General features: G+C 69.5%; 105 protein-coding genes (1 of these 105 cut by a window edge). 54 read left to right on the plus strand and 51 right to left on the minus strand.

Annotated elements, in window-relative coordinates:
- Positions 1-93: 93 nt before the first annotated feature.
- From HZU84_RS20900 to HZU84_RS04385, 3 genes are all read right to left on the minus strand, one after another.
- A complete protein-coding gene (locus HZU84_RS20900; RefSeq protein ID WP_149505050.1) occupies positions 94-1,503 on the minus strand; it encodes a tetratricopeptide repeat protein in 1,410 nt (469 codons plus the stop codon).
- Positions 1,500-2,831, minus strand: coding sequence for an ATP-binding protein (locus HZU84_RS04380; RefSeq protein ID WP_149505049.1), 1,332 nt, complete (start codon positions 2,829-2,831; stop codon positions 1,500-1,502). The genes HZU84_RS20900 and HZU84_RS04380 overlap by 4 nt, the downstream gene beginning before the upstream one ends.
- 87 nt (positions 2,832-2,918) lie before the next feature.
- Positions 2,919-3,545: a LysE family translocator gene (locus HZU84_RS04385; protein WP_149505048.1), complete on the minus strand. Its 627-nt coding sequence runs from the start codon at positions 3,543-3,545 to the stop codon at positions 2,919-2,921.
- A gap of 104 nt (positions 3,546-3,649) precedes the next feature.
- Between HZU84_RS04385 and HZU84_RS04390 the strand changes: the two genes are divergently transcribed.
- Together HZU84_RS04390 and HZU84_RS04395 are read left to right on the plus strand one after the other, a co-directional pair.
- Entirely contained in the window at positions 3,650-4,102 is a 453-nt protein-coding gene (locus HZU84_RS04390) for an Lrp/AsnC family transcriptional regulator (RefSeq protein WP_149505047.1), read from the plus strand.
- 82 nt (positions 4,103-4,184) lie between these two features.
- Positions 4,185-5,348, plus strand: coding sequence for a glycerophosphodiester phosphodiesterase (locus HZU84_RS04395; RefSeq protein ID WP_149505046.1), 1,164 nt, complete (start codon positions 4,185-4,187; stop codon positions 5,346-5,348).
- Here HZU84_RS04395 and HZU84_RS04400 read toward each other — a convergent pair.
- Together HZU84_RS04400 and HZU84_RS04405 are read right to left on the minus strand one after the other, a co-directional pair.
- Positions 5,273-6,241: an alpha/beta fold hydrolase gene (locus tag HZU84_RS04400; RefSeq protein WP_244954372.1), complete on the minus strand. Its 969-nt coding sequence runs from the start codon at positions 6,239-6,241 to the stop codon at positions 5,273-5,275. The genes HZU84_RS04395 and HZU84_RS04400 overlap by 76 nt on opposite strands.
- A 9-nt stretch (positions 6,242-6,250) precedes the next feature.
- Positions 6,251-7,315 carry a M14 family zinc carboxypeptidase gene (locus HZU84_RS04405; protein ID WP_244954371.1) on the minus strand — a complete coding sequence of 355 codons (1,065 nt, stop codon included), beginning with the start codon at positions 7,313-7,315 and terminating at the stop codon, positions 6,251-6,253.
- Positions 7,316-7,479: 164 nt separating this feature from the next.
- Here HZU84_RS04405 and HZU84_RS20440 point away from each other — a divergent pair, with 164 nt between their 5' ends.
- The 3 genes from HZU84_RS20440 to HZU84_RS04415 all read left to right on the plus strand — a co-directional run bounded on the left by HZU84_RS20440 (position 7,480) and on the right by HZU84_RS04415 (position 9,523).
- On the plus strand, positions 7,480-7,611 hold the full coding sequence (locus HZU84_RS20440) for a hypothetical protein (protein WP_256365861.1): 132 nt from the start codon (positions 7,480-7,482) through the stop codon (positions 7,609-7,611).
- A 442-nt stretch (positions 7,612-8,053) separates the two neighbouring features.
- Positions 8,054-8,569 (plus strand): methylated-DNA--[protein]-cysteine S-methyltransferase, encoded by a 516-nt coding sequence (locus HZU84_RS04410; RefSeq protein ID WP_149505045.1) that lies wholly within the window; start codon positions 8,054-8,056, stop codon positions 8,567-8,569.
- Positions 8,570-8,653: 84 nt separating this feature from the next.
- Positions 8,654-9,523 carry an AraC family transcriptional regulator gene (locus tag HZU84_RS04415; protein ID WP_149505044.1) on the plus strand — a complete coding sequence of 290 codons (870 nt, stop codon included), beginning with the start codon at positions 8,654-8,656 and terminating at the stop codon, positions 9,521-9,523.
- A 33-nt stretch (positions 9,524-9,556) separates the two neighbouring features.
- On the opposite strand, the gene HZU84_RS04420 is transcribed toward HZU84_RS04415, so the two are convergent.
- A complete protein-coding gene (locus HZU84_RS04420; RefSeq protein WP_149505043.1) occupies positions 9,557-10,180 on the minus strand; it encodes a glutathione S-transferase family protein in 624 nt (207 codons plus the stop codon).
- Between the two features lie 53 nt (positions 10,181-10,233).
- Positions 10,234-10,539: a YkgJ family cysteine cluster protein gene (locus tag HZU84_RS04425; protein WP_149505042.1), complete on the minus strand. Its 306-nt coding sequence runs from the start codon at positions 10,537-10,539 to the stop codon at positions 10,234-10,236.
- Positions 10,540-10,590: 51 nt separating this feature from the next.
- Between HZU84_RS04425 and HZU84_RS04430 the strand changes: the two genes are divergently transcribed.
- The 6 genes from HZU84_RS04430 (at position 10,591) to HZU84_RS04455 (ending at position 15,734) form a co-directional block, all read left to right on the plus strand.
- Positions 10,591-11,226, plus strand: coding sequence for a UPF0149 family protein (locus HZU84_RS04430; protein WP_149505041.1), 636 nt, complete (start codon positions 10,591-10,593; stop codon positions 11,224-11,226).
- A gap of 106 nt (positions 11,227-11,332) precedes the next feature.
- Entirely contained in the window at positions 11,333-11,524 is a 192-nt protein-coding gene (locus HZU84_RS04435; protein WP_149505040.1) for a DUF2061 domain-containing protein, read from the plus strand.
- 92 nt (positions 11,525-11,616) lie between these two features.
- Positions 11,617-13,614, plus strand: coding sequence for a tRNA uridine-5-carboxymethylaminomethyl(34) synthesis enzyme MnmG (gene mnmG / locus HZU84_RS04440; RefSeq protein WP_149505039.1), 1,998 nt, complete (start codon positions 11,617-11,619; stop codon positions 13,612-13,614).
- On the plus strand, positions 13,598-14,242 hold the full coding sequence (rsmG, locus tag HZU84_RS04445) for a 16S rRNA (guanine(527)-N(7))-methyltransferase RsmG (protein ID WP_149505038.1): 645 nt from the start codon (positions 13,598-13,600) through the stop codon (positions 14,240-14,242). The genes mnmG and rsmG overlap by 17 nt, the downstream gene beginning before the upstream one ends.
- A 16-nt stretch (positions 14,243-14,258) precedes the next feature.
- Entirely contained in the window at positions 14,259-14,873 is a 615-nt protein-coding gene (locus HZU84_RS04450; RefSeq protein WP_149505037.1) for a LysE family translocator, read from the plus strand.
- A gap of 36 nt (positions 14,874-14,909) precedes the next feature.
- A complete protein-coding gene (locus HZU84_RS04455; protein WP_149505036.1) occupies positions 14,910-15,734 on the plus strand; it encodes a ParA family protein in 825 nt (274 codons plus the stop codon).
- A 6-nt stretch (positions 15,735-15,740) separates the two neighbouring features.
- Here HZU84_RS04455 and HZU84_RS04460 read toward each other — a convergent pair whose 3' ends face one another.
- Positions 15,741-16,823 (minus strand): MBL fold metallo-hydrolase, encoded by a 1,083-nt coding sequence (locus tag HZU84_RS04460; RefSeq protein WP_149505035.1) that lies wholly within the window; start codon positions 16,821-16,823, stop codon positions 15,741-15,743.
- 53 nt (positions 16,824-16,876) lie between these two features.
- Here HZU84_RS04460 and HZU84_RS04465 point away from each other — a divergent pair, with 53 nt between their 5' ends.
- Positions 16,877-17,296, plus strand: a complete 420-nt coding sequence (locus HZU84_RS04465; RefSeq protein WP_149505034.1) for a MerR family transcriptional regulator — start codon at positions 16,877-16,879, stop codon at positions 17,294-17,296.
- Positions 17,293-18,168: a DMT family transporter gene (locus HZU84_RS04470; protein WP_149505033.1), complete on the plus strand. Its 876-nt coding sequence runs from the start codon at positions 17,293-17,295 to the stop codon at positions 18,166-18,168. The genes HZU84_RS04465 and HZU84_RS04470 overlap by 4 nt, the downstream gene beginning before the upstream one ends.
- On the opposite strand, the gene HZU84_RS04475 is transcribed toward HZU84_RS04470, so the two are convergent.
- From HZU84_RS04475 to HZU84_RS04490, 4 genes are read right to left on the minus strand one after another with little or no spacing between them, the layout of a single operon-like run.
- The gene (locus tag HZU84_RS04475; protein ID WP_149505032.1) at positions 18,169-19,188 is read right to left on the minus strand and encodes a TRAP transporter substrate-binding protein; all 1,020 of its coding nucleotides are present in this window, start codon (positions 19,186-19,188) and stop codon (positions 18,169-18,171) included.
- 53 nt (positions 19,189-19,241) lie between these two features.
- On the minus strand, positions 19,242-20,549 hold the full coding sequence (locus tag HZU84_RS04480; protein ID WP_149505031.1) for a TRAP transporter large permease: 1,308 nt from the start codon (positions 20,547-20,549) through the stop codon (positions 19,242-19,244).
- A 25-nt stretch (positions 20,550-20,574) separates the two neighbouring features.
- A complete protein-coding gene (locus HZU84_RS04485) occupies positions 20,575-21,093 on the minus strand; it encodes a TRAP transporter small permease subunit (protein ID WP_149505030.1) in 519 nt (172 codons plus the stop codon).
- Positions 21,090-21,626, minus strand: coding sequence for a gluconokinase (locus HZU84_RS04490; RefSeq protein ID WP_244954370.1), 537 nt, complete (start codon positions 21,624-21,626; stop codon positions 21,090-21,092). Before HZU84_RS04490 ends, HZU84_RS04485 begins: the two co-directional genes overlap by 4 nt.
- 188 nt (positions 21,627-21,814) lie before the next feature.
- On the opposite strand from HZU84_RS04490, the gene gntR reads away from it, so the two are divergent.
- Positions 21,815-22,849, plus strand: coding sequence for an HTH-type transcriptional regulator GntR (gene gntR / locus HZU84_RS04495; RefSeq protein ID WP_149505029.1), 1,035 nt, complete (start codon positions 21,815-21,817; stop codon positions 22,847-22,849).
- A 30-nt stretch (positions 22,850-22,879) separates the two neighbouring features.
- Here gntR and HZU84_RS04500 read toward each other — a convergent pair whose 3' ends face one another.
- Positions 22,880-23,374: an Lrp/AsnC family transcriptional regulator gene (locus HZU84_RS04500; protein WP_149505028.1), complete on the minus strand. Its 495-nt coding sequence runs from the start codon at positions 23,372-23,374 to the stop codon at positions 22,880-22,882.
- 127 nt (positions 23,375-23,501) lie between these two features.
- Here HZU84_RS04500 and HZU84_RS04505 point away from each other — a divergent pair, with 127 nt between their 5' ends.
- Positions 23,502-27,164, plus strand: coding sequence for an indolepyruvate ferredoxin oxidoreductase family protein (locus HZU84_RS04505; RefSeq protein WP_149505027.1), 3,663 nt, complete (start codon positions 23,502-23,504; stop codon positions 27,162-27,164).
- Between the two features lie 26 nt (positions 27,165-27,190).
- Here the strand turns inward: HZU84_RS04505 and HZU84_RS04510 are convergent, their stop codons facing one another.
- A complete protein-coding gene (locus tag HZU84_RS04510; protein WP_149505026.1) occupies positions 27,191-27,550 on the minus strand; it encodes a hypothetical protein in 360 nt (119 codons plus the stop codon).
- A 163-nt stretch (positions 27,551-27,713) separates the two neighbouring features.
- Here HZU84_RS04510 and HZU84_RS04515 point away from each other — a divergent pair, with 163 nt between their 5' ends.
- Positions 27,714-28,829 carry a 3-deoxy-7-phosphoheptulonate synthase gene (locus tag HZU84_RS04515; protein WP_149505025.1) on the plus strand — a complete coding sequence of 372 codons (1,116 nt, stop codon included), beginning with the start codon at positions 27,714-27,716 and terminating at the stop codon, positions 28,827-28,829.
- Between the two features lie 20 nt (positions 28,830-28,849).
- Here HZU84_RS04515 and HZU84_RS04520 read toward each other — a convergent pair whose 3' ends face one another.
- The gene (locus tag HZU84_RS04520; protein ID WP_244954369.1) at positions 28,850-31,054 is read right to left on the minus strand and encodes an EAL domain-containing protein; all 2,205 of its coding nucleotides are present in this window, start codon (positions 31,052-31,054) and stop codon (positions 28,850-28,852) included.
- 209 nt (positions 31,055-31,263) lie between these two features.
- Here HZU84_RS04520 and HZU84_RS04530 point away from each other — a divergent pair, with 209 nt between their 5' ends.
- Positions 31,264-32,598: a leucine-rich repeat-containing protein kinase family protein gene (locus HZU84_RS04530; RefSeq protein ID WP_149505023.1), complete on the plus strand. Its 1,335-nt coding sequence runs from the start codon at positions 31,264-31,266 to the stop codon at positions 32,596-32,598.
- On the opposite strand, the gene HZU84_RS04535 is transcribed toward HZU84_RS04530, so the two are convergent.
- Entirely contained in the window at positions 32,564-33,154 is a 591-nt protein-coding gene (locus HZU84_RS04535) for a tRNA-uridine aminocarboxypropyltransferase (RefSeq protein WP_244954368.1), read from the minus strand. The two genes, HZU84_RS04530 and HZU84_RS04535, sit on opposite strands and share 35 nt — an antisense overlap.
- A gap of 130 nt (positions 33,155-33,284) precedes the next feature.
- On the opposite strand from HZU84_RS04535, the gene HZU84_RS04540 reads away from it, so the two are divergent.
- Positions 33,285-34,295 carry an LLM class flavin-dependent oxidoreductase gene (locus tag HZU84_RS04540; protein ID WP_149505021.1) on the plus strand — a complete coding sequence of 337 codons (1,011 nt, stop codon included), beginning with the start codon at positions 33,285-33,287 and terminating at the stop codon, positions 34,293-34,295.
- A gap of 23 nt (positions 34,296-34,318) precedes the next feature.
- On the opposite strand, the gene HZU84_RS04545 is transcribed toward HZU84_RS04540, so the two are convergent.
- Together HZU84_RS04545 and HZU84_RS04550 are read right to left on the minus strand one after the other, a co-directional pair.
- Complete coding sequence (locus tag HZU84_RS04545) at positions 34,319-35,083, minus strand: Crp/Fnr family transcriptional regulator (RefSeq protein WP_149505413.1); 765 nt, start codon at positions 35,081-35,083, stop codon at positions 34,319-34,321.
- A gap of 58 nt (positions 35,084-35,141) precedes the next feature.
- Entirely contained in the window at positions 35,142-36,461 is a 1,320-nt protein-coding gene (locus tag HZU84_RS04550; protein WP_149505020.1) for a tryptophan--tRNA ligase, read from the minus strand.
- Between the two features lie 194 nt (positions 36,462-36,655).
- On the opposite strand from HZU84_RS04550, the gene HZU84_RS04555 reads away from it, so the two are divergent.
- From HZU84_RS04555 to HZU84_RS04565, 3 genes are read left to right on the plus strand one after another with little or no spacing between them, the layout of a single operon-like run.
- Positions 36,656-37,231, plus strand: a complete 576-nt coding sequence (locus HZU84_RS04555) for a DJ-1/PfpI family protein (RefSeq protein ID WP_149505019.1) — start codon at positions 36,656-36,658, stop codon at positions 37,229-37,231.
- Positions 37,232-37,247: 16 nt separating this feature from the next.
- A complete protein-coding gene (locus HZU84_RS04560) occupies positions 37,248-37,685 on the plus strand; it encodes a ribbon-helix-helix domain-containing protein (RefSeq protein ID WP_149505018.1) in 438 nt (145 codons plus the stop codon).
- A gap of 55 nt (positions 37,686-37,740) precedes the next feature.
- A complete protein-coding gene (locus HZU84_RS04565) occupies positions 37,741-38,469 on the plus strand; it encodes a DUF4197 domain-containing protein (RefSeq protein WP_244954367.1) in 729 nt (242 codons plus the stop codon).
- Positions 38,470-38,479: 10 nt separating this feature from the next.
- Here the strand turns inward: HZU84_RS04565 and HZU84_RS04570 are convergent, their stop codons facing one another.
- The 7 genes from HZU84_RS04570 to HZU84_RS04600 all read right to left on the minus strand — a co-directional run bounded on the left by HZU84_RS04570 (position 38,480) and on the right by HZU84_RS04600 (position 46,728).
- Positions 38,480-39,403 (minus strand): LysR family transcriptional regulator, encoded by a 924-nt coding sequence (locus HZU84_RS04570; RefSeq protein WP_149505017.1) that lies wholly within the window; start codon positions 39,401-39,403, stop codon positions 38,480-38,482.
- A gap of 116 nt (positions 39,404-39,519) precedes the next feature.
- Positions 39,520-40,839, minus strand: coding sequence for a xylose isomerase (gene xylA, locus HZU84_RS04575; protein ID WP_149505016.1), 1,320 nt, complete (start codon positions 40,837-40,839; stop codon positions 39,520-39,522).
- 76 nt (positions 40,840-40,915) lie between these two features.
- Positions 40,916-42,436, minus strand: a complete 1,521-nt coding sequence (xylB, locus tag HZU84_RS04580; protein WP_149505015.1) for a xylulokinase — start codon at positions 42,434-42,436, stop codon at positions 40,916-40,918.
- Positions 42,433-43,218, minus strand: a complete 786-nt coding sequence (locus HZU84_RS04585) for an ATP-binding cassette domain-containing protein (RefSeq protein ID WP_149505014.1) — start codon at positions 43,216-43,218, stop codon at positions 42,433-42,435. Before HZU84_RS04585 ends, xylB (HZU84_RS04580) begins: the two co-directional genes overlap by 4 nt.
- Positions 43,215-44,393 carry a sugar ABC transporter permease gene (locus HZU84_RS04590; protein ID WP_149505013.1) on the minus strand — a complete coding sequence of 393 codons (1,179 nt, stop codon included), beginning with the start codon at positions 44,391-44,393 and terminating at the stop codon, positions 43,215-43,217. The genes HZU84_RS04585 and HZU84_RS04590 overlap by 4 nt, the downstream gene beginning before the upstream one ends.
- A gap of 83 nt (positions 44,394-44,476) precedes the next feature.
- Positions 44,477-45,505: a D-xylose ABC transporter substrate-binding protein gene (xylF, locus tag HZU84_RS04595; protein WP_244954366.1), complete on the minus strand. Its 1,029-nt coding sequence runs from the start codon at positions 45,503-45,505 to the stop codon at positions 44,477-44,479.
- Between the two features lie 173 nt (positions 45,506-45,678).
- The gene (locus HZU84_RS04600; RefSeq protein ID WP_149505012.1) at positions 45,679-46,728 is read right to left on the minus strand and encodes a LacI family DNA-binding transcriptional regulator; all 1,050 of its coding nucleotides are present in this window, start codon (positions 46,726-46,728) and stop codon (positions 45,679-45,681) included.
- Positions 46,729-47,015: 287 nt separating this feature from the next.
- Here HZU84_RS04600 and HZU84_RS04605 point away from each other — a divergent pair, with 287 nt between their 5' ends.
- From HZU84_RS04605 to HZU84_RS04615, 3 genes are all read left to right on the plus strand, one after another.
- Complete coding sequence (locus HZU84_RS04605; RefSeq protein ID WP_219340854.1) at positions 47,016-47,951, plus strand: dihydrodipicolinate synthase family protein; 936 nt, start codon at positions 47,016-47,018, stop codon at positions 47,949-47,951.
- Between the two features lie 77 nt (positions 47,952-48,028).
- Complete coding sequence (locus tag HZU84_RS04610; RefSeq protein ID WP_149505011.1) at positions 48,029-49,024, plus strand: tripartite tricarboxylate transporter substrate binding protein; 996 nt, start codon at positions 48,029-48,031, stop codon at positions 49,022-49,024.
- A gap of 22 nt (positions 49,025-49,046) precedes the next feature.
- Positions 49,047-50,183: a porin gene (locus HZU84_RS04615; protein ID WP_244954365.1), complete on the plus strand. Its 1,137-nt coding sequence runs from the start codon at positions 49,047-49,049 to the stop codon at positions 50,181-50,183.
- Between the two features lie 34 nt (positions 50,184-50,217).
- Here the strand turns inward: HZU84_RS04615 and HZU84_RS04620 are convergent, their stop codons facing one another.
- Together HZU84_RS04620 and HZU84_RS04625 are read right to left on the minus strand one after the other, a co-directional pair.
- Positions 50,218-51,042 carry a hypothetical protein gene (locus tag HZU84_RS04620; RefSeq protein ID WP_149505010.1) on the minus strand — a complete coding sequence of 275 codons (825 nt, stop codon included), beginning with the start codon at positions 51,040-51,042 and terminating at the stop codon, positions 50,218-50,220.
- A 66-nt stretch (positions 51,043-51,108) separates the two neighbouring features.
- The gene (locus HZU84_RS04625) at positions 51,109-52,407 is read right to left on the minus strand and encodes a THUMP domain-containing class I SAM-dependent RNA methyltransferase (RefSeq protein ID WP_149505009.1); all 1,299 of its coding nucleotides are present in this window, start codon (positions 52,405-52,407) and stop codon (positions 51,109-51,111) included.
- A gap of 219 nt (positions 52,408-52,626) precedes the next feature.
- Here HZU84_RS04625 and HZU84_RS04630 point away from each other — a divergent pair, with 219 nt between their 5' ends.
- Positions 52,627-53,295 carry a YiaD family glycine zipper/OmpA-like lipoprotein gene (locus HZU84_RS04630; RefSeq protein WP_149505008.1) on the plus strand — a complete coding sequence of 223 codons (669 nt, stop codon included), beginning with the start codon at positions 52,627-52,629 and terminating at the stop codon, positions 53,293-53,295.
- A 28-nt stretch (positions 53,296-53,323) separates the two neighbouring features.
- Here the strand turns inward: HZU84_RS04630 and HZU84_RS04635 are convergent, their stop codons facing one another.
- Complete coding sequence (locus tag HZU84_RS04635; RefSeq protein ID WP_149505007.1) at positions 53,324-53,620, minus strand: hypothetical protein; 297 nt, start codon at positions 53,618-53,620, stop codon at positions 53,324-53,326.
- Between the two features lie 138 nt (positions 53,621-53,758).
- On the opposite strand from HZU84_RS04635, the gene HZU84_RS04640 reads away from it, so the two are divergent.
- The 4 genes from HZU84_RS04640 to HZU84_RS04655 all read left to right on the plus strand — a co-directional run bounded on the left by HZU84_RS04640 (position 53,759) and on the right by HZU84_RS04655 (position 54,617).
- Entirely contained in the window at positions 53,759-53,944 is a 186-nt protein-coding gene (locus HZU84_RS04640; RefSeq protein WP_149505006.1) for a CsbD family protein, read from the plus strand.
- 61 nt (positions 53,945-54,005) lie between these two features.
- Complete coding sequence (locus HZU84_RS04645) at positions 54,006-54,218, plus strand: CsbD family protein (RefSeq protein WP_149505005.1); 213 nt, start codon at positions 54,006-54,008, stop codon at positions 54,216-54,218.
- Position 54,219: 1 nt separating this feature from the next.
- On the plus strand, positions 54,220-54,396 hold the full coding sequence (locus tag HZU84_RS04650; RefSeq protein ID WP_180692794.1) for a hypothetical protein: 177 nt from the start codon (positions 54,220-54,222) through the stop codon (positions 54,394-54,396).
- Between the two features lie 44 nt (positions 54,397-54,440).
- Positions 54,441-54,617 (plus strand): DUF1328 family protein, encoded by a 177-nt coding sequence (locus tag HZU84_RS04655; RefSeq protein ID WP_149505004.1) that lies wholly within the window; start codon positions 54,441-54,443, stop codon positions 54,615-54,617.
- Here the strand turns inward: HZU84_RS04655 and HZU84_RS04660 are convergent.
- The 3 genes from HZU84_RS04660 to HZU84_RS04670 all read right to left on the minus strand — a co-directional run bounded on the left by HZU84_RS04660 (position 54,607) and on the right by HZU84_RS04670 (position 59,004).
- Positions 54,607-55,818 carry a multidrug effflux MFS transporter gene (locus HZU84_RS04660; protein WP_149505003.1) on the minus strand — a complete coding sequence of 404 codons (1,212 nt, stop codon included), beginning with the start codon at positions 55,816-55,818 and terminating at the stop codon, positions 54,607-54,609. The two genes, HZU84_RS04655 and HZU84_RS04660, sit on opposite strands and share 11 nt — an antisense overlap.
- Before the next feature lie 223 nt (positions 55,819-56,041).
- Complete coding sequence (locus HZU84_RS04665; RefSeq protein ID WP_149505002.1) at positions 56,042-58,249, minus strand: malate synthase G; 2,208 nt, start codon at positions 58,247-58,249, stop codon at positions 56,042-56,044.
- 56 nt (positions 58,250-58,305) lie between these two features.
- Positions 58,306-59,004, minus strand: a complete 699-nt coding sequence (locus tag HZU84_RS04670; RefSeq protein ID WP_149505001.1) for a haloacid dehalogenase type II — start codon at positions 59,002-59,004, stop codon at positions 58,306-58,308.
- A 1,181-nt stretch (positions 59,005-60,185) separates the two neighbouring features.
- Here HZU84_RS04670 and gapS4a point away from each other — a divergent pair.
- The 5 genes from gapS4a to ypfJ all read left to right on the plus strand — a co-directional run bounded on the left by gapS4a (position 60,186) and on the right by ypfJ (position 64,674).
- The gene (gene gapS4a / locus HZU84_RS04675; protein WP_149505000.1) at positions 60,186-61,130 is read left to right on the plus strand and encodes a GapS4a family protein; all 945 of its coding nucleotides are present in this window, start codon (positions 60,186-60,188) and stop codon (positions 61,128-61,130) included.
- Positions 61,127-62,251, plus strand: a complete 1,125-nt coding sequence (gapS4b, locus tag HZU84_RS04680; RefSeq protein ID WP_149504999.1) for a GapS4b family protein — start codon at positions 61,127-61,129, stop codon at positions 62,249-62,251. The genes gapS4a and gapS4b overlap by 4 nt, the downstream gene beginning before the upstream one ends.
- A 114-nt stretch (positions 62,252-62,365) precedes the next feature.
- Positions 62,366-62,629: a hypothetical protein gene (locus tag HZU84_RS04685; protein ID WP_180692792.1), complete on the plus strand. Its 264-nt coding sequence runs from the start codon at positions 62,366-62,368 to the stop codon at positions 62,627-62,629.
- 139 nt (positions 62,630-62,768) lie between these two features.
- Entirely contained in the window at positions 62,769-63,683 is a 915-nt protein-coding gene (locus HZU84_RS04690) for a LysR family transcriptional regulator (protein WP_149504997.1), read from the plus strand.
- Between the two features lie 88 nt (positions 63,684-63,771).
- The gene (gene ypfJ, locus HZU84_RS04695) at positions 63,772-64,674 is read left to right on the plus strand and encodes a KPN_02809 family neutral zinc metallopeptidase (RefSeq protein WP_149504996.1); all 903 of its coding nucleotides are present in this window, start codon (positions 63,772-63,774) and stop codon (positions 64,672-64,674) included.
- A gap of 18 nt (positions 64,675-64,692) precedes the next feature.
- Here ypfJ and HZU84_RS04700 read toward each other — a convergent pair whose 3' ends face one another.
- The 3 genes from HZU84_RS04700 to HZU84_RS04710 all read right to left on the minus strand — a co-directional run bounded on the left by HZU84_RS04700 (position 64,693) and on the right by HZU84_RS04710 (position 71,013).
- Positions 64,693-65,244: a hypothetical protein gene (locus tag HZU84_RS04700; protein WP_149504995.1), complete on the minus strand. Its 552-nt coding sequence runs from the start codon at positions 65,242-65,244 to the stop codon at positions 64,693-64,695.
- Positions 65,241-69,893: an EAL domain-containing protein gene (locus HZU84_RS04705; protein ID WP_149504994.1), complete on the minus strand. Its 4,653-nt coding sequence runs from the start codon at positions 69,891-69,893 to the stop codon at positions 65,241-65,243. The genes HZU84_RS04700 and HZU84_RS04705 overlap by 4 nt, the downstream gene beginning before the upstream one ends.
- A 109-nt stretch (positions 69,894-70,002) precedes the next feature.
- The gene (locus tag HZU84_RS04710; RefSeq protein ID WP_149504993.1) at positions 70,003-71,013 is read right to left on the minus strand and encodes an AEC family transporter; all 1,011 of its coding nucleotides are present in this window, start codon (positions 71,011-71,013) and stop codon (positions 70,003-70,005) included.
- Positions 71,014-71,123: 110 nt separating this feature from the next.
- On the opposite strand from HZU84_RS04710, the gene HZU84_RS04715 reads away from it, so the two are divergent.
- Positions 71,124-72,251 (plus strand): endonuclease/exonuclease/phosphatase family protein, encoded by a 1,128-nt coding sequence (locus HZU84_RS04715; RefSeq protein WP_149504992.1) that lies wholly within the window; start codon positions 71,124-71,126, stop codon positions 72,249-72,251.
- The gene (locus HZU84_RS04720) at positions 72,248-73,216 is read left to right on the plus strand and encodes a pseudouridine synthase (protein ID WP_244954364.1); all 969 of its coding nucleotides are present in this window, start codon (positions 72,248-72,250) and stop codon (positions 73,214-73,216) included. Before HZU84_RS04715 ends, HZU84_RS04720 begins: the two co-directional genes overlap by 4 nt.
- Here the strand turns inward: HZU84_RS04720 and HZU84_RS04725 are convergent.
- Positions 73,197-74,426: an ROK family transcriptional regulator gene (locus HZU84_RS04725; RefSeq protein WP_149504991.1), complete on the minus strand. Its 1,230-nt coding sequence runs from the start codon at positions 74,424-74,426 to the stop codon at positions 73,197-73,199. The two genes, HZU84_RS04720 and HZU84_RS04725, sit on opposite strands and share 20 nt — an antisense overlap.
- A 129-nt stretch (positions 74,427-74,555) precedes the next feature.
- On the opposite strand from HZU84_RS04725, the gene HZU84_RS04730 reads away from it, so the two are divergent.
- Entirely contained in the window at positions 74,556-75,254 is a 699-nt protein-coding gene (locus HZU84_RS04730; RefSeq protein ID WP_149504990.1) for a transaldolase family protein, read from the plus strand.
- Positions 75,255-75,283: 29 nt separating this feature from the next.
- On the opposite strand, the gene HZU84_RS04735 is transcribed toward HZU84_RS04730, so the two are convergent.
- Both HZU84_RS04735 and HZU84_RS04740 read right to left on the minus strand, forming a co-directional pair.
- On the minus strand, positions 75,284-76,168 hold the full coding sequence (locus HZU84_RS04735) for a DNA/RNA non-specific endonuclease (protein WP_219340855.1): 885 nt from the start codon (positions 76,166-76,168) through the stop codon (positions 75,284-75,286).
- Between the two features lie 56 nt (positions 76,169-76,224).
- Positions 76,225-77,142, minus strand: coding sequence for a DUF2520 domain-containing protein (locus HZU84_RS04740; RefSeq protein WP_180692795.1), 918 nt, complete (start codon positions 77,140-77,142; stop codon positions 76,225-76,227).
- A gap of 79 nt (positions 77,143-77,221) precedes the next feature.
- Between HZU84_RS04740 and HZU84_RS04745 the strand changes: the two genes are divergently transcribed.
- Together HZU84_RS04745 and HZU84_RS04750 are read left to right on the plus strand one after the other, a co-directional pair.
- Positions 77,222-77,605, plus strand: a complete 384-nt coding sequence (locus HZU84_RS04745; protein ID WP_149504988.1) for a nucleotide pyrophosphohydrolase — start codon at positions 77,222-77,224, stop codon at positions 77,603-77,605.
- Position 77,606: 1 nt separating this feature from the next.
- Positions 77,607-78,467 carry a 2OG-Fe(II) oxygenase family protein gene (locus tag HZU84_RS04750; protein ID WP_244954363.1) on the plus strand — a complete coding sequence of 287 codons (861 nt, stop codon included), beginning with the start codon at positions 77,607-77,609 and terminating at the stop codon, positions 78,465-78,467.
- On the opposite strand, the gene HZU84_RS04755 is transcribed toward HZU84_RS04750, so the two are convergent.
- The gene (locus HZU84_RS04755) at positions 78,454-81,132 is read right to left on the minus strand and encodes a bifunctional acetate--CoA ligase family protein/GNAT family N-acetyltransferase (RefSeq protein WP_149504986.1); all 2,679 of its coding nucleotides are present in this window, start codon (positions 81,130-81,132) and stop codon (positions 78,454-78,456) included. The two genes, HZU84_RS04750 and HZU84_RS04755, sit on opposite strands and share 14 nt — an antisense overlap.
- A gap of 267 nt (positions 81,133-81,399) precedes the next feature.
- On the minus strand, positions 81,400-82,542 hold the full coding sequence (locus HZU84_RS04760; RefSeq protein WP_149504985.1) for a branched-chain amino acid ABC transporter substrate-binding protein: 1,143 nt from the start codon (positions 82,540-82,542) through the stop codon (positions 81,400-81,402).
- A 610-nt stretch (positions 82,543-83,152) separates the two neighbouring features.
- Between HZU84_RS04760 and HZU84_RS04765 the strand changes: the two genes are divergently transcribed.
- Positions 83,153-83,572 (plus strand): SET domain-containing protein, encoded by a 420-nt coding sequence (locus tag HZU84_RS04765; RefSeq protein WP_149504984.1) that lies wholly within the window; start codon positions 83,153-83,155, stop codon positions 83,570-83,572.
- A gap of 116 nt (positions 83,573-83,688) precedes the next feature.
- Here HZU84_RS04765 and HZU84_RS04770 read toward each other — a convergent pair whose 3' ends face one another.
- Positions 83,689-85,389, minus strand: a complete 1,701-nt coding sequence (locus tag HZU84_RS04770; protein WP_149505406.1) for an AMP-binding protein — start codon at positions 85,387-85,389, stop codon at positions 83,689-83,691.
- A 176-nt stretch (positions 85,390-85,565) separates the two neighbouring features.
- On the opposite strand from HZU84_RS04770, the gene HZU84_RS04775 reads away from it, so the two are divergent.
- Complete coding sequence (locus HZU84_RS04775) at positions 85,566-86,465, plus strand: esterase/lipase family protein (RefSeq protein ID WP_149504983.1); 900 nt, start codon at positions 85,566-85,568, stop codon at positions 86,463-86,465.
- A 79-nt stretch (positions 86,466-86,544) separates the two neighbouring features.
- Entirely contained in the window at positions 86,545-87,048 is a 504-nt protein-coding gene (locus HZU84_RS04780; protein WP_149504982.1) for an Lrp/AsnC family transcriptional regulator, read from the plus strand.
- 24 nt (positions 87,049-87,072) lie between these two features.
- On the opposite strand, the gene ppk2 is transcribed toward HZU84_RS04780, so the two are convergent.
- Positions 87,073-88,311, minus strand: coding sequence for a polyphosphate kinase 2 (ppk2, locus tag HZU84_RS04785; RefSeq protein ID WP_149504981.1), 1,239 nt, complete (start codon positions 88,309-88,311; stop codon positions 87,073-87,075).
- 151 nt (positions 88,312-88,462) lie between these two features.
- Here ppk2 and purT point away from each other — a divergent pair, with 151 nt between their 5' ends.
- The 4 genes from purT (at position 88,463) to HZU84_RS20905 (ending at position 93,099) form a co-directional block, all read left to right on the plus strand.
- A complete protein-coding gene (purT, locus tag HZU84_RS04790; protein WP_149504980.1) occupies positions 88,463-89,665 on the plus strand; it encodes a formate-dependent phosphoribosylglycinamide formyltransferase in 1,203 nt (400 codons plus the stop codon).
- Positions 89,666-89,730: 65 nt separating this feature from the next.
- Positions 89,731-90,807, plus strand: a complete 1,077-nt coding sequence (locus HZU84_RS04795; protein WP_149504979.1) for a ProQ/FINO family protein — start codon at positions 89,731-89,733, stop codon at positions 90,805-90,807.
- Between the two features lie 197 nt (positions 90,808-91,004).
- Entirely contained in the window at positions 91,005-91,496 is a 492-nt protein-coding gene (locus HZU84_RS04800) for a Cache 3/Cache 2 fusion domain-containing protein (RefSeq protein ID WP_149504978.1), read from the plus strand.
- Between the two features lie 7 nt (positions 91,497-91,503).
- On the plus strand, positions 91,504-93,099 hold the full coding sequence (locus HZU84_RS20905) for a methyl-accepting chemotaxis protein (RefSeq protein ID WP_276528782.1): 1,596 nt from the start codon (positions 91,504-91,506) through the stop codon (positions 93,097-93,099).
- 74 nt (positions 93,100-93,173) lie between these two features.
- On the opposite strand, the gene metK is transcribed toward HZU84_RS20905, so the two are convergent.
- Complete coding sequence (gene metK, locus HZU84_RS04810; protein ID WP_149504977.1) at positions 93,174-94,355, minus strand: methionine adenosyltransferase; 1,182 nt, start codon at positions 94,353-94,355, stop codon at positions 93,174-93,176.
- 204 nt (positions 94,356-94,559) lie between these two features.
- Here metK and HZU84_RS04815 point away from each other — a divergent pair, with 204 nt between their 5' ends.
- The 7 genes from HZU84_RS04815 to HZU84_RS04845 all read left to right on the plus strand — a co-directional run bounded on the left by HZU84_RS04815 (position 94,560) and on the right by HZU84_RS04845 (position 100,236).
- The gene (locus tag HZU84_RS04815; RefSeq protein ID WP_149505404.1) at positions 94,560-95,465 is read left to right on the plus strand and encodes a lysophospholipid acyltransferase family protein; all 906 of its coding nucleotides are present in this window, start codon (positions 94,560-94,562) and stop codon (positions 95,463-95,465) included.
- Entirely contained in the window at positions 95,462-96,358 is an 897-nt protein-coding gene (locus HZU84_RS04820; RefSeq protein WP_149504976.1) for an LpxL/LpxP family acyltransferase, read from the plus strand. Before HZU84_RS04815 ends, HZU84_RS04820 begins: the two co-directional genes overlap by 4 nt.
- A 367-nt stretch (positions 96,359-96,725) precedes the next feature.
- Positions 96,726-97,196 (plus strand): MerR family transcriptional regulator, encoded by a 471-nt coding sequence (locus HZU84_RS04825; protein ID WP_149504975.1) that lies wholly within the window; start codon positions 96,726-96,728, stop codon positions 97,194-97,196.
- A gap of 16 nt (positions 97,197-97,212) precedes the next feature.
- Complete coding sequence (locus tag HZU84_RS04830) at positions 97,213-97,794, plus strand: RES family NAD+ phosphorylase (protein WP_149504974.1); 582 nt, start codon at positions 97,213-97,215, stop codon at positions 97,792-97,794.
- 23 nt (positions 97,795-97,817) lie between these two features.
- On the plus strand, positions 97,818-98,708 hold the full coding sequence (gene dapF, locus HZU84_RS04835; protein ID WP_149504973.1) for a diaminopimelate epimerase: 891 nt from the start codon (positions 97,818-97,820) through the stop codon (positions 98,706-98,708).
- 96 nt (positions 98,709-98,804) lie between these two features.
- The gene (locus tag HZU84_RS04840; protein WP_149504972.1) at positions 98,805-99,500 is read left to right on the plus strand and encodes a DUF484 family protein; all 696 of its coding nucleotides are present in this window, start codon (positions 98,805-98,807) and stop codon (positions 99,498-99,500) included.
- Positions 99,501-99,591: 91 nt separating this feature from the next.
- Positions 99,592-100,236 (plus strand): hypothetical protein, encoded by a 645-nt coding sequence (locus tag HZU84_RS04845; RefSeq protein ID WP_149504971.1) that lies wholly within the window; start codon positions 99,592-99,594, stop codon positions 100,234-100,236.
- Here the strand turns inward: HZU84_RS04845 and xylB (HZU84_RS04850) are convergent.
- The 8 genes from xylB (HZU84_RS04850) to HZU84_RS04885 form a co-directional block, all read right to left on the minus strand.
- The gene (xylB, locus tag HZU84_RS04850) at positions 100,190-101,659 is read right to left on the minus strand and encodes a xylulokinase (RefSeq protein WP_149504970.1); all 1,470 of its coding nucleotides are present in this window, start codon (positions 101,657-101,659) and stop codon (positions 100,190-100,192) included. The two genes, HZU84_RS04845 and xylB (HZU84_RS04850), sit on opposite strands and share 47 nt — an antisense overlap.
- Before the next feature lie 46 nt (positions 101,660-101,705).
- Positions 101,706-102,641 carry an AraC family transcriptional regulator gene (locus HZU84_RS04855; protein ID WP_149504969.1) on the minus strand — a complete coding sequence of 312 codons (936 nt, stop codon included), beginning with the start codon at positions 102,639-102,641 and terminating at the stop codon, positions 101,706-101,708.
- A 43-nt stretch (positions 102,642-102,684) separates the two neighbouring features.
- Complete coding sequence (dalD, locus tag HZU84_RS04860) at positions 102,685-104,091, minus strand: D-arabinitol 4-dehydrogenase (RefSeq protein ID WP_149504968.1); 1,407 nt, start codon at positions 104,089-104,091, stop codon at positions 102,685-102,687.
- Between the two features lie 36 nt (positions 104,092-104,127).
- A complete protein-coding gene (locus HZU84_RS04865) occupies positions 104,128-104,859 on the minus strand; it encodes an SDR family oxidoreductase (RefSeq protein ID WP_149504967.1) in 732 nt (243 codons plus the stop codon).
- A 26-nt stretch (positions 104,860-104,885) separates the two neighbouring features.
- Positions 104,886-105,917, minus strand: coding sequence for an ABC transporter ATP-binding protein (locus HZU84_RS04870; RefSeq protein WP_149504966.1), 1,032 nt, complete (start codon positions 105,915-105,917; stop codon positions 104,886-104,888).
- A 35-nt stretch (positions 105,918-105,952) separates the two neighbouring features.
- Positions 105,953-106,786 carry a carbohydrate ABC transporter permease gene (locus HZU84_RS04875; protein WP_149504965.1) on the minus strand — a complete coding sequence of 278 codons (834 nt, stop codon included), beginning with the start codon at positions 106,784-106,786 and terminating at the stop codon, positions 105,953-105,955.
- Between the two features lie 11 nt (positions 106,787-106,797).
- Positions 106,798-107,658 (minus strand): carbohydrate ABC transporter permease, encoded by an 861-nt coding sequence (locus HZU84_RS04880; protein WP_149504964.1) that lies wholly within the window; start codon positions 107,656-107,658, stop codon positions 106,798-106,800.
- Positions 107,659-107,799: 141 nt separating this feature from the next.
- A complete protein-coding gene (locus HZU84_RS04885; protein WP_149504963.1) occupies positions 107,800-109,110 on the minus strand; it encodes an ABC transporter substrate-binding protein in 1,311 nt (436 codons plus the stop codon).
- Between the two features lie 336 nt (positions 109,111-109,446).
- On the opposite strand from HZU84_RS04885, the gene HZU84_RS04890 reads away from it, so the two are divergent.
- Positions 109,447-110,628: a class I SAM-dependent rRNA methyltransferase gene (locus HZU84_RS04890; protein WP_149504962.1), complete on the plus strand. Its 1,182-nt coding sequence runs from the start codon at positions 109,447-109,449 to the stop codon at positions 110,626-110,628.
- Positions 110,629-110,659: 31 nt separating this feature from the next.
- On the opposite strand, the gene HZU84_RS04895 is transcribed toward HZU84_RS04890, so the two are convergent.
- Positions 110,660-111,121 carry the 3' portion of a TlpA disulfide reductase family protein gene (locus HZU84_RS04895; protein WP_149504961.1) on the minus strand. The gene runs 45 nt beyond the window's last position, so 462 of the gene's 507 nt are visible here — the last part of the coding sequence; its start codon lies off the right edge, out of view — the gene reads right to left on this strand; its stop codon occupies positions 110,660-110,662.

Below are 111,121 nucleotides of genomic sequence, written 5' to 3' on the forward strand. Positions count from 1 at the left end.
GCACCGCCTCCTGCTTGAATTCCAATGTGTAGCGCGCCCTCGGCGCAGCCTTCGGCTTCGTCATTTCCGCTCTCCTTGCTGACATTGCATCACTCAGCATGGGAGACGGTTTCTGGGGGCAAGGTCATACACCGGCAACTCCTCTTCACGACGGATCCTCAGCGCCGCCTCCAGATCCCCTCGCGCCTGCAGAACGCTAGCGATCTGACCCATCGTCACCGCCCGCTCGCGCACGTCACCCAGCTTCTCAAAAACCGGCAACGCCTCTTCCCGGAGGATCCTCAGCGCCTCCTCCAGATCCCCTTGCGCCTGCAGAATGCCCGCGATCTGACCCATCGTCGCCGCCCGCGAGCGCACGTCACTCAGCTTCTCGAAAACCGGCAACGCCTCTTTGCGCAAGATGCTCTGCGCCTCCGCCAGATTCCCTCGCGCCTGCAACATGTCCGCGATCTTGCTCATCGCCACCGCCCGCGAGCGCACGTCGCCCAGCTTCTCGAAAACCGGCAGCGCATCTTCCCGCATGAGCCTCAGCGCCTCCTCCAGATCTCCCATCGCTTGCAAAACGTCAGCGATCCGTCCGTGGATCACCGCGACTTCACGCTCATCCGCACGACGAACCTGGATCGGGAGGACCTTCTCGCGGTAAGTCAGCAAGGCCACATCCAGATCGCCCAGGGATTTCTTCGCATCCGCCCAGTGGGTCCAGGCTTCGGCCATCAGCCGCAGGTCGGCCATTCGATCCGCCATGGGCAGGAGGTCTTTCTCCAGCAGATCAATGACGGCCTGCCTTTCCCCCAATGAAGCCAGGAGGCGCGCCAGTTCCTCAAGCAGCGGTGCGCGCAAATCATCCGGAAGCGTCGTGGCACTGCCAAGCATCGAACGGATCTCGGCCACGCGTTGATACCGCTCCTTCATGCTGCGCGGATCGAAGGCCGACTGGACAAGACCTGCACTGGTCGTGGCATGTCGCTGGAGCTCCAGCAGGTCCGGCGTTTTTTCCTCGGCCGCGAAGCCATACACGCCGCCCCGCCATGCCCAGAGATCCGCTGCCTGCCGGGCAATGCGCGCAATGGCCTCTTCGTTCAGCCAGAACACCAGCCGTGCCCGCACCTGCACCGCCAGCCGCTCGCGCACCAGATTGAACGACTGCCACGCCGCGTCGTCCATCCAGACGCTGGCGCCGAGCAGGTGAATCACCTCATGGTCGCGCGCTGCCTCGATCAGACGGCTTTCCAGCGCGGACACATCACCCGCCACCGGCTCATGCAGCACGACTTCGACGCCGCGCAAGCCGACGCGCTGCTGCAGTTCCCCAAGTGACGCCAGCACCCGCGCCCTCAGCCGTTCATCGCGGCAGTCGACCATCAGCAGCTGGAACGCGGGGCCATGGATCAGCGTCTTGGCCAGCCGCTGGAACTCGACGAACAGCTCGGGAGGCAGATGCGCCGCGGCCGCGAGCCGCGCCTGCTCGGCGTCGAAGATCGGCCGGGCCGGCGTGTTCACGGCTTTCCCGGCGACGCGGTGGCTTGGCAGGCCTTCACATACCCGTCCAGCCGGCGCACCACCGGATGGCTGCGCCTCCAGCTGCCGTCGTTGTATTGCAGCAGCGCCAGCCGGTAGAGCAGTTGGCGCGTGCGCTCGTCGTTGCCGCCGTGGTTCTCGTCGTGGTCGAGCTGCACCAGCAGCGGGTAATCCTCGGGCTCCAGGAAATAGCGGTAGTCGGCCGCCAGCTGCGCCAGCGCCCGCTCGACGGTGGCGGCATCGATCCGATCGTCGGCATATTCGCAGCACAGCTTCAGCAGCCGCAGCAGCTCGCGCGGATGCCCGCCGCTGTGCTCGATCAGGCGGTGGATTTCAGCCTCGCTCGCAAACAGGCTCCGGTCGATGCGACGCAGCAGCAGCTCATGCAGCGCCGTCCAGCCCGCTTCGCACCGGCTGCCGTCGCGCTCCTGCAGCTTGATCATCGGCAGCACCAGATCGGCGTCGAGCTTGCCGGCGAGCTGGCCACCATACTTCAGGTGCAGCGGCGCGGTGTAGATGACAAATGCCTGGATCGACAGCAGCTGCTCGGCGTCCTGCACGAAGAAGCGCTGGGTGTCATCGCCACGCAGTTTGTCGATGCCGTCGAGCAGAAACACCAGCCGCTCGGCCTCGCCAGCCTCTTTCAGGACGGCCTCGGCGCGCCGGATCAACCCGTTGAAGGCCGACGCCACCGCGGTGAAATGATTGGCGATCTCGCGGCGCCATTCGGTCTTGGTCGTGGCATTGGTCTTGGCCGCGGCGGTGAAGGTCGCCAGCAGCTTCAGCAAGCCCGGCAAACCGCCACCCGCCTCGGCCACCGTCTTGATCTCGGCGCTGAGCTCGCGTCCGTCGCTGCGCGTCGTCACGATGCGCGCCATCGCCTGCTGCAACGGTGCCAGGTCGGCCTCGCTCAGGCGACAGCCCTTCGCGTCCAGATGAGCCACCAGCGTCTCGGCCATCGCCATCAGCGCGTCGGTGTACTGCAGGTTGTTCACGTCCAGCTTGTCCACCGCGTCGACCTCGATGACGCGGAAGCGCTTCGAGTCGTTCAGGCGCTGCGCGTACTGGCGCAGCTCGGTGGTCTTGCCGCTGCCGACATGGCCGAAGAACAGCACATGGCTCTGCCCTGGCGGAAAGAACTGGTTGGACGCCGGATCCCAGCCGATCTTGCGGGCCAGACGGGAAAACGTGCGCTCGCTGCCGCGAGCCGTCTGCGTGTCCACATACCGCGGATCACCTGCAGGCAGCGCCTCTTCATATTGAATCTTCTGCAGGACCTCGAGCAGATGTTGTGGCGGCTGATAAGGCATCGCGGGCTTTCCTGGGGCGAGGGCCCATTGTAGGAACAGCACCGTTTGCTTCGGCAGTTCACGCGCGCTTCGCGGCCCGCTGGGGACCTACAAGCAGGCGTGCCGCGCCAGCTGCTCGGCCAGCAGCAGCACCGCCACCGCGATCATCGCCACGCCCGACAGGCGACTGACCCGGCGTGCGGCCGCCGGCCGGGTGCGCAGCACCAGCCGCGAGGCCACCGCCACCAGCGAATAGACCACCGCGCAGTTGAGCATCTGCACCAGACCCAGCGCGCCGATCTGCAGCTCCACCGCCCAGGGCGCCTGCGCGCGGGTGAACTGCGGCAGCAGCGCCAGCATCAGCAGCAGCGCCTTCGGATTCATGCCGCTGACCAGAAAGCCGCGCCGCACCCAGTCCCGCGGACGATCCGCCGCCCCCTGCCCCGCTTCGGGCACCGCCGGATGGCGGATGACCTGCGCGCCCAGCCACAGCAGATAGGCCGCGCCGGCCAGGCTCATCAGCGTCAGCAGTTCCGGGTGCCGGGTCACCAGCGCGCCGACCCCGGCCGCCACCACCAGCGTGATCGCCAGATAGCCCAGCAGCATGCCGGCGATCGCCGGCGCGATGGCCCGCTCGCGCAGACCGGCGGCGATCGCGTACGCCCAGTCGGCGCCGGGCACCAGCACCAGCGAGATCGACACGGCCCAGAACGCGAGCAGCAGAGCGGCAGACATCGTGGCTTTTCCTTTCATCCTTGCCAGGGATCGTAGGAATTCCGGCCGGGAAAGTGCTGCCGATCTTTCCCGCCACGACGCGCATCCTGAGTAGAATTTTCTGCATGGACGCGATTGACCGGAAGATTCTTGCCGAGCTGCAGCAGGACGGGCGCATTTCCGTCACCGACCTGGCGCAGAAGGTGGGCCTGAGCCTGTCGCCCTGCCACCGCCGGCTGCGCGCGCTGGAGGCCGGCGGCGTGATCACCGGCTATGCGCCGAAGATCGACGCGGCGGCGGTCGGGCTGCAGTTCTCGGCGATCGTCTTCGTCTCGCTGCGCGACACCAGCGGCGAGAGCGTGCAGGCCTTCGAGGAGGCGGTGCTGGGCGTGCAGGCGGTGATCCGCGCCGAGCGCCTGTTCGGCGACCCGGACTTCATGCTCCATGTCGTGACCCGCGACCTCGGCGCCTTCCAGCTGCTGTACGACCGCGAGCTCTCCAGGCTGCCGGGCGTGCTGCGCCTGTCGTCCACCCTGGTGATGAAGAGCATCGTCGCGGACCGGCCGCTGCCGCTGTGAGCGGCTGACACGGCCGCTTCACCGCGCTGTCACCCCCGCTTTACAGAATCTCCGTCGACATCGACACACACGGAGACCCCTCATGCGCATCCGCATACGGATCCTGGTGGCCGCGGCCACGCTCTCGCTGCTGCAGGCCTGCGGCGGCGGCGACGACGACGCCACCCCGGCGCCCGCCGCCGCGCCCTACAAGACCCTGAGCGGCGCGGCCCCGCTGGTCATCGGCCACCGCGGCGCCAGCGGCGAGCTGCCCGAGCACACGCTGGCGGCCTACGAGCGCGCCATCGCACGCGGCGCCGACTTCATCGAGCCCGACCTGGTGCTGACCAAGGACGGCGTGATGATCGCCCGCCACGAGCCGATGCTCGACGACACCACCGACGTCGCGACCCAGTTCGACGCCAGCCGCAAGACCACGAAGCTGGTCGACGGCGTCTCGACCACCGCCTACTTCGCCAGCGACTTCACGCTGGCCGAGATCAGGACGCTGCGCGCGAAGCAGGCGCGCGCCGGCCGCTCCACCGCCTTCGACGGCCTGTACGAGATCCCGACGCTGGCCGAGGTCATCAACCTGGCGCAGACCGAGGGCGCCAAGGCCGGCCGCAGCGTCGGCATCTATCCGGAGATCAAGCACTCGACCTTCCACAAGGGCCTGTTCGGCGCCAATGTCTTCGAGGACAAGCTGCTCGCCACGCTGCACCCGATCTACGGCAACAGCGCGAGCGCGCCGGTCTTCATCCAGTCCTTCGAGGTCTCGAACCTGCAGTACCTGCGCACGAAGACGAAGATCCGCCTGGTGCAGCTGATCGACGCCGACGATGTCAAGGACGACGGCTCGATGTCGCTGGTGGCGCCCTACCGCCAGCCCTACGACTTCGTGGTGTCGGGCGACACCCGCCAGTTCTCCGACCTGCTGACCAGCTCGGGCCTGGACTTCGTCAAGACCTACGCCGACGCGATCGGCCCGTGGAAGCCCTATCTGGTCAAGACGGTCAACGATCAGGTCGACCGCAATGGCGACGGCAGGATCACGATCAACGACCGCCGCGTCGACGGCAGCACCGGCGTGATCGAGATGGCGCATGCCAAGGGCCTGATGGTGCACACCTGGACCTTCCGCGACGACGCCAGCGGCTACGGCTTCGCCGACCCGAAGGCCGAGATGCAGTACTACATGAAGCTCGGCGTCGACGGCGTCTTCACCGATTTTCCCGCCACTGGCGTGGTGGCGCTGAAGGGGCTCTGAGCACAGGCGGGCGAGGCGCTCGCCTGCTGGGCCAGGAAGCCGCCTGCCTCGGCGGCCACCCAGTCCGGGTCGTCCAGCGGCAGGTCATGCCCAGCTTGAGGATGCTCGAGCAGCGGTACCTGCCAGGCACGGGCCAGCCGACGACTGCAGGCGGGATCGACCAGCCGGTCGCCAGCGCCGGCCAGCAGCAGCAGCGGCACCGGCGGCGCCTGCTCCGGCGCATGAAAGCGCGCGGCGGCCAGCAGCTGGCGCAGCGCATTGCTGTGGCGCACCGGCCAGGCCTGCTGCCAGCCGACCCAGTCGTCCAGCAGCGCCTTCACCCCGGGCGAGTCGGCCGCAATGCGGCTGGTCAGCGCCAGGATGGCCGCTTCGCGCTCGGGCAGGGACATCAGGCCGAGCTGGCTGCGCAGCAGCACCGGCCAGGCGCGCGGCCGCAGGCGCTGCCAGAAGGGATTGAGCGGCCGCACACTGGTGTTGATCAGCACCATGCCGGCCAGCTCGCCGGGATGGCGCTGCGCCCAGGCGATGGCCACCATCGCGCCCAGCGACATCGCCAGCAGATGCAGCGGTCGACCGCCCAGGCCTGCCGCGCCCAGCTGCGCGCGGACCTGCTCGCGCAGCGGCTCGACCATGTCCTCGACCCGGCTGGCGCAGGTCTGCAGATGCGCGCGGCCGTTGCCCGGCAGATCGGGCTTCAGCAGCAGAGGCCGCTCGCCCGACCAGGCCCGCGACAGCCGCGCCGGGAAATCGCCCCAGTGGCGCGCATCGCGGCCCAGCCCGCGCAGCAGCACGCAGACCGGCGCCGTGCCTGATACCGCCACCGAGGCACCCGCCGAAACCCGCTCAGGCCAGCGTGACGCCATCTCGCTCAGATCCATCATCGATCGCCTCATGATCGGGATTCACGTTCGGGATTCATGCTCGGGATACCAGTGGGCCAGCGCCGCGCGGCGACAGCGTTCGCGCTCGGCGCCCTGCGGCAGCCACAGCGCATGGCCGCTGGCCGCCCGGGTCAGGAAATCCAGCCAGCCGATGTGGCGGCGCAGCACGCGCTGCTGCCGGTGCGCGATCAGCGGGTTGAACAGGCCGTCGCGCGAGAAGAGCTGGCGCGGGTTCTTGCGCACCCACAGCCAGGAGCCCATCTCCAGCGTCAGCGACAGGAAGACCGCGCGGGCGTCGCGCGCCTGCGCGCCCAGGCTCAGGTGATCCCACAGGTCGCCGTGCGCGAGGTAGAGCCGGCTCTGCGGCTCGAAGACATAGGGGTGATGCACCTGGCTGGCATCGAGCAGCGCCTTCAGCGCATGCAGCTCCGGCAGCCACTCGATCGGCTCGCGCCGGCAGGCGTACGGAAACCAGATCCGGTCATGCAGCCCGAAGCCGGAGTGGCAGTCCACCGCCAGGCTGAAGGGCCGGCCGAGCAGTTCCTGCTCGACCACCTCGCACAGCGCCTGGCTCTCGGCCTGCATCGGCGCACCGGCCGGGCCGCGGTACCAGGGCAGGGCCGCACTCAGGCGCTGGCCGCCGACCAGGAAGGGCACCCGGCCGACGGCATCCTGCGGCGCGTTGCGCATCAGGTCGACGCCCTGCGGATTGGCGCGCGTGCCCAGCCACAGCCCGCCCGGATTGACCAGCGGCATGAAGACCAGCCTGAGCGACTCGAGCTGGCGCTGCTGCACCCGGTCCCAGGGCAGGCGGCTGACCAGTGTGCGCAGATAGGCCAGCACCACCTCGGCGCCAATGCGCTCCAGGCCGTGCACGCCGCCGAACAGGCCGACCGCCGGCGCCTGCGGATCCTCGCTGCCCATCGTCACCACCGGCACCGGAAAACGGCGGCCCGCCACCTCGACCTCGCAGGCGGTGCGCACCCGAACCCAGGGGCCGGCCTCGGCAATCAGCCGCTCCAGCTCGACCAGCGCAGCCAGCTCCAGCCGCGCTGCCTGCCGATGGACCTGATCTGCTGCCGTCACTCCGCCCTTTCCGTGCTGCTCGTTCGCGCAGCTTCTTCTGTCGTCTTCGGGTCGGACAGGCTAGCAACCGGAAATGACAGAACCGCGACAGCTCGAACACGTCACGGCGCTGACACCGGCGCCCGCCACGATCGCGCCTTTCCCCACCCGCCCAGGAGCCCGCCATGACCCGCGCCCGCCTGCCTCTCACGATGCGCGTGCTGACCCATCCGCTGCTGATCCTCGGCGCAGCGGCGCTGGCCGGCGCCGTGGAGATCTTCGCCCTGTGGAAATGTCGCCGCCAGCGCCAGCGCTGAGCTGTGGACAAGTCGAAAAATGCAGCAGGCTGCGCGGCCGTTCTTGCGATCGAGTCCTGTGGACAAGTCTGTGTATAACTCTGATGATCGTGTGCACAAGCATGATATTTCCTGTGGACAAGTTGATCTCCTGAATCGAGTCCTCAGATTTTTTATCCAATTTAATCAATGACTTGCCATCAAGTCCCCGGTTTTTCTGGACAAGTCTGTGCATGACCTGAAGAGAAGCTGTGCACAGCTTCGATGATCTGACGGTTTCTGGCTCACCTCCTTGTGATGGCCTGTGGATAAATCTGTGGACAAGATTGTGGAGAACTGAGCCTCGCCGCTGATCTTCATGCGCAGAACGCCGCACGGCGGCCCGCTGACGACAGGCCGCCGTGCTGTGGATAAGATGCCGTCGCCCCCCTGCCTTTCCGACTTTTCGACCAGGAGCGACGACATGGCGACCCCTCTGCCTTCCCTGTTCTGGACCGAGCTGGATACCCCGCTCGGCACGATGATCCTGGCGGCCCGCGGCCGGGATGAGCTGGCCGCACTGGCCGGCGCCTGGTTCGTCGGCCAGCGCCATTTCGACGGACCGCAGACCGGCTGGCAGCGCGACGATGAACACCCGCTGCTGCGCGAGGCGGCCACCCAGCTGCACGACTGGCATGCCGGCCGGCGAATCGACTTCGACCTGCCGCTGGCGCCCGAAGGCAGCACTTTCCAGCAGAGCATCTGGCAGGCCCTGAGCCGCATTCCACATGGCCGCACCTGCAGCTACGGCGAGCTGGCCGCCGCGGTCGGACGCCCGGGTGCAGCCCGGGCGGTGGGGGCGGCCACCGGACGCAATCCGCTGTCCATCCTGGTGCCCTGCCACCGGCTGGTCGGGCGTGACGGCGCCTTGACCGGCTATGCCGGCGGCCTCGCGCGCAAGCGCCAGCTGCTCGCCTTCGAGGCCGCCACAGGGCGCTGATTCCTCCTCGGAGCCCCATGGGGACGATTGATCAATAATTCAGCCATTTTCTTGATTCCTGTTCTGGCTTCAACCCCAGGAAAAATGGCTCTGAACGATCGTCTGGCAGCGCTTCTGCCCTGTTTTCCGCTGCGCGCCGGGCCGCTGTCCGCCCTGGATCTGTCCCAAGGGTCGCGGGTGCTGGCCGATTCGGGCCGTCTGCACCTGCTGCTGCGCGGCCCGGTGCAGATCGAGGGCGATGGCGAGGATGCCGAGCGCCTGCCGCGCGAGCAGTGGCTGCAGCCGGTGCTGGTCTGGCTGCCCGCCCCCGCCCGCCACCGGCTGATGCCGATGAGCGACCAGCCGATGCAGGTCTTCGATGTGCCTGTGGATTTCGGCGAATCCGGGCTGAATCCGCTGCTCGACGCACTGCCGCACCGGCTGGTTCTGGCGCGGCGCGATCTGCCGGCCGCGATGAGCGCCACGCTGGCCCTCATCGTCGAAGAAGCCGAAGGCCAGGGCTGCGCGCACGTGGCGATGCTGTCGCGGCTGGTGGAGGTGCTGCTGCTGCAATGGCTGCGCCACCAGCTCGACCGCATGCGCGGCGGCAGCGGCAGCCTGCTGGCCGGCCTGAGCGATCCTGCGCTGCGCCCGGTGCTCGATGCGATCCACCGCCAGCCGGAGCATGCCTGGTCCCTGGCGGAACTGGCCCGGCTGGCCGGCCTGTCGCGCACCGCGCTGGCCGAGCGCTTTGCCCGTGTCGTCGGCCAGCCGCCGGGCGACTATCTGCTGGACTGGCGCCTGCGCCGCGCCCGGCTGCTGCTGCGCGAGGGCCTGGGCGTGGCCGAGGTGGCCACGGCCGTCGGCTATGGCTCGGCCGCGGCACTGACCCGCCTCTTCAGCCAGCGCCTGGGGCAGGCTCCGGCGCGCTGGCGGCGGGAGCAGGCCGTCCGCTCCAGGGTGTCAGCACAGTGACGCGCAACAACTGAGATCGCGCCTCACGCGCGCTCACATCCCGGCCTTCGCGCTCGGCCGGGCGGCGACGCGGTCCCGCCAGGCCTGAAGGTTGGGCAGACCCTGCTCGCCGGGCTGCCAGCGCATCAGCCCGCGCACGAACTCGATCGCGCAGAAGGCGGTGATGTCGGCGATGCTGAAACGATCGCCGGCCCACCACGGGCGCGTCGCCAGTTCGGCATCGAAGACCTGGGCGAACTCGCGCAGCTTGCCGGCCTGCGCCGTAGCGAAGTCCGGAAACTGCGGCTGCTCCAGCGGCGCCAGGCCCGGATGGCCGTGGCGGATCCAGTTCGCGATCGGCAGCAGCAGGTGGAACTCGGCGCGGCGGTCGTGCATCTCGATGAAGGCCCGCTCGTCGACATCCGAGCCCATCAGGTTCGGCTCGGGGTGATGGCCCTCGATCCAGGCACAGATCGCGCGGGTCTCGCCAAGACAGCGGCCGTCGTCGAATTCCAGCACCGGCACCCGGCCGAAGGGGCTGCGCGCCAGCAGCTCGCCCGAGCGGTTGGCAACGCCATCCAGAGCGACCTCGACCGTCTCGATCTCCAGGCCTTTCTCGGCCAGGAACATGTGGACGCGGCGCGGGTTGGGCGCGCGGCGGGTGGTGTGCAGTCTCATCGCGGGTCTCCTCGGTTCGGAACTCACAAGCATGAGGGCGACCTCAGCCCGCGTCAGTCCGCTGCGCGACGCCCCGGCAGCTCATGAGCCGGAGCCGGGTTCGTCTGCGGACAGGTCTGATCCTCCAGATGCCCGAGCCAGCGCAGCGCCTGCTCGCGGCTGCTGCCGCACATGTCCTCGTCCGGCTGCAGGCCGCCGCAGACCGCCGGGCGCTCCGGTCGGCCGAAGAGGCGGCAGCGCAGTTCCTCGTCGAGCTGCACGCAGGGCACGCCCGCCGGCTTGCCGTCCGGCATGCCGGGAATCGGGCTGGAGATCGAGGGCGCGATGCAGCAGGCAGCGCAGCGAGGACGACATTGCATGATGACCTGATCGTGCCACACTGCGGCCTCCCCTTCAGCGAGGCCCTTCACGTGAAATTGCCCCAGTACAACCCTGCCGTCGACAACCCGCCGCTGACCGAGCAGGAGATGGACGAGCTCGACGAGCTGCTGTCCTTCATCGAGGCCGAGGATGCGGTCGCCGACATGGAAAGCCTCGACGGCTACCTGACCGCACTGCTGCTGTCGCCCGCGCTGCCCGAGGCCGATGTCTGGGTCACGCGCGTCTGGGGCGGCCAGGATCCGGCGAAGGCACCCTTCGGCAGCGGCAAGCAGACCAAGAAGGTCGCCCAGCTGGTGCTGCGTCATCTGGCCTCGATCGACCGCCAGCTGCGCGCCGATCCGGAGACGCTGGAGCCGCTGTTCGGCATCGCCGAAGTCGAGGCCGAGGACAGCGACGAGGTGCAGGAGATCGTCGATGCCGAGCTGTGGTGCATCGGCTTCCTGCAGGGCACGGCCATGACGCCGGAGCACTGGAACCGCATCTTCGATGACGCCGAGCTGGCCGACGCGCTGACCCCGATCGTGCTGCTCGGCAGCGATCCCGAGACCCTGACGCCGCAGCAGCAGGAGCTGGTCGGTTCGCCGGAAGGCCGTGACACGCTGAGCCGCCAGGTGCCGGACGCGATCGCCGAGCTGGCGCGCCACCCGCTCTGCGCCAAGGCTTGAGCATATCTATCGCAGCCATTTGATAGTCTCATCCAATGATGCAGGTCGGCATGGGAAGATGCCTCCATCGCCATCCCGCCCGCATCACCAGGACAAGGAGACCCTCATGGCCAAGTCAGCGACCTTCGGCGTCATGCACATCGGCATCGCCTTCGGTGTCAGCTACTCGCTGACCGGCAGCTGGACCATCGCCGGCGCAATCACCTTCGTCGAACCGGTGGTCAACACCGTCGCGCACTACTTCTTCGACCGCTGGTGGAACCGGCGCGAGGACAGCGGCGAGATCGTCGCCGCCTGAGGCCACCCCGATGCTGACGCGGAACGCGGTCAAACCTAGAATAGAAGGTTTGTCCGCGCGCCCCGCGCGGGCCCCATTTCAGGGAGCCCGTGATGCTCTACCCCCAGGAATTTGACGTCATCGTCGTCGGCGGCGGCCACGCCGGCACCGAGGCCGCACTGGCCGCTGCCCGCATGGGCTGCGCCACGCTGCTGCTGACCCACAACATCGAGACCCTCGGCCAGATGAGCTGCAACCCGTCGATCGGCGGGATCGGCAAGGGCCATCTGGTCAAGGAAGTCGACGCCCTCGGCGGCGCGATGGCGCTGGCCACCGACGAGGGCGGCATCCAGTTCCGCATCCTCAACTCGAGCAAGGGCCCGGCCGTGCGCGCCACCCGCGCGCAGGCCGACCGCATCCTCTACAAGGCCGCGATCCGCCGCCGCCTGGAGAACCAGCCCAACCTGTCGATCTTCCAGCAGGCGGTCGACGACCTGATGGTCGAGGGCGATGGCGAGGGCGCGCGCGTGGTCGGCGCGGTCACGCAGATCGGCATCCGCTTCAAGGCGCGGGCGGTCGTGCTGACCGCCGGCACCTTCCTGGACGGCAAGGTCCATGTCGGCCTGCAGAACCACCCGGCCGGCCGCGCGGGCGACCCGCCCGCGGTGAGCCTCTCAAGCCGGCTGAAGGAGCTGAAGCTGCCGCAGGGGCGCCTGAAGACCGGCACGCCGCCGCGCATCGACGGCCGCTCGATCGACTTCTCGAAGTGCGAGGAACAGCCCGGCGATCTCGACCCGGTGCCGGTGTTCAGCTTCCTCGGCTCGGCCGACCAGCATCCGCGCCAGGTGCCGTGCTGGATCACGCACACCAATCTGCGCACGCACGAGATCCTGCGCAGCGGCTTCGACCGCAGCCCGATGTTCACCGGCGTGATCGAAGGCGTGGGCCCGCGCTACTGCCCGTCGATCGAGGACAAGATCAACCGCTTCGCCGACAAGGACTCGCACCAGATCTTCCTGGAGCCCGAGAGCCTGACGACGACCGAGTTCTATCCGAACGGCGTCTCGACCTCGCTGCCCTTCGACGTGCAGCTGGCGGCCATCCGCTCGATGGCGGGCCTGGAGAACGCCTACATCACCCGCCCCGGCTACGCGATCGAGTACGACTACTTCGACCCGCGCGAGCTGCAGTCGAGCTTCGAGACCAAGGCGATCCGCGGCCTCTATTTCGCCGGCCAGATCAACGGCACGACCGGCTACGAGGAAGCCGCCGCGCAGGGCCTGTTCGCCGGCATCAATGCCGCGCTGCAGGTGCGCGAGCAGGGCCCCTTCACGCTGCGCCGCGACCAGGCCTATCTGGGCGTGATGGTCGACGACCTGATCACCAAGGGCGTGACCGAGCCCTATCGCATGTTCACCAGCCGCGCCGAGTTCCGGCTGCAGCTGCGCGAGGACAACGCCGACCTGCGCCTGACCGAGCTGGGCCGCGCCATCGGGCTGATCGACGACGCCCGCTGGGACGCCTTCAACCGCAAGCGCGACGCCATCGCGCGCGAGAGCGAGCGGCTGAAGTCGACCTGGGTCTTCCCGGCCATCCTGCCGGCCGAGGCGGCCGAGCCGCTGCTGGGCAAGGCGATCGAGCGCGAATACAGCCTGGCCGACCTGTTGCGCCGCCCCGACATCACGCACGACACACTGACCCAGGTGATGCAGACCGCCGACCGGTACCGCCCGAACCCGGCCCCGGAACTGATCATTTCACGTGAAACGCTTCGGACCCAGCTCGGCGCGACGCTGGCCGACGCGGTGATCGAGCAGGTCGAGATCGCCACCAAGTACGCCGGCTACATCGACAAGCAGAACGACGAGGTGCAGCGTGCCAGCCAGTACGAGCACCTGAAGCTGCCGCCCGAGCTGGACTACGCCCAGGTCACCGCACTGTCCTTCGAGGTCAGGCAGAAGCTCGACCGCCACCGCCCGGAAACGCTGGGCCAGGCCTCGCGCATCTCCGGTGTCACGCCGGCGGCCATCTCGCTGCTGCTGGTCCATCTGAAGAAGAACCGCTTCCGCGGCTTCACCCCCCAAGGAGACGTCGATGTCGATGCGGCCTGAACTTCTGCGCGGCGCCGAGGCGCTCGGCTGCGCGCTCGACGAGGCCCAGGCCGATCGCCTGCTCGGCTACCTGGACCTGATGGCGCGCTGGAACAAGGTCTACAACCTGACCGCGCTGCGCGACCCGGCGCAGATGCTGACCCACCATCTGCTCGACAGCCTGGCGGTGGTCGCACCGCTGCGGCGCCACCGTGCGCAGGCGCCCGGCGCGGACACGCTGCTGGACGTCGGCAGCGGCGGCGGCCTGCCCGGCGTGGTGCTGGCCGCCACCGATGCGGCGCTGAAGGTGACCTGCGTCGACGCGGTGCAGAAGAAGGCGACCTTCGTGCGCCAGGTCGCCGCCGAGCTGCGTCTGCCCAATCTGCAGGCGCTGCACGCCCGCGTCGAGACGATCACGACGCAGCGCTGGCCGGTGGTCACCGCACGCGCCTTCGCCTCGCTGCCCGACATCGTCGCGCTCACCCGGCCGCTGCTGGCCGAGGGCGGCGTCTGGATGGCCATGAAGGGCCAGCATCCGGCCGACGAGATCGCCGCGCTGCCGGCGGACATCGAGGTCTTCGCGATCGAGCCGCTGACGGTGCCGGGCCTCGGCGCCGAGCGCTGCATCGTCTGGATGCGGCCGCGCTGAGCGGCCGAGCCTCGCCATGCACGGCATCGCCGACTTCTGGGCCTTCTGCGCCGCCATCGTCGTCTTCCTGGCGCTGCCGGGGCCGGGCACCTTCGCGCTGCTGGGCGCGACCTCGAAAGGCGGCTTCAGGGCGGGCGCGGCGGCCACCCTGGGCCTGATCCTGGGCGACCAGATCCTGCTGTGGCTGGCGGTGGCCGGCGTGGCGGCAGTGCTGGCGGCGCATCCGGCCTGGTTCGAGGCGATCCGCTGGGCTGGCGCTGGCTACCTGGGCTGGATCGGCTGGAAGCTGCTGCGGGCCCGCGCGGGCGAAGCCGCCAGCCCGGTCGAGATCACGCCTGGCCGCTACCTGCGCCAGGCGCTGCTGATCACCGTGCTGAACCCGAAGGCCATCGTGTTCTACATGGCCTTCTTCCCGCTCTTCATCGATCCGGCTCGTCACCAGGGCCTGCCGACCTACGCAGCGATGGCGCTGACGATCGCGCTGATCACCGCGCTCTGGTGCCTGACGCTGTGTGCCTTCGCCGAGCGCATCGCTGCGCGGGTGCGTGCGCATGCGCGCATCGGACTGGCCTTGCAGCGCCTCGCCGGCCTGTGCATGATCGGCTTCGGCCTGCGCCTGCTGCGCAGCTGAGGCCGCCACAAGAACCCCATCCTCTCTCCACGACCCATGGCACGCATCTTCTGCATCGCGAACCAGAAAGGTGGCGTCGGCAAGACGACCACCACCGTCAATCTGGCCGCCGGTCTGGTCCGCATCGGCCAGCGCGTGCTGGTGGTCGACCTCGACCCGCAGGGCAACACCACGATGGGCTCGGGCCTGGACAAGCGTGCGCTCGAGGCGACCGTCTATGACGTGCTGATCGGCGCGGCGCCGGCCGCCGACGCGATCCAGCATGTCGAACGGGTCGGCTACGACGTGCTCGGCGCCAACCGCGAGCTGGCGGGCGCCGAGGTCGAGCTGGTCGAGATCGATCAGCGCGACCGCCGGCTCAAGCTCGCGCTGGCCGAGGTGCAGGACGACTACGACTTCATCCTGATCGACTGCCCGCCCTCGCTGAGCCTGCTGACCCTCAACGGCCTGACCTGTGCGCACGGCGTGATCGTGCCGATGCAGTGCGAGTACTTCGCGCTGGAGGGCCTGTCGGACCTGGTCAACTCGATCAAGCAGGTGCACGCCAACCTGAACCGCGAGCTGCACCTGATCGGCCTGCTGCGGGTGATGTTCGACCCGCGCATGACGCTGCAGCAGCAGGTCAGCGACCAGCTGCAGGCGCACTTCGGCGACAAGGTCTTCAAGACCATCATCCCGCGCAATGTGCGCCTGGCCGAGGCGCCCAGCTACGGCCTGCCCGGCGTGATCTTCGATCCGACCGCCAAGGGCTCGCTGGCCTTCATCGAGTTCGCGCGCGAGATGGTCGAGCGGGTCGGCCTGCACGGCGGCCGGGGCAGCGCTGCGCCAGCGCCCGCACCGACCGCGAAGCGCAAGGCCTGAGCGCGCTCAGGCCGGCGCGAAGCGCCAGACGCCGTCGGCGCCGCGCAGCCGGCGCAGATCGCCCGACAGCCACAGCGCATGCAGATGCGCGATCGCCTCGCCCATCGCAAAGGTGGTCTGATGCAGGTCGAGCGCACGCCGGAACAGCACCGGCAGGATGTCCGAGGCCGAGCACGGCGCCTGCGCGCAGGCGCGCAGCACATCGGCCAGCCGCTCCTCATGGTGCTGCTGCAGCTGCGCGATGCGCTCGTGCAGGCCGCGGAAGGGCTTGCCGTGCGAAGGCAGCACCAGCGTCGTCGCCGGCAGCCGGCGCATGCGCTCCAGCGAGGCCAGGTAGAGCGGCAACGGATCGGCCTCGGGCTCCAGGTCGATCACGCTGACATTGGTCGAGATGCGCGGCAGCACCATGTCGCCGGAGATCAGCAGGCCCAGCGCCTCGCAGTGCAGGCTGATGTGCTCGGGCGAGTGGCCGTGGCCGGCATGGCAGGTCCAGACATGCTCGCCGATGCGCAGCGCCTGGCCGTCCATCAGCCGGCGGAACTGGCCCGGCACCTCCGGCACCATGCTGCCGTAGTAGTTGCCGCGCTCGCGCACCTTCTGCTGCGCGACCGGATCGACCAGGCCGTGGCTGCCGAAGAAGGCCGCCGCCGCCTCGCCGCCGAAGCCGGTGGTCTGGCGCGAGGCGGTGCGCGCGGCGTTCCAGTCGGTGGCGCTGATCCACAGCCGGCAGGGCTGCTCGGGGGTGCTCCAGCGCTGGGTGATCCAGTGCGCCAGACCGATGTGGTCCGGGTGCATGTGGGTGACGATGACCCGCAGCACCGGCAGACCGTCGAGCCCCTCGGCGAAGATCTGCTCCCAGGCCTGGCGGGTGACATCGCTGGTGATGCCGCAGTCGACCACCGCCCAGCCCTCGCGGCCGTCGGGACCGACCTCGCGGTCGCGCAGCAGCCACAGGTTGATGTGGTCCAGCGCGAAGGGCAGTCCCATGCGCACCCAGCGCACGCCCGGCGCGATCTCCAGCGTCGTGCCGGTGGCCGGCAGCTGGTCGCCGAAGGGATAGGAGAGCTGATGTTCCAGCGGATTGGCCATGGAGAACTCCGGGCTAGACTATGACTTACGTTAACGTCAACGGCAGTGTATCCATGACCTCCCCCGCCCGAGATGTCGCGCCGGCGACTTACACCATCAGCGAGCTGGCCGCCGAGTTCGACATCACCCCGCGCGCGATCCGCTTCTACGAGGACATGGGCCTGCTGGACCCGGCGCGCGACGGCCGCAACCGCGTCTACTCGGTGCGCGACCGCACCCGGCTGAAGCTGACGCTGCGCGGCAAGCGCCTGGGCCTGAGCCTGCAGGAGATCCGCCAGCTGGTGGACATGTACGAATCGCCCTCGGACACGGTGCAGCAGCTCACCGCCTTTCTCGCGATCCTGCAGACGCACCGCGACCAGCTCACGCAGCAGCTCGAGGACATCCGGGTCACGCTCGAGGAGATCGAGCAGCACGAGGACCGCGCGCGTGCACTGCTGGCCGAAGCCGGCCACGGCGACGCGGCGCCATGAAGCCGCGCGATCTGCTCGACCTGACGCTGCTGGCCGCGCTCTGGGGCGGCTCCTTCCTGTTCATGCGCTATGCGGTGCCGGACTTCGGCGTGGTGCCGCTGATCTGGCTGCGCGTCGCGCTGGCCAGCATCTGCCTGCTGCCGCTGCTGCTGATGAAGGGTCAGCTCGGCGCGCTGCGCGAACGCGCCGGCGCGGTGGCGGTGATGGGCCTGTTCAACTCCGGCCTGCCCTTCCTGCTGATCGCCTGGGCCACGCTGTCGATCACCGCCGGACTGGCCTCGATCATGAACGCGATGACACCGGTCTGCACCGCGGTGATCGGCGCGATCTGGCTCGGCGACCGGCTGGACGGGCGCCGGAGTCTGGGGCTGCTGCTCGGGCTGGCCGGCGTGGCGCTGCTGGCGGCCGACAAGGCGGATTTCCGTCCCGGCGGCTCGGGCTGGGCGATCGTGGCGATGCTGCTGGCCACCGCCTGCTACGGCTTCGCGGCCAATCACACCCGCCGCTACCTGCAGGGCGTGCCGGCGCTGGTCAATGCCACCGGCACGCAGCTGGTGTCGGCGCTGGTGCTGCTGCCGCCGGCACTGTGGAGCTGGCCGGAACGCATGCCCGGCCTGGGCCCGTGGCTGGCCGCGCTGGTGCTGGGCGTGGCCTGCTCGGCGCTGGCCTATCTGCTGTTCTTCCGGCTGATCGCGCGGGTCGGCGCCAGCCGGGCGGTCACGGTGACCTTCCTGGTGCCGGTGTTCGGCACGCTGTGGGGCGCCCTGTTCCTGGGCGAGCCGGTCACCGCGTCGATGCTGGCGGGCGGCGCCGTGGTGCTGCTGGGCACCGGGCTGGCCACCGGCGTGATCGGCGGCCAGCGCAGCCCCTGATCACTTCGCCGCGCGCAGCTTCGTCAGCGCCGACTGAGTCTCGTTCCACAGGTCCATGCCGACATTGACGCCAATGCTGGCGTTGACCCGCGTCAGGCGGTCGCGCATGCGCGCGGCCTCGGCCGGCGAGAGTTCGTTGATCTGCATGCCCTTGGCCTTGAGTTCGGCCAGCGCACGGCCGGCCTCCTCGCGGGTGTCCCTGCGCTCGAAGTCGCGGCTGGCGCGTGCGGCGTCCTGCAGCACCTTCTGCTCGGCCGGGCTCAGGCCGTCCCACCACTTCTTGCTGACGGTGATGATCCACGGGCTGTAGACATGGTTGGTCACCGTCAGGTACTTCTGCACCTCATGGAACTTGCTCGACAGGATGGTGTTGTACGGGTTCTCCTGGCCGTCGACCGCCCGGGTCTCCAGCGCCGAGAACAGCTCCGAGAAGGGCATCGGCACCGCGTTGGCGCCCAGGCTGCGGAAGCTCTCGAGGAAGACGTTGTTCTGCATCACCCGCAGCTTCACGCCGTCCAGGTCTTCCAGCTTCGTGACCGGGCGCTTGCTGTTGGTCAGGTTGCGGAAACCGTTCTCCCAGTAGACGAGGCCGACCAGGCCCTTGTCCTGCAGTTTGGCCTTGACCTTCTCGCCGATCGGGCCGTCGAGAATGATGTCGGCCTCCTTCGCGCTGTTGAACAGGAAGGGCGTGTCCCACAGCGCCATCTCCTTGGTGATGCCCACCAGCGTGGCGGTGGAGCCCACCATCATCTCCTGCGCACCGCCGATCAGCGCCTGCTGCATCTGCGTGTCCGGGCCGAGCGCGGCCGAGCCGATCGCACGCACCCGCATCTTGCCGCCGGAGGCCTTCTCGACCTGCTCGGCGAAGAACTTCACCGCACGGCCCTGGTTGCTGTTCTCGTTGAGGCCGTAGCCGAAGCGGATCAGGCGCGGCTTGATGTCCTGCGCGCTGGCCAGCAGCGGAGCGGCAAGGGCAGCCACCGCAGCAGCGGCGACGACGGCACGACGGATCGGATTCATCAGGTTCTCCTTCGGGACAAGGTCAGGGACAGGATCAGGGGGGGCAGAAGCGATCAGCGCATCCACACCAGCGGCGCGGTGACGATCTGCGGGAAGACCACGAACAGGGCCAGGATCAGCGCATAGGTGATCAGGAAGGGATTGACGCCCCGGATCACCTGCGCCAGCGGCATGCGCCCCACCCCGGCCACGACATTGAGCACCGTGCCCACCGGCGGCGTGATCAGGCCGATGGCGCCGTTGAGCACGAACATCAGGCCGAAGTAGACCGGGTCGATGCCGGCCTTGACCGCGATCGGCAGCATCACCGGCGCGAAGATCAGGATGGTGGGCGTCAGATCCAGCGCGGTGCCGATCAGCACCAGGACGATCATCATCACCGCCATCAGCAGCCGCGGACTCTCGACCAGGCCACCCAGCCAGCCGGTCAGCACGCCCGGCAGATCGGCCAGCGTGATCATGTAGCTGGCCACCTGCGCGCCGGCGCACAGGAACATCACCACCGCAGTGGTGCGCCCGGCGTTGACCAGCACCGGCAGCAGCTCGGCCAGACGCATCTCGCGGTGGATGAACAGCGCCACCACCAGCGCGTACATCGCCGCCACCACCGCCGCCTCGGTCGGCGTGAACACGCCGCTCTTCATGCCGCCGATGATGATCAGCGGCATCAGCAGCGCCCAGAAGGCGCGGCCGGTGATCTTCAGGCGCTCGGCCAGCGGCACCTTCGGGTCGGCCGGCAGCTCGATGCCGCGCAGCACCCAGCGCCAGGCCAGGATCAGGCCCGCACCCATGATCAGTCCCGGCACGATGCCCGACAGGAACAACGCCGAGATCGAGGTGTTGGTGGTCACGCCGTAGATCACGAAGGGCATCGACGGCGGAATGATCGGCGCGATGATGCCGCCGGAGGCCAGCAGACCGCCCGAGGTGGGCAGCGGATAGCCGCGGTCACGCATCATCGGCAGCAGGATGGTGGCCAGGGCCGCGGTGTCGGCCAGCGCCGAGCCGCTCATCGAAGCCATCAGCACCGCCGCGCCGATCGCCACATAGCCCAGGCCACCGCGCACATGCCCGACCCAGGCCTGCGCCATGTCGATGATGCGACGGCTGATGCCGCCGGCATTCATCAGCTCGCCGGCCAGCACGAAGAAGGGCACCGCCAGCAGCGCGAAGCTGTCGACGCCGCCCACCAGGTTCTGCGCCAGCAGCTGCGCGTCCCAGAAGCCCAGCACCCAGGCCATGCCGGCGCCGGTCAGCACCAGCGCCAGGCCCATGTTCATGCCGATGCCCATCAGCACCAGCATGCCGACGCAGAAGACGACGAAGGCCTGCGCCTCCGGCGTGAGTCCGAGAAAGTCCATCACGTGATCCTTGACGCGCGGGCGCTCATTCGATGTCGGCCGCGTGGCCGAGGTGCAGCGGCGTGCCGCGCAGCAGCTCGACCAGCGCACAGACGCCGATCACCGCCGAGCACAGCAGCGCCGGCAGCGGCAGCAGCGCCAGCGGATAACCCATCACCGCCGAATGGCTGCCCCAGCCCACCGCCACCTGCTGCCACGCGCCCCAGCCCAGCAGCACGGCGGCCAGCAGCACCAGCAGCCGGATCAGCGCGGTGGCCAGGCGCAGGGCCAGCGGCCGCCCGGCCAGCATCGCCACCAGGCTGGTGAAGGCCATGTGCTCGCCACGCGGATAGGCCGCCGCCGCCCCGATGAAGACCATCCAGACGAAGAGCAGCCGCGAGAGTTCCTCGCTGGCCGCGATGCCGCTGCCGAAGCCGTAGCGCAGCACCACGTTCAGGAAGACCGCCAGCGACATCACCGCCAGGCAGGCCGCCACCGCCCACTGCGCCAGACGCAGCGGCAGCGGCAGCGGGGAAGACGTGTTCGAGGTCGGAGACAGGCTCATGGGCAGACTCCATCGGCAGAAATCGGGGCCGCGACGACTGCCGCGCACAGCTCATCGAGCGGCTGCGTGGCCGACAGCCTCAGCACGTCGGGCTCCAGCGCGGGGTCGGGCCGCTCCAGCGTGGCGAACTGGCTGTCGACCAGGCTGCTGGAGAAGAAATGCGTCGCACGCGACGCCACCCGGCGCAGCGCCTCGTCGCGGTCCAGCTCGAGAAAGACGAAGCGCAGGCCCGGACAGGCCGCACGCAGCCGGTCGCGGTAGGCGCGCTTCAGCGCCGAGCAGCTCAGCACCGCGCCACCCTCCTGCGCCGCATGGCGTCCCAGTTCGGCCCCGAGCCGGTCGAGCCAGCCGGCGCGGTCGGCGTCATCCAGCGCGATGCCCCGGCTCATCTTGGCGCGGCTCTCGACGCTGTGGTGGTCGTCGCCCTCGATCAGCGGCAGCGCCAGCGCCGCGGCCAGCGCCGCGCCCAGGCTGGACTTGCCGCAGCCGGCCACGCCCATGACGACAAAGGTGCGATGTCGGGAATCGGTCATCGGGAAGGAACCGTTCGAATCTCGTGTTTCGGGTCACAGTCCGGATCGCATCTTGGACAGCGCTATCCGAACTGGAAAAACAAAAAGGCGCTCAGGGAGAACCCGTCTGCCGCCTTTATTGGACAGCGCTATCCTAGAAACGCCATGCCACACTTCGCATCCGTGCTAACCCTGATCCTGCCTGCCGCATGAATTCCGATCCCCGCGCCTCCGCCCGCCGCCGCGCCACCGGGCGGGTCACGCTGGCCGATGTCGCCCAGGCCGCGGGCGTCAGCCCGATCACCGTCTCGCGCGCACTGCGCGGCGAGCGTGCGGTCGACCCGGAGCTGGTCGAGCGGGTGCGCGCGGCGGCCACCCGCCTGGGCTATGTGCCCGACCCGGCTGCACGCGCGCTGGCCTCGCAGCGCGGCACGCATGTCGCGGTGCTGATTCCGCTGCTGTCGAACACGCTCTTCGTCGACCTGATCGAGGCGCTGCAGCACACGCTGCGCCCGGCCGGCTACCAGGCGCTGATCGGCATCACCCACTACAACCCGTCCGAGGAGGAGCAGCTGCTGCGCGAGCAGCTGATGCACCGCCCGGCCGGCCTGATCGTCACCGGCCGCAGTCACAGCCCGGCCGCGCAGGCGCTGATCGACGCCAGCGGCGTGCCCTGCGTGCATGTCATGGAGACGATCGACGCGCCCGGCGTGCACAGCGTCGGCTTCTCGCAGAAGGCGGCCGGCGCGGCGGTGGTGCGCCACCTGATCGAGCGCGGGCGCCGGCGCATCGCCTTTGCCGGCGCGCAGCTCGACGCGCGCACGCTGCAGCGCCTGGAGGGCTGGCGCGAGGCGCTGGGCGAGGCCGGCCTGCATGACGCGCGGCTGGAGTGGCTCAATCCGGCGCCGTCATCGATGGCGCTGGGCGCCCGGCTGCTCGAGCAGATCCTGGCGATGAAGCCGGCGGTCGACGCGATCTTCTTCTGCAACGACGACCTGGCGCAGGGCGCGCTGCTGGCGGCGCAGCGGCTGCGGCTGGCGGTGCCGAAGCGGCTGGCCATCGTCGGTTTCAACGACCTGACCGGCAGCGACCAGATGGTGCCGGCGCTGACCACGGTGCGCACGCCGCGCGGCGAGATCGGCCAGCGCGCCGCGCAGATGCTGCTGACGCTGATGCGCGGCGGCACGCCCCCGGAGCGCTGCGTCGACGTCGGCTTCGAGCTGGTGGTGCGCGAGAGCAGCTGAGGCGCCCCGGCACTTGCACGCTTGCACGCTTCAGGCCGCCGGCACCGCCACCGGCAGCCGCGCCTGCGCCTTGATCTCGCGCAGCACCACGCTCGAGCGCACATGGGTCACGCCGGGCAGGCGGAACATGGTGTCGTGCAGGAAGCGCTCGTAGGTCTTGATGTCCGACACCAGCACCCGCAGCACATAGTCGCTCTGGCCGGTGGTGCTGTAGCCGCTGACGATCTGCGGGCAGGCGGCCACCGCACGCTCGAAGCGCTGCACCGTCTCCTCGGTGTGCGGCGCCAGATTGACCTCGGCGATCACGCACAGCGACAGCCCCGCCTTCTCGCGGTCGACGGTGACGGTGTAGCCGGTGACCACGCCGCGCGCCTCCAGCTCGCGCAGCCGCTTCCAGCACGAGGTCGAGGACATGCCGACCCGCTCGGCGATCTGCGCCACCGACTGGCGCGAGTCGCGCTGCAGCTCGTTGAGGATCAGCGCGTCGCGCCGATCCAGCCTGTCGGGCTGATCCGGACTGTCCATTCATCGCTCTCCGCAGCAATCGGAATGCCTGTTCTCGAATCGGCGATCCTGCGCGAAACGAAAGAACGACGCTACCGGCATCGATCCCTAGAGTCATCCGGCATCAGGACAAGAACCGGAGACACAGATGAACGCCCCTTTGCCCGCACACACGCTGCTGCGCCCCGAGGTCAGGCTGGAGGACGCGCTGCTGGCGCGCGGCGGCACGGTGCTGCTCAGCGGCACGCAGGCGCTGGTGCGGCTGCCGCTGATGCAGCGCGCCGCGGACGCCGCACGCGGCCTGGACAGCGCCGGCTTCGTCAGCGGCTACCGCGGCTCGCCGCTCGGCCAGGTCGACCAGCAGGTCTGGAAGGCGAAGGCCGCCTATGAGGCGGCCGGCGTGCGCTTCCTGCCGGCGATCAACGAGGAGCTGGCCGCCACCGCGGTGCTGGGCACGCAGCGCGTCGAAGCCGATCCGCAGCGCGAGGTCGAAGGCGTGTTCGCGCTCTGGTACGGCAAGGGGCCCGGCGTGGACCGCGCCGGCGACGCGCTGCACCACGGCAACGCCTACGGCGCCTCGCCGCACGGCGGCGTGCTGGTGGTGGCCGGCGACGACCACGGCTGCGTGTCCTCATCGATGCCGCACCAGAGCGACCGCGTCTTCCAGGCCTGGAAGATGCCGGTGCTGTCGCCGTCCAGCATCGCCGAGCTGATCGAGTTCGGCCTGCACGGCTGGGCGCTGTCGCGCTTCTCGGGCGCCTGGGTCGGCATGACCGCGCTCTCGGAGGTGATCGAGAGCAGCGCCACCGTCGACCTGGACGCGATCGCCCGCGCGGCGGCGCGCTGGCATGACGCCGACACGGTGCGAGCGCGAACCGGCTTCGCGCCGCCGGCCGACGGCCTGCACTACCGCTGGCCCGACCTGCCCTCGCTGGCGATCGAGCAGCGCCTGCACGCCAAGCTCGACGCGGTGCGCGCCTTCGCGCGCGTCAATCCGGTCGACCGGATGGTGATCGAGTCGGCGCAGGCCACGGTCGGCATCGTCACCGTCGGCAAGGCCCATGCGGACCTGATGGAGGTGCTGCGCCGACTCGAGCTGTCGCCGGTGCAGCTCGCCGCAGCCGGCGTGCGGCTCTACAAGGTCGGCCTGAGCTGGCCGGTCGAGCCCACGCGGCTGCGCGCCTTCGCGCACGGCCTGCGCGAAATCCTGGTCATCGAGGAGAAGGCGCCGATCGTCGAGGAACAGCTGCGCGAGCTGCTCTACGCCGCGCCCGCCGACGCCCGGCCGGCGCTGCTCGGCAAGCACGACCGCAGCGGCACGCCGCTGCTGAGCGAGCTGGGCGAGCTGCGCCCCTCCCGGCTGATCGAGCCGGTCGCGGCCTGGCTGGCGGCGCATGACGCGCGGCTGGACCGCCGCACCCTCGTCGTCGATTTCACCATGCCGCGCCTGCCCGCCGGCGCCCCCGAGGCGCCGCGGCGCGCGCCCTGGTTCTGCGCCGGCTGCCCGCACAACCTCTCGACGAAGGTGCCCGAGGGCTCGCGCGCGCAGGCCGGCATCGGCTGCCATTTCATGGCGAGCTGGATGGACCGCGACACCGAGGGCCTGATCCAGATGGGCGGCGAGGGCGTCGACTGGGTCTCGCACGCGATGTTCACCCGCGAGCCGCATGTCTTCCAGAACCTCGGCGACGGCACCTACTACCACTCCGGCTACCTCGCTATCCGGCAGGCGGTGGCGGCGAAAGCGACGCTCACCTACAAGATCCTGTTCAACGACGCGGTGGCGATGACCGGCGGCCAGCCGGTCGACGGCGTGACCAGCCCGGACCGCATCGCCCGCCAGGTCGAGGCCGAGGGCGTGGTGCGCATCGCGCTGCTCAGCGACGACATCGGCCGGTACGACGGCCAGCGCGAGCGCTTTCCCGCCGGCACCACCTTCCACGACCGCGACGCGCTCGACGCGGTGCAGCGCGAGCTGCGCGCCACGAAAGGCGTGACGGTGCTGATCTACGAGCAGACCTGCGCCGCCGAGAAGCGCCGCCGGCGCCGCAAGGGCGAACTGGCGACGCCGCCGCGCCGGCTGCACATCCACCCCGGCGTCTGCGAGGGCTGCGGCGACTGCAGCGCGCAGTCCAACTGCGTCGCGGTGCAGCCGATCGACACGCCGATGGGCCGCAAGCGCCGCATCGACGCCTCGGCCTGCAACCTCGACGAGTCCTGCGCCCAGGGCTTCTGCCCGAGCTTCGTCGGCCTGGTGGGCGCCACGCCCCGGCGGCGGCGCGGCGCGCTGGGCGACGCGACCGGCGCCGGCAGCGACTTCCGCCGCCGGGTCGACGCGCTGCCCGCACCGGCCATGCCCGACACGCTCGGCGACGCGCCCTGGGACCTGCTGGTCACCGGGGTCGGCGGCACCGGCGTCATCACCGTCGGCATGCTGATCGCGATGGCCGCGCATCTGGAGGGACGTGCGGCCAGCGTGCTCGACTTCATGGGCTTCGCGCAGAAGGGCGGCGCGGTGCTGAGCTTCGTGCGCCTGGCCGACCGTCCGGAGGTGCTGCATCAGGTGCGCATCGACGCGCAGCAGGCCGACGCGCTGCTGGCCTGCGATCTGGTGGTCGGCGCCTCGCCCGAGGCGCTGCAGACGCTGCGCCATGGCCGCACCCGGGTGGTGGCCAATCTGCACGAGGCGCCGGTGGCCTCGACGATGCAGCAGCCCGACGCACGCGTGCCGGTCGACGACCTGCGCCGCCGGCTGACGCTGGCCGCAGGCGACGACCGGGTCGACACGCTCGACGCGCAGCAGCTCGCCGAAGGCTTTCTCGGCGACGCGATCGTCTCCAACATCGTCGCACTCGGCTTTGCCTGGCAGCGCGGGCTGGTGCCCGTCGGCCGCGCCGCGCTGGAACGCGCGATCGAACTCAACGGCGTGGCGGTCGAGGCCAACCGGGCCGCCTTCGCGCTCGGCCGGCTGGCCGCAGGCGACGCCGAGGGCTGCCGCGCGCTGCTCGGCACCGCCGCCGACGCGCCCGCCCCGGCCGAGACGCTCGACGCGCTGATCGCCCGCGGCACCGCGCACCTGCGCGCCTACCAGAACGCCGCCTGGGCCGCACGCTGGCGCGAACGCGTCGAGCAGGTGCGCGCCTTCGAGGCCGCGCTGCCCCCGCTGTCGTCGCCGCCAAACCCTCCGGACGACCCGCTCCGTCATTCCCGCGAAGGCGGGAACCCACCCGCCGCCGCCCTGCCCTTGCCCCTCACCCGCACCATCGCCACCCAGCTGCTGCGCCTGATGAGCGTGAAGGACGAATACGAGGTCGCGCGGCTGCTGAGCGACCCGGCCTTCGTCGACAGCCTGAAGGCGCAGTACGAGGGCGACTGGCGGCTGGAATTCCACCTCGCGCCGCCGTGGCTGGGCACGAGGAAGCGCCGCTTCGACGCGCGCTGGATGCAGCCGCTGCTGCGGCTGCTGGCGCACGGCCGCATCTTGCGCGGCCGCTGGCTCGATCCCTTCGGCCACAGCGCCGAGCGCCGCGGCGAGCGTGCGCTGCTCGCCGCCTACGAGGCGCGGGTGGACGCGCTGATCGAGGCGCTGCGCCAGGACGCCGCGCCGGCACGGCGCCGGCTGGCGCAGCAGATCGCCGCGGTGCCGGCGACGATCCGCGGCTACGGCCATGTGCGCCAGCGCCACCAGGCCATCGCCCAGGCGCAGGAGGCCGAGCTGCTGCACCGGCTCGACCCGGCGCGCCATCCGAAGCCGGCGGGCAGCGCGCAGGCCGGGCAGTTCCGGGGCATCGCGATCAGCGCGGCCCGCTGACCGAGTACACCGACCCGGCGCCGTCTTCAGCCGCGCGGCGAGCGCGCCAGCCGATAGCTCATGTAGTTGCCCTGCAGCAGCTGCGAGTACTGGCAGCTCTGCGCATGGCCGCGCGCGCAGTAGGTGTCGAAATAGGCCAGGCCGTTGTAGAAGGCGTCGCAGTCGCGCCAGTAGCTGTTGACCGCGCAGCCGTAGCCGGCGGTGTCGGTGCTGACGTAGTACTGGTAGAGCGCCAGGTCGGAGACCGGCGGCGCGCTGCCGCCACCCGAAGCCGGCGGCGGACTGCTGGCCGCGTCGTCCCCGCCGCCGCCCCCGCAGCCGGACAACGCCAGCGCAAGCAGCAGTACCAGAGGACGGATCAGGCGCCGGGGGTGGGGGGTGGACATGGCTGCGCTCCTCGTCAGGCCGATGGATCGGCTCATTTGAAAAATATCGATGAATCAGAAAAATATCACGACGTTCTTCACATGGGAGCAATGATTCCTGACGTGGCGCCTGCAGCGATGTCCGGACACGACAGCGCAGCACCCGGCCGCGCACAATCTCGCCATGAACACCCTCGACGATCCCCGCCACGACCGTGAAGCCGGCTCGCGCCGCAGCACCCACGACACCACCCGCATCGACGACACCCGCATCGATGCGGTGCGACCCCTGATCACGCCGGCGCTGCTGCACGAGCGGCTGCCGGTCGGCGAGACCGCGCAGGCGCTGGTCGAGCAGGCACGCAGCGAGATCGCCGACGTGCTGCACGGCCGCGATGACCGGCTGGTCGTCGTCGTCGGGCCCTGCTCGATCCACGACCATGCTCAGGCGATGGAATACGCCGCGCGCCTGAAGCCGCTGGCCGACGCGCTGCGCGGCGAGCTGCTGGTGGTGATGCGCGTCTACTTCGAGAAGCCGCGCACCACGGTGGGCTGGAAGGGCTACATCAACGACCCGCACCTGGACGGCAGCTTCGCGATCAACGAGGGCCTGGAGCGCGCCCGCGCGCTGCTGCTCGACATCCTCGGCGCCGGCCTGCCGGCGGCCACCGAGTTCCTCGACCTGCTCAGCCCGCAGTACATCGCCGAGCTGATCTCCTGGGGCGCGATCGGCGCACGCACCACCGAGAGCCAGAGCCACCGCCAGCTCGCCTCCGGCCTGAGCTGCCCGGTCGGCTTCAAGAACGGCACCGACGGCAGCATCCGCATCGCCGCCGACGCCATCCTGGCCGCCAGCGCGCCGCACGCCTTCATGGGCATGACCAAGATGGGCGTGGCCGCCGTCTTCGAGACCCGCGGCAACGAGGACTGCCATGTCATCCTGCGCGGCGGCTCGAAGGGCCCGAACCACGGCGCCGCCGACGTCGACGCCGCCTGCGCGATGCTGAAGGCCTCGGGCCTGCGCGAGCAGGTGATGATCGACCTGTCGCACGCCAACAGCAGCAAGCAGCACCGCCGCCAGATCGAGGTCGCCGAAGACCTCGCCGCGCGCATCGCCGCCGGCGACCAGCGCATCACCGGCGTGATGATCGAGAGCCACCTGGAAGAAGGTCGGCAGGACCTGGTCGCCGGCCAGCCGCTGAAGCACGGCGTGTCGATCACCGACGCCTGCATCAGCTTCGAGCAGACCGCGCCGGTGCTGCGCAGGCTGGCCGAGGCGGTGCGCGCGCGCCGCGGCTGATCGGCCGCGACATCAGGACATCAGCGGGCAGTGTCGAGCAGCGCACCCGCCAGGGCCTGGCCCAGCACCGCCGCGAAGGGCTCGGGGCGGTGCAGCAGATGGCCCTGGGCAAAGTCGATGCCCAGCTCGCGGAGCTGCTCGAGCACGCCAGGCGCCTCGACGAACTCGGCCACCGTCGTCATCCCGACCACCTGCGCGATGTCGCGGAAGCACCGCACCGTCGCCAGGTCCAGCGCATCGCGGCCCAGCTCGCGGATGAACTGGCCGTCGATCTTCAGCACATCCACCGGCAGCGTCTTCAGATAGCCGAAGGACGAGGCCCCGGCGCCGAAGTCGTCCAGCGCGATGCGGATGCCCAGCGCGCGCATCGCCGCCATGAAGCGCGCAGCATCATGCGGCCGGGTGATCGCCGCGGTCTCGGTGACCTCGAAGCACAGCACCTGCACATCGAAGCGGGCCTCGCGCACCAGGTCGGTCACATAGTCGCGAAAGCCCCCGTCGCTGAGCGACTGGCCCGACAGATTGACCGCGACGCGCTCGGGGTGCAGCCCGGCGACGGCCGCCCGGTCCAGCTGTGCAAACACCTGCCGCACCACCCAGCGATCGATGCGGGCGGCCAGCTGGAAGCGCTCCGCCGCCGGCAGGAAATGGCCGGGCAGCACCAGCGCGCCGTCGTCGTCGTCACGCAGCCGCAGCAGCACCTCGCAGTGCAGGCCGCCGTCCTGGCGGCCGATCGGCAGGATGCGCTGCGCGTGCAGCTCGAAGCGGTCCTCGTCGAGCGCCTGCTCGAGCCGGCGCGCCCAGTGCATCTGACCCTGGTGCCGGCGCAGCGTCTCGTCGGTGTCGAACCAGAGGTGGACCCGGTTGCGCCCGGCCTCCTTGGCGACATAGCAGGCCGAATCGGCGGCCTGCATCACCGCATCGGCCTGGCGCCAGCGGGCATCCAGCGGCACCAGGCCGATGCTCGCTCCCACCCGGAAGCGCCGGCCGTCATGCACGAAGCGGAATTCCTCCATGCGCTCGCAGATCAGCTGCGCGACACGCTGCGCCTGATGAATGCCGCAGCGCTCCAGCAGCACGCCGAACTCGTCACCGCCCAGACGCGCCAGCGTGTCGCCCGGGCGCACGCAGTCGCCCAGCAGCTGGCCGATCTGCAGCAGCAGCCGATCTCCGGTCGGGTGGCCGCAGGCATCGTTGATCAGCTTGAACTGGTCCAGATCGAGATAGAGCAGCGCATGGCGGGTGCCCTCCTCGCGCGAACGCTGCAGCACCTGCTGCAGGCGCCGGTCGAACTCGCCGCGGTTGAGCAGACCGGTCAGCAGATCGTGACTGGCACGCCAGCGCATCTCGCGGTCGAGCCGGCGCTGCTCGGTCACATCATGAAAGACCAGCACCACGCCGGACAACCGCCCCTGCGCATCATGGATGGGCGCAGCCGAATCCTCGATGCCGCATTCGTCGCCGCTGCGGGAGATCAGCCGCATCGGCTGGCTGCCGCGCACCGCACGGCGCTCGGCCAGACAGCGGTGCAGGGGATGCAGGCAGAGCGGCAGGCCCTGCTCCTCGTCGACCGGCTGGTAGACCGCCTCGACCGGCAGGCCCTGCGCGGCCCCATGACACCAGCCGGTCATGCGTTCGGCCGCCGGATTCATCCACAGCACATGGCCACCAGCATCGGTGGTGATGACCGCATCGGCGATCGAATGCAGCGTGACCTGCAGCAGTTCGCTGCGGTCATGCAAGGCATCGACGGTGCAGTGCACCTGCGCCCGCAGCTCGATCGTGCGCGCCGCCTGGGCGGCGATCTGCTCCAGGCAGGACAGCGCCTGCGCCCCGAGCAGGCCCGGCTGCGGATCACAGACGCAGAGGGCGCCGATGACCTGCCCGTCCGACAGCCGCAGCGGCACGCCGGCATAAGCCCGCATCGCCATCAGCGGACCGGGCACGCTCGCACCCGACGAGGGCTTGAGTTCCAGCGCGTGCACATCCTCGATCACCTTGGCACGACCGGCGCGGGCTGTCATCGCGCACAGCGACAGGTCGGCAGCCACCTGACTCAGCCCCGTCAACCCATGCACCGACTTGAACCAGATGCGATCCTGCTCAGGATCGAGCAGCCCCAGCAGCGCGACCGGTCGGCCGCAGACATCGGCCGCCAGGCAGGTCAGCGCATCGAAATACGGCTCGGGCACCGTGTCGAGAATCCGAAGTGAGCGCAATGACAAGGGATGATCGTGCTGCACGACGGGCAGGGGAGCAGAACAAGACATGAACAGTTCCGGGACTCAGGACGGCAAGGTTGATCGCGTCAGCCAGGTACAGCACTGATCCACGGGCCGAGTGTGTCCGCAAATGAAGAAATTCCCGTTTCCGCCATTGTTCCTGTTATGTGAACAAATTGCTAATAAATCAAAAAATGATCAATCCTTTGAACATGATCAAACCAGAATCCACGCTGGCGGCGCTGCGGCGCGGCGACCTGGCCGGCGCACGCCGGCTCGACCTGCGCGGCTGCGGTCTCGAGCAACTGCCCGAAGAGGTCTTCGCGCTGGCCGACACGCTCGAGGAACTCGATCTCGGCGACAACCGGCTGAGCGCGCTGCCCGCCGAGCTGCCGCGCCTGCACCGGCTGCGGGTGATCTTCGGCTCGGGCAACCCGTTCACCGCGCTACCGGAAGTGCTCGGAGCCTGTGGACAACTTTCGATGGTCGGCTTCCGTGGCTGCCGGATCGACACCGTTTCCGGCGCAGCGCTGCCGCCGGCGCTGCGCTGGCTGATCCTGACCGACAACCGCATTGCACAGCTGCCGGACACGCTGGCTGAACGCCCATATCTGGAAAAACTGATGCTGGCCGGCAACCGCCTCGCGGCCCTGCCCGACCTGTCCGCCAGCCCGCATCTGGCGCTGCTGCGCCTGGCCGCGAACCGCTTTTCCACTGTCCCCGACTGGCTGGTCAGACACCCTGGTCTGGCCTGGCTGGCACTGTCCGGAAATCCATTTATCCACAGACTTGTCCACAGACCTTCATCGCCTGACATCGCCACGCTATCCCCTTGTCAGATCGAGGAAGACCAGCTTCTTGGCGAAGGTGCTTCCGGACTTATCCACAGGGCATGGCTGCACGAGCATGCGACGATTCCGGCCCGCCCGGTCGCGCTCAAGCGCTTCAAGGCAGCGATGACCAGCGACGGCCTGCCCGACTGCGAACAGGCCGCCTGCCTGGCCGCTGCCGGCCATGCGTCGATCGTCGCCGCCGAGGCCCGGGTCGCCGATGCGCAGGGGCGCACCGAGGCGCTGGTGCTGCCGCTGCTCGGCCCGGAATTCCGCCCGCTGGCCGGCCCGCCGAGCCTCGCCTCCTGCAGTCGCGATGTCTATGTCGACGGTCTGGCCATGCCTGTGGACAAGCTGTGGATAATCCTGTCGTCGATCGCATCCGCAGTCGCCCATCTGCACCGCGTCGGCCTGATGCATGGCGACCTCTACGCCCACAACATCCTGTGGAACGGCGAGGATCGTGCGCTGCTGAGCGACTTCGGCGCCGCCAGCTTCCTGCCCGAGGAGGCCGGACTGCGCGCCGGCCTGGAGCGGCTGGAGGTGCGCGCCTTCGGGCTGCTGGTCGAGGAGCTGCTGCAGCGCGCCGACGATCCGACCGATGCCCGCTGCACCCGCCTTGCCGCGCTGCGCGAGGACTGCCTGCAGCCGGAGGTGGCACGGCGGCCGGCGTTCGGCGAGATCAGCGCGCGGCTCGGGCCTGCCAGCGCGCGATGAAGCGCTCGAAGCCCTCCAGCATCGGCCGGTAGCGCGCCGCATCCTGCTCCAGCTGCGCCAGCGCGGTGCAGACCGCCTCCAGCGTCGAGAGCTGGTCCGCCCGGCGGGCGCGGCGCATCGCACGGTAGCGCGGCGGCGGCAGATCCTGCAGGGCCAGCCGCGGCAGCGCCATCAGCAGCGGGTTGAGGTGCAGCATCTTCAGGCTCTTGCGCCAGGTGGCATCCAGCGCCACCAGCCGGGTCACCGCGCCAGCCTGCGCCCGACAAGGCTCTGCAGACGGCTCGGGAAGTAACCTGAATTTCGTGTTTTCCACAGCCTGCGGCGATGTCGGCGGCATCGGCGTCTGTGGATAAAGCAGCCAGGCGCCCGCACCAAGCCACTCCGACAGCGCCTGCGCATCGAAGCGCTCGCCGATCTCGAGCCGCACCCGTGCCAGACCGAGCGCCAGCAGCGCCACGCTGTTCTTCGCCTCGTGAGCCTCCAGCGGATGCTGCAGGATCAGCACCTCGATGCGGTTGTCCACAGGCGTCACCAGATCGCACAGGCAGGCGGACACCGGCCGGGCGCAGCACGGGCAGAGCGGGCGACGGGGCGTTGCTGTGAGTAACTTTGTTTCAGTCAAATCGGTCATGGGGACATGTCGCGGCCGCGCGGACGCCGGCGGCGATCCGGCGCAAGATGACGGGATGATCCCAGCCTCCGAACCGATTCCGCTGTCCGTGCTCGATCTGGTGCCGATCGCCGAGGGCGGCGACGCCGCTACCGCGCTGAAGCAGGCGCTCGAGCTCGCCCGCCATGCCGAACGCTGCGGCTACCGCCGCTACTGGCTCGCCGAGCACCACAACATGGACGGCCTGGCCTGCTCGGCCACCGCCGTGCTGATCGCGCACATCGCCGCGCACACCCGCACGATCCGGGTCGGCGCCGGCGGCATCATGCTGCCCAACCATGCGCCGCTGGTGGTGGCCGAGCAGTTCGGCACGCTGGCGACGCTGCATCCGGGCCGCATCGAGCTGGGCCTGGGCCGCGCGCCCGGCACCGACCGCGCGACGATGCGGGCGCTGCGGCGCTCGCTCGACAGCCGCGGCGAGGAGGCCTTTCCCGAGGATGTGGCCGAGCTGATCGGCTACCTGGACGAGGCCCGGCCCGGTGCCCCGGTGCGCGCACTGCCGGGCCAGGGCACGCAGGTGCCGGTCTGGCTGCTGGGCTCGAGCCTGTACGGCGCGCAGCTGGCGGCCTGGCTGGGCCGGCCCTACGCCTTCGCGGCGCATTTCGCGCCCGATCTGCTCGAGCAGGCAGCCGAGATCTACCGCCGCACCTTCCGCCCCTCGCCGGTCTGTCCGCACCCGCATCTGATGGTCGGCACGCAGGTGATCGTCGCCGACAGCGATGCGGCGGCGCAGCGCCTGTTCAGCTCGACGCAGCAGCGCTTTCTCGGCATGGTGCGCAACCAGCGCGGCCCGCTGCCGCCGCCGGTGGACGACTTCGACGCGCTGTGCAGCCCGCAGGAGCGCCGCCAGGTCGACCGGATGCTGGCCGAGGCCATCGTCGGCGCACCGCACACGGTGCGCTCCGGCCTGCGCGCGCTGGTCGAACGCACGCAGGCCGACGAGATCATCCTGACCGGCGCGACCTTCGATCCGGCTGCACGGCTGCGCTCGCTGGAGCTGGCCATCGGCTGTGCAGGGCCGAATTGATCACAGCTTTTCAACAATCTTGATCACACCTTGTCCACAGACTTATCCACAGGATTGACATCAGTTTCATCAGAAGCATCTCCCGGTTCTGCGCCATCCTTGTGCAATCGATCCGGGTCCAGAAGCTCGATGACGCGACGACGGCGACGGATCAGTCCATCCGCCTCCAGCCCGGCCAGCACCTCGTTGACCGTCTGGCGCGACAGCGACAGCATGCGCGCGAGCTGCTCCTGCGACAGCGTGAGTTCGCGGCGCAGCGTCGGCCGGTCGACCTGGTGATCGGCGGCCATCATCACCAGCCGACGGGCCACCCGGGCGCGCGGCGGCAGCATCTGCATCTGCTCGAAGGAAACGAAGACGCTGCGCATCTTGCCGGCCAGCATGCGGCCCAGATGTCGCCAGCCCTCGGGCTCGCGCTCGAGCACCGCCAGCATGACGATCTGCGGCAGGTGCAGCAGAACGACATCGGTCTCGGCATGCACATCGTGCGTGCGCGGCGAACCGTCGAACAGGCCGACCTCGCCGAACCAGTGCGGCGGCTGGACCATCGCCAGCAGCGCCTCGCCCCCATTGCCAGTGCTGCCGACACGCAGGATGCCGTCGGACAGGCCGTAGAGCCCGTCGGGCGGATCGCCACGCGCGCACAGCCGCTCGCCGGCCTGCAGGAACAGCGGCCGGGCACGGCACGCCAGCTCGGCCTGCAGCGCGGCCGGCAGTGTCTGGAACCAGCTCCCGGGCGCGATCAGCGCGCGCCCGAACCTCGGCTCGCCGAATTCACGGTGCAGCATGTTCACGGTGCACCGCCTTCCAGGAATGATTCCGCATGGCCCCCCTCCATGCGGATCATCACTCGGCGGCAGCGGCGCGCAGCGCGTCCAGCGCCTGCGCCAGCTCCTCGGCCGCCCCCCCCTCGACCGGCACGACCGGCGCACCGGCCAGCGCGGCCGAGCCTTCGGTCTTCAGCCGCTTGACCCACTCGCCGGCCTCGCGCCCGCCGGCGAAGGCGGCGCTCTGCAGCAGCACGCGGCCATCCGCAGCGGCGAGCTTGAAGTAGAACCGGCCGTCGGCCTCGCGGTACTGCTTGAAGACCGGCAGCGCGGCCTTCTCGGTCTTGGCCTTCGGGGCGGCCGCGACCGGCGCGGCGACCATGCGGCGCAGACCGACCGCGTCGCGCAGTGCGGCCAGCAGCGGCGCGGCCGTCGCGCGCGCCTTCGCGGCGCCGGCCATCAGCAGCGCCTCCAGCTCGGCCGGCTGCGCGATCAGCGCCTCGTAGCGCGCGCGCATCGGCGCGATCTCGGCGTCGATCAGCTCGAACAGGCGCTGCTTGGCCTCGCCCCAGCCCAGGCCGGCGACCAGCTCGGCGCGGAAGGCGGCAGCCTGCTCCGGCGTCGCGAAGGCCTCGAACAGCGTCACCAGCGCGCTGCTGTCCGGATCCTTGGGCTCGCCCGGCAGCTTCGAGTCGGTGACGATGCGCGCGATCGCCTCCTTCAGCGCCTTGGCACCGCCCGCGAACAGCGGCACCGTGTTGTCGTAGCTCTTGCTCATCTTGCGGCCGTCGAGGCCGGGCAGCACCGCCACCTGCTCCTCGATCACCGCCTCGGGCAGCACGAAGAACTCGCGGCCGCTCGCCGCGCCGAACAGGTGGTTGAAGCGCTGCGCGACATCGCGCGCCATCTCGATGTGCTGGATCTGGTCGCGCCCGACCGGCACCTGGTGGGCGTTGAACATCAGGATGTCGGCCGCCATCAGGATCGGGTAGCAGTACAGCCCCATCGTCACGCCGGCGTCGGTGTCCTCGCCGGCGGCCGTGTTGGCGTCCGCCGCGGCCTTGTAGGCATGCGCGCGGTTCATCTGGCCCTTGGCGGTCACGCAGGTCAGCAGCCAGGTCAGCTCCGGGATCTCGGGAATGTCGCTCTGGCGGTAGAAGGTGACGCGCGCGGGGTCGAGCCCGGCGGCCAGCCAGGTGGCGGCCAGCTCCATGCGCGAGCGCTCGATGCGCGCCGGGTCGTCGCACTTGATCAGCGCGTGGTAGTCGGCGAGGAAGAAGAAGCTCTCGACGCCGTCGCGACGGCTCGCGGCGATGGCCGGGCGGATCGCGCCGACATAGTTGCCGAGATGGGGAGTGCCGGTGGTGGTGATGCCGGTCAGGACGCGGGTGATGGCCATGGGTCGGAAGTGGATCGAGGAATCGTCGGTCGGGCGATTGTCGCGGGATCGAGGCAGGACGACAGGACTTCGCATGCGCCCGGGGAAACCCGAATCCTGTGCATATCCGGCTACTACCGCCGAACCGCCGCCGGGCTCAACAATGCAGTCGATCCCGCCCGCACCGGGCGGACACCCCTGGAGGCCCCCGCGACATGAGCCGGATCCTGATGCTGTGCGGCGACTACGCCGAGGACTACGAGACGATGGTGCCCTTCCAGACGCTGCAGGCGGTCGGGCACACGGTGCATGCGGTCTGCCCGGGCAAGGCCGCCGGCGACTTCGTGATGACCGCGATCCACGACTTCGAGGGCCAGCAGACCTACAGCGAGAAGCCGGGCCACCGCTTCACGCTGAACTTCTCCTTCTCCGACGTGCGCGCCGAGCGCTACGACGCGCTGGTCATTCCGGGCGGGCGCGCGCCGGAGTACCTGCGCATGAACGCCGAGGTGATCGCGATCACCCGCCACTTTCTCGACGCGGCCAAGCCGGTGGCCGCCGTCTGCCACGGCGCGCAGCTGCTGGCGGCCACCGGGCGCATCCGCGGCCGGCGCCTGTCGGCCTACCCGGCCTGCCAGGTCGAGGTCGAGCTGGCCGGCGCCGAGTACGCCAGCATTCCCGTCGACCAGGCCATCACCGACGGCAACCTGGTCACCGCGCCGGCCTGGCCGGCACATCCGGCCTGGCTGGCGCAGTTCCTGGCGGTGCTGGGCACGCGCATCGCGCTCTGAGCGGAGCGGCCGCGCGATGTGCCGCATCTTCGTCAGCGCCGATCCGGACAGCTACGACAGCCGCACCCGCTCGGTGCGCCTGCACGGCGTCGTCACCAGCCTGCGGCTGGAGAACCTCTACTGGCAGGTGCTCGAGGAAATCGCCCGGCGCGACGGTCTGGGCGTGGTGCAGCTGATCGAGCGGCTCTACGACGAGCTGGTGGCCGAGCGCGGCGCGGTGGGCAACTTCAGCTCCTTCCTGCGGGTCAGCGCGCTGCGCTACGAGAGCCTGATCGCGCAGGGGCGGCTGCCGCGCGACGCGTCGATCCCGATCGGCTCGCTCGATGCCGACGAGGTGCTGCGCGGGCTGCCGGAGAGCGGCCCGGTGCGGACGAATGTTTCCGCCAGCTTGTCCCCGACTCCGGCACGGCGCCCGCGACGGTCGGCGCGGGGCATCATCCCGCCGTTGAGATGAGGAACCCGCGCTCCGGCGGGTTCTGCCGAAGAACCGCTGCTGGAGGAATGCCGCGATGTCCCGCTCCCCGTCGTCCGTCGACCTGATGATCTCCCCGGCCCGTCTGCCCCGCCGCGGGCTGCTGGCGCTGGGCCTGCTCGGCCTGGCGCCCTTCGCGCTGCGCCCTGCCCATGCGCTGGGCGAAGGCGAGGCCGCCCAGGGCCTGCGCGCCGCGCTCGAGCGCGGCGCGGGCGTGGCGGTCGACACGCTCGGCCGCGACGGCGGCTACCTGAACAACCCGCTGGTGCGCATCGCGCTGCCCGAGGGGCTGCAGCAGGCCGCGCAGCTGATGCGCACGCTCGGCCAGGGCGCGCGCGTCGACGCGCTCGAGACCGCGATGAACCGCGCCGCCGAGCAGGCGGTGCCGCAGGCGAAGTCGCTGCTGGTCGGCGCGGTCAAGTCGATGTCCGTCAAGGACGCGCTGCAGGTGCTGCAGGGCGGCGAGACCGCCGCGACCGAGTTCTTCCGCGAGCGCACCCGCACGCCGATGGGCGAGAAGTTCCTGCCGATCGTCACCGCCGCGACGCAGCAGGTCTCGCTGGCGCAGAAGTACAACGCCATCGCTGGCCAGGCGCAGAAGCTCGGCCTGCTCGGCGAGCAGCAGGCCAGCATCGAGCGCTATGTCACCGAGCGCGCGCTCGACGGCGTCTACACGATGATCGCCGAGGAGGAGAAGAAGATCCGCCAGGATCCGATCGGCACCGGCAGCAGGATTCTCAGGTCGGTGTTCGGCGCGCTGAAGTGACCAGGCGCGCTCAGGGCGCCGTGAGCCGCTGCCCCCAGTCGGCCACCACCTCCCTGACGGCCTGCGCGACTGCCCGCCCGGCCGGCGTGAGCTTGCCCTGGCGGGGCAGCGCGAGCGTCACATGGCGCTTCAGGTCGGGATGCACCAGCCGGGTGGCCTGCAGCCGGCCGTCGCGCAGCTCCTCGGCGATGGTGTAGGGCCCGAGAATGGAATAGACGCCCGGATGGGCGGCCACCAGCGCCTTCTGCACCGTCAGCGAATCGGCCTGCGCCACCGCGTCGAGCCGGAAGCCCAGGCTGCGCGCCGTCTCGTCGAGCGCCTGGCGCCAGTGGCTGGGCCGGCGCGGCAGGACCAGCGGCAGGCCGGCCAGCCGCGCGAAGTCGAGCGTCGGCGCCGCCGTCAGCGCATCGCCCGGCGCCGAGACCAGATAGGTGTCGGCATCGCACAGCAGCGTCTCCAGCGCCGACTCGTCCGCGCTCGGCCGGCGGAAGCGGAACAGGATCGCCAGATCGACCGCGCCGGCGTCGAGCATCGCGTCGAGCTCCGCGCCCTGCGCCTCGGCGATGTCGAGCCGGATGCCCGGATGGCTCGCCCGCAGCCGGGCGAAGAGGTGCGTGGCCAGCGGATGCGCCGCCGACGGGATCAGGCCCAGCCGCACGTCGCCCGCCGGCTCGCCGGCCGCGGCGTTCAGCTCCTGCGCCAGCGACTCCGTCTCGTGCAGCCAGGCACGCAGCCGCGGCACCGCGCGCCGACCCAGCTCGGTCAGCTCGACGCCGCGACCGGTGCGCCGGAACAGCCGTCCGCCGCACTGCTGCTCGAACTCGGTGATCTGGCGGCTGACATGCGACTGCACCACCTGACGGCGGGCTGCCACCTTGCTCAGGCTGCCTGCATCGGCCACTTCGAGGAACAGCCTGACGGTTGGAAGATGCATCGGTCGGTCTCGGCCTGGGAGAGGATTGCCATTCTTGACTCTGTTGAGTCCACAGGATTCTGGATCAACGCAGATCACCAGGTCCGACCAGGCCCAGTCAACCGCCCGAGACCGACTCAGACCCAGCGGTTGACGACGTTCTCCAGCTGCTCCTGGGCACCGGAGCGCGGACGCGGAGACAGGCCCTGCTCGTGCACGCGACGGGCCAGTTCGTCCAGGCTGGCTCCGGCCAGGATGTCGTGGCCCAGCGGGCTGTTCCAACCGGCATAGCGCTCGGCCAGCGGTCGATCCAGTTCGCCGGATTCGTGCAGCGCGGCGGCGCACAGGAAGGCGCGGGCCAGCGTGTCCAGGCCGCCGACATGGCCGGCCAGCTGGTCGACCGGATCGATGCTCTGGCGGCGCACCTTGGCGTCGAAGTTCATGCCGCCAGTGCCCAGACCTCCGTGGCGGATGATCTCCAGCATCGCCGGCACCAGCTGCACATGGTTGTTGGGGAACTGGTCGGTATCCCAGCCCAGCTGCTCATCACCCCGGTTGGCGTCGATCGAGCCCAGGATGCCCAGCGCCGCGGCGGTGGCCACCTCGTGCTCGAAGCTGTGGCCGGCCAGCGTGGCGTGGTTGACCTCCAGGTTGACCTTCACCTCGTTCTCCAGGCCGTAGCGCTTCAGGAAGCCATAGACGGTGGCGCTGTCGTAGTCGTACTGGTGCTTGGTCGGCTCCTGCGGCTTGGGCTCGATCAGCAGCGTGCCGGTGAAGCCGATCTTGTGCTTGTGCTCGACCACGGCGGCGAGGAAGCGGCCGTACTGGTCCAGCTCGCGGCGCAGGTTGGTGTTGAGCAGGGTCTCGTAGCCCTCGCGGCCACCCCACAGCACGTAGTTGGCGCCGTCCAGGCGCTGCGTCCATTCCAGCGCATGCTTGACCTGGGCCGCCGCATGGGCGAACACCTCGGGATCGGGGTTGGTGGCCGCACCGCTCATGTAGCGCGGATGGCTGAACAGGTTGGCCGTGCCCCACAGCAGCCGGATGCCGGAAGCCTGCATGCGCTCGCCCGCACGTTCGAGCAGGGTGTCGAGCTGGCGGTTGGACTCGGCCAGCGTGGTGCCTTCCGGGCCGACATCGCGGTCATGGAAGCACCAGAACGGCAGACCCAGGCGCTCGAAGAAGTCGAAGGCGGCCTCCAGCTTCAGCCGCGCGGCGACCATCGGATCGCCGCTGAACCAGGGGCGCTGGAACAGGTTGTCGCCGAGGGCGAACGGGTCCTGGCCGCCCCAGCAGAAGGTGTGCCAATAGCAGACGGCCGGCCTCAGGTGCTCGGCCAGGGTCTTGCCCAGCACGACGCGCTCGGGGTCGTACCAGCGATAGGCCAGCGGGTTGCGGGTGTCGGGCCCTTCGTAGCGGACATAGGGCAGTTCGGCGTAGACGGAAGCTTGGCTCATGGTGTCGGGTCGAGGATCGGAAGGGTTGGTATCTCCGTGCGCAAGCGCAGGACGGAGCGGATTCGTTGATGCCAGGTCAGCCCTGCCAGTCGCGCAGCGGCTGCCAGGCGGCGCGGAAGCGGGCCCAGCGGGCCTGCAGGCGCTCGGTGCGGGCCGCGTCGGGCTCGAAGCAGCGTTGGGTGGCCGGCATGCGCAGCACGTCGGCCAGCGGGTGGCCGGCCGCCAGCAGGGCCAGGCGGGCCGCGCCCAGCGCCGGACCCACCTCGGCCGCCGCGCCGCGGCTGACGGGCAGGTCCAGCAGGTCGGCCAGCAGCTGCAGCCACACGTCGGAGCGCGCGCCGCCGCCCACGGCCAGCAGCCGTCGGGGCGCGGCTCCGGCCGCGCGCAGTGCGGCCAGTCCGTCGGCCAGGCCCATGGCCACGCCCTCGATGACGGCGCGGGTCAGCACATCGCGCGCCTGCCCCTGACGCAGGCCGAGGAAGGCGCCGCAGGCCTGGGGATCGGCGTGCGGCGTGCGCTCGCCGGCCAGATAGGGCAGGAACAGCGGCGCATCGGCGGCCGCGCCGCCCGGCTCGGGCGTCAGCTCGGCCAGCAGCTCGGCCGGGCCACGGCCGCAGATGTCGGCCCACCAGCCCAGGGCCGAGGCGGCCGACAGCATCACCGACATGCGGTGCCACAGGCCGGGCAGCGCATGGCAGAAGGTGTGCACGCCCTGATCCGGATTGCCGCGCGCATCGCCACAGGGCACGAAGATCACGCCCGAGGTGCCCAGCGACAGCAGGCCGTCGGACGGGTCGACCACGCCCACGCCCAGCGCCCCTGCGGCGTTGTCTCCGGCGCCGGCGGCCACCCTCACGTCGGGCGGCAGGCCCCAGGCCGCGGCCCAGCCCGGGCGCAGCGTGCCGACGACGTCGGGGGATTCGTGCAGCGTCGGCAGGGCTCCCTCGCCGAGCCCGCTGGCCTGCAGCATCGGCGCGCTCCAGCGGCGTGCGGCGACGTCCAGCCACAGCGTGCCGGCGGCATCGCTGCAGTCGCTGCTGAGCGCACCGCACAAGCGCCAGACCAGCCAGTCCTTGGGCAGCAGCACCGTGGCCACGCGGGCGTGCAGCTCCGGCTCGTGCTCGGCCATCCACATCAGCTTGGGTGCGGTGAAGCCGGCCATCGCCCGGTTGGCGGTGATGGCGCGGGTGCGCGGCTCCAGCGCCTCCAGCCGGGCGCACTGGGCCTGGGCGCGGCCGTCGTTCCACAGGATGGCCGGGCGCAGCACCTGGCCGTCGGCATCGAGCGTCACGGCGCCGTGCATCTGGCCGGCCACGGCCAGCGCGCGCACGCGCCGCCAACGCGCCGGGTCGGCGTCCTGGCGCAGGCGGGCGATCACGCGCTCCAGCGCCGACCACCAGTCCTGCGGCCGCTGCTCGCTCCAGCCCGGCTGCGGGCGCTGCACGGTCAGCGGCGCCGTGGCCTCGGCCAGCAGCGTGCCGTCGGCGGCCAGCAGCACGGCCTTCAGGCCCGAGGTGCCCAGGTCCAGCCCCAGCACGTGGTCCTGCGCCAGCGGGCAGGCCGCGGCGGCGGCCGCGAGGTCCGACGGCGCGCTCATGCCACCCCCTCGGGCAGGCGGGCGCAGTCGGCCACGCCGGCCGGTGCACGGCCGGCGATGATCATGCCCAGCACCGCGTCCTCGTCGACATCGGCGGTGCGGTGGGTGCCGACGGTGCGGCCGTTCTTCATCACGCACAGCCGGTCGCTGAGCGCGAAGACGTCGGGCATGTCGTGCGAGATCAGGATGATGCCCACGCCCTGGGCCTTCAACGTGCGCACCAGGTCGTGCACCATGCGGGTCTCCTCCGGGCCCAGCGCGGCGCAGGGCTCGTCCATGATCAGCACCCGGGCGTTGAAGTGCAGCGCACGCGAGATGGCCACCACCTGGCGCTGGCCGCCCGACAGCATGCGCACCGGCACCCGGATGTTGCGGAAGTTGGGGTTCAGGCGCTGGAAGACGCCGCGGGCGGCGGTCTCCATCGCGTAGTCGTCGAGCAGGCCGAAGCGATTGCGCAGTTCGCGGCCGAGGAACAGGTTGGCCACCGCGTCCAGGTTGTCGGCCAGGGCCAGCGTCTGGTGGATGGTCTCGATGCCCAGCGCCTGCGAGGCCACCGGACTGTCGATGACGACCGGGCGGCCGCCGACGCGGACCTCGCCGCCGTCGATCGGATAGGCGCCGGCCAGCATCTTCATCAGCGTGGACTTGCCGGCGCCGTTGTGGCCCAGCAGGGCCAGCACCTCACCCGGATGCACGGCCAGGCTGACGTCGTCGACCGCCTGCACGCCGCCGAAGGACTTGCGGATGCCGTGCAGCGAGACCAGAGGGGGGGCGGCGTTCACAGGCGTTCTCCAGTGGCACGACGGAACAGCACGTCGAAGACGACGGCCACGATCAGCACCTGGCCGACGATGACCATGCGCCAGCCAATCGCCACGTCCAGCAGCAGCAGGCCGCTCTCCAGGAACTGGATGACGAGTGCGCCCAGCACGGTGCCGATGACGGTGCCGCTGCCGCCCGACAGCGCGACCCCGCCGATGACGGCGGCCGCGATGACGTAGAGCTCCTGGTTCAGGCCGAGCGAGTTGGTGCCCGCGTTCAGCCGCGCCACCGCCACCACGGCGGCCACCGTGACCAGCACCGCCAGCAGCAGGAACAGCTGCAGCATGACCTTGCGCACCGGGATGCCGACGAGCAGCGCCGCCTCCGGATTGCCGCCGATGGCGTAGACATAACGGCCGAAGCGGGTCCGGTTGACGAGGAAGGACACGCCCGCCACGACCGCCGCCCAGATCAGCACCGGCACCGGCAGGCCCTGGCCGTCGGTGCGCTCACCGATGCGGTAGGCCGACATCGCCAGCGCGAAGCCGAGCGCCGCGGCACTGAAGAAGGCCGTCAGCATGACGTCGAACCACAGCGGACGCGGAGCCAGCCCATGGCGCCGCTGCAGGCGGCGGCGCTGCCAGGCGCGGTGCACCAGCCAGGCCACGCCGGCAGCGGCCAGCGCCAGGCTGGGCACCGGGCCGATGGCACCGTCCAGCCCGCCGCCCAACTGCAGGAAGAAGGCGTCGGTGACCGGCTGCGTCTTGCCGTCGGCCACCAGGAAGGCGGCGCCGCGCAGCGACATCAGCCCACCCAGCGTGACGACGAAGGACGGCACGCCGAGCCCGGCCGTCAACCAGCCCTGGTAGAGCCCGACGACGAGCGAGACGGCCAGGCCGGCCAGGCTGGCCGGCACCCAGTGCCAGCCCTTGGTGTACATCAGCCAGGCGATCAGCACGCCGACCAGTCCGAGCGCCGAGCCCACCGACAGATCGATCTGGCGGGCGACGATGACCAGCGCCATGGCGGCGGCGATGATGCCCACGACGGCCGTCTGCTGGGCGATGTTGTAGAGGTTCTCGGGCGTCAGGAACTGCCCGGTCAACAGGTGGAAGAACAGGCCGAGCGCCAGCAGCACGGCGGCCATGATGGACAGCCTCAGGTCCAGCGGACTGATCTGCAGGTGGTGGAACATGGAACAGGCTTCATCAGGACGGCGCGCCCACGGCGCGCCCGGGCTGGCCGAGCCCGGCTCTGCAGGCACGGCCAGGGACACGCTCAGCGGCAGGCGGCCGGGGCCTGGGCCCCGCTGACGCCGCGGCACAGCTCGTCCTTGCCGATGTGGCCGGCCTTGACCACCACGTCGAGGTTGGCGCGGGTGATCGGCACGGCCTTGAGGAACATCGCGTCCATCGTCAGCTTCTTCTCGCCGTCGCTCCACTTGACGGCGCCGGGCACCGCCTTGCCCTCGCTCATCGCCAGCGCGGCCTTGGCGGCCTCGCGGCCGAGGTCGCGGGCGTCCTTCCAGACCGACACCGTCTGCGTGCCGAGCGCCACGCGGTTGAGCGCCGCATGGTCACCGTCCTGACCCGACACCGGCACGCCCTTGAGGCCGCGCGCGCCCAGCGCGGCGATCACGCCGCCGGCCGTGCCGTCGTTGGAGGCCACCACCGCGTCGACCTTGCCACCGGCGCGCGTCAGGATCTGCTCCATGTTGCGCTGGGCGACCTCGGGCTTCCAGCCCTCGGTGTATTCCTCGCCGACGATCCTGATGTCGCCGCTCTTGATCGCGGCGTCGATCACCTCCTGCTGGCCGGCGCGCAGGAAATCCGCATTGGGGTCGGTCGGCGAGCCCTTGATCATCACGTAGTTGCCCTTGGGCCGGGCGGCGAACACGCCGCGCGCCTGCATGCGGCCGACCTCCTTGTTGTCGAAGGTGATGTAGAACACGCCCGGCGCCTCGATCAGGCGGTCGTAGGCGACGACCGGGATGTTGCGGGCCTTGGCCTTGGCGATGGCTGGCTGGATCGCGTCCTTGTCCATGGCCAGCACGATCAGCGCCTTGGCGCCCTTGGCCAGCAGGCTGTCGATGTCCGACAGCTGCTTCTCGGGCGAGCCGCCGGCATCGGCGCTGACATAGCTGGCGCCGGCCTTGGCGAGCTGCTCCTTGATCGCCTTCTCGTCGGTCTTCCAGCGCTCCTCCTGGAAGTTCGACCAGCTGACGCCGACCACGGTCTGGGCCTGCGCCAGCGCGCAGCCGAGGCCGAAACAGGCGGCAGCCGCCATCTTGATTGCGGTGGATTTCATGGTGTCTCCTGTATGACCGACGCCTTCGGGCGGTGCGTCGGATCGTGATGTCGCCCAGACCGTCGCTGGGATCTTCAGGACGTGTCGAACCCTCAGGCCCTTGGCAGCCTGATGCTCTGTCGCAGGATGTTCTTGTGCCGACCGGCGACCCCGAACGGTCGCCGACGGAAATCTCAGGGCAGGTTGTCCCGCATGTAGATGTCGATGCGGATGCGTTCCTGATCAGGCACGATGGGCTCGCGAGTGAATGCGGCCAGCGCAAGCCGCAACGCCGAACGAATCTCGTGCGCGGCATCCTGGTTGATGACGGCATCCAGCGTGCAGTCGAGCAGATCGGCACGCGCCCCCGTGGTCAGCTCATGGCAGACCCAGCGCACCGAACGCGCACGACCCGACTGACGCAGCGCGGCGCTGATGCCTTCATTGCCAGCCCCCAGGCTGTAGATCGCGTCGAGCGCCGGCTGCTCGTCCAGCAGTCGAGCGACCAGTTCCTGATTGCGCCGCGCATCGTCGCGCCCCTCCAGCGGCGCCAGCAGGCGCACCGCGCCATGCTCGGCCTCCATCACCTGCTTGAAGCCCAGCCAGCGCTCGGCATGGTCACGGAGCGACAGGCTGCCGGCGATCACGCCCACCACCGCCTCGGGCCGCGGCAAAAAGCGGCCGAGCAGGCCGGCGGCCGTGCGACCGGCGGCCACATTGTCGATGCCGACGAAATGCGCGCGCCGCGAGGTCGGCACGTCCGAGACCAGCGTGATCACCGTCACGCCCTGATCGACCAGGTCATCGAGGGCCGCGCGCACCAGCGGGTGATCGACGCCCATCACGATCAGCGCCTCGCAATGCGCCGGCTGCTGACGCAGGCAGGTGGCCAGCGCCTCGGGCGAGAAAGTGTCGGCCTGGACCACTTCACAGACCGCACGACGGTCGGTCAGCCAGGGCTGGCTGGCCTCGATGCGGGTCCGCAGCAGGGCGACAAACGGATTGGTGCCACCCGGCAGCACGATGCGCACCCGGTGCACACGCTGGCGAGCCAGCCGGGCTGCGGCCGGATCCGGTCGATAGCCCAGCCGCCGCGCGGCCTGCTCCACCCGCTCGACGGTGCGCGCATGCACTCCCGGACGCTTGTTCAGCACCCGATCCACCGTGGCAATGCCGACCTGGGCCTCACGCGCCACGTCCTGCAGGGTGGCTCGGGCGCACAGCAATTCTTCTTTCGTGTCCATGGCACCATTTTGATGTACGCACATCAAAAGATACGACTAGGGAAAATGCGAATAAGCGCCAAATTTCAAGGGGAAAAAGCTGCCAGTCGCACTGACGCGCCAGGCAGCCCTAAGAGAAACACATCAAAATGATGTGTTGACATCATTTTTTCCTCTGCCAGCGAAGAAGATCGATCAACGAAAAGACTTGCCATTAAAGGAAACTCTGAATCCAGAGAATTCCATCTTCCAGCAAAGGTTCAGGCTTTCTACAGTGCAGCCATTCCTTCACTGCACGGAGACAGTCCATGAGCCAGATCGGTTTCGACATGCGCGGCCTCAACCCGGCCCCGGTCACCCCCTTCACCCCGGACGGCGCGGTCGACTACGCCGCCATCCAGCGCCTGGGCCGCTGGCTGGCCAGCGTGCCCGGCGTCAAGAGCCTGACCGTGCTGGGCCATGCCGGTGAAGGCACCTTCCTGGAGCGCGACGAGCAGATGCGCGTGATCGAGGCCTTCCGCGAGGCGGTGGGCGATGCCATCCCCATCATCGCCGGCATCACGCTGGAAGGCACCCAGGTGGCGGCCGAGGAGGCGAAGCGCGCCGTCAAGGCCGGCGCCAAGGCCGGCCTGATCTACCCCTCGCACGGCTGGCTGCGCTTCGGCTACCAGAAGGGCGCGCCGCAGGACAAGTACAAGGCGATCTGGGAGGCCAGCGGCCTGCCGATGATCCTGTTCCAGTACCCGGACGCCACCAAGTGCACCTACGACCTGGAGACCCAGCTCGACATCGCCGCGCAGCCCGGCGTCTTCGCGATGAAGAACGGCGTGCGCAACATGAAGCGCTGGGACCGCGAGATTCCGGTCATCCGCGCCGAGCGCCCGGATCTGCAGATCCTGACCTGCCATGACGAGTACCTGCTGCACACGATGTTCGACGTCGACGGCGCGCTGGTGGGCTATGGCTGCATCGCGCCCGAGCTGCTGGTGCAGATGATCGAGGCCGGCAAGGCCAAGGACTACGCGAAGGCCCGCGCGCTGCACGACCGCCTGCTGCCGGTGACCGCCAACGTCTACCACCGCGGCTCGCACATGGAAGGCACGGTGGCGCTGAAGTGGGCGCTGGTGGCCCGCGGCATCCTCGACCACGCCACCGTGCGCAGCCCGCTGCTGCCGCTGGCGGCCGGCGCCGAAGACGAGATCGCCGCAGCGATGGCCTCGGCCGGGCTGGGCAAGGTGGTCTGAGCGGGCACCATCCCGCCGAACCCCAGGGCCGGCACCGCCGGCCCGCGCCGATTCCAGAACGACGAGGAGACAAGACCGTGAACCGCCAACGCTTCCTGCACCTGCTGACGCGGCTCGGCGCGAGCGCCGCACTGGCCGCGATCGCCCCGGGCCTCGCGGCCCAGCCGGCGCGCTTTCCCGAGCCCGGCAAGACGCTCAGGCTGATCGTGCCCTTCGCGCCCGGCGGCGGCGTCGATCAGGCCGCCCGACTGCTGGCCGAGCAGTTGCGCAAGCAGCACGGCCTGACGGTGATCGTCGACAACCGTGCCGGTGCCAGCGGCACGCTGGGCGGCAAGGCGGTGCAGACCGCGCCGGCGGACGGCTACACGCTGCTGTTCTCCGCGTCGACCCATGTGATGGCGCGGCAGGTGCTGGCCTCGCCGCCCTATGACCCGCAGACCGACTTCGCGCCGGTCGCGCGGGTCGGCGAGGCGGCGCTGATGCTGGTGGTTCCCGCCAGCGCCGAGACGAAGCGGCTGGCGGATCTGCTGGCGGCCGCTCGCCAGCAGCCCGAGCGGCTGATGGCCGCGATCCCGGCGGCCGGCGCGGCCAGCCATCTGGGCACGCTGCTGCTGGCCCGGCAGTCCGGCATCAAGCTCGGCTATGTGCCTTACAAGGGCACGCAGCCCGCGCTCACCGATGTCGCCGGTGGCCATGCGCACCTGCTGATGGACTCGATGGTCTCGCTGCTGCCGATGGCCAAGGCCGGCCGGGTGCGGGCGCTGGCCATCTCCTCGGCCCGGCGCAGCACGCTGGCACCGGACATTCCGACGGTGCAGGAGGCCGGTGTGCCCGGCTTCGCCTTCGAGTCCTGGTACGGCGTCTGGGCACCGAAGGACACGCCGGCCGAGCGGGTCGCGGCGATCAACGCGATGGTCAACGGCGCCGTCGCCGAGCTGGGCCGCAGCGGCGTCTACCCGGCCCTGGGCATCGAGCCGGTCAGCGAGACGCCGGAGCAGTTCCGCCGCTACATCGAACAGGACGTGCAGCAGGGCAGCGACCTGCTGCGCATGGCCGGCTTCCGGCCGGAATGACGGCACCCGTCAGGAGACAAGCATGTCCATCAGACAGATGAAGGGCGTGGCCCTGGCCTGCCTGCTGCTGCCCGCGGCCGCCTGCGCACAGTCCGCACCGCCGTCCGCGTCAGCGATCACGCTGTCCGGCGTGCTGGACCTGGGTCTGCGCCAGGTCCGCAACGCCGGTCTCGGCACCGATCGATCGGTCGTGCACGGCGCCAGCTCGACCAGCCGGCTGGTGATCCGAGGCCAGGAGGATCTGGGCAGCGGCCGCAGCGCCAGCTTCTTTCTCGACAGCACGATCGTCGCCGACACCGGCGGCGCAGGCGCCAGTGCGCCCTCAGGCCAGTTCTGGGATCGTCGCGCGACCGTGAGCCTGACCGACCGCAGCCTCGGCGAACTGCGCCTGGGGCGCGACTGGGTGCCGACCCAGCTGGTCTGGAGCGGGTTCGATCCGTTCTCGACCCTCGGCGTGGTCAGCGCCAACACCTTCCGGTCGACAGCCGCCTCGCGGGTGCTCGGCCAGGCCTTCGGCACGGCGCCGGAGACCCAGGCGGCCAACCCGACGCTGCGCGTCAGCAACGCGGTCGAATATTTCCTGCCTTCAGGTCTGGGCGGCCTGCATGGCGGCCTGATCGCCACCGCCGGCGAGCGTGGCACGACGGCGGCTGGCCAGACGAGCGGGCGCGGCCTGCGCCTGGGCTGGAGCGCGGGCCGGTTCATGGTCTCCGCCGCGCAGTTCACCACCCGCAACACCCGCTCGGGCCAGGATTTCGTCGACCGCAGCCTGGGCGCGTCCTGGAACTTCGGCGACGCGAAGCTGAGCCTGGCCCAGCGCCGCTGGCGCCATGGCGACGACCGTCAGGTCAACACGCTGCTCGGCCTGACGGTTGCGGCCGGAGCCGGCCAGATCCGGCTGAGCTGGGTGCATGCCGACCAGAGCGGCACGAGCGCAGCCACGAACGGCAGCGACGCCACCTTGCTGGGGGCCGGCTATGTGCACCCGCTGTCGAAGCGCACCACGCTCTACGGTCAGGTCGCACGGGTCTCGAACCAGGGCGGCGCGAGCTTCGCGATTCCAGGCGGTCCGGCGGTCAGCGCCAGCCCGACTGCGGCCAACCACTTTGGCGGGCGCCGCTCGACCGCCTGGGAGATCGGCCTGAGGCATGATTTCTGAGCCTGTGCGGCGATGCGACTGCCGGTCGACAGGCTCAACCCGCCAGCGCCGGCGTCTCGCCTGCCGGCCAGCCGAAGGCGGTGTAGGCCTTGACGAACGGGCCCTTGAGCGCCGCGCCGGCCTGCAGCAGCGCCGACTCGGGCGCACCGGCGGCCAGTGCCTGAGACAGCCGGGCCAGCGCACGGTCCTCGTCGGCCAGGCCCTGGCGAAGCTGCGCCTGCCGTGCCGGCGACAGGCCCCAGCGCGCCGGGTCGAGCTCCAGCCGCTCGATGCGGCGCCACAGCGCCCGCGCGCGGGCATAGTCGCGCTCGAGCGCCTCGCGCTGCGCCGGCGGCACCACGCTGCGGTTGGCGATCGCCTCCATCGCGCCGTGGAAGGCGGTGAAGTCGTCGAGCGCGTAGTCGATGCCGAGCGCGCGCCGGGCCTCGAACAGCGTCTCGCGCACCCGCTCGAGCGTCTCGTGCGAGGCTTCCCAGCGGCGCTGGCCGACCTCGGCGGTCGCCCGGGCCAGATGACGGTCCACCGCCGCCAGCGCCTCGCGCCACGGGCGCGCCGACGGCGCCAGCGCCTGCAGCGCGAGGCGCTGCTGCGGCCACGCCTGCTGCAGGCGCTGCATCGCCGCGCCCGCGCGGGCCGGGCCCTCGTCGGACTTCGGCGCGGCGCCGGTCAGGAACAGCGCCGGAATGTAGAGCCCGTCGAACGCGACCATCGCCGCATGCGATCCCTGCGGCAGGGCCGCGCGCGCCGGGCGGGCGGTCGACAGCGCCAGGGCCGGCAGCGACAGCAGCGCGAGCGCCTGCGTCAGGCGGCGGCGCGAGACCGGCAGGGCAAGAGAGCGCGGAAAAGACGAGGCAGGCATGACGGACTCCGGCAGGACGGCCGCCGCCGGTGCGGCAGCCACTTCGTCAATATGCCCCATCGGGTATCAGGCGTCTTGATCGGCGTCACGCACCGGTGCGCCCTCGGCGGGCCGGCCGGCGCGGTTCGAGCCGGCGACCAGGTCGAAGCGCAGCAGCCGGCACTCGATCGGGCCGTTCCACATCGGCACGCGCCGGCTCTCCTTCAGGCGCATCGCCTGGCCGAGCTTCGCGTCCGGCGTCAGCACCCAGGCGGTCCAGCCGGCGTGGTGGCGCTTCCAGTGCGCCGCCAGCGACGAGAAGAAGGCCTGCGAGGTGCCGCCGCCCTCGAAGTCCTCGCGCACCAGGCGCGCGGCCTGGCCGGCCGAGCCGGTGCCCTTGGCGTCGATGCGCTCGCCGTAGGGCGGGTTGAGCACCAGCACGCCGCGCTCGGCCGGGCAGGGGCGCTGCAGCGCATCCATCGTCTTGAACTCGATCGCGTGCGCGACGCCGGCCCGCTCGGCATTGCGGGTGGCGAAGTCGGTCATCCGGAAGGACACATCGCCGGCGAAGACCGGCACCGCCGGCGCATGCACCCGCGCGCGCGCCTCGGCCTTCATCGCCTGCCAGGCCGGGGCCTCGAGGCGGAAGGGCTGCAGCCGCTCGAAGGCGAAGCTGCGCTGCAGGCCCGGCGCGATGCCGCAGGCGATCTGCGCCGCCTCGATCGCGATGGTGCCGGCGCCGCAGCAGGGGTCGAGCAGCGCGCCGTCCTCGGGCCGGCCGTGCCAGCCGGCGGCGGCCAGCATCGCCGCGGCCAGCGTCTCCTTCAGCGGCGCCTCGCCCTTGGCCTCGCGCCAGCCGCGCTTGAACAGCGCCTCGCCGCTGAGGTCGACCGAGATCGTCGCGTGGTCCTCGTGCAGGTGCAGCACCAGCGACAGGTCGGGGCGGTGCGGATCGACATTGGGGCGCTCGCCGCTGTCCTCGCGCATCACGTCGCAGACGGCGTCCTTGATGCGCAGCGAGGCGAAGTGCAGGCTCTGCAGCGGCGAGCGCACCGCGGTGGTGTCCACCCGCAGCGTCTGGCGCGGCGTGATCCAGTCGGACCAGCGCACGCTGCAGGCCAGCTCGTAGAGATCGCGCTCGTCGCGGTAGCCGCCCTCGGCGACCTGCCACAGCACGCGCTGCGCCAGCCGGCTCTCGAGGTTGAGCCGCATCGCGGTGGCGGCGCTGCCGATCAGCGAGACGCCGCCCCGCTCGGCGCGCACCGACTCGGCCGCACGCGGCGCGCCGGCGGCCGTCAGGATGGCGCGCACCTCGTCGGCCAGCAGCGGCTCGACGCCAGCGGCGCAGGGAAGAAACAGGGGCGAGGGGTTCAGGACGGCAGGCATGGCGCGATTGTCGCCGCCCCAGGCCGCCGCCATGCGGCCAGACGCGACGCAAGGAACAGATACAGCCGTTGCAGTGCGCCAGCGCCCTTCTTAAGCCAGCCGGAATCGAAGTCCGGTCAACCGCGACAGACTCTGCCGCGTCATAGAGACACCGGTGCGTCCTGCCTCTGCACCCGTCGCATCTGCAGCGCGCCGGCCCACCTTGCCTGGAGAACACGCATGAACAAGACTTTCCTCCGTCCCGCCTCGCCCGCTCTCGTCGCCACCGTCGCTGCCGCGCTGCTGCTGGGCGGCTGCGCAAACATGAGCGAGCGCCAGAAGGGCACCGCGGTCGGCGCGGGCATCGGCGCCGGCGTCGGCGCGGTGATCGGCAAGACCACCGGCGGCAAGGCCGGCACCGGTGCGGTGGTCGGCGGCGCCATCGGCGCGGTCGCCGGCAACCTGTGGTCCAAGCGCATGGAGGACAAGCGCCGCGAGATGGAGCAGGCCACCGCCGGCACCGGCGTGACGGTCGCCCGCACCGACGACAACCAGCTGCGCGTCAACCTGCCCGGCGACATCTCCTTCGACACCGGCCGCTCCAACATCCGCCCCGACATGGCGCCGATCCTGAGCAAGTTCGCGCAGGGGCTGGACGGCTCGATGAATGTGCAGATCACCGGCCACACCGACAGCCAGGGCAGCGACGCGATCAACAACCCGCTGTCGAAGGACCGCGCCGATGCGGTGCGCGACTATCTGGTCGCCCAGGGCGTGCCGGCCACCCGCATCAGCACCGTCGGCCGCGGCGAGCATCAGCCGATCGCCGACAACGCCACCGCCGAAGGCCGCGCGAAGAACCGCCGCGTCGAGATCTTCCTGCGCGAGCCGGCCAAGACCGGCGGCTGAAACCGGCTGAGGCCGGCTCAGTGCCGCCTCAGTCCCACATCAGCAGTTCGGCCAGACGGCGCGTCACCCAGCGCGCCTCGTCCTCGGAGAAGCCGGACTCGGGCTGGGCCAGGCCCTGCTCGATGCGCACCAGCACCTCGTCCTCCGACACGCCCAGGTCGAAGTGGATGTGCTGCGCCTGCGCCACCAGCTGCTGCGACAGGTCCTCGCACAGCTCGTAGCGCTCGCGCACCTGCGCCACCGGCGTGCGCAGCCGGGTGCGGCTGCGGTCGCGGTGCAGGTCGAGGAAGGATTCGGGAATGAGGATCTGGTTCTCGTCGGACATGGTGGCGCCAGTGTAGGCGCGCCGTCCTACAGCCTGCCGCGCCCACCGCCGATGCAGCCCGGCCCGCCCCGCAGCGACCATGACTCCCATGGAACGGCACTTCGCCGCACCAGCCAACCCACCCCAAGGAGTCATGCCATGAACAAGGATCAAGTCGAAGGCCGTCTGGAAACCGTCAAGGGCCACATCAAGGAAGCCGCCGGCAAGGTGGTCGGCAACAAGAAGCTGGAGGCCGAAGGCCGCATCGACCAGGTCGCCGGCAAGACCCAGTCGAACTACGGCGACGCCAAGGAAAAGGCCGCCGACGCGGTCAAGAAGATCTGACCGGCCTGACGCCGGGCGCCTGACCCCTCGCCACCACGCCACGCTCGCCGGGAGAGCTTCCATGCTGCTGATCAATCGGGACCAGATCCAGGGCCGCCTCATGACAGCCCGCGGACTGATGAAGCGGGCCCTCGGCTGGGCCAGCCTGAACACGCTGATGCAGGCCGACGGCGAGCTCGACCGCATGGCGGGACTGCAGCAGGCACGCTTCGGCGATGCCTGCTGGCGGGTGGCGCGGCGCTCGGAGCAGGAACGCCTGCAGCGGATGTGGTGACATGGGCGCGATGACCGTGCCCGCACCGCAGCCGGTGGAGCCGATGCCGGTTCCGCCGCAGGAGATGCCGCCGCCGGCGGCGCCCGATCCGGTCGCTCCGCCGATCACGGATCCCCAGCCGCCGGGCATCGGCGAGCCGGTGCGCGAGCCCGGACACGCCCCGGCACCGACGGGCTGACGCCCTTTCCGACTCATTCGACTCATTCGACCAGGAGACCGATCATGCTCAAGTGGGCTCTGATCTTCGCCGTGATTTCGCTGGTGGCCGGCCTGTTCGGCTTCACCGGCATGGCCGCCGGCGCGGCGGGCATCGCCAAGGTGCTGTTCGTGCTGTTCCTGCTGGTGGCCGTCGTGTTCCTGGTGCTCGGCTACAAGGGCGTGCGCGCCATCAGCCGATAGCGCCCGGCGTGGCCGCGGCCGACGACAGCGCGGGCCGGCCGACCAGGCTGGCCAGCAGCGCGCAGCCGGCCACGCCCGCCACCATCGGCAGCGCGCCATGCGCATGGCCGCCCAGCGCCGACACCAGCGCCATCACCAGCGCGCCGCAGACCATCTGCACCGTGCCGATCAGCGCCGAGGCGGTGCCGGCGATCGCGCCGTGGCGGTCCAGCGCCAGCACCGGCACCGTCGGCGCCACCAGCCCGAGGCCGCCGTAGGCGACGAAGAGCAGCGCCACCAGCACCTCGAGCCGGTCGACGCCGGCGAGCGTCAGCGCCAGCAGCAGCGCGCTGGCCGCCAGATAGCCCGCGAGACCGCGCCGGATCACCCACGGCAGACCGTGGCGCTGGCACAGCCGCACATTGAGCTGCGCCGCGCCGATGAAGGCCACCGCGTTCAGCCCGAACAGCAGGCCGTACTGCGTCGGCGTCACGCCGTGGTGCTCGATCATCACGAAGGACGAATGGCCCAGATAGGCCATGAAGCCCGACATCGCGAAGGCGCCGGTCAGCGCCAGCGCACGGAAATGGCCGTCGCGCAGCAGCTCGGCCACCGCCGCGAGCGTGCCCGCCAGCGTGGTGCCGCGACGCGCCTCGACTGGGCGGCTCTCCTGCAGCTGCGTCAGCACCAGCGTCAGCGCCAGCAGCCCCAGCACGACGATGCAGCCGAAGATCCAGCGCCATCCTGCCAGCGCCACCACCAGGCTGCCGGCCAGCGGCGCCAGGATCGGCGAGACGCTGAACACCAGCATCAGCATCGCGCCCAGCCGCGCGGCCTCGACGCCGGTGTGCAGATCGCGCACGACCGCGCGCGGAATGACCATGCCGGCGCAGGCACCCACGCCAGCGATGAAGCGCATCGCGATCAGCGTGCGCGCATCCGGCGCCAGCGCGCAGCCCAGGCTGCCCAGCACGAACAGCCCCAGCCCGACCATCAGCGGCAAGCGCCGCCCGAAGCGATCCGACAGCGGCCCGTAGAGCATCTGGCACAGCCCGAGCGCGACGAAGAAGGCCGTCAGGCTCATCTGCACCTCGCCCGCGCTCGCGCCCAGCGCCTGCGCCATCTGCGGCATCGCCGGCAGGTACATGTCGATCGCGAACGGCCCGATCGCGGAGATCAGGCCCAGGATCAGGGCATGGCGGAGCAGGGCGGCATCGAGCATCGGGCGGCAGCGGCGGGCAAAGAGGGCATTGCACCATCTTCCGCGCGGCCGCGCCGGCTCACACACGTCATGCCCGCGAAGGCGGGCACCCACGCAGGGCACGGCGGCCCCCATCGTGGGCCCTCGCCTGCGCGAGGGTGACGGGGCGATCAGCGGGGGGCGGACCGGACCGGACCGGACCGGACCGGACCGGACCGGGACGGGACGGGACGGGCGTGCAGGCTCAGGCCTGACCGGCCTTCACCTTCAGACGCCACGCGTGCAGCAGCGGCTCGGTGTAGCCGCTCGGCTGTTCCTTGCCCTTGAAGACCAGATCCAGCGCGGCCTGGAAGGCGGCGCCCTGCGGGTTGGCCACCAGCGACTTGTAGGCGGCGTCGCCGGCGTTCTGCGCATCGACCTTGGCGGCCATGCGGCTGAAGGACTCGCGCACCTGCGCCTCGGTCACCACGCCGTGGTGCAGCCAGTTGGCGACATGCTGGCTGGAGATGCGCAGCGTCGCGCGGTCTTCCATCAGGCCGATGTCGTTGATGTCGGGCACCTTCGAGCAGCCCACGCCCTGGTCGACCCAGCGCACCACGTAGCCCAGGATGCCCTGGATGTTGTTGTCGATCTCCTGCTGCTTCTCGGCCTCGGACCACTTGGCTTCGGCGACCACGGGAATGGTCAGCAGATCGGTCAGCAGCTTGGTGGTGACCTCGGCGTTGTCGGCGTCGCCGCTGGCCTCGATCGCCTTCTGCACGTCCGACACCAGCACCTGGTGGTAGTGCAGCGCGTGCAGCGTGGCGGCGGTCGGGCTCGGGGTCCAGGCGGTGTTGGCGCCGGCCTTCGGGTGGCCGATCTTCTGCTTGAGCATCTCGGCCATCAGGTCCGGCATGGCCCACATGCCCTTGCCGATCTGGGCGCGGCCGCGCAGGCCGCAGGCCAGGCCGATCAGCACGTTGCGGCGCTCGTAGGCGGCGATCCAGCTGCTCGTCTTGATGTCGCCCTTGCGCATCATCGGGCCGGCCAGCATGGCGGTGTGCATCTCGTCGCCGGTGCGGTCGAGGAAGCCGGTGTTGATGAAGGCCACCCGCGACGAGGCGGCGGCGATGCAGGCCTTCAGGTTCACCGAGGTGCGGCGCTCCTCGTCCATGATGCCCAGCTTGACGGTGCTGTCGGCCAGGCCCAGCAGCTGCTCGACGCGGCTGAACAGTTCGCAGGCGAAGGCGACTTCGGCCGGGCCATGCATCTTCGGCTTGACGATGTAGACCGAGCCCTTGCGCGAGTTGCGCAGGCCCGGCGTGCCCAGGCCCTTGAGGTCATGCAGCGCGATGGTCGTGGTGATGACCGCGTCCATGATGCCTTCGGGGATCTCGCGGCTGTCGGCGCCCCACAGGATGGCCGGATTGGTCATCAGGTGGCCGACGTTGCGCACGAACAGCAGGCTGCGGCCGTGCAGCACCACTTCGCCCTGACCGCTGGCGGCGGTGTAGACGCGGTCGGCGTTCAGGCCGCGCGTCATCTCCTTGCCGCCCTTCGAGAAGGTTTCGGTCAGCGTGCCGCGCAGGATGCCCAGCCAGTTGCGGTAGCCGACCAGCTTGTCCTCGGCGTCCACCGCGGCGACCGAGTCTTCCAGGTCGAGAATGGTCGACAGCGCGGCTTCCACCACCACGTCGGACACGCCGGCGGCGTCGCTGGCGCCGATGACGGTCGAGCGGTCGATGCGGATGTCGATGTGCAGGCCGTTGTGCGCCAGCAGGATGCTGGTCGGGCTGGCGGCCTCGCCCTGGTAGCCGACCAGTTGGGCCGGGACTTCCAGGCCGGTGAGGGCGCCGCCGGTGGTCTTGACCACCAGCTGGCCGGCCTCGACCGCGTAGCCTGCGGCGGCCTTGTGGCTGGCGTTGACCAGCGGCGCGGCCTGGTCGAGGAAGTCGCGGGCGAAGGCGATGACCTTGGCGCCGCGCGCCGGGTTGTAGCCGCGGCCCTTCTCGGCGCCGCCCTCTTCGGAGATGGCGTCGGTGCCGTACAGCGCGTCATAGAGCGAGCCCCAGCGCGCGTTGGCGGCGTTCAGCGCATAGCGGGCGTTCAGGATCGGCACCACCAGCTGCGGGCCGGCCTGGATGGCCAGCTCGTCGTCGACGTTGGCGGTCGTGGTCTGCACCTCGGCCGGCACCGGCACGATGTAGCCGATCTTCTCCAGGAAGGCGCGGTAGGCGGCCATGTCGGCGACCGGACCCGGGTTGGCCTGGTGCCAGCCGTCCATCTCGGTCTGGATGCGGTCGCGCTCAGCCAGCAGCGCGGCGTTCTTCGGCGCCAGGTCGCGCACGATCGCATCGAAGCCGGCCCAGAAGGCGGCCGAGTCGACGCCCGTGCCCGGCAGGACCTGGTCCTCGACGAAGCGGAACAGCTCGGTGGCCACTTGCAGGCCGTGGATGGAGGTGCGGTCGGTCATGGTGTCAGCCTCGGATGAACGGTGAAGAAAGGTGGAACGGATCAGGTCAGGTCAGGTCAGAAGAAGCCGAGCACGTCGCGCAGGCTGGTGCCGGTGCGGGTGGGCTCGGTGCCGAGCGGGTCCAGCGGCAGGCCGGCGCGGTTGACCCACAGCGTGGTGTAGCCGAACCAGGTGGCGCCGATGGCGTCCCAGCCGTTGCTGGAGACGAAGAGGATCTGGCGCGCATTCAGGCCCAGCGTCTTCGGGCCGAGCGCGTAGGCGCGCGGGTCGGTCTTGAAGGCCCGCGCCGGCTCGACGCTGATGACATGGTCGAGCAGCGGCCCCAGGCCGGCGCTGCGCACCGCGATGCCGAGCATGCCGGGATCGCCGTTGCTCAGGATGCCGGCCGGAATGCCGCGCGCCTTCAGGCCTTCGAGCACCTCGCGCACCTCGGGGAAGGCGCTCAGGTGCCGGTACTGGTTCATCAGCGCCAGTTCGGCGTCGGTGTCGAGCACCTGGCCGAGCCGCGCGCAGGCGAAGCGCAGCGCATCGCGCGTCAGCTCCCAGAACGGGCGGTAGCGCGAGCCGTCGGGCGCGCTCATCGTCACCAGCCGGGTGTATTCGATCTGCTTGTCGCGCCACAGCAGCGCCAGCGCCTCACCGCGGCCGGGAAAGCGCTGCTCGGCCACCAGCGCCACGCTGTAGACATCGAACAGCGTGCCGTAGGCGTCGAACAGGACGGCCTGGGGGGCGGTGGCGGCGGACAGCTTGTGCATGGTGGACGCCACTTTATTGCAACCTTGCAAGATCATTGATGGCTTGAAAATCGAATGATTTGTGACTGAAATGCGTGTAATTCCTGAACTGAGGACTTGTCGCCCGCGCGCTCCAAGAGACCGGAGAGAGGGAAGGAGGGAGCGAAGGGGCAAGCCTCGACCCTGCACGCCGCGGCGGTGAAGCCGCGCAGGCGTGTCGGGCTGGCCCCTGGGCGTGGACGGCGTGACGCGGACCATCGGTCGGTCAGTCGGTCGCATTCGGGGGTCGCGGGCGGTTTCGACGCGCGCGACAGGCTGCCTTCAGGGCTCGAACGCCCCACCACACCCGTGACAGCTTGCGCCTCTGGGTCGCCGGTGTCGTGGTTCCCGCTCTACCGGCGTGACGAGTCCGCGCGCCGAGCCGGGACGCGCACAGGGGGCGACAAGTCCGTGGAAGAGAACCCCTGTGGCGTGACGTGCAGACGCGCGAACGCCGACGGGCGCCCCGAGAAAGTCAGGGGGCGCGCGGAGTCGGTCGGTCCGTGGTGGGCGGAGTCAGCGCAGGCGTGGCGGGCGGCGCAGCCAGCAGGGGATCAGACGAGCGGGGAAATGGAGGGCGTCAGCCATGAATGGCTCCAAGCGACAGGGTTTGAACCTGCTGCTCCTCCCTGCCAAGAGAGGGGCGGCAGACCGTGCAGGTTGGCAGACCGGGCTTGGACCGGCAGGGGTTGCCCCCTCCCACACGGCCCGCCATAGACGAAGCCATGCGCGCAGCTCACTCCCCATCGGGACGTGAAAAAGCCGCGTCGGGCGCGGCTGCTGCGCCAAGCTACCGGGCTGCCAAGCCCGTGCCCGCAGTGGGTGCGAGCGGGGCGAATGCTACACCGACGCCAAGGGGCAGTGGTCTGCTCAGCATGTTGTTACATGTGAGGGGCTGGCGAACGGGGGGGCCGCAGTGGACGAGCGGATCCGGGCGCGGGTATGCTTTTCCGCATTTCGGGGCGTAACGGGTTGCGCCAGCAGTGCAGGCTTTGGGGTCGTTTTTACGAGGAGCAAACCATGCAAGACAGAGAAAAACTTCAATCCCGGCACGGACTTACGTTCCGCAGTCCGAAAGCTGATATGCAGCATCTTGGTTGTTACGCCAAAAAGGCGTAACTTTGATATTACACCACACATACTCGTAATTATTAAGGACTTTTATGGGTGAACGATCCAAGAAAATTGGAGAAATCGGCGAGAATATCGTCGAAAATTTTTTTAGTTTAATAGGATGGGAATCTGTTATCCCAAATCAATCATTAAAATGCCGAAAACCACAAAAACATGCAAGAAGCGGAACCAAAGGAAACAGAGAAACACATGGAATTGATTTCTCTTTTTGCTACAAAAGCCCCCTTGAAAGCTCCACCATTGAAACCATTATTATTTCGGTAAAGCATACAGGCGAGCCCTATGAAGCAAGCCCAAAACATACTTTCAAAAAACATGCAGAAGACCTTGTCTACACTCTGGAGTGCTATAAAAACTCAGAGCTAAAAAAGTCACAAATAGAATCTTTTGGTCGGGTCATTAAAACCAAAGACACCGGCGTATTATTCTGGATATCCAGCAGCAACAACACCTATGACGACGTTGTATCAAAATTATCAAACACTCGATTGGATCCGGAATGGATTTTCGAGTCATTCCATATTGTTGACAATAAACGGATAAGATTTATATACGAAACAATAAAATTTCTCCACACTTCAATTGATCGTGAAAACATCAACTTCTACTATCCAGAAACAGCACTAAGCTACGTTGATAATACAATTTCAAGATTTGGCAAAGTTTGTCCAGTTGAATTTTTAACATCACCCATTCTTCCATTAATTATAAAACCATCGAATCCCACAGAACAGGATATATTTTGCCTCTCCTCTATTGACCAATTTGACTGCGATGGCTTAAAAAGATTAATTCGAGCCGCAAGAGAATACACGCAAGACATCAGCTGTCAATACCTATTAATTTTTCCAAATTATACTAAACTCGAACATCTTGAAGCAGTCAAAAGTGCATTCATTGGGTTAGATCCATCATTCACATCTAGAATTTCGATTCAATCGTATCGGCCAGACTTCAGGAGTCTTGATAAATGAATTACGAAAATCATGAGGAAGTACTGCTTCCAACACGGGACTTTCTTCGCCAATTAATTGGTCAACCCAAAGTAAAAAATACTGATTTAAAATCTATTTTAAGATCTAGGGGCGTTTTCACCGGAAGTGATGAAAAAGAAATAGTTGGGCCAATCCTTATCAAAACAGGCCTTTCTCCTGTAGAGTACATCGATTTACGAGAAAATTATAAAAGCAAAGAAGAATCACCGAAACTAAAAACACGAACAATTGCATGGAGCACCGCCACCCCGTTAATTGAAGCAATTCCGGAAAATATTAATTACGATACCATATTAAATGATAAATTTGGCGTTATATCAATCAGAAAATTAACAGGATTTACCGCACTCGAAGACAATTCGGACCATATTTATATGGATTTTGAACTATCGAGAAGCGATGCAATTAAAAATATTGGTGAAAATATTTCCAGCCACCAAGGCAGAGTTGAAATCCGGCGAGACCCGTCAGATAATTTATTAAATATTTCAATAATGCACACGGCATCCGAAACACGAGACTTTAGCCACAAAATCACAAATCACTTGATAAAGCACTTTAAAGATGAAGGCCATATTGATAAACATGAGCAAGTAAAAGTAATTCGCTTTAATGATTTTGACAACACTGGCAGAATATTATTTTTAAGTGAGTTAACGCAACGAGTCCAAGCAACTGCACTCACATTTGTAGACACAAAAGATATTCACTTTTCCCCAGACAATTCAATAAAAGATCCTCCCCCCAACATAGCTTGGATGAAAGATAAAATTGAAGACATGAAGATTAAAGGCACTGATCTTCATTCAACATTTTTTGTAAAGGATGCAGAATCCCATCCATTTATTCAACTATTTGGACTGCAGTGTGATTATAACTTTTCACTCGACAAATCAGAAGGAACTTGCCGTATACTTTTTGAGTTTTCAGAAACCGACGAATACAATAATGTAGAACTCGTCCTAAATCTTTCTTTACTAAAAATGGAAGCAAATGACTCTGGCATCTCGAGAAACATAATAAAAAGAAAATTGCTAGAATCGCTTGAAAATTTTAAATTGGAAACCTATGAAAAATATAGAACAAAACAAGTTGCATAAATAACCATTGCGTCTATTAAACCGGCAACTATCTCTATGACATAAATTCGACGTTTTCCTTGCAAATCAAGGACTTGCAAATTTTTCAATATAATGCTTTTGATTGCCGGTTTAATGACGTCACCCAAACCACTTCGCGCATCGGTTTGGGCGCCGCAGGTAAACTTTATGTTAAAAATCATTAGCTGGTTTTCATCGAAATCACGCCCCGGCAAGGCCGTGGATGCAGGGCTGAACCTGCTGGACACGGCGATCGGCTTTGGCCTGGTGTCCGTGGCAGCCGTGGCGGCGGTGTTTGGAAAATTCCTGCTCGGCGGGTTGCTGGCCGCATTGGCGCTTGGCGTATTTGTTCGTCTGAAGCGCCGCACAAAGTCCTGAGCGTCCGCACGGACACGTTGTTCTCGATGTCGAACGGCGGGACTCGAGGCCGCGCAAGCAACTCCGCCTCGTGCAAGCGCATCGGCCGCTCGTCCCGCCACCCACCCCTTCCGCCGCTCTTGCCCATCCCCCACCCCGCATGGACCGTCTCAAGCAGCTCGAAACCTTCGCCGCCGTGGTGCAGCGTGGCAGCCTGAGCGCCGCCGCGCAGGCCGAGGGCGTGGCGCCCGCCGTGATCGGCCGGCGCATCGACGCGCTGGAAGAGCGCCTCGGCGTGAAGCTGATGGTGCGCACCACCCGCCGGCTCTCTCTCACCCACGAGGGCAGCGCCTTCCTGGAGGACTGCACCCGCATCCTGGCCGACATCGCCAGCGCCGAGGCCAGCGTCAGCGCCGGCGGCGTCAAGGCCAGCGGCCATGTGCGCATCACCGCGCCCGGCGGCTTCGGCCGGCGCCATGTCGCGCCGCTGGTGCCGGGCTTCCTGGCGCAGCACCCGGAGGTGTCGATCTCGCTGAACCTCTCCGACCGGGTGATCGATCTGGTCAACGAGGGCTACGACTGCGCGGTGCGCGTCGGCGACCTGCCCGACTCCAGCCTGATCTCGGTGCGGCTGGCCGACAACCGGCGGCTGTGCGTGGCGGCGCCCGCCTATCTGGCGCGCGCCGGCGTGCCGCAGCATCCGCTGGAGCTGATGCGCGGCGGCCATGAATGCCTGACGCTGAGCTCCGAGGCCAGCCAGTCGCGCGGCTGGGCCTTCACGATCGACGGCGAGGTGCAGCACCTGCGCCCGCCCGGCCGGCTCGACTGCACCGATGGCCAGGTGCTGCACGCCTGGTGCCTGGCCGGCCTGGGCCTGGCCTGGCGCAGCACCTGGGAGGTCGAGGCCGATCTGGCCGCCGGGCGGCTGGCGAGCGTGCTCGACGCACACGCCGCGCCGCCCAACGGCATCTACGCGGTGCTGCCGCATGTGCGCCACCTGCCGCTGCGGGTGCGGCTGTGGATCGATTTCCTGAAGCACTCCTACGCGACACCGGGCTACTGGACTGCAGGATGAGGCGCAGCCGCACGCTTCATGGCAGCATGATCTCCGGCAACAATTCACGAACCCCAAAGTACCAGGGGCCGGACCGAGGAGAGCGACGATGAAGTGGGATGGACAGCGCGAAAGCAGCCAGATCGAGGACCGCCGGGGCAGTGGCGGCGGCGGTCGGGGTGGCGGCGGCATCCGGGTGGGTGGCGGGCGAGGGGTCGGCCTGGGCACGATCGCGGTCGCGCTGGTGGCTGGCTGGATCTTCGGCATCAACCCCGGCACGATCATCGGCGTGCTCGGCGGCCTGGAGGGCGCGGCCCCCGGCGCCACGCAGCAGGCCCCGGCGCCCAGCGCGACACGCAGCGCGCCGCAGGACGAGAACGCGCGCTTCGTCTCGACGGTGCTGGCCTCGACCGAGGACATCTGGCAGGAGACCTTCCAGGCCTCCGGCCGCGACTACCGCAAGCCGGTGCTGGTGCTCTACCGCGGCTCGACCCGCTCGGCCTGCGGCACCGGCCAGGCGGCGATGGGGCCGTTCTACTGCCCCGGCGACGAGAAGGTCTACCTCGACCTGGGCTTCTTCGAGACGATGCGCCGCCAGCTCGGCGCGCCGGGCGACTTCGCGCAGGCCTATGTGGTGGCGCACGAGGTCGGCCACCATGTGCAGCACCTGCTGGGCATCACCGACCGGGTCGACGCGCTGCGCGGCCGCCAGAGCGAGGCGCAGGCCAACGCGATGTCGGTGCGGCTGGAACTGCAGGCCGACTGCTTCGCCGGCGTCTGGGCCGGACGCTCGCAGCAGGCGAAGAACTGGCTCGAGCAGGGCGATCTGGAGGAAGCCATGAACGCCGCCTCGCAGATCGGCGACGACACGCTGCAGCAGAACGCCGGCGGCGCGGTGCGCCCGGAGAGCTTCACGCACGGCTCGAGCGCGCAGCGCATGCGCTGGTTCCAGCGCGGCTTCCAGAGCGGCCAGGTGTCGCAGTGCGACACCTTCCAGGCACGCAGCCTCTGAGCCGAGCGGCGGCGCCGCTCAGCCCGGCGGCGCCATCTCGGCCAGGCAGCGCGGGCAGACGCCGTAGTCGACCTGCAGCGGTCGCGCCGCGTGAATGTGCTCGGGCGGCTCCCAGTAGCCCTGGGGCGTGCAGACCCACAGGCAGATGCTGCAGCGCAGCCACGGCGGCGTGCCGGTGCCTGGCTGCGAGACCACGCTGCGGGTCTCGAAGCGCAGTGCGGTGGCGCGGGGCCGGGCCTGCACCAGCGTGTGCTCGATGCGCACCCAGCCGTCGGGCAGAGGAACCAGACGCATCTGCATCTGCCGCGACAGCGCGGGCGCATCGCAGCGGTAGTTCAGCAGGCGAGGCTGCCGGGTCAGCCGGGAGGCCTGCAGCGCGGACTCGATGAACATGCGCGTCGTGTCGCCCGCCAGAAAGCGACCCAGCGGGCGGCCGATCACGCCATGACGGAAGGCGTTGCCACTGCCCTGGCCCGCCAGCGCCGCCGCATCCCAGTCGGGACTCACGTCGATGACCCGATTGTCGCGGTCGAGCAGATACCAGGAGGCCAGCTCCCCACCCGGGCTCACGGCGTGCATTCGAGCATCGCGGCCGAAGCCAGCCAGCGCTCGCAGGCCTCGGCCGGCATCGGTCGCCCGCGCAGGAAACCCTGCACCAGCAGATCCTGACCGCGCTCGCGCAGGCACTGCTGCAGCGCCTCGGTCTCGACGCCCTCGGCGACCAGCCGCAGGCCCAGCGCCCGGCCCAGACCGATGACCGCCTCGACGATCTCGCGATCGTCGCGCTGGTCGGCCATGCCCTGCACGAAGCTGCGGTCGATCTTCAGCTCGCGGATCGGCAGGTGCCGCAGCAGCGCCAGCGACGAGTAGCCGGTGCCGAAGTCGTCGAGCGAGAGCTGCACGCCCAGCACCTCGAGCCGGCGCAGCACCCGGTCGAGCGCCTCGTCGCGCCGCAGCAGCGCGCTCTCGGTGATCTCGAGCACCAGGCGCTCGCCGGGCACGCCATGCGCGATCAGCAGCTGCTGCAGCCGGTCGGGCAGGCCGGCGTCACGCATCTGGCGGGCGGCCAGATTGACCGACATGCACAGGTCCACATGGCCCTGCGCCCGCCATGCCGCCAGCTGCCGGCAGGCCTGGTCGAGCACCCAGTCGCCGATGCGCTCGATCAGCGAGGACTCCTCGGCGATCGGCAGGAAGACCGTCGGTGCGATCAGCGTGCCCGCCGGCGACCAGCGCAGCAGCGCCTCCACGCCATGCACCGCCCCGGTGCGCAGATCGACCTGCGGCTGATAGTGCAGCACCAGCTCGTCGCGGCCGAGCGCATGGCGCAGGCCACTCTCGATGTGCAGACGCTGGCGCGCGCTGCTGCCGACCTCGCTGGCATAGAACTCATAGCGCCCGCGCCCGGCGTTCTTGGCGCGGTACATCGCCGCATCGGCATGGCTGAGCAGCGTGGCCGCATCGCTGGCATCGCCCGGATAGAGCGCCACCCCGATGCTGGCACCGGTCGACAGCAGCGTGCCGCGGAACGGGATCGGCTCGGCCAGCAGCAGCTGGATGCGCTCGACCGTCAGCAGGCACTCGTGGCGCGAGCTGTTCTCGAGCAGCAGCACGAACTCGTCGCCGCCCAGCCGCGCCAGCGTGTCGCAGGCGCGCACGCAGCCGCTGATGCGCTGCGCGGCCAGCTTCAGCACCTCGTCGCCGGCGTCATGGCCCAGGCTGTCGTTGATGGTCTTGAAATGATCGAGGTCGATGAAGCACAGCGCGATCTCGGTGCGCTGGCGCCGCGCATTGTCGATCGCATGGCTGGTGCGGTCCATCAGCAGGCTGCGGTTGGGCAGCGTGGTCAGCGCGTCGTGAGTGGCCTGATGGCGCATTTCCTCGCGGGTACGAGTCAGGTCGGAAATGTCGGTCAGGGCCACCACCACATGGGCGATGCCGCCGGTCTCGTCGGACAGCGGACTCGCCGACATCCAGCAGGTCGCCATCGAGCCATCGGCGCGACGGCCGGTGACCTCGCCCTGCCAGCGCCCCTGCCTATGGACCTGCGCCAGCAGCCCGGGCAGAAAGTTGTCGTCATCGTGCCCGCCGCACAGGAAGTCCGCCGGCTGACCCAGCAGCGCCGCCTCGCTGCGGCCTGCAAGCTGGCACAAGGCCCCGTTGACCCGCCCGATGCGGCCGTCGGCATCCAGGATCATCAGCCCCTCGGAGCTGACCTCGAAGACCTTGGCGGCGATGCGCAGCGACTCGTCGGCCTGGCGCACCGGCGTCAGATCGACCGCCTGCATGCCGATCGCCTCGAGCGTGCCGGCCGCGTCATATAGCCCGAAGCGGGTGGCCCACCACCAGCGCTTCTCGCCGGCCACGACGAAGGACTGCTCCAGCTCGGTGGTGGCGCCGTCGCGCAGCAGGTCGAGATCCGCCTGGCGCAGCAGGCTGGCAATGTCGGCAGGCATCACCTGCGCATCGGTGCGCCCGACCAGATCGCCCGTCGCCCGCCCGAAAAAATCGGCATAACGCGAGTTGGCGAACTGGTAGCGCCCGCTGGTGTCCTTGATGGCCATCAGCGCCTGTCCGTGGCTGAGCACCGACAGCAGCCGCTGCTCGACCTGCCGTGTCTGGCGTTCGGCCCGGGCCAGGTCGGTGTTGTCGACCACCGTCAGCACCACGCCGCGGCGCTCGCCGCCCAGCACGTTGTGGCTGAGGTGCAGCACATACTCGCGCCCGTCCTCGCCGGGCGGCAGCTCCAGGGACAGCGGGCTGGCGCTGGCCTGGGCCTGCGCGACGGTGGCCACCAGATCCGGAATGCCGCTGGGACGGTACATCGTCGACAGCGGCAGCCCCGTCGCGCCGCGGCTGAGCCGGAAGAGCTGCTCGGCCGCCAGGTTGTAGCGGTTGATGCAGAACTTTTCGTCGATCACCAGCATCGGCATCGTGATGCTGTTCTGGATGCTCTGCAGTTCCTCGGCCAGCTGCTGGTGGCGCCGCCACTGGTGGTTCAGCTCGGCATTGACGGTGGAGAGCTCCTGGTTGGTGGCCTGCAGCTCCTCGTTGGCCGACTCCAGCTCCTCGTTGCTGGCCTGCAGCTCCTCGTTGGTGGCCTGGGCCTCCTCGTTGAGCGCCTGCATCTCCTCGTTGAAGGACTCGAGCTGCTCGATCAGGCTCTTCATGCGCGCGCGCGCATCGGCCAGCTCGGCGGCCTCGGCGGCGCCCGACTCCGCCGGCGTGATTCGGCGCGTGCCACGCGCGCGCATCGGCAGAAAGGCCAGCAGCACCAGCCGACTGCCCGAGTGGCCCGCACCGCCTGCCCCGGCAAAGGCGTGCAGGACCATCTGCCAGCGCTGGCGCCGACGCTGCTGCACCAGCGTGATCTCGGCCTGATGGGTATCGCGCGAGCCATCGCCCAACAGCGCGCACAGCAGGCGCAGCTCGGTCTCGATCTCGGGGCGGGCCATCGACAGCACATCGAAGGTCTGCGCGCCGGCCCGCAGCTGCAGGAAAGGCGAGACCTCGCCATGCACCAGCAGCACCCGCAGACGCTCGTCGAGCAGCACGCAGGGCGGCAGATACAGCCGCGCACCTTGACGCAGCAGCGCCAGCTCCAGCTCGACCGCGCTGGAGGGCATGGCTGGTCGCTGCGGCACCGGGGCGGCCGGCGCACGGACGGCCGCAGTCGGGCTCTCCAGGACATCCGGCGGCGTCAGGTCGATGGCCGTGCTGCCCAGTCGAGCGGTCAGCGCAAGCCCGGCCCGGCGCTCGTACAGCCGCACGCCGTTGTCGAACGAGCGGAACAGATCCTCATGGTGCAGCGTCGACTCGTTCTGGCCCAGCATCAGCAGCCCACCCGGGCGCAGCGCGAAATGGAACATGCGCATCACCCGTGTCTGCGCCTCGGGCTTCAGGTAGATCAGCACATTGCGGCAGCTGATCATGTCGAGCCGGGGAAACGGCGGATCGCGGGTCAGGTCATGCCGAGAGAAGACGATGCTCTCGCGCAGCACCTTGTCGATCTCGACATGCTGACCCAGCGCATGGAAATGCAGCGCACGCAGGCGGTCGGGCAGCGCCGTCATCGTGGCCCCGTCGTACACGCCGCGCCGGGCCTGCTGCATCGCCTCCAGATCCAGATCGGTGGCAAAGATCTGCAATGGATGCTCGTCCAGCCGGTCGCCCAGCGCGTCGCGCCAGACCATCGCCACCGAATAGGCCTCCTCGCCGGTGGCGCAGCCCGCCACCCAGACCCGCACCGGCTCGCCGGCCGGCTTGCGCGCCAGCACCCGCCCGACCTGCTCGACCAGGTGCTCGAAGGCCAGCGGATTGCGCCAGAAAGAGGTGACCGAGATCAGCGTCTCGCGCGCCAGCGCCTCGATCTCGCCCGCATCGGCCGCCAGCCGCTCGAGATAGGCCGGCAGCGTCTCCGCGCCCACTGCCTGCATGCGCCGGGCCAGGCGGCGGCGCAGCGTCGGCTCCTTGTAGTCGGCCAGATTGATGCCGCAGTGCAGGCGCACCCGCTGGAACAGCGCATTCAGATCGGCATCGGCCGGGATCGGCAGCACCGGCACCAGCAGCTCGTCGTCGACCCGGTCAGCCGCAGCAAGAATGTCGGCTTCTCCGATCGGTGAACTCATCGGGGCAGCGGCCCAGAGCGCAATAGCACGGCCCATGCCCTCCAGGGACATGCGCCGGTTGCGCCCGACGCTGCGCTCGGCGGCTTCGGGCATGCCGCTGTAACGGGCGCTGTCGGCGCTTTCCACCAGCACCAATCCTCCAGCGTCCCGGATGCGCCGAAGCCCGTGCGCCCCGTCGCTGCCGGTGCCCGACAGCACGATGCCGGCCGCACGCGGTCCGAGCTGCTGGGCCAGCGACTCGAAGAACAGATTGATCGACGGCCGCGGGATCGAATGCGGCTCCGGCTCGGCCAACCTCAGCCGGCCGCCCTCGAGACGGATGTGCGCATTGTTCGGCGTGACCAGCACGGTGTCGGGCCGGGGCAGATCGCTGTCGCCGACCTCCTGCACCGTCATCCGGGTGTGCGGCCGCAGGATCTCGGCCAGCACCGAACGATGGGTAGGCGTCATGTGCTGCAGCAGCACGAAGCACAGCCCGGAATCGACAGGAAGCTGTGCGAGCAGCAGGCGCAGGCTTTCCAACCCGCCGGCCGACGCCCCCACGCCAACCAGCCCCGCCAGCACGGGCGGACTCTCCGTTGTCATCTCCATGCCGATCGCTCCGTACTGCCCATGCAATTACTGCTGTCTTTTGCAGCAGATCTGGCCGCTCATCGTGCCCGAAATTGTTCAGTTCAGGAGCACATTTCTGTGACGCCATTCACGACTGACCCGCCCCCCCCACCCCGAAACCCCAGGCCACCAGCGCGAAGCTGCCAAAGGCCAGCACCGTCGAGGCCAGGATGATCCGGGCCACGCGGCCGTTGTCGGCGCGGTAGCGCTCGGCCAGCAGGGAGACGTTGCTGGCGCTGGGCAGCGCAGCAGCCAGCGTCAGCACCATCAGCTGGAAGTCGCTCAGGCCCAGGCCGGCCTGCTGGGCCAGCCGGCCGCCACCCCAGACCAGCGCCGGATGCACGACCAGCTTGATCAGCGCCACCGGCAGATAGCGGCGCGGCGACATCGGCGGCGCGGGCTGCCCCTGCGCATCCAGCCCGGAGCGCCACAGCACCGCGCCGATGGTGAACAGCGCCACCGGGCTGGCGGCATCGGCCAGCATCGCGATCACCCGGTCGACCGGACCAGGCAGCGTCAGTCCGGTCACCGACATCAGCGCGCCCAGACCGATCGACCACGGCAGCGGATTGGACAGCGCCGCGCGCAGCGAGCGCAGCACCGCCGCCCGCGCGGCGGCCGCGTCACCCGCATGCGAGGCGGCCGGATCATCGTGATGCAGCTGCGCGATGGCGATGCACAGCGAACTGGTGACGAACAGGTCCAGCAGCACCGTGGTGATGACCGGCCCGGCCGCCGCCGGCCCGAGCAGCGCCACCAGCAGCGGCACACCCATGAAGCCGGTGTTGGGAAAGGCCGCCACCAGCGCACCGAAGGCGGCATCGCGCAGATTGCCGGCCGCGCGCCGGGTCAGCACGATCGTCAGCGCCACCACCGCCAGCGCGCAGGCCAGATAGAGGCCCAGCACCACCGGATCGAGCAGCTCGGCCACCGGCAGCCGCGCGCCGAAGCGCAGCAGCATGCAGGGCAGCGCGAAGTACAGCACGAAGGCGTTGAGCCCTGGCACCGCCGCCAGCGGCAGCAGCCCGCGCCGTGCGGCGAGGTAGCCGATCAGGATCAGCGCGAAGAACGGAACGGTGACGGTGAGGATGGCCTGCATGGTCCGACAGTATCCCAGCGATGTTCCGGGGTGACATCCGGACAGGCATGCCGGACAGCGACAATCGGCGATCCGTTTTTCCACATCCGCCGTCCGACGGAGACCCGCCCGTGACCCTCGCCTCCCCCGCCCTGCGCAGCCTGGCGCGCTTCAGCGTGATCGCCTCGACGCTGATGGCGCTGGCGCTCGCCTGGCTCTACCACTTCGCGCCGCGTCATCTGGCGCTGGTCGAGCTGACCCGCTATGCGCCCTTCCTGATCTATCTGGTGCCGGGGCTGACCGCCCTGGCGCTGTCCTGGCTGCTGGCGCCGCTGTGGCGCGTCATCGCCGCGCTGACACTGACGCTGATGCTGACCGCGGTGATGGATGTCTCCACCGGCCTGAGAAGCGATCCGCTGCCGTCCGATGCCGCGGCGGCCGGCGTGCGGCCGGTGCGGCTGATGACCTACAACATCAAGTCCTACCGGGCCGCCTTCCGCTGGGGCGGCTTCGTGCCGCTGAACAACGAGATCGCCTCGCAGCAGCCCGACATCCTGGTGATGCAGGACGCCCGCGAGGTCTCCCGCGCCGGCGACCTGCCCTTCGGCATGCGCGAGGTGCTGCCCCAGCACAAGCTCTACGCCTACGGCCAGTACGCGATCGCCAGCCGCTTTCCGCTGTCGGACTGCCGGCGCGGCGACATCTCCTTCCGCGGCGAGAAGCACGAGTACATCCGCTGCACCGTCGACATCGGCGGCACGCTGGTCGACGTGATCACCGCCCATCTGCTGACCCCGCGCGCCGGCCTGAACGCCGCCCGCTTCGAGCTGCACCAGGGCCTGGACGACTGGAATCACAATGTCGCCGACCGCATGACCCAGGTCGATGCGCTGGTGCGCGATCTGGTGCCGCTGCGCCGTCCGACCATCCTCGCCGGCGACCTGAACGCGCCCGAGCACTCGCCGGTGGTGCGCACGCTGATGGCGACCGGCCTGCGCAACGCCTTCTCCACCGCCGGCCGTGGCTGGGGCTACACGCACGGCCATTCGCTCAAGCCCTGGGTGAGCTTCCTGCGCATCGACCACATCCTGGTCAGCCCGGAGATCGGCGTGACCTCGGCGCATGTCGGCTGGCGGGGTGGCTCCGAGCACCGCCCGGTCATCGCCGATCTGCTGGTGCCGGTGCGCCAGGGCCTGCGCCAACCTGTGGACAAGTCTGTGGATAAGCCTGTGGACAAGTCTTCAGGCAAGTCGAAGTGAGCCGCCCTCGCCCCGACTGGACGCCGCCGATGCGCGACGGCGTCGGTGCCAGCCGCGTGGCGGTGCAGCCGGGCGCGGGGCGCACGGTGCTCGAGTTTCTCTGCGCCCGGCTGCCCGCGCTGGATGCCGCCGCCTGGCGCGCCCGCCTGGACGCCGGCGAGGTGCTGGCCGCCGATGGCCGGCCTGTGGACAAGTCCGAGCCCTGTGGACAACACCGGCTGCTCTGGTACTGGCGTCGCCTCGACGCGCCCGAGCCGCAGGTGCCCTTCGACGAAATCATCCTGCACCGCGACGAGCGGCTGCTGGTGGTCGACAAGCCGCATTTCCTGCCGATGACGCCCAAGGGCCGCCATCTGCACGAGACGCTGCTGGTGCGGCTGAAGAAGGCCACCGGGCTGGAAACGCTGGTGCCGCTGCACCGGCTCGACCGCGAGACCGCCGGCGTGGTGCTGTTCTCGCTCGATCCGGCCAGCCGCGGCGTCTACCAGGCGCTGTTCCGCGACCGCTCGATCGAGAAGGTCTACGAGGCGGTCGCGCCCTGGCGCGAGGCGCTGGGCACGACGCTGCCGCGCCTGCACGCCAGCCGCCTGGCCGAGCGCGAGGGCGAACGCTTCATGCAGATGCACGAGGTGCCGGGCGAGCCCGACGCCTTCACCCGCATCGCGCTGATGGAGCGCAACGCCGCCAGCGGCCTAGCGCGCTACCGGCTCGAGCCGCTGACCGGGCGCAAGCACCAGCTGCGCGCGCACCTGGCCGCGCTGGGCGTGCCGATCGTCGGCGACCGCATCTATCCAGTGCTGCAGCCCGAGCCGGCGCCGGACGCGCCGCCCGACTGGCGCGAGCCGCTGCGCCTGCTCGCGCGCGAGATCGCCTTCGTCGATCCGCTCGACGGCCGCACGCGGCGCTTCGCCAGCACGCGCCGGCTGTCGCTGCACGCCCCAGGCATCAACCCAGCGACGGCTTGAGGAAGATGTCCTTGTCGGGAAAGAACTGGGTGTGCAGCGGCAGCAGCGCGCCGCCCAGCGCCCGTGCATGCGCGCCGACCCGGCCGGTCAGCAGCGCCGGCGCGTGCAGGCCGTCGAAGCGGTAGACCGCCAGGCGCTGGCCGGTGCGCTCGATCAGCGCATCGATCAGCGGCCGCGCCAGCGAGCCGTCGACGATCACCGCGTCCAGATCGAGCATCGCCGAGCCGCTGGCGGTGGTCATCGCCAGCGCCAGGCTCGCCTGCTCCAGCCAGGGCTCGACCAGCGCGGCGAAGCGCGGCTCGACGATGTCGTCGCGCTGCACCTGCAGCGGATCCAGCCCGGCCTGCAGCAGCGCCTGCTCCAGCTGCCAGCCCGAGGCGACCTCGAGCAGCTGCGGCGGCGGCTCGCCGCCACGCGCCAGACCGACCGGCAGCGAGCCGATCGCGCCGGCATTGCCGCGCTGGCCGGTCACGATGTGGCCCGACAGCACCAGCCCGCCGCCGACGAAGGTGCCGACGAAGATGTAGAGAAAGCTGCGCACCGCGGTGCCGTGGCCCTGCAGCAGCTCGGCCACGCAGGCGGCGGTGGTGTCCTTGGCGAAGCTCACCGGCAGGTGCGTCATCGCCTCGACCTCGCGGCGCAGGTCCAGATGCTCCCAGCCGGCCAGCGCGCCGTGCGCCCGCGAGCCCAGCACGCCCGACCATTTCTCCATCGACAGCGGCGAACTCAGGCCCAGCCCGACCACCCGCGCCCACAGGTCGCCGAGCTGCTGCTGCAGCCGCGTCAGCCCCTCGGCGATGCAGGGCAGCACCCGCGCCGGATCGGGCAGGTCGTAATGGAATTCGTGGCGATGGCGCACCCGACCGACGAAGTCGCAGGCCAGCACCTCCAGGCTGCGCCGGCCGACCTGCACGCCCAGGCTGATCGCGCCGTCCGGGTTGAGCGCCAGCGGCACCGAGGGCTGGCCGATGCGCCCGCGCACCCGCTCCTGCTTGAGCAGCAGCCCGTCGTCGAGCAGCCGGCTGACGATGATCGAGACGGTCTGCGACGACAGCTGCGTCAGCCGCGCCAGATCGGCCTTGGCGATCGCGCCGTGCAGGCGGATCGCCTGCAGCACGGTGCGCTCGTTGAACTGGCGCATGCCGCTGTGGTTCGACCCACGAACGGCACGTTCGTCAGGCTCGAAGGTGGCGGCGGAAAGGGAGTGCATGGCGGCAGACAGGATCAGAGCGGCCCAGCATGCCCGAATCGGGGGCACAGCTCCATTAGTAAATCACCTAGTTTTACTTAGATCTTTCCCGAGGCGAAAACCCTGCACCGTACCGCGAGAATAGCGGACATGGCCGATCTGCTGCACCCCGCCCCCGCCCCGCGCCCCGACTTTCATCTCTGCCTCGACAGCGCCGATCTCGACGCGCTGCGCACCTGCCTGCCGCATCCGCTGGTGCATGGCGTGACGACCAACCCGACGCTGCTGCGCCGCGCCGGGCTGCGCCAGGCCGACCTGCCGAGGCTGGTCGAAACGCTGCTGGACTGGCGGGTCCGGCAGGTGCAGGTCCAGGTGAGCTGCGCGCAGACCGACGAGATGCTGCGCGAGGCCGACGGCCTGATCGCGCTGGCCGATCCCGGCCAGCTGGTGGTGAAGATCCCGGCCACCCGCGAGGGTCTGGCCGCCGGCGCCGAGCTGGCGCGCCGTGGCGTGCCGGTCACCTTCACCGCGGTGTGGGCGCCGGAGCAGGCGCTGTTCGCAGCGATGCTCGGCGCCGCCTATGCCGCGCCGTATCTCGGCCGGATGCAGGATGCCGGCCTCGACGGGCTGGCGCAGATCGCGCAGATGCAGGCCCGCCTGGAGGGCAGCGCCGCGCCGACCCGGCTGCTGGTGGCCAGCCTGCGCAGCCGCCAGGCCTGCCTGGACGTGATCGCGCTGGGCGCGCGGGCGATCACCATTCCGCCCGCCCTGTTCGCCGAGCTGATCGATCACGAGCCGACCCGCGCGGCCGAACGGGTCTTCCTGGCCGACGCACGGGCCGACGACTGAGAGACACCCGCGGAATCACCACCGCCGGTTCAGTCGACGCTGCAGCCCGAGGGCAGCGCCCAGGTGGTCTGCGGCTTCATCGCCTTCAGCGCCGCCGAGGCGCTGATGCGCACGCTGGCCGCGCCCAGGCGCTGCTCCAGCTCGGCGATGCTGACGATGTAGCGGTCGAGCGCGCCCAGGCCGGTGGTGTTGGGAATCAGCCAGGCGATCGCCTTGCCGGCGCCGGTGGCCGGATCGGTGGTGATCAGCGCCTTCCACAGGAATTCCGGCGTGCGGATGCCGTGGCTGCTCAGGTAGAAGTCGTTGGTGTCGCTGGCGGTGTCGCCGTGGACCACGCCGCCGTAGACCTGCACCGGCGCCAGATCGCGATAGCACTCGGCCACCGTCTCGGCCTCGAGCCAGATGCCGCGGTTGAAGCCCGAGACCTGCGGCACGATGTTGCTCATGTAGTTGGCGCGCCGGATCAGCGCGCTGTCGGAGTCCATGTGGTTGGACATCACCAGATGGCCGCGGTCATAGCCCGGATGCACGCTCTCGTAGCTGGCGGTGCTGGTCTGCTGCAGGCAGCCGGCCGGCAGCGTCGGGTCGAAAGTGAAGGAACTCGGCCGCGCGGTGCTGCCGGTGTCGGCCTGCAGGGTGTAGCGGTAGTGCAGCGCGGTGCGGTCGGTGCAGTCGTAGATCAGCCGGAAGCCGTTGTAGTCCTGGTCGATGATCCAGTGCCCGGACGGGCCGGCGCGCTCGACGCTGGCCTCGGCGCCGCTGTCGGTCGTGGTGTCCGTCTGCGTCGTGTCGTCGCCGCCGCCGCAGCCGGCCAGGGCCAGCGCGGCCATGCACGCCAGCGCGGCCGACCTCAGCCGCAGGCGAGAGACCGAGGTGGGCGCGTGGACCGAGGCGCGGTCGAAAGTGGTCAGCATGGAATCCCCTTGAATTGAATAAATTGAATGATCTGCCGATGGCCTGAGCGCGCCGATTACAGCACCCCCGATCCGGCTGCCGGCCCGTCGGCCTGCGGCATCACGCCGTCACCGAGAAGCAGGTCGCGGCACTGTTGCGCAGCTTGCGCATCCAGCCGCCCCGCCTGCGCAGCCAGCGCGACCTGCGGCAGCGCCAGCCGGCGGTAGAAGTCGAGCGGATCGTGCGACGACGGCGCCAGCGCCTGCAGCGCCGCCAGGTGGGTGCGCAGCACGCCGGTGTCGCCGCGCGCGATCGGCCCGGACACCGCGCCGGCCAGGCCGCGGCCCTCGACCGCATCGAGCGTGCCGCGCGCCAGCGGCAGCAGCGCCGCCAGCGCCTGGGCCTCGTCGACGCCGAAGGTTTTCCACAGGCTCGTCGCCTCGGCCAGCACCGGCAGCAGGAAGCTGGCGGCATAGCCGGCGGCGACGTGGTAGCGCGCCCGCATGCCCGGCGGCAGCACGATCGGGCGCAGGCCCAGCACCGCGGCCAGCGCCTGCAGCGCTTCGGCCAGCGCGCTGCCGGCCTCGGCCTCGATCGCCACCGTGCTGCCCGCCAGTCGATCGGCCGCACGCAGCGGATCCGAGAAGATCTGCAGCGGATGAAAGCCGCCGGTGGCCGCGCCCGCCCGCGCCGCACCCGCCAGCGCCGCGACCTCGGTGGCGCCGCTGCAGTGCACCACCGCCTGCCCGGGGCGCCAATGCAGCGCCTCGGTGCAGCTCGCGATGTGATCGTCGGGCACCGTCAGCAGCACCAGCCCGGCCTGGTCGACCGCCGCCTGTGGATAACTCGGCTGTGGACAACTTTCCGGCCAGCCCGGACCGAGTGCCTGGCGCCGACTGCCGATGGCCGCCACCGCCATGCCGCGGCGTGCCAGCGCGATCGCCAGCGCCTGCGCGACCCGGCCGGCGCCCACCAGCACGATCGGGGGCAGCACACGAGCGGCGTGGCCTGTGGATAAGTCCGTGGAAAGGGGGAGGCTTGCGTTCATGGCGCCATCATGCACACTGGCCCGCATGGATATCCACAGCCTGCAGACCCGCCTGCGCGCCTTCTCCGCCGAACGCGGCTGGGAGCCGTACCAGAACCCCAAGAACCTCGCGATGGCGATGGTGGTCGAGGCCGCCGAGCTGGTCGAGATCTTCCAGTGGCTCAGCCCCGAGCAGGCGGCCGACATCGCCGCCGATGCCGCGCGCCAGCAGCATGTCGGCGAGGAGATCGCCGATGTTCTTGTCTATCTGCTGCAGATCGCTGATCGTTGCGGCATCGACCTCGAGGCGGCGGTCGAACGCAAGATCGGGCTGAACGCGCTCAAGTATCCGGTGCCGAGTTCTCCACAGCCCGCCCCGACCGATTCCGGAGTTGCCGATGCCCCGTCCCCCGAGCCCCGTGCCGACTGAGTTGTCCACAGCCGCGCCGCAGGTGGCGGTGATCGACTGGCGCGCCGCCGATGCGCCGGCCCGATTTGTCCACAGCCTGCTGCACACCGGCTTCGCGGTGCTGACCCATCACCCGATCGACACCGCGCTGCTGCGCCGGATCGAGGCCGAGTGGGACCCCTGGCTGGCCTCGCCGGCTGTGGACAACTGTCGCTTCGACCCGCTGACCCAGGACGGCTATGTCGGCCCGGAGCGTTCCGAGACCGCCAAGGGCCAGACCGAGAAGGACCTGAAGGCCTTCTTCCACCACTATCCCGGTGGACGTTATCCCCAGGAGCTGTCCGACGCCGCGCTGCGCTACCGCGCGCAGGCCGAGGCGCTGGCGGCGCAGCTGCTCGACTGGGTGCAGACGCACGCGCCCGAGGCGGCGCGCAGGAGTTTTCCACAGCCGCTGCCGGAGATGATCGCCGGCAGCCGGCAGACCCTGCTGCGCATCCTGCGCTATCCGCCGCTGCGCGGCGACGAGCCGGCCGGTGCGATGCGCGCGGCCGCGCATGAGGACATCAATCTGCTCACCGTGCTGCCCGCCGCGCGCGAGCCGGGCCTGCAGGTGCTCGGCCGCGACGGCCTGTGGCGCGACGTGCCCGGCGATGCCGGCTGGCTGGTGATCAACACCGGCGACATGCTGCAGGAGGCCAGCGGCGGCGTGTTTCCGTCGACCACCCACCGCGTCGCCCGGCCGGTCGGCGAGGCGGCGCGGCGGGCACGCATGGCGATGCCGCTGTTCCTGCATCCGCGCCCGGAGGTGCGGCTGTCGGCACGCCACACTGCCGCCAGCTACCTCGACGAGCGGCTGCGCGAGCTCGGTCTCAGAGCGCCCTGACCACCAGCTTGAAGTCCGGATCCTCGGGGAAGGGCCGGACCTCGTAGCCCAGGCCACGCATCAGACGCAGCATGTTGGGGTTGTTCGCCAGCACCAGGCCCTCGATGTGGGCCAGGCCCTTGTCGCGGGCGAAGTCCTCGATCGACAGCATCAGCCGCGAGCCCAGGCCCTGACCCTTGTAGTCGTCCGACACCACCAGCGAGAACTCGCAGGTCGTCTGGTCCGGATTGGTGATGTAGCGCGACACGCCAATGATCTTCTCGGTCTCGACGAACTCGCCGTCCTCGCCCAGCACCCGGTCGGTGTGCACCGCCACCAGCGCCATCTCGCGGTCGTAGTCGATCAGCGTGTAGCGCGCCAGCATGCGCGCGGGCAGCTCGTGCATCGCGCTGGCAAAGCGGAAATAGCGGCTCTCCTCCGACAGCCCGCGGGTGAAGGCCTGCAGCATGTCGGCATCGTCCGGGCGGATCGGCCGGATGGTGTAGAGGTCGCCGCCCTTCATCGGCCACTCGCGCTCGTAGCGACTCGGGTAGGGCAGGATCGCCAGGTGCTGGTAGTCGCGCGCGGTCGGGCCAGCATGGTCGATGACGATGCGCGCATCCACCGCGACCGCGCCGCTCTCGTCGACGATGATCGGGTTGATGTCCATCTCGCGCAGCTGCGGCAGCTCGCAGACCATCTCGGACACCCGCAGCAGGATCTGCTCGACCGCCTCGAGATCGACCGCCGGCGCGCCGCGCCACTCGCCCAGCATCGTGGCGATGCGGGCCCGCTCGATCAGCCGGTGGGCGAGGAACTGGTTCAGCGGTGGAAGTTCCATCGCACGGTCGGCGATCAGCTCGATCATCGTGCCGCCGGCGCCGAAGGTGATGACCGGGCCGAAGGGATCGTCGGTGGTCAGGCCGATGAAGATCTCGCGCCCGCGCCGCTTGGCCGCCATCGGCTGGATGGTCACGCCGTTGATGCGCGCCTTGGGCTGCACCCGGCGCACCGCGGCGAGCATGTCGTTGAAGACGTCGCGCACCTGCGCGGCGGTCGAGATGTTCAGTGCCACACCCTGCACGTCGGACTTGTGGCTGATGTCGGGCGAGTCGATCTTCAGCGCCACCGGATAGCCGAGCTGGCTGGCGATCAGCATCGCCTCGCCGGCGGTGCGCGCCAGCATGGTGCGGGTGACCGGGATGTGATAGGCCGCCAGCAGGGCCTTCGACTCCATCTCGGTGAGCACCTTGCGCCGCTCGGCCAGCACGCTCTCGATCAGCAGCCGCGCGCCCTCGGTGTCGGGCGTGGCCAGCTGCGACAGCGGCGGCGGCGTCTGCTGCAGCAGCTGCTGGTTCTGGTAGAAGTTCGCGACGTTGGCGAAGGCGTCCACCGCCGCCTCCGGCGTGCGGAAGGTCGGGATCAGCGCGCTGTTGAGCTTGACGCGCGCATCGCGCACCCGCTCGTCGCCCATCCAGCAGGTCAGCACCGGCTTGGCCATGTGGTGGATGTGGTCGCAGACCACCTGCGCCACGCCGTCCGGATCGCTGTCGAGCTTGGGGCTGTAGATCACCAGCACGCCGTGCACCGAGCGGTCCTTCGCACAGGCCAGCAGCGCGGCCTTGAACTGCGCCGGCGTGGCTTCCTCGCCCAGGTCGATGACCGACTCCAGCGTGGCATGCGGCGCCAGCGCCGGCGCCAGCTCGGTGCGGCCGGTGTCGACCAGCCGGGCCACATCCAGGCCGACCTCGTTGGCCCGGTCGGCCGCCAGCACCGCCGGCCCGCCGCCATTGGTGACGATCGCCAGCCCCTTGCCGACCGGCTTGTAGCGCGAGGCCAGGCACTTGGCGGCCGAGAACAGCTGCGTGAACGAGCGCACCCGCACCACGCCGGCGCGGCGCAGCGCCGCCTCGAAGACATCGTCCGATCCCACGATCGAGGCCGAATGCGTCAGCGCGGCGGTCGAGCCCGCCGGCTGGCGACCAGCCTTCATCACGACGACCGGCTTGGCGAAGGCCGCCGCACGCAGCGCGCTCATGAAGCGCCGCGCGTCATGGATGCCCTCCATGTAGACCAGGATGCTCTGGGTGGCGGCATCGTTGGCCAGGAAGTCCAGCACCTGCGGCAGATCGACGGCGGTGTTGGCGCCCAGCGAAACGACGGTGGAGAAGCCCACCGCATTGCGCGCGGCCCAGTCCAGGATGGATGCGGTCAGCGCACCCGACTGGCACACCAGCCCGAGCGGCCCTGGCGCCGCGAGCCGGCCGGCAACACTGGCGTTGAGCTTGAGCAGCGGGCGCTGGAAGCCCAGCGAGTTCGGCCCGAGCAGGTGCATGCCATGCCGGCGCGCGATGTCATGCAGCTCGCCGCACAGCGGACCCGGCAGGCCGGTGGACAGCACCAGCGCCGCCCGGCAGCGGATGCGTCCTGCAATTTCCACTGCTGCGGCGATGCGCTCATGCGGCAGCGCGATGATGGCCAGATCGGCACGCGAGTGCGCCAGATCCGACAGCGTGCCGGTCATCTCGATGTCGAGAAAGTTCAGCGAGCCGCCGAAACCGCCCGCGCGCAGCTCCGCCAGCATCGTGCGCGTCAGCGCCGGCGCCTCTTCGAGGTGATCGGGATGGCCCGCAAAGACGACGATCGACTTCGGGGCGAACAGGGGGGTCAGGAAGTGGTGGTCCACAGGACAGCCTGCGTGGTGGGGGGCAACGCGCAGCATACGGCAGGCACTTGCCGGGAACGGTGCAGGGGGGCGGAGATTTGCGCTGGGACAAGGCCCCCGATGCAATTCGGCATTCGACCGCGGAGTTGTCCACAGGCCAGCCTGTGGACAACTTCGTGCCGCCAGCGCCATGAAAAAGGGGGCCGAAGCCCCCCCCCGTTGTCGTTGTCGTTGCTGTTGCCGTGACCGCTGCGGACCGAGATCCGCCCGACACCGACAGTGCGACGTTCAGCGCACCACCGCGATCTGCTCGCGGTTGCCGCCCTTGTAGGTGAACATCGTCAGCGCACCGTTCTTGATGTCGCCCTTCTCGTCGAAGGTGATCGTGCCGGTCACGCCCTTGTAGCCCGTCGTCTTGGCCAGCACCGGCAGGTACTTGACCGGATCGCTCGAGCCGGCCTTCTCCATCGCCGCCACCAGCACGTTCACCGAGTCGTACACATACGGCGCGTAGATCTGCACGTCGGCGTTGAACTTCGTCTTGAAGCGGGCCTTGAACTCGTCCATGCCCTTCTTCTGCTCGCCTTCGACACCGCCGGCCTCGGCGCACACCACCTGGCTGTCGTCCATCGCGCCGCCCGACAGCTTGGGCAGCTCGCCCGAGCAGATGCCGTCGCCGCCCATGAACTTCGCCTTGATGCCCAGCTGCTTCATCTGGCGGATCATCGGGCCCGCCACCGCGTCCATGCCGCCGAAGAACACGATGTCCGGCTTCTTCGCCTTCAGGTTGGTCAGGATCGCGGTGAAGTCCGTCGCCTTGTCGTTGGTGAACTCGCGCGCCACCGTCTTGCCGCCTGCGGCCTTCACGCCCTTCTCGAACTCGTCGGCCACGCCCTGGCCGTAGGCGGTGCGGTCATCGATCACCGCGATCGACTTGCCCTTGAGCTGCGTCACCGCGTACTTGCCCAGCGTGCCGCCCAGATGCACGTCGTCCGCCACCAGACGGAAGGTCGTCTTGAAGCCCTGGCGGGTGTACTTCGGGTTCGTCGCCGACGGCGACACCTGCGGAATGCCCGCGTCGCTGTAGATCTTCGACGCCGGGATCGAGGTGCCCGAGTTCAGGTGGCCCACCACGCCGGCGACCTTCGAGTCCACCAGCTTCTGGGCTGCGGCCGTGCCCTGCTTCGGATCGCCACCGTCGTCCTCGGCCAGCAGCTCGAACTTCACCTTCTTGCCGCCGATCGTCACGCCCTTGGCATTGAGCTCGTCCACGGCCATGCGCGCGCCGTTCTCGTTGTCCTTGCCCAGGTGCGCGATGCCGCCGCTCGTCGGGCCCACATGGCCGATCTTGACCACTTCCTGGGCCGAGGCAGTGCCTGCGGTAGCCAGCAGCGCCAGGCCAGCGAGAGCGACATTGAGCTTGTGATTCATCTGGAAGTCTCCGCGAAAGAAGTGAAGCGAGAAACGTGAGTTGGAGCCCGTGTGCTTTCAAGATGTGTGCCAGCCATCTGCCTGTGCCATGGGCTCGGCCGTGTCCAGTCCTCTTTCCTCAAGACCTGTCTTTGGCTGTTCCTGGATGTTCTGGCTCTTCCGGGGATGCCGCCACGCTCTTCCTTCCCGATCTTCTCCCCGAAAAAGTTATCCCTGTCTTCTTATGTATTTATAAGTAGTACATAGTAGTAGAGGGCGCTCTTTTCTGTGGAGAACTCATGTTTTCCTTTTGAAATCAACGACTTGAGTCATGGATAACTCTGTGGAGGACCCTGGGGATTGCGGTGGACAGAAAGAGAGCAACTTCGGAAGGCCCCGTGTTTTCCCGAGTTGTTCATGTGCTGTCCCCTGCTTGCTCACAGACTTGTCCCCAGGCTGGGGCATGAACCGCTGATGTGCGTGAGACATCTCACGAATCTGCCATTTCAGGAAAGTTGTCCACAGCTTTTTATCCACAGCGGTGGACAACTCGGCCTGCAGCTCGCCTGAGGGCCGGCGGGCCGGTCGGCTACCCGTACCATCGCGGCTTCAGTCGATCGGGGAACCGTCCATGGGCAAGCCTGCCAACCCTCAGAAGTACGCCGTCATCAATGCCCCGAGCCGGATCGATGGCACCGGCGCCTTTGCCGCCGAACCGATCCCACCGGGACGCAAGATCGGCGAGATCCGGGGTGAGGCCATCAGCGTCCAGGAAGCCCGCGAACGGGTGAAGAACGTCGATCGCATCATGATGGTGGAGATTTCCGACCGGAAGGCGATCGATGCCTCAAGATCGCTCGATCCGCTGCGCTTCACGAACCACTGCTGCCGCCCCAATGCGGTGCTTCGCATCCGTCAGGGGCGGGTCGAGATCCATTCGATGCGACAGATCGAAGAGGGCGACGAGATCACCTGCGACTATGGCGAGACGCACCACGAGGGCGGGATGACCTGCCACTGCGGCGTGCCCGGCTGTGTGGGCAAGCTGTGAACAACCGGTGAGGAAGCAGTGAAGAAGCGGTGAGGAAACGGTGAGGAAACGGTGAGCAAGCGGCTCCGATCTGTGGAGATCGGGCGCAGATCCGGTGGACAAGTCCACCGGAAGGTTCAAGGCGCGGTGCTGCGGGCCGAGTCGCGCAGCTCGCGCCTGAGGATCTTGCCGACATTGCTCTTGGGCAGCTCGTCGCGGAACTCGATCTGGCGCGGGCACTTGTAGGCGGTGAGATGGCGCCGGCAGTGCTCGGCGATTTCGGTCTCCGACAGCGCGGGGTCGCTGCGCACCACGCACAGCCGCACCGCCTCGCCGCTGTGCGCGTCGGGCACGCCGAAGGCGGCGCATTCGAGCACCCCGGGATGCTGGCTGACGACCTGCTCGATCTCGGTCGGATAGACGTTGAAGCCGGACACCAGGATCATGTCCTTCTTGCGGTCGACGATGCGCACCTGGCCGTCGGGCGACATCACGCCGATGTCGCCGGAGCGGAAGAAGCCGTCGGCGCTCATGACCTTGGCGGTCTCGTCGGGGCGCTGCCAGTAGCCGGCCATGACCTGCGGGCCGCGGATGCAGATCTCGCCGGCCTGGCCGAAGGGCAGGTCGCGGCCCTCGTCGTCGCGGATGGTGATGTCGGTCGAGGGCACCGGCAGGCCGATGGTGCCGGTGAAGGTCTTCAGGTCGAGCCGGTTGGCGGTGGCCACCGGCGAGGTCTCCGACAGCCCATAGCCCTCGGCGACCGGGCAGCCGGTGACCTGCAGCCATTTCTCGGCGGTGGCCTGCTGCACTGCCATGCCGCCGCCGTTGCTGACCACCAGCGCCGAGAAGTCGAGCCGCGCGAAGGCAGGATCGTGGGCCAGCGCGTTGAACAGCGTGTTGACCGCCGGGAACATGTGGAAGCGCTGGCCGCGCAGCGCGCCCACCAGCGCCTTCAGGTCGCGCGGGTTCGGGATCAGGATCAGCCGAACCCCCATGCGCACGCCGAAGAAGAAGGACAGGGTCAGCGCGAAGATGTGATAGAGCGGCAGCGCGCACACCCCGGTGAGCTGCTGCGCGCCGAAGCTGCGGAACTGCGGCGAGAACCAGGCCTCGCACTGGCGCACATTGGCCACCACATGGCGGTGCAGCAGCACCGCGCCCTTGGACACCCCGGTGGTGCCGCCGGTGTACTGAAGAAAGGCGATGTCGTCGGGCCGCACCTGCACCGGGCTGCGGTGCTGGCCGCGCGCCGAGCGCAGCGCCGGCCGCCAGCGGCTGACGCTGCGACCGTCCTCCAGCGGCAGCTCGAAGGCCGGCACCATCTTGCGCACATGGCGCACCGCAAAATCGATCAGCCGACCCTTCCAGGCCGGCAGCATGTCGCCGGTGGAGGTCAGCAGCACATGGCGAACCGCGGTGCGCTCGATCACCTGCTGCAGCGTCGCGGCGAAGTTCTCCAGCAGCACGATCACTTCCGCACCGGCATCGCGCAGCTGGTGCTCGAGCTCGCGCGGGGTGTAGAGCGGGTTGACATTGACCACGATGCCGCCGGCGCGCAGCACCGCGGTGATCGCGACCATGTACTGCGGCAGATTGGGCATCATCAGCGCCACCCGGGTGCCCGGCACCACGCCGTGGCGCTGCAGCCAGACGGTCAGCGCCTCGGCCTCCCGGTCCAGATGGGCGAAGCCGCTGCTCTCGCCAAGAAAGACCGCCGCCGGCCGGGCCGCATGGCGGCGCAGGCCGTCATCGAGCAGGTCGACCAGCGTGCCGGCATCGCTCAGGTCGATCTCGGCGGGCACGCCGGGCGGATAGTGGGCCAGCCAGGGGCGGGGCAGGGCGGTGCTCATGGAACTCCTCCGGAGCCGGGGTCGGCGATGTGGGCCGGATTGTTCGGTGCCCCGGAACCGCGGCGTCTCCGGGCTTGCCCGGAGGCGAGCGGTGGCCTGTCCCTTCAGTGACAGGCGCCTCGCGGCATCATGTCCGCCACGCACGCAACGACGGGAGGCGCAAGGTGCTGGCGATCGGACTGGGACTGGGGCTGCTGCTGATGGCCGGCGTGCTGGCGGGGGTGCTGGCGGGCCTGCTGCCGTGGCCGCTGCTGCTGCTGCCGCTGCTCCATCCGCTGGCCCTGCTGGCCGAGATGCTGATGGCCGCCGCGCTGCACCGGGGCGATGCGCTGGCGCGGCCACCCTGGCGGGAACGCTGGCGCGCCTGGGCGGCAGAGACCGGCTGCTCGAGCCGGCTGTTCCTGCGCGAGCAGATGCTGCGCGAACACCGCTGGCCGGATGCGCAGGCCGCCGCGCCGGGCGTTCGCGGCGTCTTGCTGATCCACGGCCACCTCTGCAACCGCGGCGTCTGGAACGACTGGCAGCCCGGGCTGCGCGCGCTGGGCGTGCCGGTGATCGCGCCCAGCCTGGAGCCGCTCTTCGTGTCGATCGACCAGCACGCGCCGGTGATCGACGCGGCCATCCGCCGGCTCGAGGCGCTGACCGGACAGGCGCCGCTGGTGGTCTGCCACAGCATGGGCGGACTGGTGCTGCGGGCCTGGTGGCGCGCCCAGGTGCAGGCCGGTGCGACGCCGCAGGCCGTCAGTGCACGTGTCGCCGGGGTCATCACCGTCGGCACGCCGCATCGCGGCACCTGGCTGGCCCGCTTCGGCCTGCGCCCGAATGTTCGCCAGATGCGCCTGGACAGCGACTGGCTGCGGGCGCTGGCCGCGGCCGAGACACCGGCCTGGCGGGCGCGCTTCCTGTGCGTGCGCAGCGACTGCGACACCATCGTCTTTCCGCCGCGCTGCGCGCTGCTGGAGGACGCGCCGGCGCTCACGCTGCCTTCGCGCGGCCATCTCGAGCTGCTCGACGACCCGATTCTTCGCCGGCAGGTCGAGCAGGCGCTGCGCGCACGGACATGATGCACGGGCCCGGACCGTGGTACTGTGTGGTTCAGGTCGGATTCAGGATGGTCCGCACCGGAACTGCAATCATCGAACGATGGATTCTGCCTCCACCTCCGCTTCCGCCGTGACCGCGCCGGCGCCGCTCGACGACATCGATCGGCGCATCGTCGATGCGCTGCAGCGGCAGGGCCGCATGACCTTCGACGAGCTGGCCGGACAGGTCCAGCTCTCGGCCTCGGCGGTGCTGCGCCGGGTGCGCCGGCTCGAGGAGAGCGGCGTCATCGTCGGCTACTCGGCCATCGTGCCGCCGCAGCGCCTGGGCCTGACGGTGACCGCGCTGATCGAGCTGCGCCTCGAGCCGGGGCCGGCCGCGGCCGACGCGCTGGCCCGTGCGCTGCAGGACTGGCCCGAGGTGGTCGAGTGCCTGCGCCTGGGCTGCGACCCGAGCCGCTATCAGCTCAGGGTGGTCAGCGCCGACCTGGCGCAGCACGGCCGCTTCATGACCGAACGCCTGCAGATGCTGCCCGGCCTGCGCGACTGCCATGCGCGCTTCGTGCTCGAGCAGCTGCGCACCGGCCGCTCCGGCCCGGCGGCCTGAGCGCAGGCGCCGGGCAGCGCCGGCTCAGGCCGGCGTGCTGCCGGCGAGCTGGTCCTCGTTGCCATAGGCCTCGCCATAGGCGCTGCCGACCAGGGCCGGCCGGCCGACGATCAGCGGATCGACCGGCCCGAGCGTGCGCAGATCCTTGCGTGCGTAGGGCATGCGGTGCAGCACATAGCGCATCGCGTTCAGGCGCGCGCGCTTCTTGCAGTCCGACTTGATGACCGTCCACGGCGCGTCCTGGGTGTCGGTGTGCAGGAACATCGCCTCCTTGGCACGGGTGTAGTCGTCCCATTTGTCGAGGCTGGCCTTGTCGATCGGGCTGAGCTTCCACTGCTTGAGCGGATGTGTCTCGCGCTCCTTGAAGCGGCGGCGCTGCTCGGCGCGGCTGACCGAGAACCAGAACTTGAACAGGAAGATGCCGTTGCGCACCAGATTGCGCTCGAACTCGGGCGCCTCGCGCATGAACTGCTCGTACTGCGCATCGGTGCAGAAGCCCATGACCCGCTCGACGCCGGCGCGGTTGTACCAGGAGCGGTCGAACAGCACGATCTCGCCGCGGGTCGGCAGGTGCTGCACGTAGCGCTGGAAGTACCACTGGCCGCTCTCGATCTCGCTGGGCTTCTCCAGCGCGACGACGCGCGCGCCGCGCGGGTTGAGGTGTTCCATGAAGCGCTTGATCGTGCCGCCCTTGCCCGCGGCGTCGCGGCCCTCGAACAGGATGACGACGCGCGCGCCGGTCTCCTTCACCCACGCCTGCAGCTTCAGCAGCTCGACCTGCAGCCGGTACTTCTGCTGCTCGTAGTTCTTGCGCGCCATCAGGTGGCGGTAGGGATAGGCGCCGTCGCGCCAGCCCGGCGCCAGCTCGGTGTCCGGATCGACGCCGGGCATCGGCACGGGCTGGCGCCGGGCGGCCATCGAGCCGCGCATCAGCGCCAGATCGTCCGGCGAGGAGCCGGCGATCAGCGCCTGCAGCTGGTCGCGCCAGGTGGTGTCGTCGATCTCGCCGCGCTGGCGCCTGGCCATCACGTCCGACAGCGCCATCTCGCGCGAGGCCTGCGCGGCCTCGGTCGCGGCCTGGACCTCGTAGTGCTCCAGCCTGGTGGCGGTGATCGGTGCGGACTTGTCGGCCATCTCGACCGGCGCGGCCTGCTTGCGCCGCCGGGGTGCCCGGGGTGAACTTGGGGGCGCGGCGGCGGCGGGCGGTTCGCTGGTCACTTCGGGCGTGACGGTCGAGGGGCGGGTGCGGGTGCGAGCGGTCATGGCGGAATCCCTGGTCGGTGTTCGAGATGGGCCGAACGATGGGTGCAGATGACAGCATCATGAAAATCCCGCGCGGCGCCGTCCTTGCGGAGGGTCAATTTCAGGCCAGCCGGCACAATGGAGGATTGCTCACGTCCTGCCAGGAGCCTGCATGAAACCGATCGGAACCCCGCTGTCCGCCCATGCCACCCGCGTCATGCTGCTCGGCAGCGGCGAGCTCGGCAAGGAAGTGCTGATCGCGCTGCAGCGCCTCGGCGTCGAGACGATCGCGGTCGACCGCTACGACAACGCGCCCGGCCAGCAGGTCGCGCACCACGCCCGCACCATCGCGATGAGCGATGCGGCGCAGCTGCGCGCGCTGATCGAGACCGAGCGGCCCGACCTGGTGGTGCCCGAGATCGAGGCGATCGCCACGCCGGAGCTGGAGCGGCTCGAGGCCGAGGGCGTCGTGCGCGTCATCCCGACCGCCCGTGCCGCGCGCCTGACGATGGACCGCGAGGGCATCCGCCGCCTCGCTGCCGAGACGCTCGGCCTGCCGACCAGCCCCTACCGCTTCTGCGACTCGCTCGAGGAGTTGCAGGCGGCGATCGACGCCGGCATCGGCTATCCCTGCGTGGTCAAGCCGGTGATGAGCAGCTCCGGCAAGGGCCAGAGCCGGCTCGACGGTCCCGACGACGTGCGCAAGGCCTGGGACCACGCGATGGCGGGCGGTCGGGTCAGCCACGGCCGCGTCATCGTCGAGGGCTTCATCGACTTCGACTACGAGATCACGCTGCTGACGGTGCGCGCGCTCGGCGCCGACGGCCAGGTCGAGACGCACTTCTGCGACCCGATCGGCCACCTGCAGGTGAAGGGCGACTATGTCGAGAGCTGGCAGCCGCACCCGATGCGGCCGGCGGCGCTGGCCGAGGCGCAGCGCATCGCGCGTGTCGTCACCGACGACCTCGGCGGCCAGGGCCTGTTTGGCGTCGAGCTGTTCGTCCGTGGCGATCAGGTCTGGTTCAGCGAGGTCAGCCCGCGCCCGCACGACACCGGCATGGTGACGATGTGCACCCAGTGGCAGAACGAGTTCGAGCTGCACGCCCGCGCCATTCTCGGCCTGCCGGTGGACACCGCGCTGAAGTCGGCCGGCGCCAGCGCGGTCATCTACGGCGGCGTCGAGGCCGAGGGGCTGGTCTTCGACGGCGTCGACGAGGCGCTGCGGGTGCCGCGCTCCGAGGTGCGCCTGTTCGGCAAGCCCGAGAGCTTCGAGCGCCGGCGCATGGGCGTGGCGCTGGTGCGCAACGAGGACGTGGAGAAGGCCCGCGAACAGGCCCGTCTGGCCGCCTCGAAGGTGCGTCCGCGCCGGCCCTGAAGGCGTCCGGTCCCGACTCGGGCCACAATCGCGACTTCCGTTGCCAACACCGTTCCACCAGAACCATGTCCACCCCCGAGATCCCGACCGACGCCGAGGTCACCGCCGCCACTCCGGCTCCCGAGACCCCCGCGCCGATCGAGGCAGCCGCCGTCTCCGGTCCGGCCCTTGACGCCGCACCCGAGATCGCCGCCGAAACGGCAGTCGAGCAGACCGCGGCCGCACCGAGCCCGGCCAAGACTCCGGACATGAGCCCGGCCGAATGCGCCCGCCAGCTGCGCGAGCGCTTTCCGGCGCTGTTCGACGGCCCGGCCCGGCCGCTGAAGCTGCGCATCCAGGCCGACATTAAGGAGCGTGCGCCGGGCGTGTTCAGCCGCGCGACGCTGTCGGCCTTCCTGCGCCGCCACACCAATTCCACCGCCTATCTGGTCGCGCTGACCAAGGCTGCCAGCCGCACCGACCTCGACGGCCAGCCCGCCGGCGACATCAGCGACGAGCACCGCACGGTCGCGCAGCAGGAGCTCGACCGCCGCCGCGCGCTGCACCAGGAGCGCCGCGCCCAGGAAGCGAAGCAGCAGCAGCGCGAGCCGCGCCGTGGCGCTGCCCCGCAGGGCGAGGCCGCCACGGGCGAGCCGGCCCGCGAGCCGCGCGAGCCTCGTGAGGCACGCCCCCCGCGCGCACCGCGTCCGCCGCGGGGCGAGGGCCGTCCGCCGCGCGAAGCCCGTGAGTCGCGCGAGCCGCGTGAACCGCGCGCCCCGGGCAGCCGCCCGCCGCACCAGGAGCGCGACGCCCAGGCCCGCCCGCCGCGGGGCGATCGTCCGGAGCGTCAGGACCGGCCCGCACGGCCGCCGCGTGACGAGGCCGCCCGTGCGGCAGCGGCACCGGTTCGCCAGGAGGCCCCGGTCGAGCGCGTGCAGGACGATCCGCAGCGCCGCGAGCGCGCCCAGCTGCTGCGCGACTTCGAGCGCAGCTCGCTCAAGCGCTCGAGCTTCTGCGTGCTGCGCGGCGTGCCCGAGGACCAGCTCGACGCGCTGCTCGCGCAGGCGCGCCGCGAGGCCGCCGAGGCCCCGGCCCGCGCGCCTCAGCGCGAGGAGCAGGGCGAGCGCCGCCCTGGCGGTGCCGGCCGGCCGCCGCGCCGCTGAGACCTCGCCCAGCGCCTCATCACCCTCGACACAGGCTCGACGCCCGAGCTTGAGGTCGGGTGCGTACCGATGAGCGTGCGCTTGCCGCCGCTCTTCGCGGCTTGGTCAGCCACATCCAGGTGTCACGATCGGATGCCCCTTCTCGCCCGCCTCCGGCGCAGGTGCGAAGGTCATCCTCACCGACACCCTGGATTGCCATGAATCGCTTCACCTTCCTGAGCACCGCGGTGCTGGCGCTGGCCACCGCCGGCGCGGCGCAGGCCGCCGATCCCAAGGCCACCATTGCCGATCTCGAGGCCCGCCTGACCCGCATCGGTGCGGCCAAGATCGAGGGCACCGACACGGTGGCCGGCAAGACGGTGCCGGCACTGTTCTTCGGCGACCGCAAGATCAACGGCAACTACGATGTGGTCGACGCGGTCCGCAAGGCGCATGGCGCCACCGCCACTGTCTTCGTCAAGGACGGCGACGAGTTCGTGCGCATCAGCACCAATGTGCTGACGCCGGAGGGCAAGCGGGGCGTGGGCACGCAGCTGGCCCGCAATGCCGCCTACGAGGCGGTCAGCAAGGGCAGCGAATACTGCGGCCCGATCGACGTGCTGGGCACCGCCTTCGACGCCTGCTACCGGCCGATCAAGGACGGCGGCGGCAAGATCGTCGGCGTGAGCTACATCGGCCACAAGAAGTGAGCCTGTCATGGCTGCTTCCCATGCCGCGCGCGAGCGGTTCTCGCGTCTGAGCCTGGGCACCCGGCTCAGTCTGGGCTTCGGTGTCGGCGTCGTGCTGGCCGGTGCCGTGGGCGGCGTCGGTCTGGCGGGGCTGCATCAGGTCGGCAGTCGCACCGACGAGCTGTCGGCCCGCTGGCTGCCCGGCGTGGCCCAGCTGGCCACCAGCCGGGCTGCGCTGCTGGAGATGCGGGACTTCGAGGTCAGGCACAGCCGCACCGACGATCGCAGCTATCACGCCGAGTACGAGGAGAAGATCACTGCGGCGCTGAAAGCCGCCGACGAGGCGCTCGCCGCCTATGCCGCCAGTGCGGCTTCCGACGAGGCGACCCGCGCGCATCTGGAGAGCTTCCGCAAGGCCTGGGAGGCCTACCAGAAGACCCAGCAGCAGGTGGTGTCGCTCGGTCGGGAGGGCAAGCAGCAGGATGCCGCCGACATCAGCGACGGTGCCGCCAGCATGCATGTCGACGAGGCGCTGGTCGCGCTCGACCAGCTCTGGAAGCACACCCTCGCGTCGGGCAGCCAGGCCAGTGCCGAGGCCGCGGCCATCCAGTCGACCGCGATGAAGTCGATGGGCGCGCTGCTGCTGCTGGCGGTGCTCTCAGGCAGTGCGCTGGCCTGGCTGATCGTGCGCAGCCTGCGCCGCCAGCTCGGGGGCGAGCCGGCGGTGGCGGTCGAGATCGCGCGTTCGGTGGCGGGCGGCGACCTGTGCACACCGGTGCCGGTGCGTGCCGGCGACACCGACAGCCTGATGGCCCAGCTCCAGGCGATGCAGGTCTCGCTGGTGCGGGCGGTCAGCGCGGTGCGGCAGGGCTCCGAGCAGGTGGCCGACACCAGCAGCCAGATCGCCCAGGGCAACCGCGACCTCTCGGCCCGCACCGAGCAGCAGGCCGCGGCGCTGGAGGAGACCGCCGCGACCATGGAGCAGCTCGGCACCACGGTGCGCCACAACGCCGACAACGCCCGCCAGGCCAGTGCGGTGGCGCGCGAGTCGTCCCAGGTCGCCGCGCAGGGCGGCGAGGTGGTCACCCAGGTGGTGCAGACGATGCGCGGCATTCACGAGGCCTCGCGCAAGATCGCCGACATCATCGGCGTGATCGACGGCATCGCCTTCCAGACCAACATCCTGGCGCTGAACGCGGCGGTGGAGGCCGCACGGGCCGGCGAGCAGGGCCGTGGCTTCGCGGTGGTGGCGGGCGAGGTGCGCACGCTGGCGCTGCGCTCGGCCGAGGCCGCGCGCGAGATCAAGTCGCTGATCTCCACCAGCGTCGATCGCGTCGAGCAGGGCTCGATGCAGGCCGACGAGGCCGGGCGCAAGATGCAGGAGATCGTGAGCTCGATCCAGCGGGTGGCCGATCTGGTCGGCGAGATCAGCGTTGCCAGCGAGGAGCAGAGCACCGGCGTGGCCCAGGTCGGCCAGGCCGTCTCGCAGATGGACCAGGTCACGCAGCAGAACGCCGGGCTGGTCAGCCAGGGCACCTCGTCGGCCGAGCATCTGGCCGAGCAGGCGCAGTCGCTGGTCGAGGCGGTCGCGGTGTTCCGGGTCGATGCGCACGATCGACACTGAACCCGCTGCGCCATGAAGAAGGGGCCGCATCTGCGGCCCCTTTTGTCATTGGGTCATCGCGTCAGCGCCCCGGCTCACAGGCCGGCGGCGGCGCGCAGCAGCTGCGCCTTGTCGGTGCGCTCCCAGGCGAACTCCGGCTCCTCGCGGCCGAAGTGGCCGTAGGCGGCGGTCTTCGAGTAGATCGGGCGCAGCAGGTCGAGCATCTGGATGATGCCCTTCGGGCGCAGGTCGAAGTGCTCGTGCACCAGCGCGGCGATCCGGTCGTCGGAGATCACGCCGGTGCCTTCGGTGTAGACCGTGATGTTGATCGGGCGGGCCACGCCGATCGCGTAGCTCACCTGGATCTGGCACTGGCGCGCCAGGCCGGCGGCCACGATGTTCTTGGCGACATAGCGCGCGGCGTAGGCGGCCGAGCGGTCCACCTTCGTCGGATCCTTGCCCGAGAAGGCGCCGCCGCCGTGCGGGCAGGCGCCGCCGTAGGTGTCGACGATGATCTTGCGGCCGGTCAGGCCGCAGTCGCCCTGCGGGCCGCCGATGACGAAGCGGCCGGTCGGGTTGATCAGGTACTGGGTGTCCTGCAGCCATTCCTTGGGCAGCACCGGCTTGATGATCTCCTCGATGCAGGCCTCGTAGAAGCTGGCCTTCATCTTCGTGGCCGTCTCGCTCTGGTCGGGGCTGTGCTGGGTGGAGAGCACCACGGTGTCGATGCTGTGGGGCTTGCCGTCCACATAGCGCATCGTGATCTGGCTCTTGGCGTCCGGGCGCAGGAAGGGCAGGCGGCCGTCCTTGCGCAGCTGCGCCTGGCGCTCGACCACGCGGTGCGCGTAGTAGATCGGCGCGGGCATCAGCTCAGGGGTCTCGTCGCAGGCGTAGCCGAACATCAGGCCCTGGTCGCCTGCGCCGGTGTTCAAGTGGTCGTCGGAGGCGTGGTCGACGCCCTGGGCGATGTCGTTCGACTGCTTGTCGTAGGCCACCAGCACCGCGCAGCCCTTGTAGTCGATGCCGTACTCGGTGTTGTCGTAGCCGATGCGCTTGATCGTGTCGCGCGCGACCTGGATGTAGTCGACATGCGCGTTGGTGGTGATCTCGCCGGCCAGCACGACCAGACCGGTGTTGGTCAGCGTCTCGGCGGCCACGCGCGAGCGCGGGTCCTGCGCCAGGATGGCGTCGAGGATCGCGTCCGAGATCTGGTCGGCCACCTTGTCGGGGTGTCCTTCGGACACCGATTCGGACGTGAAGAGGAAATCGTTCGCCACTTATAAACTCCTGTGATCCAAACAAGCTTTTCGGCGCGTGTCGCCGTGCTGTTGAGGAGCCTGCGGCGAACGCTTTAGCGGCATTTTTTCCACTTCTGCCGAAAATCTCTCGATTTCGGCAGGTGGCGTGCCCGGTCAAGACCCGGCCCGTCGCCCCGCAAGTTGTTCCTTAACTCGGCGAATGTGACGAATTCTATGCCCGTGATCGCCTCCCTGTTCAACGCCGCCTCGAAGGCCCCGCTGCCGTTGCTCCATCGCATCGGCGCGCTGCTGGGCTGGGTCACCTGGTGCGCCTCGCCGACCTACCGGCGCCGTCTGGCGGCCAACATCGCCCAGGCCGGTCTGCCGGCGGCGACCCGGCGCCTGGCGGTGGTCTCGGCCGGGCGCATGGTGGCCGAGCTGCCCTGGCTGTGGTGCCGCCGGCCTGATGCGCCGCTGGGCGACATCGTGCGCTGGGAGGGCGCCGAGCATGTCGAGGCGGCGCTGGCGCGCGGCCGCGGCCTGGTGATGCTCACGCCGCATCTGGGCTGCTTCGAGATCATCGCGCAGGCCTATGCCGAGCGCTGGGGCGGCCAGCGCGCGATGACGGCGCTGTACCGCCCGGCGCGCCAGCCCTGGCTGCGCGATCTGGTGGCGCAGTCGCGCAACCGCCCCGGCCTGGAGACGGCGCCGGCAACGCTGGCCGGCGTGCGTCAGATGATCCGCGCGCTGCGCAAGGGCGGCACGATCGGCCTGCTGCCCGACCAGGTGCCGCCCGACGGCCTGGGCGTGTGGGCACCCTTCTTCGGCCGCGAGGCCTACACGATGACGCTGGCCGCGCGACTGGTGCAGCAGACCGGCGCCGACTGGCTGCTGCTGGCCTGCGAGCGCCTGCCGGGCGGCCGCGGCTTCGTCATCCGCGCCAGCCTGCCCGACGAGGCACTGCCCGCCAGCGCCGACGAGCCCGATGCCGAGCGCCTGGCGGTGCGCAGCGCCGGCATCGTCAATCGCGCGATGGAGCGGCTGATCCGCCAGAATCCCGGCCAGTATCTGTGGGGCTATCACCGCTACAAGGCGCCGCGTGCGCTGGCGGAGCCTGCCCCCGCGCCTGCTTCCGACGCTTCCGCATGAAATCCTTTCTCTCGAACATGGCCGCCCGGCTGGTGCTCGGCCTGCTGTGGCTGCTGCACTGGCTGCCGCTGGGCCTGCAGACCCGCCTCGGCCAGGGGCTGGGCGCGCTGCTTTGGCGGCTGGGCAAGTCGCGTCGGCGCATCGCGCTGCGCAACCTCGCGCTGTGCCTGCCCGAGAAGACGCCGGCCGAGCGCGAAGCGCTCGCCCGTGCGCACTTCGGCTGGCTGGGCCGCAGCTTTCTCGAGCGCGGCATGCTCTGGTACGCCTCGCGCGAGCGGCTGTCGCGCCTGATCCAGGTCGAGGGCGACGTGAAGCTGGCCGAGCGCAGCGAGCGCCCGGTCATGTGGCTGGTGCCGCATTTCCTGGCGCTGGACGTGGCCGGCGTCAGCGTGCTGCTGAACCAGGGCCGCCATGCCGGCTCGATCTATCAGGCGCAGAGCAATCCGGTCTTCGATGCGGCGATGCGCCGTGGCCGGCTGCGCTTCGGCAACGCAGAGATCTTCGCCCGCAGCGAAGGCGCGCGCGCGCTGATGCGCGCCATCAAGCGCGGCGACGCCTTCTTCAACCTGCCCGACATGGACTTCGGCGCGCGCGACGCGGCCTTCGTGCCCTTCTTCGGCGTGCCGGCCGCGACGCTGCTGGCGCCGTCGCGCATGGCGCGTGCGCTGGGCATGGTGGTGCAGCCGGTGGTCAGCGAGATGCTGCCCGGCGGCCAGGGCTGGCGCATCCGCTTCCTCGAACCCTGGACCGACTTTCCCACCGAGGACGCGGTGGCCGACACCGCGCGCATGAACCGCTGGATCGAGCAGGAGGTGCGCCGCCTGCCCGAGCAGTACCTGTGGGTGCACAAGCGCTTCAAGACCCGGCCCGAGGGCGAGGCGGGGCTGTACTGAGCTACACTTCCGAACTTAACGAGATTGACGAAATGTCGATCTGAAATGTGAAGTGGCACATGCTTGTGGTAACGCTCGACTCTGATCCATCGACTATCTCGACTGCCTCCGAAAAGATGCGTTCTGCGTACTTGGAGTACGCCAGACTCGTGATCTGCGGACCGATAGATGCCTACGAACGCTATCGAACAGTAGTCAAGACGTCCTTGCGTTTGCTGCTTGCGAGCAGACAGCAAACGCATGCACTTCCACGCAGAGATACAGGACTCAGGCAAGCGCGCCGCAACGCTTCGTGCGGATTTTTCGGCCAAGCCAAGGTCAACGCGCGCAATGCGCCTTGAGTGCTCGTCGTTCAGTCCCTTCCATCATGAAAACCCAGACGACTGAAACCTCGACGTCTTCCGTCCTTCCCCGCCGAAGCGCGCGAGCCGCCAGACCTTCGCCCTACCTGACCCCGACCGAGACGAATGCACTGCTGCATGCCAGCCTCGACAGCCGCCTGCGTCGGCTCGAGCAGGCCGACATGATGAGCACCGACGAGGCCGCCGCCCTGCTGGGCACCAGTCGCGTGACCATCAACGCCTGGATCGGCAAGGGCCGCTGCATCGGCCTGACGCAGACCAAGCGCGGGTTCAAGGTGCCGCGCTGGCAGTTCGAGCCGGCCGTGTGGGCGCATGTCGCCCTGATCGGTCAGGCGCTCGGGCTGAGCGAGGGCTGGGCGTTGCTGAACTTCTTCGAGACTCCACACGGCGGCCTCGAAGGACTGACGCCGCGACAGGCCCTGGAACAAGGTCAGGCTGAGCGCGTGCTCGCCGTGGCCCGGACGGAAGGCGCCTGAACCGCGATCTTCCCGCATGAAACTGAGCGATCTCACCTACTGCCAGGAACACACGCTGCCGCGGCTGCATTCGATGTACCGCATCCAGCGCACCCGCCGCACCGCCAGCACTGTGGCGATCGGGCCGGTGCGGCTGCCGCCCACCGGACTGATGGGCGGCCGCTTCGACCTGCCGGATCGGCCGGTCGGCTATTTCGCCGAAGAGCCTGAGACTGCGGCCTACGAGACGCTGGCGCGGCGCGAGGCCCATGTGCTGTCGATGGCTGACCTGCGTCTGCGCAGCCTGCTCTGGGTCCAGCTCACCGAGCCGGTGCGGCTGCTCGATCTGCGTCCGCATGCGCCCACCTGGCCGGTGCTGACCTCGCTGCGCTTCGGCTGCACGCAGGAACTGGCCGCCGACGCGGCCCGCCACGGCTATCACGGCCTGATCTACCGCTCGGCCCAGCAGCACGATCACGACTGCTACGTGCTGTTCGACCCGGCCCTGGGCTGGTTGCGCCGGGTGGAGAGCGCGCCGCTGGTGGATGCGGCCACGGGCGGTCTGCACCACCTGCTGCGCGATGTGGCCCGTGGCGCGCAGATGCCGTTCGTCCCATGAGTCACGCCCCGGATAATCCCGCCATGACCACCCGCTCGCCTCTTCCCTTCACCAAGATGCACGGCCTCGGCAACGACTTCGTCGTGTTCGATGCCACCCGCGCGCCGCTGGCGCTCAGCGAAGAACAGCTGCGCTTCGTCGGCGACCGGCGCTTCGGCATCGGCGCCGACCAGATTCTCGTCGTCGAGCGCCCGCAGGGGCCGGATGCGGACTTCCGCTACCGCATCTTCAACGGCGCCACCGGCGAGGAGGTCGAGCACTGCGGCAACGGCGCGCGCTGCTTCATGCGCTTCGTGCGCGAGCAGGGCCTGAGCGACCGCGACGAGGTGCGCGTCGAGACGATGAACAACCGCATCGTGCTGCGCATGCAGGCCGACGGGCGGGTCACCGTCGACATGAACCAGCCGATTCTCGAGCCCGAGCGCGTGCCCTTCGATCCGTCCGGGCTGCAGCCGCGGCTGGAGAACGACGCCGAGCTGTGGCCGCTGGCCAACCCGGCCGCGCCGCAGGAGCAGGTCGAGGTCGCGGTGGTGTCGATGGGCAATCCGCACGCGGTGCAGCGCGTGGACGATGTCGACACCGCGCCGGTGGCGCAGGTCGGGCCGTGGGTGGAGTCGCATCCGCGCTTTCCGCGCAAGGTCAACGCCGGCTTCCTGCAGGTGGTCGCGCGCGACCGGGTGCGGCTGCGGGTGTTCGAGCGCGGCGCCGGCGAGACGCTGGCCTGCGGCACCGGCGCCTGCGCGGCGGTGGTGGCCGGCATCCGCCTGGGCTGGCTGGACGCGCGCGTCGACGTCGAGACCCGCGGCGGCGAGCTGACCATCGAGTGGGACGGCCCCGGCAGCAGCGTGCGCATGACCGGTCCGGCAGTCACCGTGTTCGAGGGCCATGTGGAGCTGCCGGCGGCTTCCTGCTGAACCGGATCGGCTTGTGCATTCAAGGCGCGGATGAAGGGCATCCGGCCGGCTTTTCCTTCGGGTGACCGGCCAGGGGCTGCGCTACCCTCGCTCGCCATGAGCAGCATTCCGGGCCGACTGAGCGGCCTTTCCGAGGACGACATCGCCAGCTACCTGATGCAGACGCCCGGCTTCTTCGAGCGTCATGCCGAGCTGCTGGCCAATGTCGAGCTGGCCAATCCGCATGGCCAGCGCGCCGTCTCGCTCCAGCAGCGCCAGATGGAGATGCTGCGCGAGCGCATTCACGGCCTCGAGCGCCGCCTGATGGAGATGATCCGCCACGGCCAGGAGAACGCGGTGCTGTCGGACCGGCTGCACCAGTGGGTGCGCGGCCTGATGCTGCTGGCCGACCCGCGCGACATTCCGGACATGCTGGTGATCGATCTGCAGGAGCAGTTCATGGTCCCGCAGGCGGCGATGCGGCTGTGGGAGGTGGCGCCGGACTTCGAGTCCGAGCCGGTGGCGCGCGGCGTCAGCCCCGAGCTGCGCCGCTTCGCCTCCAGCCTGGTCACGCCCTGCTGCGGCGCGCACACCAGCTTCGAGGCGGTGCAGTGGCTGCAGCAGCCCACCGCGGTGGCTTCGCTGGCGCTGCTGCCGCTGCGTCGCAGCATGACCTCGCCGGCCTTCGGCATGCTGGTGCTGGCCTCGCCGGATCCGATGCGCTACACGCCCGAGATGGGCACCGATTTCCTGGTGCGCATCGCCGAGCTGGCCAGCGCCGCGGTGACCCGTCTGCTTCCCGACGGCGGCTGACCTGCCAAGCCCGTCCGGGCGCCGGGGTCTCGGGCACGCTGCCACCATGACTGGCGGTCTTCGCCTGATGCGGTCCGCGAGGAGGCTTGTGATGCCCGTGCCGCTGTCCGCGTTCGCCGTCGCCCTGGAGGCCGCCTCGGCCTCGGTCCCCTCCGCAGGCTCCGCCGATGCACTGCTGCTGCAGGTGCTGCTGGCCGCCGCGGTGCGGCTGTCCGGACTGCCGGCGCTGCCGGTCGATGCGCCGGCGCCGGTGCTGGTCGATCTGCCGGTGGCCGAGCTGCACCGCCAGGCCTGCCCCGAGCGGCCCCGCGACTGCGCGCGCCTGATCGCTTGGCATGACGCCGCCGGGGGGCGGGTGCTGCTGAGCGACCAGCTCGACTGGCGCATGCGGCCGGTCGACCGCTCCTTCGTGCTGCACGAACTGGTGCATGTGCTGCAGGCCCGGCGCCCCGGCAGCCCCCGCGACGACGACTGCGCCCGCGCGCTCGACGACGAGCGCCTGGCCTACCGGGTGCAGAACGCCTGGCTGGACGAACAGGGGCGCGCCGAGCGTTTCGGCGGCATGCTGCATGCCCTGCGCTGCGCGGCCGCGCAGGTCGATGCCGACGGGCGGATGCGGCTGCGCCGCGGTGGCGGCAGCGACGGCGATGCCGAGGCCCTGATCGGCGACCTGATGCGGCGCCGCAGCCTCACCCCACCGGAAACAGCCCCGCCACCGCCCGGTACAGCGCCCTGAAGCGCGCATGGCGAGCCGCCAGCCGCGCGGTCTCGGCCGGATCTGGCGAGAAGGTCGCGGCGATCTCGGGTGCGGGGCAGACCTGGTCGAGCGTGCCGCCGTCGGCCAGCCAGGCCAGGCGCGCCGCGCCCAGCGCGCCGCCGGCCTCGCCGCCGTGGCGGGTGACCATCGGCACGCCGATCGCGTCGGCCAGCAGCTGCGCCCACAGGCCGGAGCGCGCGCCGCCGCCCACCAGCGTGAGGCCGGCCACCTCGCCGGGCTGCACGCCCAGCGCGTGCCAGCCGTCGAGCAGGCCGAAGGTCACGCCCTCGATCACCGACCAGCCCAGCGCGGCCGCGTCGTGCTCGTTGGTCAGCCCGAAGAAGCTGCCCTGCGCGTGCGGGTTGTTGTGCGGCGTGCGCTCGCCATTCAGGTAGGGCAAAAAGAGCGGCGCGCGCTCGCGCTGCTGCGGCGTCAGTTGCGCGACCTGCTCGAGCAGCGCGCCCTCGCTCGCCGCGCCGACCAGCCGCGTCACCCAGCTCAGGCCGTTGGCGGCGCTGAGCATCACGCTCATCTGGTGCCAGGTGCCGGGCAGCGCGTGGCAGAAGGCGTGCATCGCGCTGGCCGGGTTCGGGCGGAAGCGGTCGCTGGTCAGGAAGATCACGCCCGAGGTGCCCAGCGAGACGAAGCCCTCGCCCGGCCGCACCGCGCCGATGCCGACCGCGCTGGCGGCGTTGTCGCCACCACCGCCGGCGACGATCACGCCGGCCGGCAGGCCCCAGCGGGCGGCCAGCTCGGGCCGGAGCGTGCCGGAGGCCTCGCTGCCCTCGACCAGCCGCGGCATCTGCGCCTCGGTCAGGCCGCAGGCGGCCAGCACCTCGGCCGACCAGCGCCGCTCGGCCACGTCCAGCCACAGCGTGCCGGCGGCGTCGCTCATCTCGCCGACGCGCTCGCCGGTCAGCATGAAGCGCAGCCAGTCCTTGGGCAGCAGCACGGTGGCGGTCTTCGCGAAGACCTCCGGCTCGTGCCGGCGCACCCACAGCAGCTTCGGCGCGGTGAAGCCGGGCATGGCCAGATTGCCGGCGATGGCGTGCAGACGCGGGCAGGCGGCCTCCAGCTCGGCGCATTCGGCGCCGCTGCGGCCGTCGTTCCACAGGATGGCCGGGCGCAGCACCTCGCCGGCGGCGTCCATCAGCACCGCGCCGTGCATCTGGCCCGACAGGCCGATCGCGCGCACCTGCGCCAGCGCGGCGGCCTGCCCGGCCTGCAGCCGCGCCATCGCGCGCGCCATCGCGTCCCACCAGTCGGCGGGCGACTGCTCGCTGTGCAAGGGCGCGGGGCGCTGCACGGTCAGCCGCTCGCCGACGCTGGCGACGAGGCGGTGCTGCCGGTCGAGCAGCACCAGCTTCAGCTCGGAGGTGCCGAGATCGATGCCGAGGTACATGGGAAAAGATCCTGCGGAAAGGTTCAGGCCGGACTCAGGTCGCGGCTCAGGCCGCGCCGCCGAAGCGGTTGTCGGCCTGCTTGCGGAACTCGCTCGGCGTCAGCCCCTTGATCTCGAGGAAGCGCCGGTTGAAGTTCGCGACGTTGTTGAAGCCGACCTCGAAGCAGATGTGCGTGATCAGCCGGTCCGATTCCATCAGCAGCTGGCAGGCGCGGTTGATGCGGACGCGGTTGACGAAGTCGGTGAAGGTGTTGCCGGTGGCGCGGCGGAAGAAGCGGCTGAAGCGGCTCTCGCTCATGCCCAGCTCGGCGGCGATGTCGGCGGCGGAGAAGGCCTGGCCGAGGTTGTCGGTGATGCGGCTGACCACCGCGTCGATCTGGTCGAGCGAGGTGTCGTCGTCGATGCTCTGCATCTGCACGTTAGACAGCAGCCGGTAGTCGGTGCAGGCGGCCAGCTCGGCCATCAGCTCGCAGAAGACGGCGAAGCGGCGCAGGCCGCGCGCCTCCTTGATGCGCTGCCAGGACTGCTGCGCGCGCTCGCCCATGCCGAAGAACTCGATGCCGTGGCGCGCGCGCTCGAGCATCGGCAGCACCTCGCCCAGCTCGGGGATGGCCGCGGCGGCGCGCGCCATCGGCTCGTGCTGGAACTGGATCGCCAGGTCGCGCAGCGCCACGCCGCCGTCGGGCATGTCCATCGACAGCCAGTTGTGCGGCAGCCGCGGGCCGGTCAGCACCAGGTGGCCGGGCTGGAACTGCCCGATCCAGTCGCCGACGAAGACCTTGCCCGAGGTGCTGGTGATCAGGTGCAGCTCGTACTCGTCGTGGTAGTGCCAGCGCGCCAGCGGGGTGGGGAAGCCGTGCGCCAGGCAGCGCACGGTGCCGGCCTCGTCGGGCGATTCGTAGCCCAGATCCGGCGAGCGGACATGGTCGTACTCCAGCTCGGGGCGGGTCTGGCGCGGAATGGTGCGGAGCTTGGCAGGCATGATGAACCCGAGGTTACCGCGCGCGGGCGGGCGTGCCGGGCCCTCAGGCGCGGTGGCCGTGGGCCGCGACGAAGGCGGCCACCCGCTCGCCGGCGCGGCGCACCGCGTCGACCAGCCGGGCGTCGCCCGCCAGCTCGCCCCACAGCGGCGGGTCGGCGCAGAATGCGGCCACCGGGTCGGCCGCGTCGCACATGGCGTGGGCGACCGCCGCGTCCATCGCCTGGTCCTGGTAGGCGTAGGGCAGGCCGCCGCGGTGCCAGACCTGCAGATAGGCCAGGAAGAGCGCCGGCAGCATCGCCACGCTGTCGATGGTGGCGCCGGCGGCCAGGCGCTCGCGGATCGTCGGCGCGATGAAGCCGGGGATCTTGCTGAAGCCGTCCATCGCCACGCGCTGGTTGGTGTCGCGGATGGCGGGGTTGCCGAAGCGGTCCAGCACCACGTCGCGGTACCTGGCCAGGTCGATCGGGCAGGGCTTCTCGGGCGTGTCGAGCACCGGAATGGTGTCGTCGGTGACGTAGTCGAAGGCCATCTGGCGGATCGCCGGGTCGTGCGTGCCTTCGTGGATGTACAGATGGCCGACCAGCGTGCCGGCCCAGGCGATGCACGAGTGCGTCGCGTTGAGCAGGCGGATCTTGGCCTCCTCGTAGGCATCGACCGACTGCACCATCTCGACGCCGACCGTCTCCCAGGCCGGGCGGCCGGCGATGAAGCGGTCCTCGATCACCCACTGGATGAAGCTCTCGCCCATCAGCGCGGCGGGGTCGTCCACGCCGGTGGCGGCCAGCACCCGCTCGCGCACGTCGGGCGTCGGGCGCGGCGTGATGCGGTCGACCATCGCGTTCGGGCTGGTGGTGTTGGCCTGCACCCAGGCCAGCAGTGCGGTGTCGCCCACGAGCTCGATGAACTGCAGCAGGCCGCCGCGCGAGCGGTCGCCGTTGTGGCGCAGGTTGTCGCAGTTGAGCAGCGTGACCGGGCCGGCGCCGCTCTTCATGCGCGCGCGCAGCAGGGCGGTCAGCGCGCCGTAGATCGTGCCGCCCGGCTGGCCGGCGCGCGCCGCGTCGAGGTCGGCGCGCAGGTCGGCGAAGGTGGCCAGGTCGAGCCGGTTCTGCGCGTCGAGGTAGTAGCCGGCCTCGGTGACGGTGAAGGAGATGATCTTGGTGTCGCTGCTCGCGCCTTGCGCGATCAGCCCGGCCAGGTCGGGCGTGTAGCCGATGACCTGGCGGATCGAGGTGATGCGGGTGTAGCGGTGCTCGCCGGCCGGCGAGATGGTCTCCAGCGTGTAGGCGCCGCCCTGGGCCTGGAGCGCGGCGATCGTCTCGGCCATGTCGGGGCGGGTGTTGCCGCCGGCCAGTTGCCAGCCGGTGTCGCCGCTCTGGATGAGCTCGTGCAGGTAGACAGCCAGGTGGGCCCGGTGGAACGAGCCCAGGCCGAGGTGCAGGATGACGTTCATGGTGGGGGGGCGTCTTGTCGGTGGGGGTGTTCTGGCTCAGAGGTCGAAGTTCGAGGGCATCAGCACGACATCGCGGATGGTCACGCCGCGCGGGCGGGTCAGCATGAAGGTGATGACCGCGCCGATCTCGGCCGGCTCGATCAGGCTGCCGGAGGCGCGCGCCTGGGCCAGCTTGTCGGCGGGCCAGTCGGCGATCAGGCCGGTCAGCACCGGGCCCGGCGAGATCGAGCCCACCCGCAGGCCGTGCCTGAAGACCTGGCGGCGGGTGGTCTGCACGAAGCAGTCGATCGCCCACTTGGACGACGCGTAGACCGGCTCCCACGGCGTGGGGTAGTGCGCCGCCAGCGAGCTGGTGACGAGAATGTCGCCCGAGCCGCGCTCGATCATGTGGGGCAGCGCGTCGCGCACGTTCTTCATGACCACCGCGACATTGAGCTGCAGCATGCGGTCGATCGCGTCGGTGTCGGCATCGACCAGGTCGCCGCCGATGTAGAGCCCGGCGTTGGCGTGCAGGATGTCGAGCCGGCCGGCCAGGGCCAGCACCTGCGGCACCAGCGTGCGGCACTGCGCGGCGTCGAGCAGGTCGAGCTGCAGCGGGATGACCGCATCGCCATGCTCGGCCTGCATCGCCGCCAGGCCGGCGGCGTCGCGGTCGACCAGCACCACGCGGGCGCCGCCGGCCAGCAGCGCCTCGGCGCTGGCGCGGCCGATGCCGGAGGCCGCGCCGGTGATCGCGGCCACCTGGCCTTCGAAAGGACGGTTCTTCATCGAATTTCCCCCGTGAAAGCGCAGAATCAGCCGGCGCGGGCAGCGCGGCCCTGGGCGTCGAAGCGGTGCGCATTGGCCGCCTCGACGAAGACGCCCACGCGGTCGCCGTTGTGCAGGCCGGAGCGCACCGGCTGGCGCGAGACCAGCTGCGCGCCGCTGTCGACGGTGACGTAGATCAGCGTCTCGGCGCCGAGCGACTCCACCAGATCGACCGTGCCGGGCAGGCCGCCGGCCGGAGCCTGGGCGGCCGCCTGCAGCGTCACGTCCTCCGGGCGCAGGCCCACGAAGCCGCCCGCGGGCACGCCGGCCACCTGCGGCAGGTGGCGGCCTTCGACCACATTCATCTGCGGCGAGCCGATGAACTGGGCGACGAACTGGTTGGCGGGGCGGTCGTAGAGTTCCAGCGGCGTGCCGACCTGCTCGATCAGGCCGTCGCGCAGCACGACGATGCGGTCGGCCAGGGTCATGGCCTCGACCTGGTCGTGGGTGACATAGATCGTGGTGGCGCCGAGGTCGCGGTGCAGCTTGGCGATCTCGACGCGGGTCTGGCCGCGCAGCGCGGCGTCCAGGTTGGAGAGCGGCTCGTCGAAGAGGAAGACCTTCGGGGCGCGCACGATGGCGCGGCCGATGGCCACGCGCTGGCGCTGGCCACCCGACAGGGCCTTCGGGGTGCGCTCGAGGTATTGCGTGAGGTTGAGGATCTTGGCGGCGCGCTCGACCTTCTCGCGGATGAGGGCGGGGTCTTCCTTGGCGAGCTTGAGCGCGAAGCTCATGTTCTCGAACACGCTCATGTGCGGGTAGAGCGCGTAGCTCTGGAACACCATCGCCAGGTCGCGCTTGGAGGAGGGCGCGTGGGTGATGTCGCGGCCGTCGAGCACCAGCCGGCCGCCGTCGATCTGCTCGAGGCCGGCGATCAGGCGCAAGAGCGTGGACTTGCCGCAGCCCGACGGGCCGACGAAGACGATGAACTCGCCCTTCTCGATGGTGAGGTCCACGCCCTTGATGGCGCGGTGCTCGCCGAAGAACTTCTCGATGCCCTGGAGTTGCAGGTAGGCCATGGGAGGATGTCTCGTGGAATGGTTGACTGCGCCGGTCACTTCACGGCGCCGAAGGTCAGGCCCTGCACCAGCTGCTTCTGGCTGAACCAGCCGAAGACGACGATCGGGGCGATCGCCAGCAGCGAGGCGGCCGACAGCTTGGCCCAGAACAGGCCCTCGGGGCTGGAGTACTGCGCGATCAGCGCGGCCAGCGTGCCGGCGTTGGCGGCGCTGAGGTTGAGCGACCAGAAGGCCTCGTTCCAGCTCAGCACCAGGCACAGCAGGCCGGTGGAGGCGAAGCTGCCCAGCGACAGCGGCAGCAGCACCTGGACGGCCTCCTGCCAGAGCGTGGCGCCGTCCATGCGGGCGGCCTCGAGGATCTCCGGCGGGATCTCGCGGAAGCCCGAATAGAGCATCCAGACCATGATCGGCAGGTTGGAGAGCGTGAAGACGATGATCAGCCCGAGCTGGGTGTCGAGCAGCGCCGACTTCTGCGCCAGCACATAGATCGGCACCAGCGCGCCCACCGCCGGCATCATCTTGGTGGAGAGCATCCACATCAGGATGTCCTTGGTCCGGGGGCCCTTGAAGAAGGCCATCGCGTAGGCGGCCGGGCCGGCCAGGAGCAGGCCCAGCAGCGTCGAGACCACGCTGGTCACCACCGAGTTCCAGGCGTAGTGCAGGTAGTCGCTGCGCTCCTGCACCTCGTGGAAGCTCTCCAGCGTCGGGGTGAAGAAGATCTGCGGCGGCACCGCGATGGCCTGCAGCTCGGTCTTGAAGGCGGTCAGCACCAGCCAGCCCAGCGGGAAGAACAGCAGCAGCGTGACCAGCCAGGCCGCCACGGTGCGCAGCAGCAGCACCGGCGTCAGGGAGGAGGGACGGGACGACATCGGGAGGCTCCTCACTTGTCCAGGTTCTTGCCGACCAGGCGGATCAGGAAGACGGCGGCGATGTTGGCCAGCACGACCGCGAACAGCGCGCCGGCCGAGGCCACGCCCGCATCGAAGTTCAGCAGCGCCTGCTTGAAGATCAGGAAGGCCATGTTGGTGCTGGCATCCCCCGGACCGCCGCCGGTGGTGGTGTAGATCTCGGCGAACACGGAGAGCAGGAAGATCATCTCGATCATCACCACCACCGCCACCGAGCGGCCCAGGTGCGGGATGTAGAGATAGCGCAGTTGCTGCAGGTAGTTGGCGCCGTCCATGCGCGCGGCCTCGATCTGCTCGCGGTCCATCGACTGCAGCGAGGTCACGAAGATCAGCGTCGCGAACGGCAGCCACTGCCAGCTCACCATGATGATCACGCTCAGCAGCGGCCAGTCGGTCAGCCAGTCCACCGGCGTGGCGCCGAAGAACTGCCAGACCTGCGCCAGCACCCCGTAGATCGGGTTCATCATCATGTTCTTCCACAGCAGCGCATTGACCGTGGGCATGACGAAGAAGGGGCTGATCAGCAGGATGCGCACCAGGCCGCGGCCCGGGAACGGATCGTCGATCAGCAGCGCGATGGCCGCGCCCAGGCCCACCGTGATCAGGATGACGCTGCCCAGCAGCAGCAGCGTGTTGATCACCGAGGTCGTGAACGACGGGTCGGTGATGAAGTATTCGAAGTTCTCGAGCCCGACGAAGCCGCTCTGGTCGGGCTGCATCAGGTTGTAGCGGATCACGCTGAAGTACAGCGTCATCACCAGCGGCACGATCATCCACAGGAAGAGCGTGGCCACCGCGGGCGCCATCAGGGCGCGGGGCAGGAATCGGTTCATGGGTCCACCATCGTGCGCGGCCGGTCAGGTCGTGGAGGGGGCCGGAGGTCGCCCCCCGGCCCGTCTCCACGCCTGCCGGCCATGCCTCACCTCACCACAGGGAGAGGGTCGAGAAGTCGGCTGCAGCGCGCCCTGCGGGCATCACTTGTAGTAGCCGGCCTTCTTCATCTCGCGCTCGGCGGCCTGCTGGCCGGTCTTCAGGGCGGCGTCGACCGAGGTCTTGCCCGCCAGCGCCGCGCTCATCTGCTGGCCGACGGCGATGCCGATGGCCTGGAACTCGGGAATCGCCGCGAACTGCACGCCGATGTAGGGCGACTTCGGCAGCGTCGAGTCGGTCGGGTTGGCGCTGTCGATCGCGGCCTTCTCGGCGGCGGCGAAGCGGGCGGCCTTCTGGAACTCCGGCGACGCGTAGGTCGACTTGCGGGTGCCGGTGGGCACATTGGCCCAGCCGTTGGTCTTGGCCACCAGCTGCACATAGTCCTTGCTGGTCGCCCAGGTGATGAACTTCTGCGCCGCATCGACCTTCTTCGAGCCGGCCGGAATCGCCAGATTCCACGACCACAGCCAGTTGGCGCCCTTCGGGGTGTTCATGGTCGGCGCCTGGGCGAAGGCCATCTGGTCGGCGACCTTGGACTGCTTCGGATCGCTGACGAAGGAGGCGGCGATGGTGGCGTCGATCCACATGCCGCACTTGCCGGCGTTGGTCAGCGCCAGGATCTCGTTGAAGCTGTTGGCGGCCGAGCCCGGGGGGCCGTAGTTCTTCAGCAGGTCGACGTAGAAGTTGATCGCGTCCTTCCAGGGCTTGCTTTCCAGCTGCGGCTTCCACGACATGTCGAACCACTGGCCGCCGAAGGTGTTGACCAGCGTCGACAGGAAGGCCATGTTGTCGCCCCAGCCCGGCTTGCCGCGCAGGCAGATGCCGTACACGCCGTTCTTCGGGTCGTGCATCTTGGCGGCCAGGGCCTGGATGTCGGTCCAGGTCGGCTTGTCGGCGACCTTCACGCCGGCCTTGTCGGCCAGGTCCTTGCGGTACATCAGCATCGACGACTCGCCGTAGAACGGCGCGGCGAAGAGCTTGCCGTCCACGCTCAGGCCGCTGCGGATTGCCGGCAGCAGGTCGTCGGCGTCATAGGCGGCGTCGGTCTTGAGCTCCTGCAGCCAGCCCTTCTTGCCCCAGATCGGCGCCTCGTACATGCCGATGGTCATGATGTCGAACTGGCCGCCCTTGGTGGCGATGTCGGTGGTCACGCGCTGGCGCAGCACGCCTTCTTCCAGCGTGACCCACTTGACCTTGATGTCCGGGTTGGCCTGCTCGAAATGCTTCGTCAGCTTCTGCATCTCGATCATGTGACCGTTGTTGACGGTGGCGATCACCAGTTCGGTGGCGGCGTTCGCCAGGCCGGCGGTCAGGCCGAAGGCCAGGGCCAGGGAGGCCTTGAGCGTCAGTTTCATCATGTGTCTCCTCGCGGGATGGAACAGGAACGGACTACGTGGGGAGCGGCCGGGGCCCCGGCGGTGCAGCGCTGGCACCGGGCTGGAGCGGTCAGCCCCGATCGACAGGCGCAACGATAGGTGCTGACGCATGCACCGATTGATACGGATGCAGCCCATTCATGTACTTCATTGCACGTAATGACTCGGGTTTTCCATAGGTGTGTGGGAGAAAGTACAGATTTGTACTTTCTTGCATTCAATCGCTGCAACGCAGCATTGAAACTCGCATGTTCCTCGGCCATCGCCGCTTGCGCATTGGCCTGGAGCGGACGGCTCGCGCCACAATCTCGCCCCATGAAAGTCATCCGTCTGCGTGAAGGCAAGGAGCGCTCGCTCCTGCGCAAGCATCCCTGGGTGTTCCAGGGCAGTGTCGAGAAGGGCCGTGCCGATTCCGGCGAGACCGTGCGGGTCGAGAGCCACTCGGGCCAGTTCCTGGCCTGGGCCGCGTTCAGCCCGAATTCGATGATCCGGGTGCGGGCCTGGAGCTTCGACGAGGCCGAGCGCATCGACGCCGACTTCTTCCGCCGCCGCGTCGAGGCGGCGGTGGCGATGCGTGCGCGCCTGGGGCTGCGCAGCAACGGCGTGCGCCTGATCCACGGCGAGGCCGACGGCCTGCCCGGCCTGATCGTCGACCGCTACGAGGACATCCTGAGCGTGCAGTTCCTCAGCGCCGGCACCGAGCGCTGGAAGCAGCAGATCGCCGACGCGCTGCTGGCCGCCACCGGCTGCACCCGCCTGTTCGAGCGCAGCGACTCCGCCGTGCGCCAGATGGAAGGCCTGGAGCCGGTCAAGGGCTGGCTGCGCGGCGGTGGCGACACCACCGTGACGCTGCACGAGCACGACATCCGGCTCACCGTCGATGTCGAGGAAGGCCACAAGACCGGCTACTACCTCGACCAGCGCGAGAACCGGGCACTGTTCGCGCGGCTGGTGCGCCAGTTCGGCTGCCAGTCGGTGCTGAACTGCTACAGCTACACCGGCGGCTTCAGCGTCTCGGCGCTGGCCGGCGGTGCCACCGAGGTGGTCAGCGTCGACTCCTCCGGCCCGGCGCTGGCGCGCGCCTCGGCGCATGTCGAACTCAACGGCTTCGATCCCGCACACCACACCGCGCTGGATGCCGACGTCAACGGCACGCTGCGCCAGATGCTGAAGGACGGCCGCCAGTTCGACGCCATCGTGCTCGACCCGCCGAAGTTCGCCCCCAGCGCCGCGCACGCCGACCGTGCCAGCCGCGCCTACAAGGACATCAACCGCCTCGGCCTGAAGCTGCTCAAGCCCGGCGGCCTGCTGCTGACCTTCTCATGCTCGGGCGGCATCGGCGCCGAGCTGTTCCACAAGATCGTCGCCGGCGCCGGGCTGGACGCCGGCGTGGACGCCTACATCCTGCAGCGCCTGGAGGCCTCCAGCGACCACCCGACCACGGTCAACTTCCCCGAGGGCGAGTATCTGAAGGGGCTGGTGCTGCTGAAGCGCTGAAGCGCTGAGGTGTCGTCGCTGCGGAGCGCGCTCAGGCGCTCTCCGCCAGCAGCTTCTCCAGCAGCAGGTGCAGCTGCTGGAAGTCGGGCTCGCCGACATAGCGCTTGACGATCTCGCCCTTGCGGTTCAGCACGAAGGTGGTCGGGGTGAGCTGCACCTTGCCGTACTGGCGCGCGATCTCGCCGGTGTTGTCGATCGCGACCTTGAAGGGCAGCTGGCGCGATTCGGCGAAGCTGGCCACATAGGCCGGCGGGTCGTAGCTCATCGCCACCGCCAGCGTCTCGAAACCCTTGTCCTTGTACTTCTGGTGGGTCGCGACCAGCTCGGGCATTTCCTTGACGCAGGTGGTGCAGCTGGTGGCCCAGAAGTTGACCAGCACCACCTTGCCCTTCAGCGCTTCGGCCGAGGTCTGCTTCGTGCCGTCGAGCAGGGTGTAGCTGATGGCGGGCGCCTTCTCCTTGCTGCCGACCGCAAACGAGGCGGTCACGGCGAT

The sequence above is a fragment of the Sphaerotilus sulfidivorans genome (genome assembly GCF_013426975.1).
Taxonomy (GTDB): Bacteria; Pseudomonadota; Gammaproteobacteria; order Burkholderiales; family Burkholderiaceae_C; genus Sphaerotilus; species Sphaerotilus sulfidivorans.

Bases quoted from the DNA above. Each gene is read 5' to 3' on its own strand.
- HZU84_RS04380 (WP_149505049.1), bottom strand. From the start codon at position 2,831: ATGCCTTATCAGCCGCCACAACATCTGCTCGAGGTCCTGCAGAAGATT.
- HZU84_RS04385 (WP_149505048.1), bottom strand. From the start codon at position 3,545: ATGTCTGCCGCTCTGCTGCTCGCGTTCTGGGCCGTGTCGATCTCGCTG.
- HZU84_RS04390 (WP_149505047.1), top strand. From the start codon at position 3,650: ATGGACGCGATTGACCGGAAGATTCTTGCCGAGCTGCAGCAGGACGGG.
- HZU84_RS04395 (WP_149505046.1), top strand. From the start codon at position 4,185: ATGCGCATCCGCATACGGATCCTGGTGGCCGCGGCCACGCTCTCGCTG.
- HZU84_RS04400 (WP_244954372.1), bottom strand. From the start codon at position 6,241: ATGAGGCGATCGATGATGGATCTGAGCGAGATGGCGTCACGCTGGCCT.
- HZU84_RS20440 (WP_256365861.1), top strand. From the start codon at position 7,480: ATGACCCGCGCCCGCCTGCCTCTCACGATGCGCGTGCTGACCCATCCG.
- HZU84_RS04410 (WP_149505045.1), top strand. From the start codon at position 8,054: ATGGCGACCCCTCTGCCTTCCCTGTTCTGGACCGAGCTGGATACCCCG.
- HZU84_RS04415 (WP_149505044.1), top strand. From the start codon at position 8,654: ATGGCTCTGAACGATCGTCTGGCAGCGCTTCTGCCCTGTTTTCCGCTG.
- HZU84_RS04420 (WP_149505043.1), bottom strand. From the start codon at position 10,180: ATGAGACTGCACACCACCCGCCGCGCGCCCAACCCGCGCCGCGTCCAC.
- HZU84_RS04425 (WP_149505042.1), bottom strand. From the start codon at position 10,539: ATGCAATGTCGTCCTCGCTGCGCTGCCTGCTGCATCGCGCCCTCGATC.
- HZU84_RS04435 (WP_149505040.1), top strand. From the start codon at position 11,333: ATGGCCAAGTCAGCGACCTTCGGCGTCATGCACATCGGCATCGCCTTC.
- mnmG (WP_149505039.1), top strand. From the start codon at position 11,617: ATGCTCTACCCCCAGGAATTTGACGTCATCGTCGTCGGCGGCGGCCAC.
- rsmG (WP_149505038.1), top strand. From the start codon at position 13,598: ATGTCGATGCGGCCTGAACTTCTGCGCGGCGCCGAGGCGCTCGGCTGC.
- HZU84_RS04450 (WP_149505037.1), top strand. From the start codon at position 14,259: ATGCACGGCATCGCCGACTTCTGGGCCTTCTGCGCCGCCATCGTCGTC.
- HZU84_RS04455 (WP_149505036.1), top strand. From the start codon at position 14,910: ATGGCACGCATCTTCTGCATCGCGAACCAGAAAGGTGGCGTCGGCAAG.
- HZU84_RS04460 (WP_149505035.1), bottom strand. From the start codon at position 16,823: ATGGCCAATCCGCTGGAACATCAGCTCTCCTATCCCTTCGGCGACCAG.
- HZU84_RS04465 (WP_149505034.1), top strand. From the start codon at position 16,877: ATGACCTCCCCCGCCCGAGATGTCGCGCCGGCGACTTACACCATCAGC.
- HZU84_RS04470 (WP_149505033.1), top strand. From the start codon at position 17,293: ATGAAGCCGCGCGATCTGCTCGACCTGACGCTGCTGGCCGCGCTCTGG.
- HZU84_RS04475 (WP_149505032.1), bottom strand. From the start codon at position 19,188: ATGAATCCGATCCGTCGTGCCGTCGTCGCCGCTGCTGCGGTGGCTGCC.
- HZU84_RS04480 (WP_149505031.1), bottom strand. From the start codon at position 20,549: ATGGACTTTCTCGGACTCACGCCGGAGGCGCAGGCCTTCGTCGTCTTC.
- HZU84_RS04485 (WP_149505030.1), bottom strand. From the start codon at position 21,093: ATGAGCCTGTCTCCGACCTCGAACACGTCTTCCCCGCTGCCGCTGCCG.
- HZU84_RS04490 (WP_244954370.1), bottom strand. From the start codon at position 21,626: ATGACCGATTCCCGACATCGCACCTTTGTCGTCATGGGCGTGGCCGGC.
- gntR (WP_149505029.1), top strand. From the start codon at position 21,815: ATGAATTCCGATCCCCGCGCCTCCGCCCGCCGCCGCGCCACCGGGCGG.
- HZU84_RS04500 (WP_149505028.1), bottom strand. From the start codon at position 23,374: ATGGACAGTCCGGATCAGCCCGACAGGCTGGATCGGCGCGACGCGCTG.
- HZU84_RS04505 (WP_149505027.1), top strand. From the start codon at position 23,502: ATGAACGCCCCTTTGCCCGCACACACGCTGCTGCGCCCCGAGGTCAGG.
- HZU84_RS04510 (WP_149505026.1), bottom strand. From the start codon at position 27,550: ATGTCCACCCCCCACCCCCGGCGCCTGATCCGTCCTCTGGTACTGCTG.
- HZU84_RS04515 (WP_149505025.1), top strand. From the start codon at position 27,714: ATGAACACCCTCGACGATCCCCGCCACGACCGTGAAGCCGGCTCGCGC.
- HZU84_RS04530 (WP_149505023.1), top strand. From the start codon at position 31,264: ATGATCAAACCAGAATCCACGCTGGCGGCGCTGCGGCGCGGCGACCTG.
- HZU84_RS04540 (WP_149505021.1), top strand. From the start codon at position 33,285: ATGATCCCAGCCTCCGAACCGATTCCGCTGTCCGTGCTCGATCTGGTG.
- HZU84_RS04545 (WP_149505413.1), bottom strand. From the start codon at position 35,083: ATGCTGCACCGTGAATTCGGCGAGCCGAGGTTCGGGCGCGCGCTGATC.
- HZU84_RS04550 (WP_149505020.1), bottom strand. From the start codon at position 36,461: ATGGCCATCACCCGCGTCCTGACCGGCATCACCACCACCGGCACTCCC.
- HZU84_RS04555 (WP_149505019.1), top strand. From the start codon at position 36,656: ATGAGCCGGATCCTGATGCTGTGCGGCGACTACGCCGAGGACTACGAG.
- HZU84_RS04560 (WP_149505018.1), top strand. From the start codon at position 37,248: ATGTGCCGCATCTTCGTCAGCGCCGATCCGGACAGCTACGACAGCCGC.
- HZU84_RS04565 (WP_244954367.1), top strand. From the start codon at position 37,741: ATGTCCCGCTCCCCGTCGTCCGTCGACCTGATGATCTCCCCGGCCCGT.
- HZU84_RS04570 (WP_149505017.1), bottom strand. From the start codon at position 39,403: ATGCATCTTCCAACCGTCAGGCTGTTCCTCGAAGTGGCCGATGCAGGC.
- xylA (WP_149505016.1), bottom strand. From the start codon at position 40,839: ATGAGCCAAGCTTCCGTCTACGCCGAACTGCCCTATGTCCGCTACGAA.
- xylB (WP_149505015.1), bottom strand. From the start codon at position 42,436: ATGAGCGCGCCGTCGGACCTCGCGGCCGCCGCCGCGGCCTGCCCGCTG.
- HZU84_RS04590 (WP_149505013.1), bottom strand. From the start codon at position 44,393: ATGTTCCACCACCTGCAGATCAGTCCGCTGGACCTGAGGCTGTCCATC.
- xylF (WP_244954366.1), bottom strand. From the start codon at position 45,505: ATGAAATCCACCGCAATCAAGATGGCGGCTGCCGCCTGTTTCGGCCTC.
- HZU84_RS04600 (WP_149505012.1), bottom strand. From the start codon at position 46,728: ATGGACACGAAAGAAGAATTGCTGTGCGCCCGAGCCACCCTGCAGGAC.
- HZU84_RS04605 (WP_219340854.1), top strand. From the start codon at position 47,016: ATGAGCCAGATCGGTTTCGACATGCGCGGCCTCAACCCGGCCCCGGTC.
- HZU84_RS04615 (WP_244954365.1), top strand. From the start codon at position 49,047: ATGTCCATCAGACAGATGAAGGGCGTGGCCCTGGCCTGCCTGCTGCTG.
- HZU84_RS04620 (WP_149505010.1), bottom strand. From the start codon at position 51,042: ATGCCTGCCTCGTCTTTTCCGCGCTCTCTTGCCCTGCCGGTCTCGCGC.
- HZU84_RS04625 (WP_149505009.1), bottom strand. From the start codon at position 52,407: ATGCCTGCCGTCCTGAACCCCTCGCCCCTGTTTCTTCCCTGCGCCGCT.
- HZU84_RS04630 (WP_149505008.1), top strand. From the start codon at position 52,627: ATGAACAAGACTTTCCTCCGTCCCGCCTCGCCCGCTCTCGTCGCCACC.
- HZU84_RS04635 (WP_149505007.1), bottom strand. From the start codon at position 53,620: ATGTCCGACGAGAACCAGATCCTCATTCCCGAATCCTTCCTCGACCTG.
- HZU84_RS04640 (WP_149505006.1), top strand. From the start codon at position 53,759: ATGAACAAGGATCAAGTCGAAGGCCGTCTGGAAACCGTCAAGGGCCAC.
- HZU84_RS04645 (WP_149505005.1), top strand. From the start codon at position 54,006: ATGCTGCTGATCAATCGGGACCAGATCCAGGGCCGCCTCATGACAGCC.
- HZU84_RS04650 (WP_180692794.1), top strand. From the start codon at position 54,220: ATGGGCGCGATGACCGTGCCCGCACCGCAGCCGGTGGAGCCGATGCCG.
- HZU84_RS04655 (WP_149505004.1), top strand. From the start codon at position 54,441: ATGCTCAAGTGGGCTCTGATCTTCGCCGTGATTTCGCTGGTGGCCGGC.
- HZU84_RS04660 (WP_149505003.1), bottom strand. From the start codon at position 55,818: ATGCTCGATGCCGCCCTGCTCCGCCATGCCCTGATCCTGGGCCTGATC.
- HZU84_RS04665 (WP_149505002.1), bottom strand. From the start codon at position 58,249: ATGACCGACCGCACCTCCATCCACGGCCTGCAAGTGGCCACCGAGCTG.
- HZU84_RS04670 (WP_149505001.1), bottom strand. From the start codon at position 59,004: ATGCACAAGCTGTCCGCCGCCACCGCCCCCCAGGCCGTCCTGTTCGAC.
- gapS4a (WP_149505000.1), top strand. From the start codon at position 60,186: ATGGGTGAACGATCCAAGAAAATTGGAGAAATCGGCGAGAATATCGTC.
- gapS4b (WP_149504999.1), top strand. From the start codon at position 61,127: ATGAATTACGAAAATCATGAGGAAGTACTGCTTCCAACACGGGACTTT.
- HZU84_RS04685 (WP_180692792.1), top strand. From the start codon at position 62,366: ATGACGTCACCCAAACCACTTCGCGCATCGGTTTGGGCGCCGCAGGTA.
- HZU84_RS04690 (WP_149504997.1), top strand. From the start codon at position 62,769: ATGGACCGTCTCAAGCAGCTCGAAACCTTCGCCGCCGTGGTGCAGCGT.
- ypfJ (WP_149504996.1), top strand. From the start codon at position 63,772: ATGAAGTGGGATGGACAGCGCGAAAGCAGCCAGATCGAGGACCGCCGG.
- HZU84_RS04705 (WP_149504994.1), bottom strand. From the start codon at position 69,893: ATGGAGATGACAACGGAGAGTCCGCCCGTGCTGGCGGGGCTGGTTGGC.
- HZU84_RS04710 (WP_149504993.1), bottom strand. From the start codon at position 71,013: ATGCAGGCCATCCTCACCGTCACCGTTCCGTTCTTCGCGCTGATCCTG.
- HZU84_RS04725 (WP_149504991.1), bottom strand. From the start codon at position 74,426: ATGCACTCCCTTTCCGCCGCCACCTTCGAGCCTGACGAACGTGCCGTT.
- HZU84_RS04730 (WP_149504990.1), top strand. From the start codon at position 74,556: ATGGCCGATCTGCTGCACCCCGCCCCCGCCCCGCGCCCCGACTTTCAT.
- HZU84_RS04735 (WP_219340855.1), bottom strand. From the start codon at position 76,168: ATGCTGACCACTTTCGACCGCGCCTCGGTCCACGCGCCCACCTCGGTC.
- HZU84_RS04745 (WP_149504988.1), top strand. From the start codon at position 77,222: ATGGATATCCACAGCCTGCAGACCCGCCTGCGCGCCTTCTCCGCCGAA.
- HZU84_RS04760 (WP_149504985.1), bottom strand. From the start codon at position 82,542: ATGAATCACAAGCTCAATGTCGCTCTCGCTGGCCTGGCGCTGCTGGCT.
- HZU84_RS04765 (WP_149504984.1), top strand. From the start codon at position 83,153: ATGGGCAAGCCTGCCAACCCTCAGAAGTACGCCGTCATCAATGCCCCG.
- HZU84_RS04780 (WP_149504982.1), top strand. From the start codon at position 86,545: ATGGATTCTGCCTCCACCTCCGCTTCCGCCGTGACCGCGCCGGCGCCG.
- ppk2 (WP_149504981.1), bottom strand. From the start codon at position 88,311: ATGACCGCTCGCACCCGCACCCGCCCCTCGACCGTCACGCCCGAAGTG.
- purT (WP_149504980.1), top strand. From the start codon at position 88,463: ATGAAACCGATCGGAACCCCGCTGTCCGCCCATGCCACCCGCGTCATG.
- HZU84_RS04795 (WP_149504979.1), top strand. From the start codon at position 89,731: ATGTCCACCCCCGAGATCCCGACCGACGCCGAGGTCACCGCCGCCACT.
- HZU84_RS04800 (WP_149504978.1), top strand. From the start codon at position 91,005: ATGAATCGCTTCACCTTCCTGAGCACCGCGGTGCTGGCGCTGGCCACC.
- HZU84_RS20905 (WP_276528782.1), top strand. From the start codon at position 91,504: ATGGCTGCTTCCCATGCCGCGCGCGAGCGGTTCTCGCGTCTGAGCCTG.
- HZU84_RS04820 (WP_149504976.1), top strand. From the start codon at position 95,462: ATGAAATCCTTTCTCTCGAACATGGCCGCCCGGCTGGTGCTCGGCCTG.
- HZU84_RS04825 (WP_149504975.1), top strand. From the start codon at position 96,726: ATGAAAACCCAGACGACTGAAACCTCGACGTCTTCCGTCCTTCCCCGC.
- HZU84_RS04830 (WP_149504974.1), top strand. From the start codon at position 97,213: ATGAAACTGAGCGATCTCACCTACTGCCAGGAACACACGCTGCCGCGG.
- dapF (WP_149504973.1), top strand. From the start codon at position 97,818: ATGACCACCCGCTCGCCTCTTCCCTTCACCAAGATGCACGGCCTCGGC.
- HZU84_RS04840 (WP_149504972.1), top strand. From the start codon at position 98,805: ATGAGCAGCATTCCGGGCCGACTGAGCGGCCTTTCCGAGGACGACATC.
- HZU84_RS04845 (WP_149504971.1), top strand. From the start codon at position 99,592: ATGCCCGTGCCGCTGTCCGCGTTCGCCGTCGCCCTGGAGGCCGCCTCG.
- xylB (WP_149504970.1), bottom strand. From the start codon at position 101,659: ATGTACCTCGGCATCGATCTCGGCACCTCCGAGCTGAAGCTGGTGCTG.
- HZU84_RS04855 (WP_149504969.1), bottom strand. From the start codon at position 102,641: ATGCCTGCCAAGCTCCGCACCATTCCGCGCCAGACCCGCCCCGAGCTG.
- dalD (WP_149504968.1), bottom strand. From the start codon at position 104,091: ATGAACGTCATCCTGCACCTCGGCCTGGGCTCGTTCCACCGGGCCCAC.
- HZU84_RS04865 (WP_149504967.1), bottom strand. From the start codon at position 104,859: ATGAAGAACCGTCCTTTCGAAGGCCAGGTGGCCGCGATCACCGGCGCG.
- HZU84_RS04870 (WP_149504966.1), bottom strand. From the start codon at position 105,917: ATGGCCTACCTGCAACTCCAGGGCATCGAGAAGTTCTTCGGCGAGCAC.
- HZU84_RS04875 (WP_149504965.1), bottom strand. From the start codon at position 106,786: ATGTCGTCCCGTCCCTCCTCCCTGACGCCGGTGCTGCTGCTGCGCACC.
- HZU84_RS04880 (WP_149504964.1), bottom strand. From the start codon at position 107,658: ATGAACCGATTCCTGCCCCGCGCCCTGATGGCGCCCGCGGTGGCCACG.
- HZU84_RS04885 (WP_149504963.1), bottom strand. From the start codon at position 109,110: ATGAAACTGACGCTCAAGGCCTCCCTGGCCCTGGCCTTCGGCCTGACC.
- HZU84_RS04890 (WP_149504962.1), top strand. From the start codon at position 109,447: ATGAAAGTCATCCGTCTGCGTGAAGGCAAGGAGCGCTCGCTCCTGCGC.